The organism is Marinococcus sp. LNHM3E3-2.2, from assembly GCF_056034385.1.
Genome location: NZ_JBQLIC010000005.1, coordinates 115,344 through 230,686 on the forward strand (window position 1 = coordinate 115,344; position 115,343 = coordinate 230,686).

108 protein-coding genes and 2 riboswitches (1 of these 110 only partly in view) are annotated in these 115,343 nt (G+C 48.0%); of the genes, 28 read left to right on the top strand and 80 right to left on the bottom strand.

Features of this window, described 5'->3' with window-relative positions:
* Window positions 1–216: 216 nt before the first annotated feature.
* The 4 genes from ACTRXF_RS08890 to ACTRXF_RS08905 all read right to left on the bottom strand — a co-directional run bounded on the left by ACTRXF_RS08890 (window position 217) and on the right by ACTRXF_RS08905 (window position 3,190).
* Entirely contained in the window at window positions 217–1,038 is an 822-nt protein-coding gene (locus ACTRXF_RS08890) for an MIP/aquaporin family protein (protein ID WP_474263719.1), read from the bottom strand.
* Between the two features lie 292 nt (window positions 1,039–1,330).
* Window positions 1,331–2,041: a TraR/DksA C4-type zinc finger protein gene (locus ACTRXF_RS08895; protein ID WP_474278737.1), complete on the bottom strand. Its 711-nt coding sequence runs from the start codon at window positions 2,039–2,041 to the stop codon at window positions 1,331–1,333.
* Between the two features lie 158 nt (window positions 2,042–2,199).
* Complete coding sequence (locus tag ACTRXF_RS08900) at window positions 2,200–2,745, bottom strand: GNAT family N-acetyltransferase (RefSeq protein WP_474278739.1); 546 nt, start codon at window positions 2,743–2,745, stop codon at window positions 2,200–2,202.
* A 13-nt stretch (window positions 2,746–2,758) separates the two neighbouring features.
* Window positions 2,759–3,190: a VOC family protein gene (locus ACTRXF_RS08905; RefSeq protein ID WP_474278741.1), complete on the bottom strand. Its 432-nt coding sequence runs from the start codon at window positions 3,188–3,190 to the stop codon at window positions 2,759–2,761.
* A 194-nt stretch (window positions 3,191–3,384) separates the two neighbouring features.
* On the opposite strand from ACTRXF_RS08905, the gene ACTRXF_RS08910 reads away from it, so the two are divergent.
* Complete coding sequence (locus tag ACTRXF_RS08910) at window positions 3,385–4,170, top strand: SDR family oxidoreductase (RefSeq protein WP_474278743.1); 786 nt, start codon at window positions 3,385–3,387, stop codon at window positions 4,168–4,170.
* Between the two features lie 24 nt (window positions 4,171–4,194).
* On the opposite strand, the gene ACTRXF_RS08915 is transcribed toward ACTRXF_RS08910, so the two are convergent.
* The 3 genes from ACTRXF_RS08915 to ACTRXF_RS08925 form a co-directional block, all read right to left on the bottom strand.
* The gene (locus ACTRXF_RS08915; protein ID WP_474278745.1) at window positions 4,195–5,247 is read right to left on the bottom strand and encodes a C45 family autoproteolytic acyltransferase/hydolase; all 1,053 of its coding nucleotides are present in this window, start codon (window positions 5,245–5,247) and stop codon (window positions 4,195–4,197) included.
* Window positions 5,248–5,335: 88 nt separating this feature from the next.
* Complete coding sequence (locus ACTRXF_RS08920; RefSeq protein WP_474263739.1) at window positions 5,336–5,887, bottom strand: GNAT family N-acetyltransferase; 552 nt, start codon at window positions 5,885–5,887, stop codon at window positions 5,336–5,338.
* 13 nt (window positions 5,888–5,900) lie between these two features.
* Window positions 5,901–6,059, bottom strand: coding sequence for a hypothetical protein (locus ACTRXF_RS08925; RefSeq protein WP_474263741.1), 159 nt, complete (start codon window positions 6,057–6,059; stop codon window positions 5,901–5,903).
* A gap of 77 nt (window positions 6,060–6,136) precedes the next feature.
* Between ACTRXF_RS08925 and ACTRXF_RS08930 the strand changes: the two genes are divergently transcribed.
* Window positions 6,137–6,940 carry an alpha/beta hydrolase family protein gene (locus ACTRXF_RS08930; RefSeq protein WP_474278747.1) on the top strand — a complete coding sequence of 268 codons (804 nt, stop codon included), beginning with the start codon at window positions 6,137–6,139 and terminating at the stop codon, window positions 6,938–6,940.
* A 40-nt stretch (window positions 6,941–6,980) separates the two neighbouring features.
* On the opposite strand, the gene ACTRXF_RS08935 is transcribed toward ACTRXF_RS08930, so the two are convergent.
* The 7 genes from ACTRXF_RS08935 to ACTRXF_RS08965 all read right to left on the bottom strand — a co-directional run bounded on the left by ACTRXF_RS08935 (window position 6,981) and on the right by ACTRXF_RS08965 (window position 15,464).
* A complete protein-coding gene (locus tag ACTRXF_RS08935; protein ID WP_474278749.1) occupies window positions 6,981–7,406 on the bottom strand; it encodes an SRPBCC family protein in 426 nt (141 codons plus the stop codon).
* A gap of 52 nt (window positions 7,407–7,458) precedes the next feature.
* Window positions 7,459–8,313 carry an STAS domain-containing protein gene (locus tag ACTRXF_RS08940; protein WP_474278751.1) on the bottom strand — a complete coding sequence of 285 codons (855 nt, stop codon included), beginning with the start codon at window positions 8,311–8,313 and terminating at the stop codon, window positions 7,459–7,461.
* 178 nt (window positions 8,314–8,491) lie between these two features.
* Entirely contained in the window at window positions 8,492–10,291 is a 1,800-nt protein-coding gene (locus tag ACTRXF_RS08945) for an IucA/IucC family protein (protein WP_474278753.1), read from the bottom strand.
* 39 nt (window positions 10,292–10,330) lie between these two features.
* Complete coding sequence (locus ACTRXF_RS08950) at window positions 10,331–11,641, bottom strand: lysine N(6)-hydroxylase/L-ornithine N(5)-oxygenase family protein (RefSeq protein ID WP_474278755.1); 1,311 nt, start codon at window positions 11,639–11,641, stop codon at window positions 10,331–10,333.
* Window positions 11,634–12,221: a GNAT family N-acetyltransferase gene (locus ACTRXF_RS08955; protein WP_474278757.1), complete on the bottom strand. Its 588-nt coding sequence runs from the start codon at window positions 12,219–12,221 to the stop codon at window positions 11,634–11,636. The genes ACTRXF_RS08950 and ACTRXF_RS08955 overlap by 8 nt, the downstream gene beginning before the upstream one ends.
* Window positions 12,202–13,926, bottom strand: a complete 1,725-nt coding sequence (locus ACTRXF_RS08960; protein WP_474278903.1) for an IucA/IucC family protein — start codon at window positions 13,924–13,926, stop codon at window positions 12,202–12,204. Before ACTRXF_RS08960 ends, ACTRXF_RS08955 begins: the two co-directional genes overlap by 20 nt.
* Before the next feature lie 29 nt (window positions 13,927–13,955).
* Window positions 13,956–15,464, bottom strand: coding sequence for a pyridoxal phosphate-dependent decarboxylase family protein (locus ACTRXF_RS08965; RefSeq protein WP_474278759.1), 1,509 nt, complete (start codon window positions 15,462–15,464; stop codon window positions 13,956–13,958).
* Window positions 15,465–15,781: 317 nt separating this feature from the next.
* Here ACTRXF_RS08965 and ACTRXF_RS08970 point away from each other — a divergent pair, with 317 nt between their 5' ends.
* Together ACTRXF_RS08970 and ACTRXF_RS08975 are read left to right on the top strand one after the other, a co-directional pair.
* The gene (locus ACTRXF_RS08970) at window positions 15,782–16,594 is read left to right on the top strand and encodes a PRC-barrel domain-containing protein (RefSeq protein ID WP_474262438.1); all 813 of its coding nucleotides are present in this window, start codon (window positions 15,782–15,784) and stop codon (window positions 16,592–16,594) included.
* A 122-nt stretch (window positions 16,595–16,716) separates the two neighbouring features.
* Window positions 16,717–17,892 carry a DUF4317 domain-containing protein gene (locus ACTRXF_RS08975; RefSeq protein WP_474262439.1) on the top strand — a complete coding sequence of 392 codons (1,176 nt, stop codon included), beginning with the start codon at window positions 16,717–16,719 and terminating at the stop codon, window positions 17,890–17,892.
* 81 nt (window positions 17,893–17,973) lie between these two features.
* Here the strand turns inward: ACTRXF_RS08975 and rlmD are convergent, their stop codons facing one another.
* The gene (rlmD, locus tag ACTRXF_RS08980) at window positions 17,974–19,362 is read right to left on the bottom strand and encodes a 23S rRNA (uracil(1939)-C(5))-methyltransferase RlmD (protein ID WP_474278761.1); all 1,389 of its coding nucleotides are present in this window, start codon (window positions 19,360–19,362) and stop codon (window positions 17,974–17,976) included.
* A 129-nt stretch (window positions 19,363–19,491) separates the two neighbouring features.
* Here rlmD and ACTRXF_RS08985 point away from each other — a divergent pair, with 129 nt between their 5' ends.
* Window positions 19,492–19,989, top strand: coding sequence for an N-acetyltransferase family protein (locus ACTRXF_RS08985; RefSeq protein WP_474278763.1), 498 nt, complete (start codon window positions 19,492–19,494; stop codon window positions 19,987–19,989).
* 15 nt (window positions 19,990–20,004) lie between these two features.
* Window positions 20,005–20,730, top strand: a complete 726-nt coding sequence (locus ACTRXF_RS08990) for a potassium channel family protein (RefSeq protein WP_474278765.1) — start codon at window positions 20,005–20,007, stop codon at window positions 20,728–20,730.
* Here ACTRXF_RS08990 and ACTRXF_RS08995 read toward each other — a convergent pair.
* Entirely contained in the window at window positions 20,718–21,242 is a 525-nt protein-coding gene (locus ACTRXF_RS08995; protein WP_474262443.1) for an N-acetyltransferase family protein, read from the bottom strand. The two genes, ACTRXF_RS08990 and ACTRXF_RS08995, sit on opposite strands and share 13 nt — an antisense overlap.
* Window positions 21,243–21,414: 172 nt before the next feature.
* Between ACTRXF_RS08995 and ACTRXF_RS09000 the strand changes: the two genes are divergently transcribed.
* The 4 genes from ACTRXF_RS09000 to ACTRXF_RS09015 all read left to right on the top strand — a co-directional run bounded on the left by ACTRXF_RS09000 (window position 21,415) and on the right by ACTRXF_RS09015 (window position 25,171).
* A complete protein-coding gene (locus ACTRXF_RS09000) occupies window positions 21,415–22,395 on the top strand; it encodes an aldo/keto reductase family protein (protein ID WP_474278767.1) in 981 nt (326 codons plus the stop codon).
* A gap of 132 nt (window positions 22,396–22,527) precedes the next feature.
* Entirely contained in the window at window positions 22,528–24,051 is a 1,524-nt protein-coding gene (gene exaC, locus ACTRXF_RS09005; RefSeq protein ID WP_474262445.1) for an acetaldehyde dehydrogenase ExaC, read from the top strand.
* Between the two features lie 32 nt (window positions 24,052–24,083).
* Entirely contained in the window at window positions 24,084–24,455 is a 372-nt protein-coding gene (locus tag ACTRXF_RS09010; RefSeq protein WP_474278769.1) for a DUF779 domain-containing protein, read from the top strand.
* Window positions 24,456–24,598: 143 nt separating this feature from the next.
* Window positions 24,599–25,171: a GNAT family N-acetyltransferase gene (locus ACTRXF_RS09015; protein WP_474262447.1), complete on the top strand. Its 573-nt coding sequence runs from the start codon at window positions 24,599–24,601 to the stop codon at window positions 25,169–25,171.
* A 28-nt stretch (window positions 25,172–25,199) separates the two neighbouring features.
* On the opposite strand, the gene ACTRXF_RS09020 is transcribed toward ACTRXF_RS09015, so the two are convergent.
* Together ACTRXF_RS09020 and ACTRXF_RS09025 are read right to left on the bottom strand one after the other, a co-directional pair.
* Window positions 25,200–26,087, bottom strand: coding sequence for a diacylglycerol kinase (locus tag ACTRXF_RS09020; RefSeq protein WP_474262448.1), 888 nt, complete (start codon window positions 26,085–26,087; stop codon window positions 25,200–25,202).
* 116 nt (window positions 26,088–26,203) lie between these two features.
* Complete coding sequence (locus ACTRXF_RS09025; protein ID WP_474278771.1) at window positions 26,204–27,139, bottom strand: helix-turn-helix domain-containing protein; 936 nt, start codon at window positions 27,137–27,139, stop codon at window positions 26,204–26,206.
* Window positions 27,140–27,580: 441 nt separating this feature from the next.
* Between ACTRXF_RS09025 and ACTRXF_RS09030 the strand changes: the two genes are divergently transcribed.
* Window positions 27,581–27,892: a hypothetical protein gene (locus tag ACTRXF_RS09030; protein ID WP_474278773.1), complete on the top strand. Its 312-nt coding sequence runs from the start codon at window positions 27,581–27,583 to the stop codon at window positions 27,890–27,892.
* Between the two features lie 73 nt (window positions 27,893–27,965).
* Window positions 27,966–28,553, top strand: a complete 588-nt coding sequence (locus tag ACTRXF_RS09035) for a GNAT family N-acetyltransferase (protein WP_474262451.1) — start codon at window positions 27,966–27,968, stop codon at window positions 28,551–28,553.
* An 18-nt stretch (window positions 28,554–28,571) separates the two neighbouring features.
* Here the strand turns inward: ACTRXF_RS09035 and gatB are convergent, their stop codons facing one another.
* The 27 genes from gatB to ACTRXF_RS09170 form a co-directional block, all read right to left on the bottom strand.
* Entirely contained in the window at window positions 28,572–30,008 is a 1,437-nt protein-coding gene (gene gatB / locus ACTRXF_RS09040) for an Asp-tRNA(Asn)/Glu-tRNA(Gln) amidotransferase subunit GatB (RefSeq protein WP_474278775.1), read from the bottom strand.
* 16 nt (window positions 30,009–30,024) lie between these two features.
* On the bottom strand, window positions 30,025–31,482 hold the full coding sequence (gene gatA, locus ACTRXF_RS09045) for an Asp-tRNA(Asn)/Glu-tRNA(Gln) amidotransferase subunit GatA (protein ID WP_474278777.1): 1,458 nt from the start codon (window positions 31,480–31,482) through the stop codon (window positions 30,025–30,027).
* 17 nt (window positions 31,483–31,499) lie between these two features.
* Window positions 31,500–31,790 carry an Asp-tRNA(Asn)/Glu-tRNA(Gln) amidotransferase subunit GatC gene (gene gatC, locus ACTRXF_RS09050; protein ID WP_091615876.1) on the bottom strand — a complete coding sequence of 97 codons (291 nt, stop codon included), beginning with the start codon at window positions 31,788–31,790 and terminating at the stop codon, window positions 31,500–31,502.
* 110 nt (window positions 31,791–31,900) lie between these two features.
* Window positions 31,901–33,103: a CamS family sex pheromone protein gene (locus tag ACTRXF_RS09055; protein WP_474278779.1), complete on the bottom strand. Its 1,203-nt coding sequence runs from the start codon at window positions 33,101–33,103 to the stop codon at window positions 31,901–31,903.
* Window positions 33,104–33,241: 138 nt separating this feature from the next.
* Window positions 33,242–35,245, bottom strand: a complete 2,004-nt coding sequence (ligA, locus tag ACTRXF_RS09060; protein ID WP_474278781.1) for an NAD-dependent DNA ligase LigA — start codon at window positions 35,243–35,245, stop codon at window positions 33,242–33,244.
* Window positions 35,246–35,259: 14 nt separating this feature from the next.
* The gene (gene pcrA / locus ACTRXF_RS09065) at window positions 35,260–37,482 is read right to left on the bottom strand and encodes a DNA helicase PcrA (protein WP_474278783.1); all 2,223 of its coding nucleotides are present in this window, start codon (window positions 37,480–37,482) and stop codon (window positions 35,260–35,262) included.
* A 73-nt stretch (window positions 37,483–37,555) separates the two neighbouring features.
* A complete protein-coding gene (gene pcrB / locus ACTRXF_RS09070; protein WP_474278785.1) occupies window positions 37,556–38,242 on the bottom strand; it encodes a heptaprenylglyceryl phosphate synthase in 687 nt (228 codons plus the stop codon).
* Window positions 38,243–38,468: 226 nt separating this feature from the next.
* A complete protein-coding gene (locus ACTRXF_RS09075; RefSeq protein WP_022793704.1) occupies window positions 38,469–38,783 on the bottom strand; it encodes a YerC/YecD family TrpR-related protein in 315 nt (104 codons plus the stop codon).
* Window positions 38,784–38,898: 115 nt separating this feature from the next.
* On the bottom strand, window positions 38,899–40,641 hold the full coding sequence (locus tag ACTRXF_RS09080; RefSeq protein WP_474278787.1) for an adenine deaminase C-terminal domain-containing protein: 1,743 nt from the start codon (window positions 40,639–40,641) through the stop codon (window positions 38,899–38,901).
* Window positions 40,642–41,010: 369 nt separating this feature from the next.
* Window positions 41,011–42,258: a phosphoribosylamine--glycine ligase gene (gene purD / locus ACTRXF_RS09085; RefSeq protein WP_474278789.1), complete on the bottom strand. Its 1,248-nt coding sequence runs from the start codon at window positions 42,256–42,258 to the stop codon at window positions 41,011–41,013.
* Between the two features lie 92 nt (window positions 42,259–42,350).
* On the bottom strand, window positions 42,351–43,883 hold the full coding sequence (gene purH / locus ACTRXF_RS09090) for a bifunctional phosphoribosylaminoimidazolecarboxamide formyltransferase/IMP cyclohydrolase (protein WP_474278791.1): 1,533 nt from the start codon (window positions 43,881–43,883) through the stop codon (window positions 42,351–42,353).
* Entirely contained in the window at window positions 43,880–44,491 is a 612-nt protein-coding gene (gene purN, locus ACTRXF_RS09095; protein WP_474278905.1) for a phosphoribosylglycinamide formyltransferase, read from the bottom strand. Before purN ends, purH begins: the two co-directional genes overlap by 4 nt.
* The gene (gene purM / locus ACTRXF_RS09100) at window positions 44,488–45,525 is read right to left on the bottom strand and encodes a phosphoribosylformylglycinamidine cyclo-ligase (RefSeq protein WP_474278793.1); all 1,038 of its coding nucleotides are present in this window, start codon (window positions 45,523–45,525) and stop codon (window positions 44,488–44,490) included. The genes purN and purM overlap by 4 nt, the downstream gene beginning before the upstream one ends.
* Window positions 45,526–45,542: 17 nt before the next feature.
* The gene (purF, locus tag ACTRXF_RS09105; protein WP_474278795.1) at window positions 45,543–46,964 is read right to left on the bottom strand and encodes an amidophosphoribosyltransferase; all 1,422 of its coding nucleotides are present in this window, start codon (window positions 46,962–46,964) and stop codon (window positions 45,543–45,545) included.
* Window positions 46,940–49,168 carry a phosphoribosylformylglycinamidine synthase subunit PurL gene (purL, locus tag ACTRXF_RS09110; protein WP_474278797.1) on the bottom strand — a complete coding sequence of 743 codons (2,229 nt, stop codon included), beginning with the start codon at window positions 49,166–49,168 and terminating at the stop codon, window positions 46,940–46,942. The genes purF and purL overlap by 25 nt, the downstream gene beginning before the upstream one ends.
* Window positions 49,152–49,835, bottom strand: a complete 684-nt coding sequence (gene purQ / locus ACTRXF_RS09115) for a phosphoribosylformylglycinamidine synthase subunit PurQ (RefSeq protein ID WP_322526092.1) — start codon at window positions 49,833–49,835, stop codon at window positions 49,152–49,154. Before purQ ends, purL begins: the two co-directional genes overlap by 17 nt.
* Entirely contained in the window at window positions 49,835–50,083 is a 249-nt protein-coding gene (gene purS / locus ACTRXF_RS09120; protein WP_474262465.1) for a phosphoribosylformylglycinamidine synthase subunit PurS, read from the bottom strand. The genes purQ and purS overlap by 1 nt, the downstream gene beginning before the upstream one ends.
* Complete coding sequence (gene purC, locus ACTRXF_RS09125) at window positions 50,076–50,795, bottom strand: phosphoribosylaminoimidazolesuccinocarboxamide synthase (RefSeq protein ID WP_474278799.1); 720 nt, start codon at window positions 50,793–50,795, stop codon at window positions 50,076–50,078. Before purC ends, purS begins: the two co-directional genes overlap by 8 nt.
* A 29-nt stretch (window positions 50,796–50,824) precedes the next feature.
* A complete protein-coding gene (gene purB, locus ACTRXF_RS09130) occupies window positions 50,825–52,120 on the bottom strand; it encodes an adenylosuccinate lyase (protein WP_474278801.1) in 1,296 nt (431 codons plus the stop codon).
* 31 nt (window positions 52,121–52,151) lie between these two features.
* Window positions 52,152–53,291, bottom strand: coding sequence for a 5-(carboxyamino)imidazole ribonucleotide synthase (gene purK, locus ACTRXF_RS09135; protein ID WP_474278802.1), 1,140 nt, complete (start codon window positions 53,289–53,291; stop codon window positions 52,152–52,154).
* Entirely contained in the window at window positions 53,279–53,773 is a 495-nt protein-coding gene (gene purE, locus ACTRXF_RS09140; protein ID WP_474278804.1) for a 5-(carboxyamino)imidazole ribonucleotide mutase, read from the bottom strand. The genes purK and purE overlap by 13 nt, the downstream gene beginning before the upstream one ends.
* A 176-nt stretch (window positions 53,774–53,949) precedes the next feature.
* Window positions 53,950–54,051, bottom strand: a riboswitch (purine riboswitch).
* 91 nt (window positions 54,052–54,142) lie between these two features.
* Complete coding sequence (locus tag ACTRXF_RS09145; protein WP_474278806.1) at window positions 54,143–54,343, bottom strand: NETI motif-containing protein; 201 nt, start codon at window positions 54,341–54,343, stop codon at window positions 54,143–54,145.
* A 106-nt stretch (window positions 54,344–54,449) separates the two neighbouring features.
* The gene (locus tag ACTRXF_RS09150) at window positions 54,450–55,757 is read right to left on the bottom strand and encodes an allantoate amidohydrolase (protein ID WP_474278808.1); all 1,308 of its coding nucleotides are present in this window, start codon (window positions 55,755–55,757) and stop codon (window positions 54,450–54,452) included.
* Between the two features lie 49 nt (window positions 55,758–55,806).
* The gene (locus ACTRXF_RS09155; protein WP_474278810.1) at window positions 55,807–58,623 is read right to left on the bottom strand and encodes an ATP-binding protein; all 2,817 of its coding nucleotides are present in this window, start codon (window positions 58,621–58,623) and stop codon (window positions 55,807–55,809) included.
* Window positions 58,616–58,984: a response regulator gene (locus ACTRXF_RS09160; protein WP_474262473.1), complete on the bottom strand. Its 369-nt coding sequence runs from the start codon at window positions 58,982–58,984 to the stop codon at window positions 58,616–58,618. Before ACTRXF_RS09160 ends, ACTRXF_RS09155 begins: the two co-directional genes overlap by 8 nt.
* A gap of 18 nt (window positions 58,985–59,002) precedes the next feature.
* Window positions 59,003–60,592, bottom strand: a complete 1,590-nt coding sequence (locus tag ACTRXF_RS09165; protein ID WP_474278812.1) for a diguanylate cyclase — start codon at window positions 60,590–60,592, stop codon at window positions 59,003–59,005.
* A 209-nt stretch (window positions 60,593–60,801) separates the two neighbouring features.
* Window positions 60,802–61,689, bottom strand: a complete 888-nt coding sequence (locus ACTRXF_RS09170; RefSeq protein WP_322526102.1) for a nuclease-related domain-containing protein — start codon at window positions 61,687–61,689, stop codon at window positions 60,802–60,804.
* A gap of 162 nt (window positions 61,690–61,851) precedes the next feature.
* On the opposite strand from ACTRXF_RS09170, the gene ACTRXF_RS09175 reads away from it, so the two are divergent.
* The gene (locus tag ACTRXF_RS09175; RefSeq protein ID WP_474278814.1) at window positions 61,852–62,448 is read left to right on the top strand and encodes a DNA-3-methyladenine glycosylase; all 597 of its coding nucleotides are present in this window, start codon (window positions 61,852–61,854) and stop codon (window positions 62,446–62,448) included.
* Window positions 62,449–62,454: 6 nt separating this feature from the next.
* On the opposite strand, the gene ACTRXF_RS09180 is transcribed toward ACTRXF_RS09175, so the two are convergent.
* The 7 genes from ACTRXF_RS09180 to ACTRXF_RS09210 all read right to left on the bottom strand — a co-directional run bounded on the left by ACTRXF_RS09180 (window position 62,455) and on the right by ACTRXF_RS09210 (window position 71,693).
* Window positions 62,455–63,450 carry an acrylyl-CoA reductase family protein gene (locus ACTRXF_RS09180; protein WP_474278815.1) on the bottom strand — a complete coding sequence of 332 codons (996 nt, stop codon included), beginning with the start codon at window positions 63,448–63,450 and terminating at the stop codon, window positions 62,455–62,457.
* A 107-nt stretch (window positions 63,451–63,557) separates the two neighbouring features.
* Entirely contained in the window at window positions 63,558–64,871 is a 1,314-nt protein-coding gene (locus ACTRXF_RS09185) for an NCS2 family permease (RefSeq protein ID WP_474262477.1), read from the bottom strand.
* A gap of 88 nt (window positions 64,872–64,959) precedes the next feature.
* On the bottom strand, window positions 64,960–66,504 hold the full coding sequence (gene guaA / locus ACTRXF_RS09190) for a glutamine-hydrolyzing GMP synthase (RefSeq protein WP_474262478.1): 1,545 nt from the start codon (window positions 66,502–66,504) through the stop codon (window positions 64,960–64,962).
* 208 nt (window positions 66,505–66,712) lie between these two features.
* A riboswitch (purine riboswitch) is annotated at window positions 66,713–66,813 on the bottom strand.
* A 31-nt stretch (window positions 66,814–66,844) separates the two neighbouring features.
* Window positions 66,845–68,998, bottom strand: coding sequence for a transglutaminase TgpA family protein (locus ACTRXF_RS09195; RefSeq protein ID WP_474278817.1), 2,154 nt, complete (start codon window positions 68,996–68,998; stop codon window positions 66,845–66,847).
* 15 nt (window positions 68,999–69,013) lie between these two features.
* On the bottom strand, window positions 69,014–70,198 hold the full coding sequence (locus ACTRXF_RS09200; protein ID WP_474278819.1) for a DUF58 domain-containing protein: 1,185 nt from the start codon (window positions 70,196–70,198) through the stop codon (window positions 69,014–69,016).
* Window positions 70,195–71,154 (bottom strand): AAA family ATPase, encoded by a 960-nt coding sequence (locus tag ACTRXF_RS09205; protein ID WP_474262584.1) that lies wholly within the window; start codon window positions 71,152–71,154, stop codon window positions 70,195–70,197. Before ACTRXF_RS09205 ends, ACTRXF_RS09200 begins: the two co-directional genes overlap by 4 nt.
* An 89-nt stretch (window positions 71,155–71,243) precedes the next feature.
* Window positions 71,244–71,693 carry an Lrp/AsnC family transcriptional regulator gene (locus tag ACTRXF_RS09210; RefSeq protein WP_474278821.1) on the bottom strand — a complete coding sequence of 150 codons (450 nt, stop codon included), beginning with the start codon at window positions 71,691–71,693 and terminating at the stop codon, window positions 71,244–71,246.
* A 153-nt stretch (window positions 71,694–71,846) separates the two neighbouring features.
* Here ACTRXF_RS09210 and ACTRXF_RS09215 point away from each other — a divergent pair, with 153 nt between their 5' ends.
* Complete coding sequence (locus ACTRXF_RS09215) at window positions 71,847–72,482, top strand: YitT family protein (protein WP_474278823.1); 636 nt, start codon at window positions 71,847–71,849, stop codon at window positions 72,480–72,482.
* Window positions 72,483–72,516: 34 nt separating this feature from the next.
* Here ACTRXF_RS09215 and ACTRXF_RS09220 read toward each other — a convergent pair whose 3' ends face one another.
* Complete coding sequence (locus ACTRXF_RS09220; protein WP_474278825.1) at window positions 72,517–73,089, bottom strand: Fic/DOC family protein; 573 nt, start codon at window positions 73,087–73,089, stop codon at window positions 72,517–72,519.
* 1 nt (window position 73,090) lies between these two features.
* Window positions 73,091–73,297 carry a hypothetical protein gene (locus ACTRXF_RS09225; RefSeq protein ID WP_474278827.1) on the bottom strand — a complete coding sequence of 69 codons (207 nt, stop codon included), beginning with the start codon at window positions 73,295–73,297 and terminating at the stop codon, window positions 73,091–73,093.
* A gap of 243 nt (window positions 73,298–73,540) precedes the next feature.
* Here ACTRXF_RS09225 and ACTRXF_RS09230 point away from each other — a divergent pair, with 243 nt between their 5' ends.
* Window positions 73,541–74,449 carry a VOC family protein gene (locus ACTRXF_RS09230; RefSeq protein WP_474278829.1) on the top strand — a complete coding sequence of 303 codons (909 nt, stop codon included), beginning with the start codon at window positions 73,541–73,543 and terminating at the stop codon, window positions 74,447–74,449.
* 56 nt (window positions 74,450–74,505) lie between these two features.
* Here ACTRXF_RS09230 and ACTRXF_RS09235 read toward each other — a convergent pair whose 3' ends face one another.
* From ACTRXF_RS09235 to ACTRXF_RS09255, 5 genes are all read right to left on the bottom strand, one after another.
* A complete protein-coding gene (locus ACTRXF_RS09235) occupies window positions 74,506–76,026 on the bottom strand; it encodes a glycoside hydrolase family 32 protein (protein WP_474278831.1) in 1,521 nt (506 codons plus the stop codon).
* The gene (locus ACTRXF_RS09240; RefSeq protein ID WP_474278833.1) at window positions 76,023–77,702 is read right to left on the bottom strand and encodes a glycoside hydrolase family 13 protein; all 1,680 of its coding nucleotides are present in this window, start codon (window positions 77,700–77,702) and stop codon (window positions 76,023–76,025) included. The genes ACTRXF_RS09235 and ACTRXF_RS09240 overlap by 4 nt, the downstream gene beginning before the upstream one ends.
* Window positions 77,703–77,748: 46 nt before the next feature.
* Window positions 77,749–78,570 carry a carbohydrate ABC transporter permease gene (locus ACTRXF_RS09245; RefSeq protein WP_474262586.1) on the bottom strand — a complete coding sequence of 274 codons (822 nt, stop codon included), beginning with the start codon at window positions 78,568–78,570 and terminating at the stop codon, window positions 77,749–77,751.
* Window positions 78,571–78,575: 5 nt separating this feature from the next.
* Window positions 78,576–79,436 carry a carbohydrate ABC transporter permease gene (locus ACTRXF_RS09250; RefSeq protein WP_474262488.1) on the bottom strand — a complete coding sequence of 287 codons (861 nt, stop codon included), beginning with the start codon at window positions 79,434–79,436 and terminating at the stop codon, window positions 78,576–78,578.
* A 71-nt stretch (window positions 79,437–79,507) separates the two neighbouring features.
* Window positions 79,508–80,782 (bottom strand): ABC transporter substrate-binding protein, encoded by a 1,275-nt coding sequence (locus ACTRXF_RS09255; RefSeq protein ID WP_474262489.1) that lies wholly within the window; start codon window positions 80,780–80,782, stop codon window positions 79,508–79,510.
* 267 nt (window positions 80,783–81,049) lie between these two features.
* Here ACTRXF_RS09255 and ACTRXF_RS09260 point away from each other — a divergent pair, with 267 nt between their 5' ends.
* The 4 genes from ACTRXF_RS09260 (at window position 81,050) to ACTRXF_RS09275 (ending at window position 85,120) form a co-directional block, all read left to right on the top strand.
* On the top strand, window positions 81,050–82,042 hold the full coding sequence (locus ACTRXF_RS09260; protein WP_474262490.1) for a LacI family DNA-binding transcriptional regulator: 993 nt from the start codon (window positions 81,050–81,052) through the stop codon (window positions 82,040–82,042).
* A 163-nt stretch (window positions 82,043–82,205) separates the two neighbouring features.
* Window positions 82,206–83,246, top strand: a complete 1,041-nt coding sequence (locus ACTRXF_RS09265) for a FecCD family ABC transporter permease (protein WP_474262491.1) — start codon at window positions 82,206–82,208, stop codon at window positions 83,244–83,246.
* Entirely contained in the window at window positions 83,247–84,281 is a 1,035-nt protein-coding gene (locus tag ACTRXF_RS09270; protein WP_474262492.1) for a FecCD family ABC transporter permease, read from the top strand. It abuts the gene before it with no gap.
* Window positions 84,282–84,310: 29 nt separating this feature from the next.
* A complete protein-coding gene (locus ACTRXF_RS09275) occupies window positions 84,311–85,120 on the top strand; it encodes an ABC transporter ATP-binding protein (protein WP_474278835.1) in 810 nt (269 codons plus the stop codon).
* Window positions 85,121–85,157: 37 nt separating this feature from the next.
* Here ACTRXF_RS09275 and ACTRXF_RS09280 read toward each other — a convergent pair whose 3' ends face one another.
* The 4 genes from ACTRXF_RS09280 to ACTRXF_RS09295 all read right to left on the bottom strand — a co-directional run bounded on the left by ACTRXF_RS09280 (window position 85,158) and on the right by ACTRXF_RS09295 (window position 87,396).
* Complete coding sequence (locus ACTRXF_RS09280; protein WP_474262494.1) at window positions 85,158–85,631, bottom strand: GNAT family N-acetyltransferase; 474 nt, start codon at window positions 85,629–85,631, stop codon at window positions 85,158–85,160.
* Window positions 85,628–86,476, bottom strand: a complete 849-nt coding sequence (locus tag ACTRXF_RS09285; protein WP_474278837.1) for a phosphotransferase family protein — start codon at window positions 86,474–86,476, stop codon at window positions 85,628–85,630. Before ACTRXF_RS09285 ends, ACTRXF_RS09280 begins: the two co-directional genes overlap by 4 nt.
* Window positions 86,477–86,600: 124 nt before the next feature.
* Entirely contained in the window at window positions 86,601–86,909 is a 309-nt protein-coding gene (locus ACTRXF_RS09290; protein WP_322526122.1) for a hypothetical protein, read from the bottom strand.
* Window positions 86,910–87,084: 175 nt separating this feature from the next.
* Window positions 87,085–87,396 carry a hypothetical protein gene (locus ACTRXF_RS09295; RefSeq protein ID WP_462865071.1) on the bottom strand — a complete coding sequence of 104 codons (312 nt, stop codon included), beginning with the start codon at window positions 87,394–87,396 and terminating at the stop codon, window positions 87,085–87,087.
* A gap of 217 nt (window positions 87,397–87,613) precedes the next feature.
* Here ACTRXF_RS09295 and ACTRXF_RS09300 point away from each other — a divergent pair, with 217 nt between their 5' ends.
* Together ACTRXF_RS09300 and ACTRXF_RS09305 are read left to right on the top strand one after the other, a co-directional pair.
* On the top strand, window positions 87,614–88,615 hold the full coding sequence (locus tag ACTRXF_RS09300; RefSeq protein ID WP_474278839.1) for an acyltransferase family protein: 1,002 nt from the start codon (window positions 87,614–87,616) through the stop codon (window positions 88,613–88,615).
* Between the two features lie 103 nt (window positions 88,616–88,718).
* On the top strand, window positions 88,719–89,705 hold the full coding sequence (locus ACTRXF_RS09305) for an alpha/beta hydrolase fold domain-containing protein (RefSeq protein WP_474278841.1): 987 nt from the start codon (window positions 88,719–88,721) through the stop codon (window positions 89,703–89,705).
* A 72-nt stretch (window positions 89,706–89,777) separates the two neighbouring features.
* Here ACTRXF_RS09305 and ACTRXF_RS09310 read toward each other — a convergent pair whose 3' ends face one another.
* The 11 genes from ACTRXF_RS09310 to ACTRXF_RS09360 form a co-directional block, all read right to left on the bottom strand.
* Window positions 89,778–90,479: an SDR family NAD(P)-dependent oxidoreductase gene (locus ACTRXF_RS09310; RefSeq protein WP_474278843.1), complete on the bottom strand. Its 702-nt coding sequence runs from the start codon at window positions 90,477–90,479 to the stop codon at window positions 89,778–89,780.
* A gap of 124 nt (window positions 90,480–90,603) precedes the next feature.
* Window positions 90,604–90,903, bottom strand: a complete 300-nt coding sequence (locus tag ACTRXF_RS09315) for a hypothetical protein (RefSeq protein WP_474278845.1) — start codon at window positions 90,901–90,903, stop codon at window positions 90,604–90,606.
* A gap of 248 nt (window positions 90,904–91,151) precedes the next feature.
* Window positions 91,152–92,138 carry a ring-cleaving dioxygenase gene (locus ACTRXF_RS09320; RefSeq protein WP_474262503.1) on the bottom strand — a complete coding sequence of 329 codons (987 nt, stop codon included), beginning with the start codon at window positions 92,136–92,138 and terminating at the stop codon, window positions 91,152–91,154.
* Window positions 92,139–92,209: 71 nt separating this feature from the next.
* A complete protein-coding gene (gene wrbA, locus ACTRXF_RS09325) occupies window positions 92,210–92,827 on the bottom strand; it encodes an NAD(P)H:quinone oxidoreductase (RefSeq protein WP_298788485.1) in 618 nt (205 codons plus the stop codon).
* A gap of 132 nt (window positions 92,828–92,959) precedes the next feature.
* Complete coding sequence (locus ACTRXF_RS09330; RefSeq protein ID WP_474262505.1) at window positions 92,960–93,568, bottom strand: alpha/beta hydrolase; 609 nt, start codon at window positions 93,566–93,568, stop codon at window positions 92,960–92,962.
* Window positions 93,569–93,580: 12 nt separating this feature from the next.
* Entirely contained in the window at window positions 93,581–94,504 is a 924-nt protein-coding gene (locus ACTRXF_RS09335) for a ring-cleaving dioxygenase (RefSeq protein ID WP_474278847.1), read from the bottom strand.
* Between the two features lie 68 nt (window positions 94,505–94,572).
* Window positions 94,573–95,025, bottom strand: coding sequence for a MarR family winged helix-turn-helix transcriptional regulator (locus ACTRXF_RS09340; protein ID WP_474278849.1), 453 nt, complete (start codon window positions 95,023–95,025; stop codon window positions 94,573–94,575).
* 192 nt (window positions 95,026–95,217) lie between these two features.
* A complete protein-coding gene (locus ACTRXF_RS09345) occupies window positions 95,218–95,469 on the bottom strand; it encodes a hypothetical protein (RefSeq protein WP_462865091.1) in 252 nt (83 codons plus the stop codon).
* Window positions 95,470–95,536: 67 nt separating this feature from the next.
* Entirely contained in the window at window positions 95,537–96,742 is a 1,206-nt protein-coding gene (locus ACTRXF_RS09350) for a LysM peptidoglycan-binding domain-containing protein (RefSeq protein WP_474278851.1), read from the bottom strand.
* A gap of 229 nt (window positions 96,743–96,971) precedes the next feature.
* Window positions 96,972–97,985, bottom strand: coding sequence for a UDP-glucose 4-epimerase GalE (gene galE / locus ACTRXF_RS09355; protein WP_474278853.1), 1,014 nt, complete (start codon window positions 97,983–97,985; stop codon window positions 96,972–96,974).
* A gap of 109 nt (window positions 97,986–98,094) precedes the next feature.
* The gene (locus ACTRXF_RS09360; protein WP_474278855.1) at window positions 98,095–98,781 is read right to left on the bottom strand and encodes a glycoside hydrolase family 191 protein; all 687 of its coding nucleotides are present in this window, start codon (window positions 98,779–98,781) and stop codon (window positions 98,095–98,097) included.
* A 382-nt stretch (window positions 98,782–99,163) separates the two neighbouring features.
* Between ACTRXF_RS09360 and ACTRXF_RS09365 the strand changes: the two genes are divergently transcribed.
* From ACTRXF_RS09365 to pelG, 5 genes are read left to right on the top strand one after another with little or no spacing between them, the layout of a single operon-like run.
* Entirely contained in the window at window positions 99,164–100,399 is a 1,236-nt protein-coding gene (locus tag ACTRXF_RS09365; protein ID WP_474278857.1) for a hypothetical protein, read from the top strand.
* Window positions 100,389–101,324: a tetratricopeptide repeat protein gene (locus tag ACTRXF_RS09370; RefSeq protein ID WP_474262519.1), complete on the top strand. Its 936-nt coding sequence runs from the start codon at window positions 100,389–100,391 to the stop codon at window positions 101,322–101,324. Before ACTRXF_RS09365 ends, ACTRXF_RS09370 begins: the two co-directional genes overlap by 11 nt.
* On the top strand, window positions 101,321–103,159 hold the full coding sequence (locus tag ACTRXF_RS09375; protein ID WP_474278859.1) for a DUF2194 domain-containing protein: 1,839 nt from the start codon (window positions 101,321–101,323) through the stop codon (window positions 103,157–103,159). Before ACTRXF_RS09370 ends, ACTRXF_RS09375 begins: the two co-directional genes overlap by 4 nt.
* A complete protein-coding gene (gene pelF, locus ACTRXF_RS09380; RefSeq protein ID WP_474278861.1) occupies window positions 103,156–104,577 on the top strand; it encodes a GT4 family glycosyltransferase PelF in 1,422 nt (473 codons plus the stop codon). Before ACTRXF_RS09375 ends, pelF begins: the two co-directional genes overlap by 4 nt.
* Window positions 104,558–106,030 (top strand): exopolysaccharide Pel transporter PelG, encoded by a 1,473-nt coding sequence (pelG, locus tag ACTRXF_RS09385; protein ID WP_474278863.1) that lies wholly within the window; start codon window positions 104,558–104,560, stop codon window positions 106,028–106,030. The genes pelF and pelG overlap by 20 nt, the downstream gene beginning before the upstream one ends.
* A 47-nt stretch (window positions 106,031–106,077) precedes the next feature.
* On the opposite strand, the gene ACTRXF_RS09390 is transcribed toward pelG, so the two are convergent.
* From ACTRXF_RS09390 to ACTRXF_RS09405, 4 genes are all read right to left on the bottom strand, one after another.
* A complete protein-coding gene (locus tag ACTRXF_RS09390) occupies window positions 106,078–107,493 on the bottom strand; it encodes a right-handed parallel beta-helix repeat-containing protein (protein WP_474278865.1) in 1,416 nt (471 codons plus the stop codon).
* 209 nt (window positions 107,494–107,702) lie between these two features.
* Window positions 107,703–108,185, bottom strand: a complete 483-nt coding sequence (locus ACTRXF_RS09395) for a DUF4188 domain-containing protein (RefSeq protein ID WP_474278867.1) — start codon at window positions 108,183–108,185, stop codon at window positions 107,703–107,705.
* Window positions 108,186–108,321: 136 nt separating this feature from the next.
* Window positions 108,322–109,368, bottom strand: a complete 1,047-nt coding sequence (locus ACTRXF_RS09400; RefSeq protein ID WP_474278869.1) for a GGDEF domain-containing protein — start codon at window positions 109,366–109,368, stop codon at window positions 108,322–108,324.
* 222 nt (window positions 109,369–109,590) lie between these two features.
* The gene (locus ACTRXF_RS09405) at window positions 109,591–110,670 is read right to left on the bottom strand and encodes a citrate synthase (RefSeq protein ID WP_474278871.1); all 1,080 of its coding nucleotides are present in this window, start codon (window positions 110,668–110,670) and stop codon (window positions 109,591–109,593) included.
* Window positions 110,671–110,784: 114 nt separating this feature from the next.
* On the opposite strand from ACTRXF_RS09405, the gene ACTRXF_RS09410 reads away from it, so the two are divergent.
* A complete protein-coding gene (locus ACTRXF_RS09410) occupies window positions 110,785–111,648 on the top strand; it encodes a LysR family transcriptional regulator (protein ID WP_474278873.1) in 864 nt (287 codons plus the stop codon).
* A 42-nt stretch (window positions 111,649–111,690) separates the two neighbouring features.
* Here the strand turns inward: ACTRXF_RS09410 and ACTRXF_RS09415 are convergent, their stop codons facing one another.
* Window positions 111,691–113,019, bottom strand: coding sequence for a DUF2252 domain-containing protein (locus tag ACTRXF_RS09415; RefSeq protein WP_474278875.1), 1,329 nt, complete (start codon window positions 113,017–113,019; stop codon window positions 111,691–111,693).
* Window positions 113,020–113,169: 150 nt separating this feature from the next.
* Here ACTRXF_RS09415 and ACTRXF_RS09420 point away from each other — a divergent pair, with 150 nt between their 5' ends.
* Window positions 113,170–114,273 carry an AbrB family transcriptional regulator gene (locus ACTRXF_RS09420; RefSeq protein WP_474278877.1) on the top strand — a complete coding sequence of 368 codons (1,104 nt, stop codon included), beginning with the start codon at window positions 113,170–113,172 and terminating at the stop codon, window positions 114,271–114,273.
* A gap of 46 nt (window positions 114,274–114,319) precedes the next feature.
* Here the strand turns inward: ACTRXF_RS09420 and ACTRXF_RS09425 are convergent, their stop codons facing one another.
* On the bottom strand, window positions 114,320–115,343 hold the 3' portion of the coding sequence (locus ACTRXF_RS09425) for a DNA/RNA helicase domain-containing protein (protein ID WP_474278879.1). 923 nt of this gene lie beyond the right edge of the window; only the last 1,024 of its 1,947 coding nucleotides appear in the window; its start codon lies off the right edge, out of view — the gene reads right to left on this strand; it ends in the stop codon at window positions 114,320–114,322.

Below are 115,343 nucleotides of genomic sequence, written 5' to 3' on the forward strand. Positions count from 1 at the left end.
AGCGTTATATTTATTTTTTAGTAAGAAAATATGTATATTTTAATTCTTCGTGATATTAGTCGACGGAACAATGGCCAGGTTACGTATAAGCAGCTACATATTTTTACAAATTTTTACTTATCGTTATGATATTCGTATTTGCAGCTGCTCTTTTTACTATACAAATAATAAAAAAAACTGCAATACCCCAAAGTCGGGGACTGCAGTTTTCATTTATCAGTTTTTAACATCGGGATTGCTGACTTCTGTATCACGTTTATTCATTACGTAAAGAACGCCCAAGACGATGAGGACCACAACACTGAATAACGCAAGCACACCGTAGCCTTCCCCTAAAAATCCGGCCCTGTATACAAGAGAGCCAAAAACGCCGCCGAGCGCCGGTGCCGCTACCGGGATCCAGGCATACGGCCAGTTCGAATCCCTTTTACCTGCAATAGGCAGCAGGGCGTGGGCAATACGCGGTCCCAGGTCCCTGGCCGGGTTGATGGCGTAGCCTGTGGTACCGCCGAGCGACAGCCCGATCGCCCCAACAAGAAAACCGACAATAAGCGGGTTCAAACCTTCCGTGAACTCATTTGCGCCTATACTGTTTAATACGAGTAAAAATACAGCGGTCGCGATAAACTCACTCAAAAAGTTCGCAAACCGGTTCGGAATCGCCGGATCAGTTGAAAACGCCGCCAGCTTTACATCAGCATTCTCCGTTTCCTTCCAGTGCCCAAGAAAGTGCCAGTATACAACAGCTCCGCCGAGCCCTGCTCCTATAATTTGAGAAACAATATAGCCTGGCACCTGCGCCCATTCGAACGCCCCAATAGAAGCGAAGCCGAGAGTAACGGCTGGGTTTAAATGCGCACCGGAAAACTGCCCGACGGCGTAGACCCCCATCGCCACGGCAAACGCCCACCCGAGCGCTATAACAATCCATCCTCCTCCCTCTGCTTTCGATTTGTTTAAGTTGACGTTTGCGACCACACCGCCGCCAAAAATAATAAGTATCATCGTGCCAATGATTTCCGCTAAATATATCGACATTTTTCCAGCTCCCTTGTAAGCGTTTGTAATTGCAGACATAAGTATCGACAGCCGTTTCGTTTCCTTAAAACGACTAAAAAACCGCACACTCCGCTCCCTCTTGAGCATTTAGTGTGCGGCTTTCATTCGACTCAGCCCGATATATTAACTTGGAAAAACTGTAGCATGAAAAGAAAACGCTGTCAATTTGATTTGGAATACAGAGTTTCATTTAGCCTCTTTTTACTGGCTGGTTTCTTCCATAAACAAAGCGGCCAACCGAGCAATTAACGGTCAGCCGAATACGCCTTATTTATTTTTTATCCTTCGAATTATTTTTTCCGCCATTTGCCTGTTCGGCAGAATTTCTGCTTCCCTGCCATTGTTCCTTCTGATCGGCTGTATTTCCGGTATCTTCACCTTCCATATCAGCGACGGAGGCGTCTTCTACTTTTTCCACCCGTCCTTCCTCTTCTTCCTCTTCTTCCTGATCACTTGTGTAGCCGGTCATTTCCGGATCATCGGATGGCGTCTGGGAAGTACTGTGTTCACTTACCGCTTCCCACGTATCCTCTTTATCAAAAGCGACATTTTCTTCCGTTTTTTCCTGCTCCGGTCCGGGGTTAACCACGTCTTCTTCCACGGGATGGTCCTGGGAAGGCTTATCGCTACCCGCATGTTCTACACAGCGCGTCGTTTCCGGCACAATTTCAAGGCGTTCATATGGAATTTCTCTGCCGCAGACTTCGCACTTACCGTAATTTCCGTTTTCCATTGCCTCAAGGGCATGATCGATGTTTTCAAGCTGTTCCCGGGCCTGATTATTTAATGCTGCGTCTTTTTCCATTTCATGCAGCTCCGTACCCTGGTCGCCCGGGTGATTGCTGTATTCGGAAAGTTCACCGATGGTTTCTGTATTGTTATTAGCATTTCCTGTTTCTTCTGCTTCAATTTTTTCTTTATTTTCTTCTTTCATTTCCAAAAGCTGATTTTTTAATGTTTTTTCCTGTTCTGCCGTAATCATTTGTATCCCTCCAGTTTTGTCTACTACCTCTTTACCCATTTATCCTCTATATTGAAAATGCTTTTTTTCAAAAACGTTCATAATAAAATAAACCGTGATTGCTTAGCTTCTTTTCCCACGGTTCACTGATATATAAACACGGGTCCCCAGAAAATATGTCAGCTGCTCCCATCTTCTGTTTTGACCATTCCGTAGAGTGCCTGATTGACATAACCACCGGCAAGGCGCTCTGACTCCTTTAATGTCCCTTCCAGTTGAAATCCCAGCTTCTCCGGCACCGCCCTGCTTTTTATATTTCCTTCAGCGCAGCGGATTTCCACCCGGTGCAAATCCATTTCGTCGAAGGCATAGTTCGTAAAAGCTTCTACTGCCTGAGTCATGATGCCTTTTCCTTCGTATTCCTTCCCAAGCCAGTACCCGAGGCTCGTTTTTTTATTTCCCCAGTCCACTTCGTGGTAGTTAATAACGCCGGCAAGGCTCCCCTCAACCCTTATACCTGCGCGAAAACCGCCTCCGGCTGCCGCCTGCTGGAGCATCCTGTCAATGTTTTCAGCAGTATCCTGAACCGATTCGACATTGTCCACCCAGTTCATCCATTCTTTTAAGTGTTCACGATTTTTATCAATGAGGGCAAACAGTTCCCCTGCGTGCTCTTTTTGAAGCAGCAACAGCTCCAGGCGCTCGTTAATTTTATACGCAAACATAGAATGTCTCCTTTTATTTCATTATCAGCATGTCCTGCTCGTCGAATTCCCAAAATTCTGCGTATGCCGCTTCCCAGAGGTGACCATCCGGATCTTTAAAATACCCGCTGTAGCCTCCCCAAAAAACCCATTCCGGTGCTTTTACGATCCTGCCCCCGGCACCGGCTGCCTGTTTCATGACGCTATCCACTTCTTCGGCAGACTTCGCATTGTACGCAAGTGTGATCCCCGAAAAACCCTGGGCCGCTCCCTCCATTTCTTCTCCGGTTTCTTTTGCCAGTTCCTTTAATGAATACAGAGCGAGTTTAGTGCCTTTGTTATTAAAAAATACAATACCCGGGCCGTCTTCAGTCGAAGCAGCCTCAAAACCGAGTCCCTCCCGGTAAAATTTCCTGGAAACAGCAATGTCCCTGACACCAAGTGTAATAAGGTTAATTCTATTCATAGCTTCGTCCTCCCTTATTGAGGTTCCACATTCAAAACTTCTTTAATTGTTATTTCGCCGGGGCTCCTCATTTTCCTTTTTCATTTCCCTCGAACCGCTGGGCAGGTCATTCCGGCGATGCGGCGCGTTTCGCCCTTCATTCAAAGGGGAACGGTCCATTACAACCAGACCTACTATAAGGAGGAAGAAAAATTATGAGTAAGACAATATTTATTACCGGTGCTGGCACCGGCCTTGGAAAAGGAACAGCTATTGGACTGGCGAAAAAAGGTCACCGCGTGATTGCTGCAGTTGAGATAATGGCGCAGATTACAAGTCTCCGGGAGGAAGCAGAAGCGGCGGGTGCGGATCTCGAAGTGATTAAGCTCGACATTACCAATAAGCGGGACCAGCAGCTGATTGCGGACTATGACTATGATATTTTCGTCGCAAATGCAGCCATCGGTGAAGGCGGCCCAATAGCTGAAATACCGGTCGACCGCGTTCGCGAAATTTATGAAACCAACGTGTTCAGCACGCTTGAGAATGCTCAGATTGCTGCTAAAAAATTCGTAGAAAAAGGCCGGGGCAAAATAATCTTTCTCAGTTCTATCGTCGGTGTGGTGGCTATGCCTTATTTGGCCCCGTACGGTTCCACTAAACACGCTATCGAGTCTATTGCAAAGTCTATGAAGGCAGAGCTTGAAGAGTTCAATGTCCAGGTTGCAACCATTAACCCCGGCCCGTACGAAACTGGCTTTAATGACCGGATGTTTGAAGAAAAGTGGAAATGGTATGATCCGGAAAAAAACTTCACACCGGAAAAATCAATCAGCAGCATGGAGCAGATGCTCGACAGCCAGTTTGATCCTGACGATATGATTAACAAAATGGTAGAAGTCATCGAAGCAGACCATCACGCCTTCCGTACGGCTCATCCGCAGGATACGGAGGATCAGATGAAGCAGGAGGAAAAGCAGAACTGGGATGCCCGTATATAAAAAATAAACCGGCCGCGTGCCGGTTTATTTTACGTTCTGATCCATATGAAGAAATTTCATATCGGTGTCTATCTGCCCATACAAATACTGTTCGGAAAGGTCTTCCCCTTTCAGCCAGCAGGAGAAGTCAATTTCGTAGGGATCGCGGCTGCCTCCAAGCGCGAACCACGCTTTTTGCTCCTGCAGGAGGTAGCCGGCGGTATGAATCGTACCGGCCCAGCTGTGATAATTATCCGAAAACACTCCGCCGCTGGTATTATTTAACAGCCGGTACGCCTCTTCTGCTGAAGGGCGTACCTGTTTTTTCTTTTCCATAACCTCCTGACGGGCTTTCGAATCCACTAAATAATGCCGGTTTTCTTCCGGCATTTTTTCAAAGTGATTCGTACACGTTTGATCCTCCCTGGCGATAACTCCGCGCGGTGACGCTTCCACTACTTTGGAAACACCTTTCGTGTCCTGAATCACGTAGCTGAACGAGTGGCGGTGCGGAATTTCTTTCAGCATATCGACCGCCTCCTCTACCGATGCACACACCTCCAGGATTAAGCGGCCAATCATGGAGCAGATAAATCCGTCTCCCGGCTTTTTCCGGTGCATAAAATTATAGCCCATCGCAAGCTGTTTTTCGTTCATGCCGTCCATCCGGCCGGTCACCCGCTGCGAGGGGCCAATCATCGCATAGCCCTGATCCGCCGGCTGAAACAATGTGTACCTGCCCTCGTAGGTTTTTGGGTGATAGTCGTAATTGCGCACCAGGTAATCGTCTCCGGTCATAATAGAGCAGCCCGATTTAGGTATCTCAAGACGATAGCCGGAAAAATGCATAATGATTTTTTCCATGCTCCATTTCAAACCGTCCTGCAGCCCTTCAAGCTCCTCCCAGATACCCGGGGCCACTTTCATAAGAGCCTCTTTCGTTTCCGCTATATCCACCTGAAACCGCGGCTTTCGTATTTTCCATTGCTTATCCCGGTTTTCAACGGATAATGACCCGGCAAGAAGTTTTCCCTGGTATTTGCCAAATTCGTAATGAGTGCCGCGAAACTGCACCACGCTGCTGTATATCTCTTTCACATTGTCACCTTCAATGAATGGTTATTTTTCCCCGGCACTGCATGAAAATCAGTTCCGTAAAATGAAAAACCGCCTGGCTACAGGCGGTTTAGCGATGCTTTTCCCGGTATTCCTGTTCGAGTATGCTCATCATTACAGCATGATAATACTGGTGGTCGTAGTAACGACACTCGCGCTTCATTCCTTCGTGCACGAATCCAAGCTTTTCATATACGTGAATCGCCCGGGTGTTAAACGAAAAAACTTCCAGTTCAATCCTGTGGAAATTCAGTTTCCCGAACCCGTATTCAAGCATCAGTTTTGTTGCTTCAGTGCCGAAGCGCTGCCCGATATAGTCGTCAAATATAATCATTTGAAACCTCGCCTGCCGGCTCGCCGGTGTGTCGATATCAATAAACGAAGTATCCCCGATTAATTGATCATTTCCCTGCATGAAAATGCCGAGCCGGACGTCTGCATGGGCATCGGTACCTTCGATATAGCGCTCCACATCCTCCAGCGTGTAAATATGGCTGGCGCCGGTAAACTGGCGGGCAATGTGATTATTATTAAACGCTTCGTACAACGCCGGTATTTCTTCCTTCGTGTAAGGACGCAGGTACAGCTGCTCTCCTTCAATTGCTTTAACTAATGGCTGCATATCTATCCCCCATTTATTCTCTATTATCCTGGTATACGATCATCGCGCTGAAATAAAAGAAGTTCATTGCAAACTGAATATCTGTTACTTCGATGTCTGCATCGTCCAGAAAGGCATTCACTTTCTTGTCGAGTCCTTTATCGCTTATGGCGTAAAACGTTTTTATCCTCACGTCTCTCCTCCTCAGCATTTCCTATTATCTATTGTACCAAAAGCAGGTATGATAAAAGGAGAACAGGAGGGAAATATATGGAACGAATTTATTACGGTGAGCACTCTGAACAGTTCGGAGAACTTCGCCTGCCTGAAGGAGAAGGTCCTTTTCCTTTAGCAATAGTTATTCACGGAGGATTTTGGCGAACACCTTTTGGTCTCGATATTATTCAGGATGTGGCTGAGGATTTGACCCGGGAAGGCATTGCCACATGGAACATTGAATACCGGCGCGTTGGTCACGCGGGCGGTGGTTGGCCCGGAACGTTCAATGACGTCGGCAGGGCCGCTGATTACGTGCGTGAGCTCGCAGCCACCCGCCCCATTGACGTTCGACGAGTGTTTACCATTGGACATTCCGCAGGGGGACAGCTCGCCTTATGGCTCGCTGCCAGGCCATCCCTGCCCGCTACCAGCGAATTGTCCCACTTCGCTGACCCGCTATCCATATATGGAGCGGTAAGTCTCGCCGGGGTGCTTGATTTACATCTAATGCACGAGATACATGACTACCGCAACAAAATCACAAACGCCCAGGAACCATCGGACCCTGTCGCCGATCTGCTTGGCGGCTCCCCGGACGAATTTCCTGAACGCTATACTGAAACCTCGCCGTTTGACCTGATCCCTATCGATGTCCCACAGATACTCGTGCACGGAGCGCTCGACGTGAACGTGCCGGTAGGCATCAGCGCGCAGTACCATCAGGCGGCCAAAATCGGCTACCGGTCCATACGGTATCTCGAACTTCCGGACGCAGAGCATTTTATGCTTACCGATATTCAGACCGATGCCTGGAGCCTGATTAAAGAAGAAATCCATGAAATGCTTTCTCTATAAAAAAACCGCGAAAATAATTTACTAATATTTTCGCGGTTTTTTATGATGCTTCACTGTACCTTTTCAGCCCTTTCAGTATATCCTTAGCAAGCTTATTCGTCAGCGGACGTACGAGCGCCCCAAGCACCCGGCCAAAACGGTGGTTTTGACGGGATTCGTACGTCTGGACGACTTCGGTCCATGCCGATCGCTCTTTTAATTCATAGGTAATGACAATATGCATTTGCTGGAGAGTCAATTCATAGCTGAATAACTCCGGCTCCTTCACACTTAGATTTCTCCCTTCAGATACGTAGACGGAGCGCCCAGCTTTCTGGGTCTGAGTGAATAACGCATCTTCCTTTTCAGGTGAATGCTCATATGTAATGTCGATAATTTCCGGACTCCACTCTGCCCGCTTCTCTGGATCCGTTAAACAATCATATACTGTCTTCCTGGATGCTTTTATCATGATTTCATGCTTCATCTTATCCCTCCCTGTGCTTTGGCTACTAAAAAAACCGGCAGAAGGGCCGGTTTTATTGAGACTGCAGATGAAAACCAATATGTTCAAGCGCAGATTCCAGATTTCTTGAGATGTGGATATTCATTTTTAAAATTTCATTGTTGCTTAATTCATGCTGGGCGATCGCCGGAGATATTCCGGTCAGTAAAATGTTAACTCCCATTAGCTTCAGGGCATGAATGACATTAATAAACACGTGCGGAAACTCACCATCCACGATCACAAGCCCTGACAAATCAATCACAAGGTGCTCAATTTTTTGGTCTGCCGCGTACTCCAGAACGGTACTGGTAATAATTTCAGCCCGTTTTTCATCAATAATTCCCTGAACCGGAAGAATCGAAATACCTTTTCTGACTGGAATAATCGGCACGTTTAAAAATCCAAGATTGTACTGGGTGTGGTCAAGCTCGATAATATGTGCAAGCACCTCTCCCATGGCTTTTAAGTAGTCTACATCCTCCTGGCTGAATATTTTTTCCTCGGGATCCATAACACACAGCGTGCCGAATACATTGCCGTTCAGATCGGTCAGCGTGACACCGAGGAATCCTTTCATCTGCAGCTGGGAGGTTACCTCCAATTCTTTTGTCATCACATCTTTTGTCAGGTCTTCTGTACAGAGTGCGTCTTCCTCGTTCATAATAATTTTCCTGCAGTACGTATCACTGTATTCTACCGAATAGCCTTCGGGAATAATTTCTTCTTTTTTATTAAACGTGCTGATGACAGTCATTTCATTGTTGCCGCGCTTTGTAATATACGCTGTATTCACATCAAGCTGGTCGGCTATTAAATCAAACATTTTCTGCGAAACAGATTTGAGTGACGGGAATTCAGTCGAATCCAGACTATATTCTTTTTGCAATTTATGTTCCTCCACATTTAGATTGATTGAGGGGATGATTTGTACATTAGAATTATTATAATACGTTTCCCCTTTCTAAACAATACATGTGTCTTTAGTACGATATATTTATGTACTAATTATGTAATTCATCACAAAGATAAATTATCAAACAAAAAAGCCAGGGAAGATCCCTGACTTATTCGTTATGCGCACGAACCATATAGAGGGCGTTGCCCACATACCCATGCTCTGAAGCGTGCGGGCGGTCATCACCGTCACCGTAGCCGTAATCAAGCATCCGGTTCCGATTCAGGCACAGCTTCACCATGGTCGGCTGAAAAAGATTAAAAAGCTCAAAGCGTCCATTCAGCTCCGGAAAGCATTTTTCGTACGCTTCCATTGTTTCCACAGCCAGTTTCCAGAATATACTTTCTGTAAGTAAGTTCTTCCGGTCGAGCAGATCCGCCAGATAGCGGAAGTGGCAGATGAACAACCCGGTGAAAATGAACTGCACTAGTCCTTCCGGCGGCTCGCACCGAAGAACCTGCTTTAACTCCTCTGGAAGCTCCTCGAGCTCCGGCAGCTGCTGATCGCTCACATTCACATCATCCACAAAGTCTTTCATGATCAGCCGCTGCGGGGCATAGTTCTTTAATACAACAATTGTATTCTGCCCGTGAGGAGAAAAAACGGTGCCGTATTTATACATGTAGTGCAGCAGCGGAGGGAGCAGGGAATCAAACAGCTGCTTTATCCACGCTTTCGTACTTAACCCTGAACGTTCCACATACTCCTGAACCAACAGCTTTCCATTCGCATCTTCGTGCAAAAGAGCCGCCAGCGTTACTGGCTTTTCTTCATCCTCCACTGCCGTATAAATACTTTCTCTCCAGACAGCACCCAGCATCTCTGTATACTGGTACGGCACTCCCTGCAGATGATGAAACCCGGGATGCGGCACATCGATTGTTTCTGTTTCCCCGAGCAGCCCCACCTCACACGTATCCCGCAGAAAAGGGTCTTCGTCCTTGATGGCTTGAATCCATTTGGTCACCTCTGGTGCCACTTTTGTCCGCTCGCTTGGCAGCCCCCGGTAAACGAGTGTATTTAAAATACTTAGCGGAAGCTTCACATGTTTTTTTGTTTTATGCTCTGTGTTGACGAACGTACGAATCGATTGCTGCGGAAGGTACGCATCTTTTGAATACGCCAGAGGAATAATCCACCCTCTGGCAATATACTCAGCGTAGAGCGTTACGATGTAATTGTCCCACTGCCAGTCATGCACCGGCATGTAATAATAGTCATCCGGTTCTTCCCCGGCACGGCTTATTAGACTGCTAAAATAATTGCGCTCGGTTTCATCCAGCTCCTGCTCTATTAACTGGCGGTAACCATCAGAATGCAGGGTCTGAAACGAAGCAGCTTCCCTGTGGACCGCTATCCAGAATAAATGGACTTTCTGCTTATGTTCAGGGGCATAAGAAAGATAATCCTGAAAGCTGAAGCCAATTCGGCCTTTATTATATGTGATCCACGGATGGCCGTTCATTTCTCCTTCGAGCAGCAGATAATCCATGTCTGCAAGCTCGGCAGCCGTCGTCCTTTTGTCCAGCAAATAGCAGTCTGCTGTCAGGGTATGATAATATTCTTTCAGCAAATGCCCCGCTGTTTCACTCGAAATTGGAGCTGTTTGCTGTAGTTCAAGCAGAAAAGCGTCCGCCCGGACCGGCGCTTCTGATTTCCCTTCTTTTTTCACTATGCTTTCCGGATACACGTGGACACTGTCAAAAAACCGCTTGCGCGCCGAAAATGCATAAACTGCCTGAGCTGTTTTCACTTGAAGCTTCTGCAGCTCTCCCTCTTCGGTAACCTCTGCGTCGATAATACCCTCGTACAGGAATTCCTGAAGCATTTTAGCCGTTAACCGCCGGTTCGCCTCCTCCCAGTGCAGCTGTTGGACAGATTCCGCGGACTCCGCCGTATATGAATTCATCTGCTTCCTTCCTTTCTTTTAATATTATGGCGCTCAGCTTCATACGATAGCCCCGGCCGTTTTTCTCTTAAACTGCTGAAAGACATTTTCAGACCGGACGGGGTAAACTTCCCGGTTTGCGATTTGATTAATAATAACCGCGTTCCGGTGCGCTCCAAGCCCGAGGTCCGGCGCTCCAACACCATGCGTGTGCATCTCGCCGTTTTGAATAAAAACATAGCGGTTCTGCTCAGCCTGCACTGCACGGTACTTTTCATCAATTTGCATCCGCCCGTATGCATCACGCTGCAGATAAGCTTCGATTCCTCTTAGAAATGGCTGAGGGGATGGCTGGTAGCCTGTCGCAGCGATCAGTGCTTCTGTTTCTTCTGTATACTCTGTGCCGTAGTTAATCTCCTTCAAAAACAGTTTTATATCGCCAGCCGGCGTACTACCCATACTCGTAAGTTCCGTATTTGCCTGAAGAACTATATCCTGGCTTTCCCCTCCAATTGTCTGCTCATACAGCTCGTCATATACGGCCGCAATCGTATCAGCGCTGATCCCTTTATACAGCAGATCCTGCTTCTCGAGCAGCTGCTCCTTTGTGTCAGGGTCAAGGTGGTAAAAATAACCAGTATAATCCGGCGAAAAATGTTCAAGTCCGAGCTTGGAATATTCCATCGGGAAAAACCCCGATGACCTCGTATACCAGCGGAGGCTGTATCCATATTCCGGCCGTTTCTTTAACAGATCGAGAAAAACTTCAGCGGCGCTCTGACCAGAGCCTGCCACTGTGATACTCTGCTTTTGGAGCAGTTCCTTCCGGCGGTAACGGTAGTCTGCAGAGTGGCAAACATCTCTTCCGTTTTCCATCCATGAGGGAAGCGCCGGCTTCGTACCGGTACCCATTACCACATGCCGGGAATGGAAGCACCTACTTTTCCCTGTGCCAGTATTTTCTGTTTCTACTTTATACAGCCCGTTCTCCTTCAAAAATTCTACCTCGACAACCCGCTGCCCAAACCGGCAGGAGGAAAGCTTTTCAGCTGCCCACCGGCAGTAGTCATTGTATTCGCGGCGCGGAATATGAAATTTCTCATAGAAATAAAAATGATATAATCTTTCCTTTTCCTGCAAGTAATTTAAAAAGGAATAAGGACTCTTTGGATCAGCCAGCGTGACCAAATCCGCAAGAAATGGAACCTGAAGGCTGGTGCCTTCGAGCAGCATACCGCCGTGCCATTCAAATCTATCGTTTTCATCCAAAAATAGACCCTTCACTTCCGGTACATTTTCCACAAGTGCCGCCATCCCCAGGTTAAACGGTCCAATTCCTACCCCTAATACATCGTATATTTCCTCAGCCATCGCGGTCTCCTCCTTCATATGTCCCACGGGTGCAGACCATTAAAAGTCCACGTTTGTCAGGCAGATCCACCGGCTTTACAGGCTCAAATCCCGCTTTTTTAAACACATGAATCATTTTGCCGTTGGTAATATCAGGCTCAGCGATCACCCGATTTGTTCCAGGATGGTCAAACTGCCTCGAAAGCATAGCTTCTAAAAGCGGCAAGGCAAGTCCCCTGCCTGTTTCTTCAGGTGGCCCAATTAAAAGGTGAACGCCCTGATCCTCCGGCTCCGCCTCGTAATAGGAACCAATTATGTCGTCTGCTGCCCAATACACCTCCCAGTAGCTGATCGGGCGGCCATCAAGCTCCCCGACATATAGCGATTGATGATTATCCGCCAGTGCCTTTCGAAGATGCGCTTGATAGCTGCTTTTACTTATATTCAGCTGCCAGAATGGTACGACATGCGCCTCGTGCATCCACCCGTGCAGAAGATCCAGATCAGATTGTTCATCCACCTCACGAAACTGAAGACGTTCATCCAGTTCTTCTCCCGGATCCCGGCTAAAAATATGGTAATTAGATTGCCTCGTTTTCATGCTGCATGCACTCCTTTGCAGTCAGTGGATTTGAAATATGAATATAGACAGACTGTTCGGCAAGGGACCCCACCAATTCGTCCATGTCGAAAAAGCGGGTCAGCAGATTGCCCTTGGACGGGATGCTTTTGTATTCAAGAAGACTTTGGGTCAGGCGGGAACGGCCGAATGCTTTTTCCGCATCTTCAAGCTCCTCTCGGAGTATTTGCAGCAGTTCCGCTTCTTCAATCAGGCCTGAAGCTCCGAAGCCGTTAATCAGCCCAAACAAATGGTTGATGAAGAAGTAATAGCGGAAGCGTTCATCTGCAATATCATCTGCGCATACAGTGTCGCTTGAAGCATTCAGCTCCGGCACATACTTTTTCAAGTGCGCTTCCTTTGAGTGGGCAAAATAGTAGCCCTGATTGTCCCGGTAATAAAACACTTTCGGATAGCCGCCGGTAAAACGAACGACAGAATTCTGCTGGTGGGCTTCAAGCGCAATGCCGTGAGTCATATACAGCCAGAGCATAGGATGCAGGGATATTGATAAGTACCGCCGGAACCAGTCCCTGCTTACTTCGGCAGTGCTCCGGTTTTCCGCCCGGGCAAGACCTCGAATCATGTTGCTGAGCATACTGCCTTCCCCGTATGCATCGTGGACAAGCCCTGCGGCCAGTGACACCTGGTCATCCATATTTTCCTGAAACGGATTGCGCCGGATAATCGTTTCCAGGCCTGTTTCTTCTTCACCTTTAAGTGTGATATATGCTGGATCACGTATAATTTCAAACTCCGGGAAAAACTGTGCTGCATCTTTTCCAATCCGGCTCTGCATCAGCTTTTCCACTTCTATGCCGCGAGCCAGTTCTTTTTTTTGATTGGCACGCAGTGAATTAGTAACCTTCACTGGAATTGAAACTTTAAACATATACGGTGACTGCTCGTGATAAAGGGTCCGGATCGAGGAAGTCGCTGTGAAGCTTCGGCCTGCCGGGCCAAGATAATCTAATTCTCCGTGTTCCATTTTCCGTTGAATCGACTCCTCGCAGAGCATAGCTTCTGCCTGAAGCGGATGTACCGGCAGCAGGGCATATCCATCATCCAGACGGCAGTAGTGTTTTTTAAATAATTCCTCTGTCTCCGGGGCATTTTGAAGATCTTTTTTTACGATATTTGCCGCTTTTTCTTCTTCCATCGAGGCTTCCTCTACCTGGGCTGACGGAGCCCGGAAAAAATGCAGCTGAAAACGTCCTTTTGTTTCCGGGGAATACAGTTCAGCTTCCTCCTTACGTTCCATACCCTGCCGGCTTTTAGGGGTCGGGTGCAGCAGGTGCCCGAGCAAAAGGCTCTGCTCTGAATCAATATAGCGGGAGATAACTTCTCCTTTATCCTCCCTGCGTGCTTCTAAAAACAGCTCTATGAGTTCAAAGCTTTGCAGTACACGCTGCATCATTTCTTCCTGCCCTCCCTTATTAGCGTACGCAAGCGAAAGTTCCTTCAAAAGCAAAGCCCCGGTGGTCAGCACATCCAATTCAACTAGAGAACTGCTTTCGCTGGTTCTATAATAAAGTGGAAAACGGAAAAGATGACGATGTGTCAGGGACCGGTATTTAACCGGGAGTATCAGCTCTATCTCCTGATGAGAAAGCTCCACACGGCATTCCTTCTCTCCCCAGGCACCGCTTCCGGTCTCGCGCAAGTAACAATTGAGAAGGCTCTGCATCGAAGCCTCTGCTGCTGTTTGTTTAGTATTCACTTCTTCTGCCCCTTTCGTATGGTTTCAATTTCCCGGCCCATTTCAATCACGGCCTGAATCACGTGATCAATATCCTCTTCTTCCGTTAAAGGATTGATCAGCGTGCACTTTAAAAACTGCCTGCCGTCTACTTTCGTTTTGGCAATGACTGCTTCACCTGAAGCATACAACCGCTGCTGAATTTCTTTATTGACCTCGTCTTCTTCCCTTTCTTCAAAGGAGCTTTCTGTGCAGTATTTAAACACTACTGCATTCATTTCTGGTTTCATTACTAGATACAGGTTCGGCTCATCGTTAATTTTTTCCGCGAGACGCCCCGCCTGTCTTAAGCCCTTCCCGATCATTTCCGCCCATTTTTCCGTACCCAGAGTCCGGAGCGTCATCAATATTTTAAGTGCATCAAAGCGCCGGGTCGTCTGCATCGAATAGTCCACGAGGTTAGTAAAGCCCTCCTCGCTGTCGTCTTCTGGGTTCAAATAATCCGCCCTGTGTCTGATAAAACGAAAAGTATCCTGGCTCCTAACCAAAAAAGCCCCGCAGCTGACTGGCTGATAGAATAATTTGTGAAAATCCACCGCCAGCGAATCTGCTTTATGCACCCCGTCGAGCTTTACAGCCTGATTGCTGCTGAGCGCCAAAGCTCCGCCGAAGGCGGCGTCCACATGCATCCATAGATTTTCTTTGTCTGCTGTACGTCGAATCTCCTGGAGCGGGTCAATGCTTCCAAAATCAGTAGTGCCGGCCGTAGCCACTACGGCAATGGGATGGTCACCGGACTCCCTTGCCTCCTGAATGAAGGCTTCAAGCTTACCGGCGTTCATTTTTTTGTGCTCATCTGTCGGCACCCTTACTACTGACCGTTCTCCGAGGCCAAGCTGAACAGCCGATTTTTTGATGGTAAAGTGCGCCTCCTCTGAACAAAAAATCTTGAATCTGGATGCTTCCGGAGGAAGGCCATCGGCTTTCACATCATGTGACAACTCCCGGACGCAGTATTGGTCTCTTGCAAGCAGCAGCCCCATAAAATTCGACTGAGTCCCTCCAGTCGTAAATGTTCCCGCAGCGGTTTGAGGCAGCTGATACAATTCACACAGCCAGTTCACCACCTCTGTCTCTACTGTTGTCGCTGCTGGGCTTTGATCCCAGGAATCCATCGATTGATTTAGAGCGCTCACGATCAAATCTGCACACACCCCGGATAAAAGCGGCGGGCAGTGCAGATGTGCCATCGCATGAGGATGGCTGATGTTTAAGGAGCGTTTCATAATATGCTCCATTACTTCGTCAAGCACATTATCAAAAGTATGTTCATGCTCTATGCCGTGAAAGAATTGTTTTACCTGCAGTTCTTCTTCTGCGGCCACAGGGCTTTCATTTTCATTAAAAAAATCCGCTATATAGGCAGAAGTCTGGGTTAACATTTCGAGCGTTCTTTGCTTATCACCGATGTTTGTTAGAAATTCATTATCAAATGCGGTGTGCGACCCTTCCTTTACAACCGGCATATCGTCTCCTCCATGATCTGTTATTTATAGATAATGAAAATCATTATCAATTAATCTGAAAAAATAAAAGCTCTGTTTCAAGCTGTTAATTACAATGTACACACTAATTGAAAATGATTATCAAAGTCAACAACTGCTGTGGAATTGATACAAAGGTTGGTATCGGCCAGTTGAACGGTTTAGGTCTATTACCCTTTCTCCCGTCCAAATTGTGACTTAATATTCACCTGCTTTTAAGAGCTAACGTCGTTAGTTTAAAAACACCCCTATGAGGTAATAAGCCGTATATCAACAACTATCCTCAGGAGGTGCAGCAATTGCTCGTACGCACAAAAGATTTTCAGGCATTTTGGATCTCAGCCACCGATGAAGAAGCAATCGGCTCCATTTCCGACGTCTATTTCGATTCCAGAGGCGAATGGAAGGTACGGTTTCTCGTCGCTGATACCCGCACGTGGTTTGTGGGAGGAAAGGTTCTGCTCAGCCCCCAGCTGATCAGCCGTCTCGACCTTGCCGGCCAGGCCATTCAGATGAATGCCTCGAAAGACCAGATTAAAGACAGTCCGAAGCCGGATGAACACGAACCTATTTCCCGTTCCTACGAAGCTTCTGTTTTAAATTATTACAACTTAGAGCCTTACTGGATTCCAACAGCCGGAAGTACCGGAACCGGGCCGGTTATGCCTGTAGGTGGCCCGTTCGCCCCTAACGATGATGACGATAATAACGCACGTCCCGCCCATGACACTGCCGTTACCGGTGCGGAAGAAAACGAAATGGAAGCTGCCCGGAACAAAGAAGACTACTACCTGCAGAGTACGAAGGATCTTCGCGGTTATGATGTCGATGCAGGCGGTGAAAGTATCGGCACGATCTCTGACGTGGTTTTTGACACAAACGACTGGAGCGTTCAGTTCATCGAGGTTGATACTGCCGGTGCACTGTCAAGTGACCACTCTCTCGTTCCAGTGGAATGGTTTAATCAGTTCAGTGCCATGGACGAAAGTGCCACCACCAGTGTGAGCCGCGAAGCGGTGGAAAATTCACCTGATTACGAAGCATCCATGACATTAACCGATGATTACGGTGAAGAAATCCGCCGTCACTTCGGCAGCCCCTCGAATAGATAAATGAAAGTTGTCCGCTGTTTAAAAGCAGCGGGCTTTTTTATATCTGCCGAATCCGGAACCGCTGTAATATGTTAAAATAAATAAGCTAATAATCCTTCAAACAGCTCAGGAGTGGACTACCTATGGATAAAAAAGATATTGCCGACCTTCGAAGGCAGTTAAAAACAGACAATGATCTGCTCACGATCTCCGACATCTTTAACGTTTACATAATGAAAGAAACGACCGATATTTATCACTATCAGAGTCAGCCGTTCGAAATGCTCGACAGCGACCAGCAGGAGCTGTTTATGGCCAATTTTAAAAAAGTTCTCACCGGGCAGCTGGATGAAAAATTATTCGAGCTGAAATTTCAGCAGGACGTTGAAGATTCCAGCCAGTTCATTCTCCACAAAGGTCTTTTAAGCCGTAATGTTGAAGACTGGAAGGAACAGATGCTTCGCATGACCGAAAAAATGATTGAAGACCACCCGTATGAAAAAGACACCGTAATCACCTTTATCCGTGCCGATTATTTAAAACCGGCAAAACAGCGGAATGAGGAAGCAGAAACGAGCGACCGCGATGCAGTATATTCCAATTCCTTTATTCTCTGCAGCATCAATAAGACAGAAGAGCCGAAAAAAGAAATGCAGTTTGATTACATTGAGAAGGAATTCAAATACAAGGTCGAGGCCGATCCGGTCATTGATCTTAAACATCCGTTGGCCGGCTTTTTGTTTCCCGCGATGACGGAAGGGGCCGCTGACGTCAATCATGTGCTCTATGCAGCTTCAAAGCCCAACGAACCCGACTACCGGTTTATCGAAGATGTGCTGAACGGAGAAGAGATCGTCACCGCCAAAGAAAACAAAACAGTATTTGAGGATATAGTAAGAGACGTGGTCGGTGATCAGATGAACCCCACCACACTTGCGAACGTCTACGGCGAAATTCACCGGGTCGTCGAAGAAAATGAAGAGGATACCCCGCCGACGCTCGACTATAAAGACGTGGAACGGGTGCTTCAGCAGAGCGGCGAGCAAGTGGAGACCGACAAAGTAAAAACAGCGTTTCAGCGGGTGACCGATAACGAAACCTATGAGCTGAAAGCAAGCAGCATCGTGCCGAAATACAATTCCAAATCCATTAAAATCAACACGAAAATCGCCAACATTGCGATCAGCCCGCAGGATCTTGAATACGTAAGACAGGTCAACTATCAGGGAAAACGCTGTATTATGATTGAGATTGAAGAGGACGCAGAGATCGAAGGCTTTAAAATGCTGCCGGAGGCTTTTGGCGAAGATACTCAGTAATAACACAAGGAAGGCCCCGGGCGGGACCTTCCTTGTTTTTTAATATACAGCTGGGCCGGCGGCGTTTTTGCATACTCCCTCTTACTTTCGCACTAATTTTGTGGCCACTTCCACATGCGTTGTCTGCGGGAACATGTCCACCGGCTGGGCTTCTACGACCTCGTATCCGCCCTCCACGAGGTGCTTTAAATCGCGGGCGAGTGTCGCCGGGTTACAGGAAACATATACGATACGTTCGGGAGCAACCTCAAGCATCGTATCAAGTAACTGTTCGTCGCAGCCCTTCCGCGGCGGATCCACAACAACAACGTCCGGTCGCAGCCCGTTTGCTTTTACCCACCACGGCATCACTTCCTCTGCTTTTCCTGTCGCAAAGGTTACGTTATCAAAATGATTCAGCTGGGCGTTTCGCTTAGCGTCACTCACGGCCTGAGGAACTACCTCCACGCCGTACACTTCACGCGCTTTTTCTGCGAGAAACAGCGAGATGGTTCCGATGCCGCAGTAGGCATCAATAACCGTTTCATGACCGCGCAGGTCCGCGTACTCCAGTGCTTTGTCATACAGCGTTTTTGTCTGGACCGGGTTTACCTGGTAAAAGGAGCGCGCGGAAATCGCAAATTTCACATCGCCAATGTGGTCGTAAATATAGTCTTCGCCCCACAGCGTTTTTGTCCGGTCGCCAAAAATGACGTTCGTTCGTTTCGTATTCACGTTTTGAACGATGCTTGCGGTATCCTTTACTTCATCACGCACAGCTTCGATAAAAGCCTGCTCCTCCGGTATTTTTTTACCGTTTGTAATGAGGACAATCATCAGCTGGCTGGTGGTAGGTGCATAACGCGTCACGACGTGGCGGAGAAAGCCTCGTCCGCTTTCTTCATCATAGGCGCTCATGCCAAATCGGTCGGCAATGTCTTTTACCTGCTGAACGGCAGCGTCGTTTTCCTTCTGCTGAATGATACACTCATCCATATCAATAATGTTATGTGTCCGTTTTTGGTAAAAGCCCGCTTTTAACCGGCCATCCTCTTTTACACCAAGCGGCACCTGGGCCTTGTTGCGGTAGCGCCACGGATCCTCCATCCCGATCGTATCGTGGACCACTGTTTCGTCGAGGCCGCCAATCCGTTCAAACGCATCCTTCACCTGCTTATGCTTATAGCGGAGCTGGGCATCGTAGTTCATATGCTGCAGCTGGCAGCCTCCGCATTTCACATAAATCGGGCACGGCGCTTCCGTTCGTTCGCTGCTTTCTTCAAGAACAGTAATAAGCTTGCCAAAGCCGTAGCCTTTTTTTGTTTTAATAACCTTCGCCTGCACACGCTCGCCGGGCAGAGCGTACGGAATAAACAGTGCATATCCGTCAATTCTTCCGACCCCGTGCCCTTCATGGGTTAAATCTTCAATTGTCGTTTCTATTAATTCATTTTTTTCTACCGGGGCTTCCGGCTTATTTTGCTTACTCATTATTTCGTTCCTTCCGTTCATTCTAGTCTGTCAGCAAAATTGTAACACAGGAGTGGTTTGGCGTCCGTCTGTTCGCACGCTATAATATAGGAATACTATAAGCAAATGAAAAAGAACGGAGAGATACATATGGATATCCGTCTGATTGAACCATCGGATGCGAACGTTCACCTGGCGTTCAGTCAGCAGCTCGATAATGAAACATCTTATATGCTGATGGAACCAGGAGAGCGAAAGCCAACAGCCGAGCAGCATCAGCATATGGTGAACGAGTTTATTATGAAGGATCATCTTGTGCTTTTTATTGTGGAAGATGCGGGTGTGGTGGTTGGCCACGCGATGGGCGTCGGCGGCAGCACCATCCGCAACTGCCTGACCGCCTCTGTCGTTATAGGGATCCTGCCCGCCTATCACCGCCTGGGTCTTGGAAGACGGCTCCTTGAGCATATCGAAGCATGGGCTGGAAAGCGCGGGCTTCACCGCCTGGAGCTGACCGTAATAGAAGAAAATGCCGGGGCGCGTGTACTCTATGAACGCTTCGGCTTTCAGATTGAAGGCGTTAAACAGGAGTCGCTTTTCGCCCACGGGACATACGTCAATGAAATTATGATGGCTAAGCTGCTGTAGAAAGGAGCACCAACCTTGCGCATTTCATTTGAAGCAATTTATGAGCTGATTCTTGCCGCTCTCTTAATATTTTCCTTAACGGTAGATCTGCCGCCTGACCAATCCAGGGCGCTTGATATATTTATTTATATTTTATTTGTAATTGATTTCAGCGTCCGCTTTTTTGCGAGCGACAACAAGTGGCAGTACATTAAAAGCAATCCGCTCGAGCTGATCGCCATTTTGCCGCTAGGGGAAATCTTCCGGGCTGCCCGTCTCATCCGTCTGTTGAAAATTCTGCGTCTGATCGTGCTGTTCAGCCGCCGGCATTCCCTGCTTGATGTCTTTTTCTCTAAATATCAGGTGGACCGGGCAGTGATCATTGTCGGCGTGCTGCTGTTTGCGGCCAGTCTCTCAATGCGCTGGATTGAACCTGACTTTCATACATACGAAGAAGCGCTCTGGTGGGCCGTTGTAACAACGACTACGGTCGGGTACGGTGATTTTTATCCGGTAACGACCGCTGGACGTATTATTGCAAGCATCCTGATGATCGTCGGCATCGGACTGATCGGCATTGTTACCGGTACTGTAGCTGCCTTTTTCTCTCATGATAACCGCACGCTTCCGCCGGAAGCCCGGCACGTGCAGGAAACGCTGAACCGCTATCCGGAGCTTACAGCAAAAGAGATGGATGATATGATCGCTTCGCTTGAAAAGTGGAAGGAACGCTACAAAAAAGAGGAAGATCAATCATCGTAATTGTCTTCCTCTTCCACGCCCACCACCTGGCTGCGGCGTTCAAGCAGCACCACGTCGCGCCAGCGTCCCTGCATTTTGCCGATACGCTCCCGTACACCTACCTCTCGGAAGCCTTTACGCCGGTGAATACGCAGGCTATAGTCATTTTCCGGAAAAATGCCGGCCTGCAGCATCCAGTAGCCTTCCGCTTCCGCTTTTTCAATTAATGCTTCCAGAAGCGTTCCACCCACACCGCGGCCGCGTTCATCCTGGTGAATATAGACACTCGTTTCGCCTACGCCTTCATATACTTCCCGGCCGGAAACCGGGGCAAGCGCTGCCCAGCCGATTACTTTTTCAGTTGTAGTGTCGATAGCAACGAGACGGCAGGCCAGATCGTGCGTCGCTGACCAAAGCTCCCATGACGGCGCCTCCGTTTCAAATGTCGCATGCTCACTCATAATTCCCATTTCGTATATGTCCCGGACTTCAGGCCAATGCTCCTTTTGCATTCTCGCTATGTAATAGTCCACGTGCATCTACCCCTTATCCTGCTTTTTTTCCTAGAATAACATACCTGTTTTTCTTTTGTTTATTTCAGCATCCGCCTGCAAATTGTTTACAATTTAATGAACAAAGGAATACCTTTCACGTAACCTGTCTCTCTGCCGCAGGGAATTATACTTATGAAAAGGACGTGTTCGCATGAAGTACCGTCGATTAGGGAACTCCGGCGTAAAAGTAAGTGAAATAGGCCTTGGCAGCTGGCTTACCTACGGCTCCTCCGTGGAGGACCAGACTGCTGGTAACATTATTCACCATGCGTATGAAAATGGCATTAATTTCTTTGACACGGCGAACGTCTACAATAAAGGAGAAGCGGAAAAGGTCGTAGGCAAAGCTTTAAGCTCCTACAACCGGGACAGCTACGTGCTGGCTTCGAAGGTGTATTTTCCAATGGGAGACGGTCCGAACGACCGCGGACTCTCCCGCAAGCACATCATGGAGCAGTGCGATGCCAGCCTGCAGCGGCTCGGTACGGATTACATGGATCTGTATCAATGCCACCGCTATGATCCCGATACTCCGCTGGAGGAAACGCTGATGGCGCTTGATGACCTTGTGCGCCAGGGCAAAATTTTGTACTACGGCTTCAGCGAATGGTCCGGTGCCCAGATCAGCGATGCGGCACATATTGCTGATAAACGAAATCTTCACCGGCCGGTATCGAACCAGCCCATCTACAATATGCTCGTGCGCTACATTGAAAAAGAGGTCCTTCCAATCAGCGAACGTGAAGGGCTCGGACAGGTCGTCTTTTCCCCGCTTGCCCAGGGCATTTTAACCGGCAAATACCGTCCGGGCGAGCAGCCTCCTTCCGACAGCCGTGCTGCCAATTCAGATATTAATTTCGCTATGGAACGCTTTATGGATGACCGGATTCTCGAAAATGTCGTAAAACTGGAGAATTTAGCCCGTAACGAGCTCGGCGTTAAGCTTTCCCAGCTCGCCCTCGCCTGGATTCTCCGAAAGCCGGGCGTAAGCTCTACCATTGTTGGAGCGAGCCGTCCCGAACAGCTCGAAGAAAATTTAAAAGCTGCAGAGCTTGAACTTCCGGACAATCTGCTCGATGAAATCGACAGCACCCTTCAGGAAATCGAAGATGTGACCTCCAGGCTTCATTAAACACTATCCCGCCGCAGCCGGCGGGATTATTTTTATATTCAGAACTTCTATATTTTCATTATTTTTAAATGGTGCTATAATGAACTTGTGTAAGCGTTTCCAATTTTTCTCTAAAACGAAGGAGGATTTTGCATGAGATACGATGCACCAAACACCCCCGAAAGCCTCGTACATTTTAAAAACAAATACGATAACTTTATTGGAGGCGAATACAGAGCGCCGGCCCAGGGCGAATATTTTGATAACGTCAGTCCGGTTACCGGTACCGTTTTCTGTCAGATTGCCCGTTCAACGAAAGAGGACGTTGATGCGGCAGTGGCAGCAGCCAATAAAGCAAAGGAAGCGTGGGGCAAAACGTCCACGACCGAACGCTCCAATATTTTAAATAAAATGGCGAACCGGATGGAAGAAAACCTTGAAATGCTGGCCGTTGCCGAAACATGGGAAAACGGCAAAGCTGTCAGGGAAACACTGAATGCTGATATCCCTCTTGCCATCGATCATCTTCGCTACTTCGCAGGCGTTATTCGTGCCCAGGAAGGAACAATCGGCCAGATCGACGATGACACTGTAGCATATCATTTCCATGAGCCGCTCGGCGTTGTCGGCCAGATTATTCCGTGGAATTTCCCGATTCTTATGGGGATCTGGAAGATCGCTCCTGCACTTGCTGCCGGCAACTGCATCGTTCTCAAACCGGCTGAACAAACACCAGCGTCGATTTACAAGGTGCTTGAGCTCGTTGAAGACCTTCTGCCGCCAGGCGTTCTGAACGTAGTGAGCGGCTTTGGGGTTGAAGCCGGCAAACCGCTTGCCCAGCACGAAGGCATTGATAAAGTGGCATTCACCGGGGAAACGACGACCGGACGACTGATTATGCAGTACGCTTCGGAAAATATAATTCCGGTAACGCTCGAGCTTGGCGGCAAATCACCGAATATTTTCTTTGAAGACGTAATGGCCGAGGACGATTCTTATCTCGACAAAGCAATCGAAGGCTTCGTCATGTTCGCCTTGAACCAGGGGGAAGTGTGCACGTGTCCATCCCGTGCTCTCATTCAGGAATCCATTTACGATAAATTTATTGAACGGGCTATTGAACGCGTTAAAGCCATCAACGTCGGTCATCCGCTCGACACCGACACGATGATGGGCGCCCAGGCTTCCAAGGAACAGCTCGATAAAATCCTTTCCTACCTGGATATTGGGAAACAGGAGGGTGCAGAGGTTCTGGTCGGCGGTGAAGCAGCCCAGGTCGACGATGAAGACCGTTCACAGGGATATTATGTGCAGCCGACCGTATTTAAAGGCCATAACAAAATGCGCGTGTTCCAGGAAGAAATCTTCGGACCTGTGCTGAGTGTGACTACCTTTAAAACGAAGGAAGAAGCGATGGAAATCGCCAACGATACGCTGTACGGACTTGGCGCCGGCGTCTGGTCGCGTGATATGAACACCGCATACCGGTTCGGACGCGCGATCCAGGCTGGCCGTGTATGGACGAACTGCTTCCATGACTATCCGGCGCATGCTGCGTTCGGCGGCTATAAAAAATCAGGTATTGGCCGGGAGAACCACAAAATGATGCTCGACCATTACCAGCAGACGAAAAACCTTCTGGTCAGCTACAGCGAACAGCCGAAAGGATTCTTTTAAGCGGCCGGAAGCATTAAAAAGGAGGATGTCTCATGGCAGTAGAGCGTGTAACCGCTACTGACGCTGCCCTTGAACTAATCAACAGATTGACAAAACGGCACGGTCCGTTAATGTTTCACCAGTCCGGCGGCTGCTGCGACGGAAGCGCCCCGATGTGCTACCCGGAAGGTGACTTTAAAACGGGCAACAGTGATATGTATATGGGAGATATCGGCGGGGCACCGTTTTATATGTCGAAGGATCAATTTGAATACTGGAAGCACACACAGCTGATTATTGATGTTGTCGACGGCCGGGGTGGGATGTTTTCTCTAGAAGGACCGGAGGGTAAACGGTTTTTAACCCGCTCCCGGGTATTTTCCGAAGAAGAACGCACAGAGCTCGAACACAATTCTACTGTTTAAACATTCAGGCATTCTGCATTTGCGCAGAATGCCTGTTTTCTGTCCGGTGTGCCTATTGTCATTTTAGGTATTTCTTATTATTCTATAATTAACAAAGAAATAAGCACCGTTTGAGGGCGCGCTACAGTAAAGGATGAAGGCCTATGCATCATTCATCAACATCACCGTTCAGACCCTTCCCCACCCTGGAAACGTCAAGGCTCCGACTACGGGCCTTGCGTTATTCAGATCTTGAAGACATTTACGAATACGCCTCCAATCCGCTGGTCTCCCGCAACGTTTTGTGGGACACCCACAGAAGCCGCGGGGAAACAAAAGATTTTCTGGATATCACGATGAATTCCTATAAATACGGCGACCGGGCGCCATTTGGCATCGAACGAAAGGACTCCGGCAAAGTAATCGGCACCATCGATTTTGTGCATTGGGACCGGGGCCATGCCGCCGGGGAAATTGGCTACACGCTCGCCCCGGATCATTGGAATCAGGGGTTCGGATCGGAAGCGGCACGGGAAATTATCCGCTTCGGCTTTGAAGATATGGGCCTGCATCGAATTGAAGCCCGGTGTTTCACCGAAAATACAGCCTCTGCCAAGGTGATGGAAAAGGTTGGCATGGTGCATGAAGGCACACTGCGCCGCTCACTATTGATTCAGGGGGTACGGCGGGACGTGATGATTTACGCTATTTTAAAAACAGAATGGAAAAGCTATTAAAAAAACAGCCGGCAATGCGGCTGTTTTTTTATGGGCAGAACAGTTCGATATGCTGGTACAAATTTTCAAACGTCGCCGGCAGATGGCCGCCGTATTCCCCGTCAAGATTAAGCTGCATGTCTTCTTTTGCCTCAATACGAAGCTGTTTTGCTTTAAAATATTTAATTTTGGGATTTTCCAGATGCCTCCCGCGCAGAGCCTGGCGCAGCAGCTGGCTGAATTCAAACATCGTCATTTTCTGTACGATAAGCACATCAAAATAACCGTCGTTGTATTCTGCCTGTGGTAGAAGTTTTTCAAAACCACCGACGGAGTTAGTGTTGGATACGAGAAACATTGTAATTTCTTCCTCGAGAAGCTTTCCATCGTATTCAACAGTCGTCATCTGCGGGTGCAGAGACCAGAATTTCTCAAATCCTTTAATGAAATAGGCGGCCTGCCCCAGCGCCGTTTTCAGCCCCTTCGGAGTGTCATAGGTGAGCTCCGTCAGCTTTCCCCCCGCAGCAATATTAATAAAGTACGAGCCGTTCGCCTTTCCTATATCAATGCCCTGGGTGCGCCCGCGCGCAAATACGTCGCAGACCTCTTTGATTTCTTTTCCCTGCAGTCCAAGGGCCCGGGCAAAATCATTCGTCGTTCCGGCCGGAATAAGTCCTACTTTGGGGCGCCATTCCTGTTCAGCGATTCCATTAATGACCTCAAAAATCGTTCCGTCCCCGCCTGCGGCAATTACGGCTTCGAACCCATCCTGTGAAGCGCGCCGTGCCTCATCCCGGGCGTCACCCTCTCCCCGGGTCATAAAGGCTGATGTTTCGTAACCTGCCTGCTCCATCCGGTCTAATATATAAGGCACCTGCCGCTCCATCTGCTCTCTTCCAGACGTTGGATTGTAGATTACTCTCGCTCGTTTTCGCATATTATAACCCCTATTACATCGAAGATTTCAATTCATTTGGCTAATATATAAAAGAACTATCTTTGTCCGTCATTGTTACATGCATTACTAATTAATTGTATACTATTGTTAATTCATTAAACAGTAGCGGCTGTGGGGTCGATATTTTTTGGCTTAAACTTGGAATATTGCGCAAAGGTAGCCCTTTGAAATCGCAGGTAATTTTCTTCTATAAAATCATAAAACATCTTTTGCCCTTTATCTTTCAAGATAAACATAGCTTTTTCCATAGACCGTAAAGCGTTCGCATATTCGCCCATATAAAATAAAGCTACACCCTTTTGGTAATAAAGTTCACCTAACAGATACACTGATTCTATGTCGTATATATACTTTACCCCTTCATTTGCGACCTTCAGGCTTTTTTCAAACTGCATGGCTTTGGAGTATACAATGCACAAATTCATATAAATTTTTGTTTTGGAAGTATCCCATTGCGCTACGGGAAGTTTTGTATAAAGAGCAAGAGCCTCATTAAAATAATAAATGGCGTTTTTATACTCGTTCATATCCATATATACTGTACCAATATTTATATATATACCTATATCTTCTTCTGTGATGCTTAAAGAACCTGTATCCACATCCAGGGCTAACTGTAATAATTCCAGAGATTCTTCTTTTTCAAGTGTTAATTTAGAGTGACAGGCAGCTCTTTTCCATAACAAAAACTTAAGATGGACAGGCTTTCGAAATAGTGGATTTTTTAATTCCTGTCTAATGATTTTCATTGCTTCTTCTAATTCATATATACGTACCAGTTTATCAATTTTATCCTTAGTTTCCTGTATATAGTTAAATCGGGGAGCTTCGTGATCTTCAAAAAAATAGCTGATCTTCACTCCTAATTTTATTGCCATTTGATGGAGGATATCTGCGGTCGGCTGCATTTCCCCCCGCTCAATTTTGGAAACAGCTCTTTGAGAACAAATATTTTCAGCCAGTTCTCTTTGACTTACTTCGTAGTACTGTCTCAAATCTTTTAATTTTTTCCCAACATTTGAATCTTCCATACAACCACCTTTTAAGAACTATAGTTCTAATCACTTTAGATTTTACCACAATTCTAGAGCTTTTCCCTAATTATTGGGCAATGAATGCATTAGAAGCCCAAAGATATTTATATTCGTATATGTCATAATGCATATAGAAAATAATTACAGAGTTTCTTGTAGGAGGGTTGTTTTCAGTGAAAGCTAATTTAATTAAATTGACTGTAGCTATAGGGTTAGTAACAACGGCTGGTGCTGCTGGCGATTTCCAGTTACTAGTTAACTTGCCGGGAATAATGTAATTATTTTTAAATAATTGTAAACCGTCACCCTCGACACACGTTTCACACCATTAACCAAGCTTACCCCTGTTATATTTTTTGTATCCCTTGCAGTTTAGCTGGCAGGGGATTCTTTTTTTTACTTATTAACTGACCATTTATCGGCATTGGAGGAGCAGCCATGCATCCGGATCAACATATTGCTTACTTTGTAGATCAATTTTTGTACCAGCTGGATCATGCAGATGATCCAGCCGAGCTCTGCCAGCTCCGCGATCAGGTGTTTGAACAAGTCGCCCTTATTGGTGCCCGTCTCCCTTATATTGAAATGATGGGTACACTCTGGCACAAACACCCTGCCATCCTTAAGGAAGCACTAGAGGAAGAGCCTGTTTGTTATGGTCTTTTAATTGATACGTTTCAGCACGTTTCTCCGAATCAGTTTGTGTACATGCGCTGGCGGCTGCACGAATGGGCCAGGCTTTCTGCGTGAACAGAAAATGGGTTATATTCGGCAAAATATCGGGAAAATACTCTCCACCTATAGTTTACGGAGGGGATAAAAAATGGCTGAGTTTACCGTGGATTCCCAAATATACCTTCGTCCGTTTAAAGATAAGGACGCTGCCGATTATCTGCAGCTGGTGGATGATAATCGTTCATACCTGCGTCATTGGCTGCCCTGGGTGGATAAAACACGCGAGCTGCGCGATGTACTCCGTTTTTTTGAACACCGGGCTAAACTTGCCCGCCGCGGCACCTCCTACACGTTTGGTATCTGGTACGAAGGCAGGCTCGCCGGGGCGATCAGCTTCAACCACGTGTACCGGCTCACCCGGCGCACTGTCATTGGCTACTGGCTCGCCGCCCCCTTTCAGGGAAGAGGCATTATGACCCGGGCGGTACAGACATTGACTGATTATGCCTTTCGGGATATTCATCTCCGGCGTGTGGATATTTGTGTCGCTCCAAATAACCGTCCCAGTCGTTCAATTCCGGAGCGGCTCGGCTTTGAAAAATATAAATATGTGCGCAATGCCGAATGGCTGTACGACCATTATGTCGATCACGTTGTCTATACGATGCGTTCGCGCTTCTGGCTTCCAGCTATTCTCGGGCCCGGAATGGAGCATACAAAAACCCCGCAGGTTTAAATCTGCGGGGTTTTCTGTTTAGCGCTGTTCCATGCCTTCAAGAATTAAAGAGTTTACCATCTGCGGATTGGCTTTCCCTTTCGTTTCCTTCATCACCTGGCCGACTAAGAAGCCGAGCGCTTTGTCTTTTCCATTTTTGTAGTCTTCAATCGACTGCGGATTGTTATCCAATATGCCGTCAACTACCTGCTTCAGCTCTCCTTCATCAGAGATCTGCATAAGCCCTTTATCTTTTACGATCTGTTCCGGATCGCCGCCCTGCTCCATTACATCTGCAAAAACCTGCTTGGCAATTTTGCTTGAAATGGTGCCTTTTTCAATGAGTTCAATCAGCTTGGCAAGCGACTTCGGCGTGAGAGCCGTCTCGTCGATATCCATATCGTTGTTGTTTAAATAGCCGCTTATCTCGCCCATCAGCCAGTTGGCTGTAAGCTTGCTGTCCGCTCCGGCATCAACAGTTTCCTGGAAAAAGTCTGCGATGGCCTTGGACTGCACCAATACTGATGCATCGTATTCGGAAAGACCGAAGTCCTCGATATAACGCTTCTTCCGTGCGTCCGGAAGTTCAGGAATTGATGACATGATTCGTGATTTCCAGTCTTCGTCGATATAGTACGTGACCAGATCCGGTTCCGGGAAGTAACGGTAATCATCCGAGCCTTCTTTGATACGCATCAGAATTGTTTCTTTTTTCGCGTCATCCCACCGGCGCGTTTCCTGCAGTACTTCCCCGCCAGAAAGCAGTTCTTTTTCCTGACGTTCTTCTTCAAATGCCAGTCCTTTTTGCACATTCGTAAATGAGTTCAGGTTCTTCAGCTCAGTTTTCGTGCCAAATTCCTCCTGGCCTGCCGGACGGATGGAAATGTTCGCATCACAACGGAGCGATCCTTCTTCCATTTTGCAGTCGGAAACGTCGGTATACTGCAGAATCGCTTTTAATTTTTCCAAATAAGCGTAGCCTTCCTCCGGCGTCGTAATATCCGGCTCTGACACAATTTCAATCAGAGGTGTGCCAACACGGTTAAAGTCAACCAGAGAGTGGCCGCCGTCTTCGTCGTGCGTGAGTTTTCCGGCATCTTCTTCCATGTGAATACGGGTAATACCGATACGCTTCGGTCCGTTTTCTTCTGTTTCAATGTCAATCCACCCGTTTTCTCCGATTGGCTGGTCAAACTGGGAAATTTGATAAGCTTTCGGATTGTCGGGATAAAAGTAGTTTTTACGGTCGAATTTCGTTTCTGCGGCGATATCGCAGTTTAATGCAAGCGCTGCTTTCATGGCATAGTTGACCGCCTGCTCATTCAAAACCGGCAGCACTCCTGGATGGCCCAGGCAGACCGGGCACGTATGCGTATTCGGAGGAGCACCAAATTCGGTTGAGCAGTTGCAGAAAATCTTTGTATTTGTTTTTAACTCTGCATGGACTTCGAGTCCAATGATTGTTTCAAAGTTCATGGTCCTGGTTCCTCCCCTATAATTCCGGTCTGGCTTTATGGTGTTCAGTTGCCTGTTCAAAGGCGTGGGCAACTGTATAGATCGTTTCTTCAGCAAACGGCTTGGCTATAATCTGCAGGCCAACCGGCATATTGTCCGAGAAGCCGCACGGCACAGAAATCGCCGGAATACCAGCCAGGTTTACAGGAATGGTTAGAATGTCGTTGGCGTACATCGTGAGCGGATCATCAAGCTGCTCCCCGAGTTTAAACGCAGTTGTCGGCGCTGTCGGCCCGACAATAACATCATAGTCGGCAAACACTTTTTCAAAGTCCCGTCGGATGAGTGTACGTACCTGCTGGGCCTTCTTGTAGTACGCATCATAATAACCGGCGCTCAAAGCAAAGGTTCCAAGCATAATCCGGCGCTTCACTTCTTCGCCGAAGCCTTTGCTGCGGGTTTCTTTGTACATTTCCACCAGGTCCTTCGCGTTTTCATCGCGAACGCCGTAGCGGACACCGTCAAAGCGGGCCAGGTTGGCTGAAGCCTCTGAAGAAGCAATTAAATAGTACGCAGCGACTGCGTATTTTGAATGCGGAAGGGAGACTTCCTCCCATACTGCTCCCTGTTCTTCGAGGACTTTCAAAGCTTCAAGCACACGCTCTTTAACGCCTTCATCCACGCCTTCCCCGATGTATTCGGACGGCACGCCAATTTTCAGGCCTTTAACGTTCCTGCCTAGTGCTTCCAGATAATTTGGTACCTGCACATCTGCGGAGGTCGAATCGTTTTCCGAATGACCGGCAATCTGCTGCAGTACGTAAGCATTATCTTCAACCGAACGGGTGAGCGGGCCGATCTGATCCAGGGAAGAAGCAAAAGCAACAAGACCGTAACGAGATACGCGTCCGTAGGTAGGCTTCAAGCCGACAACTCCGCAATAGGAAGCGGGCTGGCGGATGGATCCTCCTGTATCAGAGCCTAACGAAAACAGCACTTCGCCGGCTGCCACAGAGGCTGCTGAGCCGCCGCTCGAACCGCCCGGAACGTAATCGGTGTTCCACGGGTTTCTCGTTTCCTGCACGCCGGAGTTTTCCGTCGAGGACCCCATGGCGAATTCGTCCATGTTCAGTTTCCCGACGGTGACCGTTTCTGCTTCTCCGAGTTTATCCATCACGGTCGCATTATGAACCGGATCAAAGTTTGCAAGCAGCTGACTTGCGCAGGTGGTCCGAAGGTCCTCGGTGATAATATTGTCTTTAATACCTGCCGGCATGCCAAACAAAAACGGCACCTCGCCACCGTTTTGAATAAGCTTGTCGAGCTTTTCAGCCTGCTCGAGTGCCCGTTCTTCATTTAACGTTAAAAACGCTTTTACGTCTGTATCTACTTCACGGATACGGGCAAATGAAGCTTCCACCAGTTCGGTGACAGCTACTTCCTGGTTTTTTATCTTCGTATGTAACGACGCTACACTTTCTTCCAAAATGGACATACGTTATCTCCCTTCTTTTACTCCAGCACGGATGGTACTTTCACCTGGCCGTCTTTTTGGTCCGGCGCATTTTTTAATGCTTCCTCCCGGTCAAGCGATGGTTGAATGGTATCTTCACGCAGTACGTTGTGAATATCCAATACGTGGGATGTCGGCTCCACGTCAGTCGTATCGAGTTCATCAAGCTGTTCAGCAAATCCAATGATCGCATCAAGCTCTTCGGTCAGTTTTTCCAAATCCTCATCAGAAACGGAAAGTCGTGCGAGATGGGCCACGTGCTCCACATCTTCTTTTGAAATATGAGCCATCAGTTTTTCCTCCTTTGAATGCTTCTATCGTTCTTCTGTTGGGACAATACTCTGATCATATCAAAGAAAAAGGAAAGCGGGCAACTGTGCCCACTTCCCGCGCTCACAAATTACTCATTGTATACGTGAACGTACATATCTTCTCCCGGTTCATTCGTAATTAACGCTTCCTGACCGGAGGAGGAATTAATATTCACTTCCACTTCAAGACCGTTTGGAAAAATGTCTTCTGTCTTATCCGCCACGTGCTGGGTGAAGGCAATAATTTCTGTTTTACTGTAAAATTGAATTGGAATATCAATCGTCAGGCTGTCGAGTTCACCATTAACGTAATGACCTTCTCCAACTACACCGACTGTATTGTCAAAAAAGCTGTTCACTTCATTACTAAACTCATCGAACATTTCGGAATCAGAACGGTTATTTTCTTCTGCTTCCGAAGACGGGAACAAATAGTTTGATTCATTTAATTCATTCCAGTTTCCGGGATCCTGTCCCGGATCAGCCATACCGGTTGCAATAAACGTTCCCGGCACGCTCGAGTCTCTCGGTGCCTCCTGGAAGACGGTAAACATGATCGGCACTTCTTCAATCTGGTCTGCATTATCGCGTTCGTCGTTTCGCAGGCGCTGGGTAATTTCCTCTGCAATACGCTGCGCGTCCTCAAGAGCGTTTTCTTCACTGATGGACTCTTCAAGCCACGGGCCGTATGTACCGTCTTCATATTCCTCGCGGAAGTAATATGTTTCATTCATCGACAGCCCAATGACAATACCGCCAAGTTCAAGGCCGTCGCTTCCCTCTTCCATGTAGTTATGTTCAAGCAGGTTGGACATTGTTCTCGGTTCACCGCGTTCGCGTTCCTCAAACTCGTCTCCTTCACTCCCGGCAAGCGGCGGATTCAGCCCTCTCGGTCTCGTCGTTGGTTCCCCGTCGCCTTCTTCGCCTTCCCGCAGCAGCCAGTTATTTAACTCACTGCGTTCAATGACCTGGCCTTCCCGGAAATAGTAGTTATCCTGACTGAACTCTTCCGAAGCAAGCTCCTGCATGCCTATTTCCATCCGCTCCAGATCAAAGCGGTTATAAACAATGGAATTACTGAGCCCCCGGGATTCACCTGTGACGTATTGGCCATCGTCAGTGAGCACCGCCCGGTAGTACTCATCCAGACTTGGAATGCCGGCGCTAAGCGACAGCTCTTCCTCTGATTCCGGCTGAGAGTTCTCTGATTCTGATTCACCCCCGCCAAACAACCCGCATCCTGATAATGCAAACACGGAAGCAGCTATAACAAGGCCGGCTCTTTTCCGCATAATATCATTTCCTCCATTCCCGGCGTTTCCTTCCAGATATTTTTCCTCTTTTGTGCGTCCAGAGGCTTATATTTTTTTCTTTCCCATCTCTATCTTAGAAGGTATGCCCGAGTGAAACAAGCTACTTTTATCTTCTTTTTATTCACTTGTCTGCTCAATTAACTGCTGTTCGTCCCAGACGGTCACGTCCAGTTCTCTCGCTTTTTCCAATTTAGAGCCGGCTTCTTCTCCTGCGACCACGATATCCGTATTGCTGCTGACGCTGCCGGTAACCTTTCCACCCAGTGCCTCAATACGTTCCTTGGCGTCCTTGCGGGTTAATTCCTGCAGCCTGCCGGTAAGAACGACCGTTTTACCGCTGAACACAGTATCTGTTGCCTGTTCAGATTTCCGCGGGCCTTTATATTCCATATTCAACCCGAGCCGGCGCAGCTCGCCGAGCAATACCGAAACGTTTTCCTGTTCAAAATAACTGACAATGGAATCTGCTACCTTCTCACCAATATCATAAATGGCAAGAAGCTGGTCTTTATCTGCCTGTTCAAGCGCCTCCATCGTACCGAATTCTTCCGCCAGCGTCCGGGCTGCTTTGGAGCCGACAAACCGGATGCCGAGGCCGAACAGTAAGCGTTCCAGTGAATTTTCCTTGGACGCTTCAATCGCTCTCAAAAGATTATCAACGGATTTTTCTCCCATGCGTTCAAGCTCAAGCAGTTCATTCCGGTCGAGCTTATAAATGTCTTCAATCCCAGAGACTAATTGATGCGAAAACAGCTGCTGAATCACCTTTTCTCCGAGGCCATCGATATTCATCGCCCCCCGGGAGACAAAATGAATCAACGCTTCCTGCAGCTGTGCCGGGCAGTTTGGATTCATGCAGCGAAGAGCCACTTCCTCTTCGAGACGTACAAGCTCTGTCCCGCAGGAGGGGCATTCTGTGGGCATTTCAAATTCCCTTTCATTTCCTTCGCGGAGCTCGGTTAGCACCCGCACGACCTCCGGAATAATATCTCCGGCTTTTTTAACGACAATCTGGTCTCCGAGTTTGATTCCCTTTTCCCGTATCAGATCTTCATTATGAAGCGAAGCCCGCTGCACTGTCGTTCCTGCCACCTGAACCGGCGTCAGCTTCGCCGTTGGGGTCACTACGCCGGTACGTCCAACGCTTAAAATAATATCCTCGAGCGTCGTCACCTTTTCTTCTGCCGGAAATTTATAGGCCGTCGCCCAGCGTGGACTTTTTGCTGTAAAGCCCAGGTCCTCCCGTTGGCCTAGATCGTCCACCTTGATAACGATGCCATCGATTTCATAGGAGAGCCCGTTGCGGTTTTCCGTCCAGTAGTCTACAAATTCCAGTACTTCTTCAATGGTTCGGCATTTTTTCGTTTCCGGGTTCACTTTGAACCCGAGCTGATCCATAAAATAAAGCGATTCGGCGTGCGTATTCACATCCAGCTCATCATCGTTGCCGGCACCATACAGAAAAATATCCAGGTTTCGCTTGGCCGCAATTTTCGGGTCAAGCTGCCTGAGGGAACCCGCAGCTGCGTTGCGCGGGTTGGCAAACGGCTCTTCTCCATTCTTTTCCTTGTCTTCATTCAGACTGAGAAACGAGCGCTCCGGCATAAACACTTCTCCGCGCACTTCAATATCCACTGCTTCTTCAAGACGCAGAGGGATCGCCCGGACCGTTTTCAGGTTATGGGTAATATCCTCTCCGGTTGTGCCGTCGCCCCGGGTCGCCCCGAGCACAAAGCGTCCATCCTCATAGGAAAGCGATACGGCCAGGCCGTCTATTTTCAGCTCGCACACGTATTCCACATTGTCACCGGTCACCTGGCGCACCCGCCTGTCAAAGTCACGCACATCCTGTTCGTTGAAGGCATTTCCGAGGCTCAGCATCGGAATCCGGTGCTGCACCTTGCGAAAGCCTTCCAGGGGCGCTCCTCCAACCCGGACCGTCGGAGAATCGGGAGCCTGCAGATCCGGAAAATCATTTTCAAGCTGGATCAGCTCCTGCAGCCGTTCATCGTATTCAGCATCCGGCACGATTGGATTATCTTTGACATAGTAATAATAGCCGTATTTATCCAACAGCTCACGGAGTTGTTCTACACGTTCTTCTGCTTGCTTTCTCTCCATCGGCTTCGTCCTTTCTACGCTTTTTCAATTGGGGCAAACGTGGCCATCAGCCGCTTGACACCTTCGCTCGGAAAAGCAATATCGAGTTCCATGTCGTTGCCTTCACCTCGTACGCTGACAACGGTGCCGGTTCCCCATTTTTTGTGCTTAGCCTTGTCGCCAATATTCCAGGAAAGGTCACTGCCGCCGCTTGGCGTCGGTGCTTTGCTTTCCCGGGGTGCAGCCGTCGCGGCCTGGCGCTTCCGTTCAAACGGGGAAGCCGTTTTCCCGCCGGCGGAATTCTGCTGCTTTTCTTCACGCCCGGAAATCAGCTCCTGTGGGAGCTCCTGAATGAACCGCGACATTGGGTTTGCCTGCGTTCGTCCGTACTGCATCCGCATGGAAGCGTGGGTCAGGTGAAGCTCCTGCTCGGCCCGGGTCATTCCAACGTAGGCGAGCCTGCGCTCCTCTTCCATCTCTTCGGGCTCAAACAGTGAGCGATTGTGCGGGAAGATTCCTTCTTCCATCCCAATAAGAAATACGGTCGGGAATTCCAGTCCCTTGGCGGAGTGCAGGGTCATCATAGCTACCTTGTCCCGCACGTCGGTGTCATCATTTTCATTTAGGTCAGCCACAAGTGCCAGATCCGTTAAAAAGGAAATTAACGATTTGTCCTCGCTCCGTTTTTCAAATTCCTGGGCGACTGTCATAAATTCTTCGAGGTTCTCGAGGCGGCTCTGCGACTCCAGCGAGCGTTCATTTTTCAATGCTTCCCGGTAGCCGGTTTTCTCCAGCAGTTCTTCGACCAGTTCGGTGACCGAAAGGTAGTCCTGCATCTGCATCCAATGCTTCATCTGCTCGGCAAAGGACTGCAGCTTTTTAACCGGCCCGGCGCCAAGACCAATCTGATCGGCCTCCTGCAACGCATGGATGAGGGAAATATCCTGACTCGCAGCATACTTTGTCACCTTTTCCATCGTGGAAGCTCCGATGCCTCTTTTAGGCACATTTACAATCCGCCCGAGGCTGATGTCGTCATCCGGATTTGCCACCGTCCGCAGATAGCCGAGCAGGTCTTTAATTTCTTTTCGGTCATAGAACTTGGTGCCGCCAATCATGTTGTACTCCACGCCTGATTTTACAAACATTTCCTCAATCACACGGGACTGCGCGTTTGTCCGGTATAAAACGGCAATATCACCGTGGCGTATATCCTTCTTTCTCGTAATTTCTTTGATTTTATCCACTACGTAATACGCTTCGTCGCGTTCGTTGGAGGCCTGAAAATAGTAGATATTTTCCCCGTCCGGATTCGACGTCCAAAGCGTTTTTTCTTTACGCCCGGCATTGTTTTTAATCACTTCATTTGCCGCGCGCAGAATCGTTTTCGTCGACCGGTAGTTCTGTTCGAGGAAAATCGTAACTGCTTCCGAATAGTCCCGCTCAAAGGAAAGGATATTTTGTATATCCGCCCCGCGCCATTTGTAGATGGACTGGTCTGAATCCCCTACAACGCAGAGGTTGTGACGCTTTGCTGCGAGCATATTCACGAGCATGTACTGCGCCCGGTTGGTATCCTGGTATTCGTCCACATGAATGTACTGGAATTTCCGCTGATAAAACTGCAGCACCTCCGGCACGTCTTCAAACAGCTGGATCGTTTTCATGATCAGATCGTCAAAGTCAAGGGCGTGGTTGTTCCGGAGCCGCCGCTGGTACTCTTTATACACATCCGCTGCAATTTCTTCGAACGGCCCTTCTGCTCTTTCTGCAAACTGCTTCGGTGTTTCAAGCACATTTTTATTGGACGAAATCATGCCAAGGATCGCCCGTGGTTCAAATTTTTTCGAGTCGATATTCTGATCCTTTAAGATTTGCTTGATAACAGACAGTTGGTCGCTTGAATCCAGTATCGAAAAGTTCCGGTTATAGCCGATCCGGTCGATATCCCGGCGGAGAATGCGGACGCACATCGAGTGAAAGGTTGACATCCAAATATCCTCGGCCACCGGTCCGACGAGTTTGCCGACACGCTCCTTCATTTCTTTGGCAGCTTTATTTGTAAAAGTAATCGCAAGAATTGCATAGGGCGGGATCATTTTTTCTCTAATTAAGTAAGCAATCCGGTGGGTCAACACCCGGGTTTTTCCGCTTCCTGCCCCGGCCATAACCAGAAGCGGACCTTCTGTGTGCTGCACCGCTTGTTTCTGCGGCTCGTTCATTCCGGATAACATGCGCTCAATGATTTGTCGCTGCATGATGCCACCACCTTTCATAAGTATTAAGGAACATACGTTCCTGTTTTAGTATACCGAATATTTTTGATTCACGCTACGGCCTGACCGCTTTGACGGTCTGCACTGCTCTCTTTACATCCTCATACACAATATCTCCGACTACGATGGTATCTGCGTAAGCGGCCATTTCCGCTGCCTGCTCTTTTGAACGGATACCGCCGCCGTAAAAGAGCCTTGCTTCGTGTAACGCTTCCCGTGCTTTCTGAACCATTCGCACGTCGCCATATGTGCCGCTGTATTCTATATAAAAAATCGGAAGATGAAACAGCCGGTCAGCCATCGCGGCATATGCTTCAATATCTTCGTCCGTCTGTTCCGCCCTGGCCTCTGTTAATACTGCTGCCTTGGCATCCGGATTTAAAATACAGTATCCTTCCGCTAGTACTTCCTCCTGCTCGAGCGCGGGGCCCATTTCCTTCAGTGCCTGCTGATGCAGCCCAGTAATCCAGCGGGCATCTCCTGCATTTAACACAGTCGGCACGAGGTAGCAGTCAAAGCCGGGGGTCACCGCTTCTATATTTGAGATTTCAAGCGCACAGGCAACTGGAAACCGACGCACCCGGGCCAGAAGATTCAATGTATTATCAAGGGTAACCCCGTCGCTTCCTCCCACAATGACCGCGTCTGTTCCCGACTCACATATTTGTTCTAAATTCTCGTCGCTGATCGCTTTCGCCGGATCCAGCTTAAAGACATGTTTCCATTCTGAATATGATAGCATCCTGACGTACTCCCTTTATACAAATAGATAAGCCCAGACAGGCTCCGATTTGAAGCTGCTAAGATCTGAAACGGCCAAACCTTCCGGGCCTTTCCGCTTTTCGTTCCTCAGTCTTTCATTATACCAAATCCACCGCAGTTCCTAAATAAACTTATACCGTTTCCCCCGCAAAAAAACTCCCATCCGGCAGTCCGGCGGGAGTTTTATACGCGTCTGTCTGTACGCTCTATTGTGAGTCCTGTTCCTGTTTTTCATCATGCACACGGTCGAGAGTCATTTGATAACTGTCGTTTCCATAATTCAGGCACCGTTTCACCCTTGATATGGTTGCGGTGCTTGCACCGGTTTCCAGTTCAATTTTGTGATACGTATACCCGTGCTGAAGCATTCTTGCTACTTCAAGCCGCTGGGCAAGTGATTGAATTTCATTAATCGTGCATAGATCGTCAAAAAATTCATAGCACTCATCGATATTTTTTAACGAAAGGATCGCCTGAAAGAGCTGATCGAGCTCTTTCCCCCTTAATTTGTCAATCTGCAACACACTACACTCCTTTTTGGCTACGTGACAGACGAAGGTATTTATTCATAAAGCGACGCGCAAAACAGTTTCATCCAGGCTGAAACTAGCTGATATCAGTACCTACTTTTACAGTTTAACGCATAATGGCAGGAAAGAGTACCATTTTTTTATGAACGTCATATATACCTTTTTGCGTAACCCTGATATACGGGAGATGAGTCGCTGCAAAAAATAAGAGAGAATAAACCGGATCCTCATGCGGATAGCCCCGGGTTTTCAGCGCGGCTACCATTTTTTCATGCTCAACAATAACCTCTTCCATCGGCTTCGAGGACATCAGGCCGAAAATATCCAGGGAAATATGCTCCACCACTTCCCCGTCCTCGACGAGAAAAATCCCGCCTTTATTTTTGATGAGTTCTTCGGCTGCTTTTTGCATATCTTCCTTATGCTTGCCGATCATAATAATATCACCATTGTTATTAAAGGAGGACGCGAATCCGTCCACCTTGGTTGCAAACCCTTTTAAGATCGTATTAACGCGCCATTTTCCGTACCGGTCAACGACCATGAAAAAGGACTCGTCGTGGGTTTTCCACAGCTCATCATTGTTTGCTTCAATACCGATATGGTAAGGCTTTAAAATAACGGAATTCATCAGCTCGATTCCCATCGGCATCGAAAAGTGAAAGTCGCTGTCCTTTAATTCCCACTCAATTTCAAGCGGGGTCACCCCGTACTTTTCCCATTCGAAGGGCTTTTTCGGATACAGGTTCGTTTCATTCCTGTATACCCACTGGCCTTTAGCAAGCACGGCTTCAGGCTTAGGCTCGCGTTTATCCGATAAAATATTCAGATGGGCAAGCCGCCCCGGGGCAATCATGCCGATCAAATTATCGAGACCCAGGTGAACCGCCGCATTATACGAGCCCATTTCATACGCATCGATTTCGGGCACGCCCTTGTCCAGGCAGATTTGAATGGTCCGGTCAATAACACCTTCTTTATAAAAGGCCGGGGTGGACCCGTCAGTATTCAGCGTAAAACGGCGAAAGTCCGTGATTCCGGCCTCAAGCAGCCCTTCGATCATGTCCGGAAGGTCCGGCCGGATCGAAGAGTAGCGCAGCGATGTGACGAGACCTGCATCCAGCCGGCGAAGCGCTTCCTCTGCTGTCATCGCTTCATGCTCGCCATCCACGCCGAGCAGTGCCATCTGCGTAATCGTCGATACCGAGGAGCCCGGAAGGTGTCCTTCAATCGGCTTATTCAGTTCCTTCGTGTATTGCATCCAGTGCAGGATCGTATCGTTGCCGGTCATCACTTTAGGCCACGAGGTCAGCTCTCCCCCCTGGACGACGAGCGGATGCTCCAGCCAGTCCTTCATGTTCGACGGCGAAAACCACCGGTCTTCTTCCTCCAGCTCTGTCTGGGAATCGTACCGGGCCCACCAGAACATGGACGTAGGAAGCTCCCCAAGATCTTCAATGGCAGAAAGCGCCTGGTATTTCTCCATATTTAAAAACAAAAACAAATTATCGTTCACAAGTGTAGTCGTTCCACGCACGGACGCATACTCCGCCAATGTCTGCGGGCTGTACAGCTGGAACGGGTGGGCATGTGGTTCAATATAACCCGGCACCACCCATTTTTCGCTGCAGTCGACGATTTCCGATCCGTCTGTTTTCTCCGGCCATTCAGGCCCGGCGTACATAATACGGTCGTCATATATCCATATGTGGCCGCGGCTCCAGCTTTTGCGGGCACTATTTAAGTATGTTGCATCTTTTAAAATAATAGAGGGAGCTGTTTCGCCCCTCATCACGGAAAGATGGTCTCTCAATGTTGATTTGCTCCAATGATACAGCTTATTTGCCATCCAAACATCTCTCCTCCTGCACACAGTTCGTTGCTCGATTTCATTTTCCCTATCATATCACAAATGTAAACGCTTTTTTATATTTTCAGGTGACAATTTTGAAACGTTTTCCTTTTTTACAACTGTTTTCATGATTTCACAAAAATAGTGAAACAGTTTCAGTTAATTGTCAGAATTCACTTAAAATATTAGGAAATTTTATTAAAAAACCGATAAAACTGTACTAATATTTTTATCCTGCTCATTGTAACAGAATCCTTTGCCCGGGAGAAAGAAAATGACAGGAAATATAACATAAATTTCATATTCGCTTTGCAAAGCTCATAAAAAAACTGTTTCTGCTGACGGCAGAAACAGTTTTGCTTTTCATTATTGCAGAGCCCGGAAACCAATATCGGTGCGGTAAAATAAATTACCCGTATCGAGTTCCTTCATTTTTTCATATACCTGTGCCTTCGCTTCCCCGAGGGTCGCAGCTTTCTCTGAAAGCAGCAGCACCCGGCCGCCGCTGTTTACATATACGCCGTTCTTTTTTTCCACTCCAGCGAAAAAAAGAAGAGGGCTTTCCGGCACATGATGGATGGGACAGTTCTTTTCATAGGTGCCCGGATAGCCTTTAGAAGCAGCCACTACTCCGAGTACCGCTTCTTCCGACCAGACTGGCTCCGGCCTGCCTCCGTCGAGGAGGGTTACCAAAAGTTCTGCCAGATCCGATTCGAGTCGCGGAAGCACGACCTGCGCCTCCGGGTCACCAAACCTCGCATTAAACTCAATCACTTTCGGTCCTGCAGACGTCATCATTAATCCGGCATATAGGACACCGGTGAACGGCGCGCCTTCCTCCATCAGGCCGGAGGCTGCCGGCTGGAGTACTTTTTCCACCGCTTCATCGATGTCTTTTTGAGTAAATTGAGGAACGGGACTGTAAGCACCCATTCCTCCGGTATTGGGCCCTTCGTCGTTATCATATGCACGTTTATGGTCCTGCGCAGCTACCATTGGCACGACCGTTTCACCGTGTACAAAAGCCATTAAAGACAGTTCTTCGCCCTCTAAAAATTCTTCAATGACTACTTCGGCTCCCGCTTCGCCGAACTTGTGGTCTTTCAGTACTTCTTCGAGCGCCTGCAGCGCTTCGGCTTCGGTCATCGCCACGGTGACCCCTTTCCCGGCAGCCAGACCGTCTGCTTTAATAACAATCGGCGCTCCCTGGCGGCGTACATAAGCCTCTGCTTCTTCATATTTTGAAAATGAAGCATAGGCGCCGGTCGGAATATGATAGCGTTCCATGACTTCTTTCGCGTAGGATTTACTTCCTTCAATCATAGCTGCTTTCTCACCCGGACCAAACACACGCAGCCCTTCCTGCTCAAAACGGTCGGCAAGCCCGGCCAAAAGCGGGGCTTCCGGCCCGATCACAGTCAGCTCCACCTTCTTTTCCTTTGCGAAGGCAACCAGGCTTTCCTGATCACTTTCCGCTATGTTCACGCATTCCGCATAATTCTCCATACCGTCATTACCCGGCGCTGCATACACGCGGGTCACACTCGCACTTTTTGCAAAGGCATAAGCGAGGGCATGCTCCCGGCCGCCTGCTCCTACTACTAAGACATTCATCGCCATCCTCCTGTTCGAAAACCGTTATATTCACGCTTCACTGGTTTCAAATAAAAGCCCGGGAAGCCATTTCCCGGACCTTTCTGCCGATTTTAATGCTTAAAATGGCGCATACCGGTAAACACCATAGTGATTCCCAACTCGTTGGCCCGGTCGATGGACTCCTGGTCCCGGATCGAGCCGCCCGGCTGAATGATCGCTGAAATCCCCGCTTCCCCGGCTGTTTCCACCGTATCCTGCATCGGGAAAAAGGCGTCGGAGCCAAGTGCGCTGTGCACCGCTTCTTCCCCAGCCTGGTCAATGGCAATCCCCGCCGAGCCGACCCGGTTCATCTGACCGGCCCCAATGCCTATCGTCTGGACATTTTTCGTCAATACGATCGCGTTGGATTTAACATGCTTTACTACCTTCCAGGCGAGCTTCAGGTCTTCCCATTCGGCCTCTGTCGGTTCCCGCTCCGTTACCACCCGCACGTCTGCGTCCAGAAATCCACCGGTATCCTCATCCTGCACAAGCAGACCGCCGTGAATGGATGTCAGCTGCGAACGCGGCTCTGCAAATCCCTCGAGCGTTACCGTCAGCAGACGGATATTTTTCTTCTGCGTCAGCAGATCAAGAGCTTCCTGGGAAAAACTCGGGGCGATGACAATTTCAAGGAATATTTCCTTGAGCTTCTCTGCGATGGCCTCAGTCACTTCACCGTTAAACGCAACAATGCCGCCGAATATCGAGACTGGATCTGCGGCATACGTTTTGTCGTAAGCTTCTTCGAGTGTTTCCCCAATCGCGACCCCACACGGATTCATATGCTTCACGGCTAACGAAGCCGGGTGCGTAAACTCACGGATCATGCTGAGCGCTGCTTCAGCATCATTAATATTGTTGTAGGAGAGCTCTTTGCCGTGCAGCTGGAAAGCATTTGCAATCGAGCTGAGCGGCCCGATCGGCTCCCGGTAAAAGGCTGCCTCCTGGTGAGGATTTTCGCCGTAGCGCAGATCCTGCTTTTTCTCATACGTCACGGTATACATTTCGGGATGCTTTTCTCCGGCTTCCCGGGTTAAATAATCCGCAATTAACGCGTCATAGGAGGCAGTGTGCCGGAAAACCTTGGCCGCAAGTTTTTTGTTCGTCTCAGCTGACACCGCTCCGCTGTCGTTTAATTCTGTAAGCACGAGCTCATAATCGTCCGGATCCACGACGACCGTAACGTCTTCGAAGTTTTTCGCCGCGGCCCTGAGCATCGTCGGGCCGCCGATGTCGATGTTTTCAATGGCGTCCTCAAACGACTTGTCCGGGTTTTCGATCGTTTTTTTGAACGGGTACAGATTTACTACCACAAGGTCAATCGGTTCGATGCTGTGCTCCTTCAGCTGGGCTGTATGAGCATCATCGCTGCGGCGGGCAAGCAGTCCGCTATGTATGTTCGGATGCAGCGTCTTCACCCGGCCGTCAAGTATTTCCGGAAAGCCGGTAACGTCTGAAATACCCGTGATCTGCACACCACTTTCCTCAAGTACGCGGCTCGTTCCTCCTGTGGAGATAATTTCAATTCCCTGCTTTTCAAGGCTTTTGGCCAGGGGAACAATGCCCTCTTTATCTGACACACTAATTAATGCTCGTTTCATGAATGGTTGGCTCCCTCCGTGTTGGTTTGCACTGTTTTAAGGGGACGGGCAATCCACTGCTGGACAATTTCCGGATAGAGCCGGTGTTCGACAGCCTGGATACCGGCTGTGAGTGTCCCCAGCGAATCCGTCTCTTTTACATGCAGCGGCTCCTGCGCAATGATGCTTCCAGTATCCATGCCTTCATCGACATAATGAACCGTGACCCCGGTCACTTTTACTCCGGCATCCCACGCCTGCCTGATGGCATCTTTTCCAGGAAAAGCCGGAAGCAGTGACGGATGAACATTAATCATACGCCCGCCGTATTCCGTAAGCAGCGTATCGCCGATTAACCGCATGTAGCCTGCAAGCACGATCCGCTCCGCCCCTTTAGCATATAATTCCTTTACGATTTCAGTTTCAAACGCCGCCTTGTTTTCGTATTCCTTCGGCGAAAAAGCGAACACCGGAATGTCTTCTTCTTCGGCAAAGGCAACGACCGGGGCTTGAGGCTTGTCACAGACAATCAGCACAAATTCCGCTTCGAGCCTCTGCTCCCGGGCTGCACGAACCAATGAACGGGCATTTGAGCCGGTGCCAGAGGCAAATAAAGCGAGCTTCATCAGCACGTCGCCCCCTTCACCTGCACACCGCCGCCATCAGTCACTTCCCCGATGGCCCACGCCTCTTCCCCGGCCTGCTTCAGCGCCTCGAGCATGCTTTCTTTTTCCGCAGCTGGTACAACCGTCATTAAACCGATGCCCATATTAAAGGTGCCAAACATATCCTCCGGAGACAAATGACCCTCGTTTTGAATGAAGGGAAAAATCTCCGGCTGTCGCCAGCTGTTAACGTCAAACATCGCGCCGCAGCCGTCTGAAAGCATTCTCGGAACATTTTCAAAAAAACCGCCGCCGGTAATATGAGCCATACCTCTGGCTGTTCCTGCCTGCTTAATTACCTTCGCAGCATTCACGTAAATCTTCGTTGGCTCGAGAAGCTCTTCTCCGAGCGGACGCTGAAACGGCGGTACCGTGTCGTTCATCGTAAACAATCCCTCTTCAAACAAAACCTTTCGCACAAGGGAAAATCCGTTACTGTGCACGCCTGAGGAAGCCACCCCGATAATTGCGTCTCCGGGTTCCGCTTTTGATTCAGCCAGAATATCCGCTTTCTCCGCCGCACCTACGGCAAACCCGGCCAGATCATATTCTTCTTCGCTGTACATTCCCGGCATCTCGGCGGTTTCTCCGCCGATAATGGCACAGCCTGCCTGCGCACAGCCATCTGCTACACCTTTCACGATCTGCTCAATTTTTTCCGGGTCTGCTTTTCCCAGTGCCAGATAGTCCAGGAAATAGAGGGGATCGGCCCCCTGGACGGCGATATCATTTACACACATCGCCACTACATCCTGGCCGATCGTGTCGTGCTTATCCATTTGAAAAGCAAGCATTAATTTCGTACCGACACCGTCTGTGCCCGATATGAGCACGGGCTCTTTGTAAGGAAGTCCGGAAATATCAAACATACCGCCAAAACCACCGAGAGCCCCCATCACTTCCGGGCGGCCAGTACGGGCAATGTGTTTTTTCATCCGCTCTACCGCCTGGTATCCTGCTTCAACGTCTACACCGGCCCGCTTGTAAGCTTCAGACATCCGTAGGCCCTCCTTTGTTAACCATTCATAATTTTATCGTGCGGGTGGAGCGTATCGTCATAAATTTCTGTAGGGTATTTGCCGGTAAAGCAAGCGAGACACTGACCGCAGTTCGGCTCGCTCTTGTCCCGGCCGATGCCGTTCTGCAGGCCTTCAATGCTGATAAATGAGAGGGAATCCGCCTCCATCAGATCGCGCATTTCATCGACGGTGTAATTCGAAGCAATCAATTCCGCTTTCGTTGACGTATCTATTCCGTAAAAGCATGGGTGCGTAATCGGAGGTGACGTAATGCGTACGTGCACTTCGGTGGCTCCCGCATCTTTCAGCATGCGGACGATCCGTTTGCTTGTCGTTCCGCGGACAATTGAATCATCCACCATGACAACCCTTTTGCCTTCCACGACCCCGCGGACGGCCGAAAGCTTCATTTTCACACCCTGCTCCCGCAGCGCCTGCGAAGGCTGGATGAACGTCCGGCCGACATACCGGTTTTTAATCAGCCCAAGTTCATATGGCGTGCCGGTAGCTTCGGCATATCCGATAGCGGCGGAAATCGAAGAGTCCGGCACTCCGGTCACTACGTCCGCTTCCACCGGTGCTTCTTTAGCCATTTCTTTACCAAGATTTTTTCTGGCCGTATGCACATTAATATTGTCCACATTGGAATCCGGACGGGCAAAATAGACATATTCCAGGCTGCAGATCGCCCGGGACGTAGAGGCTGAAAACAGCTCTGACCGCATGCCCGAGTCGTCAATGCTGACAATTTCTCCCGGCTGCATGTCCCGGACGTACTCAGCACCGATCACGTCAAACGCACACGTTTCCGAAGCGACCACGTACGTGTCTCCAATTTTCCCAATTGTAAGCGGACGGAGGCCGTTCGGATCCATGGCGCAAAGCAGCTTGTCCTCGGTCATCACCGCAAAAGCATATGCTCCTTCAATATAGGAGAGGGCATCCTTCAGCTGATCCTCAAAGCGGGTTTCATCGCTCCTCTTGATCAAATGGGCAAGCACCTCGGTGTCTGAGGTGGATTGAAAAATGCTTCCTTTTCTCTCGAGTTCCTCTTTCACGTGGTTGGCATTCACAAGGTTTCCGTTATGCGCAATCGCAAGTCCCGTCGTCTGTGACTGAAAAAGCAGCGGCTGGCAGTTCACAAGACCGCCTCCGCCTGCCGTAGCGTAGCGTACGTGTCCGACAGCTGAGCTTCCCTGCAGCTGTTCAAGGTCTCCTTCTTTAAAGGCTTCCGTAATAAGACCGAGTCCTTTGTGGCTCGACAGTTTATCGCCGTCGCTGACGACGATGCCTGCCCCCTCCTGGCCGCGGTGCTGCAGACTATGCAGCCCGTAATAGGTCAGCTGTGCCGCCTCCTCGTGATTCCAGACAGCAAACACACCACATTCTTCGTTTAAGCCTTTGATTTCACCAAGCATGGAATAGCTCCTTTCCAGGCGTTCTCCAACTCCTTGGCAGAAGCTTGAAGAATCGTCTCTCCCGATTCTTTGAGTAAGTGTAATGTCGCTTCTTCTGTCACTCTGCCGGCGTATCTTGCGTCTGGCACTGTCTGTTCAAAGGCTTTCCGGTTTTCCGGTGTTACCGAAATCACATAGCGTGACTGCGTTTCAGCAAACAATTCATTGACAACATCCCCGGCAATTACTGCTTCCGCTCCGAGTCCTGTGCCAAATGTGCTTTCCGCAAGGGCAACGCCGAGACCGCCTTCGGATACGTCATGCGCCGACTGAACCAGTCCTTCCTGAATAGCCTTTAACACGTCGCGCTGTCGCCTGTCTTCGGTGTCAAGATCAAGCTCCGGAGCCCGGCCATCAATAGACCCGGTCTGCATTTCCTGAATCTCGCTGCCGCCAAAGTCTTCCCCTGCTTCCCCGATAATATATACAGCATCTCCCGGTTGCTTAAACTCCTGGGTTGTAATATGGGCAAGCTCTTTAATCAGCCCTACCATGCCAACGACCGGCGTCGGATAGATCGCGCCGTTCTGCGTTTCGTTGTAGAGGGATACATTGCCACCGATAACCGGTGTTTCAAGGGTTTTGCACGCTTCAGTCATTCCATCAATCGACTTCTCAAACTGCCAGTAGATTTCCGGTTTTTCCGGATTGCCGTAGTTCAGGCAGTCAGTTAGACCGAGCGGAAGCCCGCCTGAGCAGATGATGTTGCGGGATGCTTCTGCAATAACGATTTTCCCGCCCTGCTCCGGATCAAGTCCGAGGTAGCGTGCATTGCAGTCAGTCGTCATCGCAAGCGCTTTGTCTTTACCACGCACGCGGAGTACCGCTGCGTCAGATCCCGGCAATACGGCTGTGTTGGTGCGGACCATGTAATCATACTGGTCGTAAACCCATTCCTTGCTGGCGACCGTCGGCTGCTTTAACAGGTCCGTGAGCGTTTCCTTCGCATCATTAACGTCCGGTCTCCACGCTTCCTGCTGCTGGCGTTTGCGGAATGCTTCGGGTTCCCGCGACTCAGGATAATACACCGGCGCGTCTTCAGCCAGCGCATCCACGGGTACGTCCGCCACCTTCTCCCCGCCGTGCCAGAGCACAAGGCGCTGATCATCAATCACACTTCCGATTTCCGCTGAATGAAGCCCCCAGTGGCTGCAGATATCATGAATTTCTTTCTCTTCTCCCTGCTTGACGACCAGAAGCATCCGCTCCTGGGATTCGGAGAGCATCATTTCATATGGGCTCATGTCGAGCTCCCGCTGCGGTACCGTATCAAGGTTCATTTCGATCCCTGACCCCGCCTTGCTGGCCATTTCTGCTGAAGAAGAAGTCAGCCCTGCCGCTCCCATGTCCTGAATCCCGACAAGCGATTCACACTTCACGAGTTCGAGGCATGCCTCAAGCAGCAGCTTTTCCATAAATGGATCACCGACCTGCACGGAAGGACGCTTGCTTTCCGATTCGTCGCTGATTTCTTCCGAAGCAAAAGTAGCTCCGTGGATACCGTCTTTCCCGGTGCTTGCACCGACATAAATAACTGTATTTCCGGCGCCGCTTGCAATACCTTTCTGAATATCCTTATGGTCAATGAGCCCGACGCACATTGCGTTGACGAGCGGGTTGCCCTCATAGCTCGGGTCAAACTGCACTTCGCCTCCGACTGTCGGCACGCCGATGCAGTTCCCGTATCCGGCAATCCCGGCGACAACCTCTTCAAATAAATATTTTACCCGCGGCTTGACGAGTTCTCCAAAACGAAGCGAATTCATAATGGCGACCGGGCGCGCCCCCATTGAAAATACGTCCCGGAGAATACCGCCTACTCCGGTGGCTGCACCCTGGTAAGGCTCAATCGCTGACGGATGGTTGTGGCTTTCCATTTTAAACACAACCGCCTGCTCGTCGCCGATGTCGATGATGCCGGCACCTTCCCCGGGCCCCTGCAGCACGCGCTCTCCCTCTGTCGGAAATTTTTTCAGCTGGGCTTTGGAATGCTTATAGCTGCAGTGCTCCGACCACATGACTGAAAACAGGCCAATTTCTGTATAGTTTGGCAGGCGCCCGAGAATTTTTTTAATCATTTCGAATTCTTCGTCTTTAACGCCCATTTCCTGATAGATTTTTTCCTGTTCAATCTGCTCTGCGGAAGGCTCAAGTAGTAAGGACATGGGATTTCCTCCATTGCTTCAATATTGACTGAAAGATTTTCAATCCGTCGTCACTGCCGAGAATCTGATCGGTTGCTCGTTCCGGGTGCGGCATCATGCCCATCACGTTGCCCTGTTTGTTTACAATGCCGGCAATTGCCTCTTTGGAACCGTTAAAATTATCTTCATAGGTGAATACAATCTGGTTGTTAGCCTGCAGATCCTTTAGGGTCTCGTCGTCGCAATAGTAGTTTCCTTCACCGTGAGCGACCGGGATCGTAATTCGCTCGTCCCTCGCGTATTCGGAGGTAAAGCCGGTTTCATGATTCGCCACCGCTAGGCGGGCCGGGCGGCAGATAAACTTCAGCGACCGGTTCCTCTGCATAGCTCCCGGAAGCAGTCCTGCTTCAAGCAGCACTTGAAATCCGTTGCATACGCCGAGAACCGGCTTGCCTTTTTCCGCCTGCTCCACGACGCTCGCCATAACCGGAGCAAAACGGGCTATAGCCCCGGAACGAAGGTAGTCTCCGTAGGAAAATCCACCAGGCAGAAGAATACCGTCATAATCCGCGACGCTTTCTTCGGTGTACCAGACTTTATCCACCGGCTCCCCGAGACCTTCCTGGATTGCATAATACATATCGTCATCACAGTTGGACCCTGGAAACACGATCACTGCGAATCTCATCAGGACACGCCCTTTCCGATCGTATACGTGTAATCTTCAATCACCGGATTGGACAGGAGCTTTTCACACATTTCTTCGATCCGGGCTTCAAGGTTGCTTCCTTCCTCTACTTCGAGCTCAATATACTTGCCGGTCTGAACAGATGCCACTTCATGGTACCCCATTGTCTGCAGGGCATTTTCAATCGTACTTCCCTGCGGGTCAAGTACTCCCTCTTTTAATGTCACATACACTTGAACGTTAACCATGTGCAGCTCCTCCTAATCGCTGTAATATTTCGGTATAGCCTTCCTGAAGAGAACCAATCCCGTAACGGAACAAATCTTTATCAAACTTCTGGCGGGTTTCTTTATCCCACAGCCGGCACGTATCCGGAGAGATTTCGTCGGACAAAAGCAGCTTTCCGTCCTCTGTCATGCCAAACTCAATTTTAAAATCAACAAGCAGCAGGCCGTGGTCGGAGAAATGCTTCCAGAGCGTTTTATTCACATGTTCGGCCATCTGCTTCATGTCCTTAACCTGCGACGGAGAAGCGGCCTGCAGCAGCCGGATATGATCATCGTTAATCAACGGGTCCCCAAGCTCGTCATCCTTGTAGTAGAATTCCACTACCGGCTGGTCGGTTTCAGTACCTTCTCCGATACCAGTGCGGCGGTGGAGACTGCCGGCGACAATATTACGTACTACAACCTCAAGAGGGATAATCGTCGTCTTCCTGACCGCCTGTTCGGTTTCAGAGAGCCGGTCCACGAAGTGGTTATTTATGCCTTCTTCATGAAGCTTTTGAAACAGCAGGGAAGAAATTTCATTATTCAGCTTGCCCTTCCCAACCAGCACTTCTTTTTTCTCCCCGTTAAACGCGGTGGCATCGTCTTTGTATTCTACCCAGAGCGTATTTTCCACGTCTGTTTCATACAGTTTTTTGGCTTTTCCTTCATACAATAGAGCGCGTTTTTCCATCGCAGGCTCCTCCTTTGGACTATCCCTTATTATTCGATGCCGGCACGGGCGAAGATCGTATCGACTTCCTTCATGTGATGACGGTGGTCAAAGCAGTCCTCGATTTCTTCACTGCTTAAAACATTCGTGATGGCGGGTTCATTTTCTACAAGCTCCCGGAATGGGATGCCTTTTTCCCAGGCCTCCATCGCTTTTGGCTGAACCGTGTCATACGCTTCCTCGCGCACCATGCCTTTGTTGATCAGTGTAAGCAGCACGCGCTGCGAGAAGACAAGGCCGAGCGTTTTATCCATGTTTGCTTTCATATTGTCTTCAAATACTGTCAGGTTTTTCACGATATTGCCGAAGCGGTTCAGCATATAATTAAGCGCCGTGGTTGCGTCCGGAATAATAATTCGTTCGGCCGAGGAATGGGAAATATCTCGTTCATGCCAGAGCGGCACATTCTCATAAGCGGTCAGCATATGGCCGCGGATGACCCTGGCCAGGCCGGTCATGTTTTCCGAACCGATCGGATTGCGTTTATGCGGCATCGCTGATGAACCCTTCTGTCCTTTGGCGAAGAACTCTTCTACTTCCCGGGTTTCACTTTTTTGCAGGCTGCGGATTTCGACAGCCATTTTTTCAATCGAGGTGGCAATTAAAGCGAGAGTGCTCATGTAATCTGCGTGACGGTCCCGCTGCAGCGTCTGCGTCGATACCGGCGCTGCCTGCAGGCCGAGCTTTCGGCAGACTGACTCTTCAATAGCCGGCGGGATGTTGGCAAACGTTCCAACCGCTCCCGAAAGCTTCCCAACGCGGATGCCTTCGGCCGCTGCGTCAAAACGTTCGAGATTGCGCTTCATTTCCTGGTACCAGAGCGCAAGCTTGATGCCGAAGGTAGTGGGTTCTGCGTGCACACCGTGGGTGCGTCCCATCATAATCGTATGCTTATGCTCTTTTGCTTTGTTTTTTAAAATTTCGAGAAACCGCTCCAAATCTGAGCGCAAAATATCGTTGGCCTGCTTAATCAGGTAGGAAAGAGCGGTGTCCACAACGTCGGTGGAGGTCAGGCCGTAATGAACCCATTTGCGCTCATCGCCGAGCGTCTCCGACACCGCCCGGGTGAATGCCACAACGTCATGACGTGTTTCCTCTTCAATTTCCTGGATCCGTTCGATGTTAAAGGAAGCATTGTCTCTTATTTTTTTCACGTCTTCCTTTGGAATGTCCCCAAGCTCCGACCAGGCTTCGCAGGCGCAGATTTCGACCTCAAGCCAGGCGTTAAAGCGGTTCTCTTCGGTCCAGATGGCACCCATTTCCGGGCGTGTGTAACGATCGATCATAATCAGGTTCCTCCACTCTTCTCTTTAATAATTAACTCTCTATGTACTGCTTCCAAACGTCCGTGGACCTATCAAGCGCATCCTGTAGATCCTCGCGGAGCACCGTCCAGTGCCCCATTTTCCGGCCGGGCTTGGCTTCATCCTTGCCGTACAGATGCACATGGTCCTTGCTCCACTCTTCCATATGCGCAGTTACCGCTTCAACGTGTTCACCGAGAATGTTGGTCATAACCACCGGCTGCTTCAGTCCAGCGGGTCCAAGTGGAAGACCGCAGACAGCGCGGATATGCTGTTCAAACTGGGAGGTTTCACATGCCTCAATCGTATAGTGACCGGAGTTGTGCGGCCTCGGCGCCACTTCGTTTACATACACTGTTTCATCATCTGTAACAAACATTTCCACTGCCAGGGTGCCGACAAGATCCATATGTTCGGCAAGCCGGTGGGCAATACGGATAGCTTCTTCATTCACAAAACGCGATATTCTTGCCGGTACAATGGTCTGGTGCAGAACATTATTAACATGGATATTTTCTCCGACCGGAAACACGCTGGTCTCCCCGTGCACGCTCCGGGTGACAATGCAGGAAATTTCTTTTTGGAACGGAATCCACGCTTCAAGTACGAGCTCTTTGCCTTCGCTTCCCCCAAGGGCTTCAAACGCTGCTTCTGCATCTTCTGCTGCTTTTAACACTACCTGTCCCTTGCCGTCGTAACCGCCGCGGCATGTTTTCAGCACGCTCGGCACACCAATCTCTTTTACCGCTGCCGATAGCTCTTCGCGGGAGGTCACCTGATGGTACGGAGCTACTTTAATATTCGCTGCTTCAATGGTCTGTTTTTCACGAAGGCGGTGCTGCGCCGTATGAAGCAGCTGGCTGCCCTGCGGAAGATAAAGAGTATTTTCCAGATGCCTGGCTGTCTCTGCGTCAATATTTTCAAATTCATAGGTTAATACATCACACGCTTCTGCCATTTTGTCCGCCCCGGCACGGTCGTCATAAGATGCTTCAATTTCAACATCTGCCACCTGTCCAGCGGGCGAGTCTGTTTTTGGTTCAAGAACGGCCACACGGTAGCCCATTGGCTTGGCCGCAAACGCCATCATCCGTCCGAGCTGTCCTCCTCCAAGTATTCCGATTGTCTGTCCGGGTTTCATTACTTTCCCCATAATTCATCTCCTGACTGCATGACCTGCTCACGCATTTGCTCTCTACGCTGCTGCAGCTTATCTGCCAGCTTTTCATCAAAGGCTGAAATCATCTGAGCGGCCAAAAGTCCGGCATTTGTCGCTCCAGACGTTCCGATGGCCACAGTTGCTACCGGCACACCGCCGGGCATCTGAGCGATGGATAAAAGCGAATCCCATCCACTTAAAGCCTTGGACTGAACCGGGACCCCGATGACCGGCAGCGTCGTTTTCGCCGCTATCATACCCGGGAGATGAGCCGCTCCCCCGGCACCGGCAATAATCACTTTTATTCCTCGTTCTCTTGCCTCTGCCGCGTACTCAAACATATAATCCGGCGTCCGGTGGGCGGATACGATGTTCTTTTCAAACGGTACTCCGAGCTCATCGAGCACTTCGCATGCCTTCAGCATTGTGTCCCAGTCGGACGTACTGCCCATTACTACTCCTACCTGCGGTTCCACTTGCGCCACCCCTTTGCTTTTTCCTCACGTGCTTTTTGACATAAAGAAGCCCCGGTGCCAGATCCATCCCTAAAAAAGGATAGTCTTCCGCACTCCGGGGAAGGTCTCGTGAACGTATATGCTCTACTATAGAAGAAAAATTCAAGCCGAAGCTTCCACTATTTCAGATAAAGGCTTCGTTTGATCATTCTCCTCATAGTCCAGCAATTTACGGTTGCCGGGTAGAGACGCTCGAGCCTTATTCCCGAAAGTATATGAGGATTGTCATCGTTCTGCTTTTCTTGCTTACGTTTTACAGCTTAACAATTTGTTATATTATCTGTCAATCAAAATTCGAACGATTAGAATAAACTCGGATTAAACGTTCGTTTATTTCATTTTTGCTTCAAAACTGATTTCCTGCCTCACCGGCACATACTGTGTTTCTCCGTTAATGGTCTGCTCTTCAAATACAGGCTTTTCCATTCTGCGCACCGGCATAAAACCTTCTGCAGCAATCCGGGAGAGACACTCTTCCACTGTTTCTTCTTCCTGTACGTAAAACGTCTGTTTATTTTTCTTTTTAGCCATTCGTGTCGCTGCTCCTTATTTCTTTACTTCTATGCTTCCAGTATAACAGGTTCTTTCTAAAAAAAACGAACGAAGCAGAATTTCATTTCCCGCTTCATTCGGCTATTTATCGTCCGTTTTCTGTGCCTATCGTTCGTATGGTCTCTTTTAGGACTGCAACACCATTTACACAGTCTTTTAATTCAGTAAACTCTTCTGGTGTGTGGCTTTTGCCTTCAAAGCTCGGCACAAACAGCAGGCCAAATGGCACGTAGGCTCCAAACATCATAGCGTCATGGCTAGCACCCGATACGAGGGATTCTGTAGCTAAGCCGATGCTCCGGGAGGCCTCCTCAATTGAACGCCGGATCCATTCCGGGACCGGCACCGGTTTTACTCTGAAGGCCACTTCATGAGAAACAGTAAGCCCGCGGCGACCGGCTATTTTTTCTGCTTCGCTTCGCGCCAGGCTGATCATTTGATCCCGGACTTCTTCGTCGAGGTCCCGGATATCTGCTGTCAGCCGGGCCTCTCCGGCAATTACGTTTGAACCGTTCGGCTCAAGCGAAAGCCTCCCTACGGTAGCTACTGCGGTGTCACTGTGCATAGCCGGGAGCTGTTCCAGATACAGAATAAATTCTGCTGTTGCTGCAGCTGCGTCTTTCCTGATGTTCATCGGAGTGTTACCGGCGTGATCCGTTTCTCCCCAAAAATGAACGTCAAGCCAGGAAGGGCCGGCGATTCCTTCTACCACCCCGATACCCGCCTCCTGCTGTTCGAGCTGTTTTCCCTGCTCCACATGCAGCTCTAAATATGCCCGCAGCCGTTCACGCGGATAAATATTTTTCTCGGGCTTGTTCGGCGAATAATCCATCAGCTTCATCGCCTCCGCCGCCGTCACTCCCTCATCATCACGCATTTGAAAAAAATCATCTTTTGAGATATCGCCAACGGCCGCCCGGCTTCCGAGCATCCCGCTCCCAAAACGTGCCCCTTCCTCATCGACGAAAACAGCAATTTCTATTGAACAGTCCAATTCGGCTCCTTCGGCCTTCAATGCTTCTACGGCCATCAGGCTCGATACACAGCCGAGAGCCCCGTCAAAAGCACCGCCGTTTTTTACAGTGTCGAGATGAGATCCGGTAAGGATAATTGGGGCCCCGGCCCGACCTGACTCCCACAGCCCGTAAATGTTTCCTACACCGTCCTCCCGTACACTCAGGCCCGCTTCCTCCATCCAGGAACGAAAAAGATTTTTTGCCTGCTGCTCCTCTTCTGTATAGACATAACGTGTAATGCCGCCCTCTTCCGTGCGGCCCACAGCTGCCAGTTCCTCCAGGCGGCTGGCCAAAATCTCGGGGTCAATCGACGGAAAACCCCTGCTTTCCTCAATGGTCTGGAGGAGGCGCTCCCTGCTGAATCCCTTGTTACCCAAAGCATCATCACTCCTTCTCTTCTTTCAGACTAACACACCGGCACAGACGTTACACTTCATTAAAGGAAGGAACATACACTTCCCCCTGACTATCTGCCTGCTCAATGATACGGCGCACCTGTTGGGATAAGCTGTTTGGAGGATACGGCTTAGTCAGGTAATGCCGGACGTCCATACGGGCCATTCGCTCCTTATCCTCGTGCAAAGCCGAGGAAATAATAATTGGCACGTCTTCGGTATGACGGAAGGATTTCAGCTGTTCAATAAAATCCCATCCATCCATTTCTTCTCCAAGCATCAGATCCACCACAAAAACCTCCGGCCGCAGTCCCCGTTTTAATGCATTAAGCGCTTTGTAAGGATTGAAGTAGTGCACTACTTCGTATTTGGCGTGGCGAAGTTCTTCTGAGAGAAGCATTCCCAGGCTCCGGTCGTCCTCGAGTATAAGCACCGAGTGAAGATCACTTTCTTCCGGCAGTTCTTCAATATCGAAATCGACTCCTGAGATTGGGAAAAATAAGCAGAAGCTGCTGCCTTCCCCTTCTATCGAATCAACCTCTATTCTGCCTTTATGGTCTTCAACAATTTGCTTCGTTACGGCAAGCCCGAGACCGGTGCCGCGGATTTTCCTCCGCTCTTCATCATTAATACGGTGAAACTTTCCGAAAAGACGGGGAAGCTCTTTTTCCGGAATCCCAAGACCTTCGTCTGTTATTTTTACTCTCACCATATCCTGCTCATTGGCAAGCTCAATTTTTACCTCGCCGCCGTCTGGGGAGAATTTTACTGCATTGCCAATAATATTGGTGACGCCCTGCACGATTTTACTTTTATCTGCATAGATTCGTCCATACTGAAGCCGGTCCTTTACAACAAACGTGTGGTCCGGCTGGTTCGGTTCAAAGGTATCCACGACCTCAAGCATTAGGCTGCTGATATCAACTTCTTCCATGCCGTATTCCTGACGGCCGGACTCCATCCGCTGCAGATCGAGAAAATCATTAATTAACGAAGTTAGCCTTTCCCCTTCCCTGTGAATGGTTTCTATATATTTTTTTTGACGGGCCGGCTTTAAATCTTTGACGAGAAGAAGCTCCGCAAAGCCTAAAATACTCGACAGCGGCGTCCTGAGTTCATGACTTACAGTGCTGACAAGATCTGATTTCATCTGATCAAGCTCAAATTCCTTAGTCCGGTTGCGGTGAACAAAGATAGTTCCCTTTTCTTCGGATTCCATCTGCACATTTCGTCCATATAGCTCGTAAACGTTCACGCCGCTCTCTGACGTAATTTTATATTCGATACTGTAGTCTGGAGAGTCTACGCCACCGATAAAAGCTTTAAAATAGTTTTCCACTTTTCCCCGGCAGTCTTCATCAATTTGCTTGATCCACCCTGACGTCCATTCCGAAAACGGGAGGGTTTGTTTCTCATTTTGAACCCCCGTATTAATCATACTCCATGTCCAATGATTCGCATGCTCAAGCTCTCCATTTTCGTTGATATACTGGATCCCTTCATCAACACTGTCGATAATACGCTGATACAAAAATCGCTCCTCCTCCGTTTCCTCAAACAGAAGAATACGACTGAAGGAAATGGAAGCCTGACGGAGAATGCCGCGCATCGTCTCGCGCTCCTGCACCGAAAAGCTTTGTCCGGTCCTGGTGAATACCGCTGCGCCAATCATTTCTTTTTTACTGCTGAACACCGGCAGATACATTTCGTACACTGCCGTCTCTACGCCGCTCAATCCTTCTTCCCCGGCTCTGGTTTTCCGTTCGGTGACATGAACCTTTTTCGTGTCTGCGATTAAAGCAAGCGGGCTCCCTTCAGAATGATCTTCGAAATGCTGTTTTTCTTCTTCACTTACCCCGTACCAGGCAGCCTGCCAGGAAGGCTCCATCGCTGCCACCATTCCCTTTTCGAAATGAAACAGGTCGTACATTTTGGCAAGCAGCTGTTCCATTAATGCCTGCTTTCCCATCGAGCCGCTGAACGTTTCATTTAACTCGTTTAATGTCCGCAGGTATTCCTGCTGCTCCTGCAGCTCATTCTGCTGGGTAACAAGCTCTTCGTTCCGGTCCATAATCGCGTTTTGATTCTGCTGAATACTTGCTGCCATGACATTAAAGGAGCGGCTCAGCTCTCCTATTTCATCGCTGCGGTGGCTGTCTGAAACCAATATTTCTTCGCCGCCTCCCACCCTTGCCGCAGCGTCCTTCATTTCGACCAGAGGACCGGTGATTTTCCGCAGAAGCAGCCAAACAACAGCGCCGAGCGCTATCAGTATCGCAATCAGATACAGTAGATAGGCAAAATGCGAATTCTCGTTTACCTCGAAGTACTGCTCATTCACACTCATCCTCTCTGCCTCTGCCTGATCGTGTCCACTCGATAAGCTGTTGACGAGAGCCCCGACTTGGGAACTGACCTGCGCGCGGTTTTCAATAGTCGTACGCCCGGATTCTACCGCCTCAGTCAGCTGTGGAAGCCATTCGTTTTCATAGTCATCGAGAAACTGTTCCGTCTGAGCGACCAAATCAGTTTCTGCTTTGTTCAGGCTCCTGTATTCCTCGAGCTGCGTTCTCGCGGCGCTTAAGTTTCTTTCTATATCCTCCCGTTCACTTTCATCCCCAAAAGCGAGGTAGCCGCGACCGGCAATAATAATCTGCTGGGTATAAAACTCCAGATCCGCCAACACATTCTGCGTATCCCGCCACTGCCTGGACTCGTTCTCAAGCTCCTGCTGATTGGAACTCATGTAGGCATGCTGCCAGATACCCCCGGCGGCAGCAAGCGTTAGTACTAATAGAAAAATAATACTAAACCTACGGTGGAGACGTTTCTTTATGTAGTTAAGCATCTAATAAATCCTCCACAATTGTGATAAGCAGAGCCGGGCTGAACGGCTTGGATACAAACTCCATCACGCCTGCTTTTCTCGCTTCTTCTTCGTCTTTGTCCTGAGACTTTGCAGTAATCATTAATGTTTTCATGTTTTCAAGCCTGCCGTCTTTCCGGAGCATAGAAACAACTTCCACTCCGTTATACTCAGGCATCATGTTATCGATAATTAAAAGGTCATAGGAAGCAGTACTTGCTTTTTCATAGGCTTCCTTTCCATCCTTTGCTTCGTCAATTGTGTATTCTTCTTCGTCCTCCAACGTATCCACCACAAGCATTCGAAGTACTTCCGCATCATCAGCTACCAGTATTTTGTACATTTCTTTCCGCCTTTCTGTTTACAGCACCCGCTGAATTAATCGCTTCGCACGTGCGACCAGCTCTTCCTTTCGAAAAGGCTTCATCAAATAATCGTCCGCTCCAAGCTCAAGCGCATGAACAATATCCCCCTCGTTCCGGTTGCCTGTGAGCATTAATACGATCATGTTGCTCGAGGGATACTTTCCCCGAAGTTTTTCAAGCACTTCAAACCCGTCCATGCCGGGCATAGTAACGTCCAGCACGACAAAGTACCGCTGGCCGCGTTCATAGTTTTCTTTTTCAAAAAATGATTCTCCAGAAGGGAAATACTTTGTCCTTATCCGGTACCTCGCTATGTTTAACTGATGAAACTGGTCAGCGACAAAGGAAGCCATCGCTTCATCATCGTCAATAATAAATACATTTATGTAAGGAAGATCGATAGTTGTTTCACCAGAATAGGAAACCACGGCGTTCCGGCCCGAATCCTTTGCTTCAAACATGGCTGCATCTGCTTCATTGATCAGCTCCTGCAGAGAAGCGTGATTAGTAGTGGCGGTAGACGTTCCCGCCGTAAACCCGAGCCGGTACGGCAGGCGTCGCTCTGAGACGAAGTCGGCAAAGGACTGCTGCAGGCGCTTCATGATTTTTTCTGTTTCCTCCGAAAATGTCTGCTGGAAAATGAACAAAAATTCGTCCCCGCCCAGGCGGATCAAGTGATCGCTCGGACGTTTCCGGGAGAGCATATGGCTGACAAACCATTTGAGCACCTGATCCCCTTCATCGTGTCCGTAGCTGTCATTAATCTGCTTGAAGTGATCAATATCCGTCAGTGCTACAGAAAAAGGCTTACCGCTCCGTTTAAACTCTGCCCACAGTCGCCCTTCCTCCATTTCGAGCATTTTACGGTTATAGGCTCCCGTCAACTCGTCCACCGTCAGCGCTTCTTTCATCGGAGCCTGCCACTCCAGGTGGCGGTGAATGACCTGCACCATTTCAACCGTGGAATATGGCGGTTTGATCACAAAGGAAGCCCCGTCTTCATAAAGTTTATCTGCTCTTTCTCTATCTATTCCGCCGCTGCAGAATACCACGACAGGCAGCAGAGCATCTCTCGCTGCATCTTTGATACGTTCAATAATCGTTTTCTCTCCCCGTACGGCCAAATCTTCCGAGAGAAGAACTATTTCCGGATGGAATTCCTCTATTTTTTCCATAAGCTTTCTTCGATCAGAAGCAAGCAGCACGTGATGGCCAAGCATCTCAAGCTGCTCCTTCACTTCATACAAAACGTAAAGCTCTGTATGCCCGAGAAGCACAAAAGAAGATTCTTCTTCGGAATTGTCATAGGAAATGGAAAGTTTCTCTGGCTCGCCTTCCTCCCCAAGCACGTTCATGATTTTTTCGGCATACATCTTCCGGGCTTCTGCGGGAGCCTCTGTATCGAGCGCCCGCATCGCTTCCTCCGCCAATTCAGCTGCCCGTCCCAGTCCGATGGTGGCTCCGGTGCCTTTGATCGTGTGAAGCCATCTGTACATTTCGTCAAAATCTTTGTACCGCTTATGTTCTAAGTATTCATACTGCTTTTTAATATTTGCAATAAAGGTTTTCTGATACTGTTTTACCATAATAATATCCCTTCTAACCGTTATTATCTATTTTCCATTATATACTATTTTACCGTGTCAAAAGTAGCTTAATATAAGAAAAAATGCCATATTTTTAAAAAGTAGAAAATATTTCATCTTTCTATACAGACGCGGAAAAGATACGCATATGCAAATCAACATAAAAAACCGCCCCGGCAATTGCCGGGGCGGCTTCTGTATAAAAGCATCTATGAAACGTAATTTGTCGTAATGATGGAGCGTTCCATTTGATACAGCTGCTCCTGGGAGTACAGGGGCGCATTTTGGGAAAACTGCTCATGAAAGAACGCACGCAGTGCTGCTTCTGTCGTAAAACGATGCGTATAGGCATCCACCGACACGTCCTGGACAAACCGGTCATCCTGCGTGTTCGAATGGCCAAAGAAAATAATTGGCGTCACTTCGCCCGGATTGTGCTTTTCCCTGCGCAGAAAATCTTCTGTAATCGAAGCCGTCGCTTTGGCATGTTCAATCGGACTGTCGTGTACTTCAAATGTTCCTGACCGAATATGCCCCCGGCTTGTGTTTTGAAAAACCATTGTCGTTTCCACGTCTTCTTCAAGATCCGGGTACAGCGTATCAAGCACAAAATCAAGTGTCCCGGCATTGTGTTTACTGACGCCGTGAATAATATGGCCTTTCCATTTCTGTGTTTCAAGCACATACAGTCCGCGGCTCGTCAAAACGACGTGGTCCACCTGGCGGGTCGAAAGCTCCGTCCGGTCATCGAGCGGAACGTACACGTGTCCGGAAATTAACATTTCATCCACAGCAATCTGATTTGCTTCGACAAGATCATTTTTAATGCTTCGAAGCAGTTCATGTGTTTTCATTTCTTCCGGTTCCCGTGAGATTTTCTCCAGATGATAAATGTAATCCGTCAGCTTCCCTTTTTCTTCCTCATATTTGCCGCGTATCGCCTGGATATCCTCGCGGTACTGCGAGCTCTTTCCCTCAATTTCCTCTTCCATTTTTCTATCGTACTGCCGGACTTTTTTCAAATACTGATCCCGCTGAATTAAAATAACTGCTCCAATGATGATTAAAGCTATAATAACCGTGACTGCTATACCCATATAAGCACCTCTTCCATCTCCTGCCTTAATATTTTTACTATGACCCGGAATTTGGTACACTAAAAAACGCTTCTCATTCGCTATGTAAAACTATATACATTATATTTCTATCATAATCAATATATTCCTTTTCGTATACACCTAAAGAAAGGATTCTTCCCTATGACACTTTATTCTGTTGTTCCAAAGGATTTTTACGAAAAACCGACACTCGAACTCTCCCGGGCCCTGATCGGCTGTGTACTTGTGCATGAAACGCCGGAAGGTCCTGCAGCCGGCAGAATTGTTGAAACGGAAGCCTATATCGGCCCGGTGGACCGGGCTGCCCACAGCTACAATTACCGCAGAACAAAGCGGACGGATGTAATGTTTTTTCCCCCGGGTTACGTATATATGTACACAATGCATACCCATGCGCTTCTAAATATCGTCAGCGGGGTGGAGGAATCTCCGGAGGCTGTCCTCATCCGTGCTGTCGAGCCAGTAGCGGGCCTTGAGCTTATTCAAAAACGCCGGCACCGTGTCCGCGGCATTCAGCAGACAAACGGCCCCGGCAAGTTAACAAAAGCTCTTGGCATTGATATGAGCTATTACGGCCATGAACTTGACCATCCGCCGCTGTATCTGTCACCAAAAGACTATGAACCTGTAGTTGAAAACGGCCCGCGCGTCGGTATTTCCGGAAGCGGCAAAGCGCGCCATTACCCATGGCGCTTCTTTGAAACCGGAAATCCTTACGTATCCAAATGGAGGGCCTGAGTTTTGTTATTTCAAAGCGACGATCCGACGGCCCTGGATCCGGCTTTCCAAAATAGCGTCAAGATTCTCCGCCAAATCATCCAGGGTGGTCTCGCTTGCAATCGTATCAAGCAGTGATTGTACTTTCAGGTCGCTTGCGAGACGGTTCCATACATACTGTCTTTTTTCTGCCGGGCAGTACACCGAATCAATCCCGGCCAGATTCACACCACGTAAAATAAAAGGATGTACTGTCGTAGGCACGTCCGTCCCTCCGGTAAGTCCGCTGACTGCTGCAGTGCCGTGATACTTCATCGTACTCAGCAGGTAGGCGAGCGTCTCTCCCCCAACTGGGTCGACGGCCCCGGCCCACATCGCTTTGCCGAGCGGCTTGCGCTTGTCCGGATTTACATCTTCGCGGGAGAGAATACGTCCTGCCCCAATATTCCGAAGATAATCATGGGCTTCGGCGTTCCCGGTAACAGCTGCCACATCATATCCGAGGGAGTGAAGCATCGCTACAGCCATGCTTCCAACGCCGCCAGTAGCACCGGTTACAACAATCTCGCCCTGATCCGGTCTGACTCCTTCCTCTTCCAGGCGCACGACCGATAATCCTGCTGTAAACCCGGCAGTTCCAAAAATCATGGCTTCTCTCGGAGTCATCCCCTCCGGAAGTTTTACCACCCAGTCAGCAGGCACTCTTGCTTTTTCTGCGTAACCGCCGTGATGGGCAACCCCCAGTTCATATCCTGTAACGAGCACCTCGTCGCCCTCCTGATACCTCGAGTCACTGGACGAAGCGACAATGCCGGCGAGATCGATGCCCGGAATCAGTGGATAGCCCTGTGCAATCTGGCTTTTAGGTACTGCTGCCAGGCCGTCTTTATAGTTGATGCTTGAATAGTGTACATCAATGGTGACGTCGCCTTCAGGCAGATCCTTTTCCTCCAGTGTACGTACTTCTTTTGTAACTTCTCCCTGATCGTTTTTATCCACGACCAGCGCCTTAAATGTGCTCATACTTTCCACCTCCATAAAATGATCTTCTGCCCTATTCCCATAAAAGTTTTATTTTATGCGGGCTAAACAAAAAGCACGCGCCTCCTTTTGGAAGCACGTGCTGCTTGCTACGGTGTTAAAAACAGGAAAAAGATGATAAATACAAAAAACAGAGCGTACATAATCGGATTCAGCTGTTTCCCTCTTCCCGTCAGCACCATCGTGATCGGATAGAAGATAAAGCCCATGGCAATACCGGTCGCGATACTGTAGGTGAGCGGCATCGAGACGACGGTTAAAAAGGCAGGCACGGCAATTTCGAGACGCTGCCACTCAATTAAGCGAAGCGACGATACCATCAGCGCCCCTACAATAATAAGAGCGGGAGCCGTTACAGCACTTGTTACCACGCCGAGAAGCGGCGAGAAAAACAAAGCGGCAAGAAACAGCAGTGCCGTAATAATCGAAGCAAATCCGGTGCGCCCTCCGACAGCTACGCCCGCTGAGGACTCAATATATGCTGTTGTTGTAGACGTTCCAAGAATCGAGCCGATCACGGTAGCAGATGAATCCGCCACCAGGGCTCGCCCGGCACGCGGCAGTTTGTTATCTTTTACGAAGCCGGCCTGGTTGGCTACTGCAAACAAAGTTCCAGCAGTATCAAAAAAGTCGACAAACAAAAATGTAAGAACAACTACGATAAACCCAATAATGAAGCTTGAATCCCACGAAAAGTCTGTAAGAGAGGTGAAAGCAGCCCCGAATGTCGGTGCGATGCTGGGCACCCCGGAGACAATCTGACCCGGAGGCTGAATCTGACCCACCAAAATACCAGCCAGAGCTGTAATCACCATCCCGTAAAAAATACCTCCACGGATACCAAGGGTCATCAGTATGACGGTAACAACCAGTCCGAAAGCCGCAAGAGCAGCCGGTCCGGAAGTAAGTGTGCCAAGCGTGACAAGAGTAGACTCATCAGCCACCACAATCTGCGCTCCCTGCAGACCGACAAAAGCAATAAACAGCCCAATACCAGCAGAAACCGCATATTTCAGTTCCTCCGGAATTGCGTTAATAATTTTTTCTCTAATGCCAAATGTCGTTAAACCAATAAAGATCATTCCGGAGCAGAATACCCCAAATAAAGCAAGCTCCCAGGGGATCCCCATTGTCAGCACAACGGAATATGTAAAAAAGGCATTGAGCCCCATCCCCGGTGCCAGAGCAATCGGATACCTGGCAAGCAGCCCCATGATCAGTGTCCCGATGGCTGCTGCCAGGGCTGTCGCTACAAACACGGCGGCCTCATTCATTCCGGCTTCGGCTAAAATACTGGGGTTGACGAATAAAATATACGCCATCGCAAGGAAAGTCGTTAAACCGGCTAACGATTCTTTCTTGTAGTTCGTCTCATTCTTTGTAAATTCAAAAAAACGATCCATCCTCTTATCTCTTCCTCTCTTTGCTCTCCCCAGGCAAAAATCTCTCTGCTTCTATTATATACTTACTAAATGCTTACCGCACAAGCCCCTACTCCCATTCAATGGTCGAAGGCGGCTTAGACGTAATATCGTACACGACACGGTTGACGTGCTGCACCTCATTGACAATTCTGGTGGAAATTTTTTCAAGAACGTCATATGGAATACGGGCCCAGTCCGAAGTCATACCATCAATTGAAGTGACCGCGCGGATTCCGACAGTGTAATCATATGTCCGGCTGTCTCCCATTACGCCAACGCTCCGCATATCCGGAAGCGCCGTAAAATACTGCCAGATTTCCCGGTCGAGACCGGCATTCTTGATTTCCTCCCGTAAAATATAATCCGATTCCCGGACAATTTCGAGCTTCTGCTCCGTAATTTCCCCGAGTACGCGAATGCCAAGTCCCGGTCCAGGGAATGGCTGGCGCCACACGATTTCATCCGGCACTCCGAGCTCCGTTCCGAGCTTGCGGACTTCGTCTTTAAACAGCGTATTCAGAGGCTCGATCAGATCGAATTTCATATCTTCCGGCAGTCCGCCGACATTATGGTGTGACTTAATCGTCTGAGCTGTGTCCGTACCACTTTCAATGACGTCAGTATAAAGCGTGCCCTGGACAAGAAAATCCACGTTTTCAAGCTTTCCTGCCTCTTCTTCAAACACGTAGATAAATTCATTTCCGATAATCTTCCGTTTTTGCTCCGGATCGCTCACTCCTTCGAGCTGATCGAGAAAACGTTTGGCCGCGTCTATTTTCACGATATTCATTTGGAATCCGCGTCCGAGAGACTCCATGACGCCTGTCGCTTCCTCTTTACGCAGCAGGCCGTGATCAATAAACATGCATGTAAGCTGATCTCCGATCGCTTTGTGTACAAGCGCCGCAGCTACCGAGCTGTCCACACCGCCGCTCAACGCACACAGCACATTACGGCTGCCTACCTGTTCCCGGATAATTTCCACCTGCTCATCGATAAAGTTAGCCATCGTCCATTCATTCGAGCATCCGCAGACCCGGTAGGCAAAGTTTTTCAGGATATCATCGCCAAACTGGGTGTGGCGTACTTCAGGATGGAACTGAACGCCGTACATTTTCTTCTCCGGAGCACTCATGGAAGCTACCGGGCATGACGGACTGGTCGCGTCGACCGTAAAACCTTCTGGTGGCTCAACAATTAAGTCGCCGTGACTCATCCACACGCTCTGGGTTTTGGGCAGTCCTTCAAATAATACTGGATTCGCCTGCACATGAATATCCGCCTTGCCGTATTCCCGATGCTGGGCTTTTTCCACTTTTCCGCCGTAATGCAGCGTCATCAGCTGCATCCCATAGCAGATACCCAGTATAGGAATGTCAAGGTCAAAAATAGCGGGATCACAGGTGAGCGCGCCTTCAACATACGCGCTGTTCGGGCCGCCGGAAAAGATAATTCCCGCTGGATTTAATTCTTTAATTTTTTCTGCACTGATTGTGTTCGGATGAAGTTCACTAAAAACACCGAGATCTCTGATTCTGCGTGTAATCAATTGATTATACTGGCCGCCAAAGTCCAGAACAATAATCGTTTCACTGATATTTCCTACGCTCATCGCTTCTACCCCTAACTGTTTTCAAATATGTACGTGCAAGGTTCACTTTAAAGGAATGCCTGCTTCCGGGCAACTATCTGTTTTCGATTGCCGGGCGTACGTCAAACACTTTAATGAAAGTCTTTTTTTTACAGACTAAAAAAGCTGCTTTCGCATTATACGAAAGCAGCTTTTTAACTGGGGACAAACGGCGGCGCTTCGGCCGCTTTCTGTCCTTCACTGCCCTCGTAGTCCAGCCATTTTCCGGCGGCCGGGTAGAGACATTTGGGCCTGATCCCAAACTATACGAGGTATTCACCTGTAAACATGAAATAAATTTTAACAGCCCGTCATGAGCCGGTCAAGAACGGATTTTCTTTACCAGTCGTTTCCATGCAGCAACTGTTTCCGGTTCGGCTCCGTCTCCGGTTTTACGCCCGTAATACAGACGTTCGTATTTTTCAGTCAGTGGTTCCATATCACCGCTGCCATAAATGTCATTCACCCGCCCGGAAAATTCCCGCAGTGTTTCCCCATTGGTTCGTTTCACGCGCGCTGTCCGCAGCAGCCTTATCAGTGCCTGATAGGCACTTTGAAACTCTGCATCGGAGTGCATATGCCGGTATTTGAAAAGAAGATAGCTGGCCAACAGCTTCCTCCGGAAAAGCCAGCCGGCTCCAAGGAGGAGGACAACCGCTGCAAAAAAGGGCCACAGCGGAAGTCTCCAGTCAATGCCGGCGCCCCCGGATGTATCCTCCTGCTCTTCTTCGTTCTCTTCTTCTGATTCAGGAGTTGTTTCCTCTTCTTCGGGTGCTTCTGCTTCTTCCTCCGTCGGCTCATCTTCAATTTCAGGTGCTTCTTCCGAGGCTTCATTGTTTTCATACGTGTAATTAAACTCTGAAGAAAAACCTTTCGTCGGTTCAAACGGGACCCATCCGACCTCCGGAAAATACACTTCCACCCAGGAATGCGCATTTTCATTGGTGACCTCCACCTGGTTTTCATTTCCCGGAGCCTGGTCACCTTCCGTGAACCCTTTTACCCAGCGTGTCGGTATATCCAGCGTCCGGAGCAGCACCGCCATCGAAGTCGAGTAATTGTCGCAGTACCCGGTCCGTGATTCAAACAAAAACTGGCTGACATAATCCCCGCCTTCCGAGGGAGCCGGGATGTTTGTCGTTTGATAGGAAAAATCCGGACCGCGCAAATACCTTTCCACCGCTCTTGCCTTTGCATAACGGTTATCATCTTCCTCGGTAAGGTCTTCGGCGAGCTCCTGAATTTCTCCCGGGAGATCGTCCGGAAGCTGTGTGAAGTATTCTGTTACTTCATCCGGGTCTTCTGAGTCATCAGTAACAGCACTCATCTGCTCTACGGGGAAATCCGCCGTTTCATACGCCACCGTATAATTCGTTAACGACGCCGGCTCCCCGCCAGTCTCAAATTCCGCCTGGGTTGTCCAGGTATCTACCGATGCTTCTATGTCTTCTTCAATAGAAAGAAACGAACCCGGATAAAAGGCAAAATCAAATTCCTGGGTTTCTGCCATTTCAACGTTTACTTCCTGTTCTTCCGTCTCGATACTCTCATTGTATAAGCCGGCCTCAGAAGACGTCTCATCAGGGGCATCTACTTCCCACCCAAGACCGGTGTAAACATTTTTAGCTTCGCCCCGCCAGTAGCCGTTAATATCACCGGAGGCAGTAAACACCGGCATATCACTCATTTGAAATCCGCCGCCCAGGCGTTGATCGGTATCGTCATAGCCAATCTTCTGTACGCCCTGGCTGCTTCCGGTGCTGCTTTCTCCCCACGTTAAAAACGGAACGGGGTCAGGCCACCGTGGTTCACTTTTGGGAGCAAGCACGCCAACGCCCCCGGCGATAATCAAAAAGACAGCCATAATCAGCATCCACCGGCTAAAGACCTTTCTCTGTGCCTGCCTGTCTTCCGCGCGTGATACGATACGATCCCACTGAAGCAGTCCTAAAAGCAAAAATCCTATAACAAACGTACGGATTACCGCAAACATTCCATCGTATTCGAAAAAAGTATCCATCACGCCAATATAAATTATTGTAAACGTCAGAAAAAATAAAATCCGGCGGGATTGAACTACCCAGAAATAAATCAAATAGCTCATAATAGCGAGCAGAAGCATAAACAACACACTGCGGAACATATCAGTTAATGCGTACCACTGGCCGCTGATAATATAACCAATATTTGTCTGTACTTCTGCAGCCAGGGAAACCAGCCAGCCCGGCTGCAGCAGCGACTCCTCGTAAAAAACAGTGTTTATGCCTGTCAGTATGACCAAAAGTACGATGCCAATAATCGTCCACCAGGGTGGACGCAGATAAATGACAACAAAAAAGGCGGCAGAAACAACCATAAATACAGTAACTGAACCTGTCCCGGTAGCTTCCGGCAGAGGCAGCAGCCATTCTGCCAGCAGGAAATAACCAAGAATATAAACAATCAACTTTTTCCAGGTATGCTCCGGTTTAACCAAATAATTATGCCTCCTCTATAACAATTCAAAACCATCCTCGCCCGGCTGAATATAGTAGATATGAATATTGGTATGCCGCAGTGCTTCCACACCTTCGCGGCGCGAGACTCCGCTTTCATCAGAAAGCAGCGCTACAATGATGGAACGCTTCTGGCCGGCCCACTGTTTTAATTCTTTAATTCTAATTTCAGAAAGTACCGGGGTAACATAAATTAATGCTTCAAGCCCCGGGGCCTGGCGTAAAAACGGTGAGGTCCCTGCTTCTGTATTCAATTCTACATACGCCAGACTCTGATAAATACGCTGAAAATGCTCTTTCGAGGTTCCTGGTTGCTGCAGGACCTGTTCGGAAGCCGTCACCCCGCAGCCAATCGGCATTTTCATCTGATAGGCATACTCCGTCAAAGAAGCAGCAAATTCCACCGCGGTTTCAAATAATTCAGACGTTATATCAACGGCGTTTTCAAGCAGCAGAAAATAACCCTCTCCTTTTTCGGATTCAAATTCTTTCGTGACAAGCTTTCCGGCCCGGGCCGTTACCTTCCAGTCAATGTTTGCCATCCGGTCCCCGGGAGTGTAATCGCGAACTCCTGCTACATTCACAGATTCGCTTTGCAGCCGCTGCGACAGCGATACTGCTTCCGAGGAGTTATCTGCCGCTGTATTCCAGTTCGCTAATTTTCTCATTCTTGGAAGCACCACTAACGTGGAAGAAACTGGAATATCATAATCCTTCTCCACAAAGCCAAACAGATCACCGGAGCGAACTCGGAGATAGTCGATGGTGTGCTTTCCCCTCCGTCTGCCCCTAATACTGTAAGAATAGGAGGCCTCTCTTTGAAAAAAAGGGAACACCAGGGTTTCAGCAGACGTTTCCCAGTCCCTGATTCCGTACGGCTGGTGATCCCGGATTTTTACATATATCAGTGGAAAAGGAATTCTTTTTTTCAGCGTAACCTCGACTTCTGCAGAGCCGTTGAATGAAAGCATCTCAGCTGTCAGCCTACGCTCTGCCTTTAAAGAACGAAGTGGATAAATTAACAATAATAATTGCATTACCGCAAGAGTTGTCACACTGTAAAATAAAAACCAGCTTACAAAGCCTCCCTGAAACATAGCGTAAATAAATAATACAGCTAATGCAGCCACAACAGCTGCCAGCTGCATTACTTTTCTTCCGATTTTTAAAAACCGAGTCATGGGCGTACCGCCGAATCACTGTCTGATGCCGGCACACGCACACTCGATAAAATGTCCCGCACTACAGTTTCCCCGTCTTTATCCGCCATCTGCTGGTCTGTCTGCAGAATAAGACGGTGACCCATAACAAATGGCGCAAGATACTTCACGTCATCCGGAGTCACATAGTCTCTTCCTCTCACAAAAGCATATGCCTGTGACACCTTCATCAGCGCAATTGACCCTCTTGGACTGACGCCAAGATAAATATCGCGGTGGTTTCTGCTTTCCCGCACGATGGAAACAATATACTGTTTCACTGACTGGTCTACATGCACGTTTTTCACGAGTTCCTGAGCCTTTAAAACGTCTTCAAGACTCATTACAGAGGAAAGCTCATCAATCGGATGGGTGAATTCCACGCGCTCGAGCACTTCTATCTCCTGCTCTTCTGTCGGATAGCCGAGCCGGAGCTTAAACAGGAAACGATCGAGCTGGGCTTCCGGCAGAGGATACGTCCCCCCGTACTCTACCGGATTCTGTGTGGCCATTACAAAAAATAAACGTTCGAGGCTTCTCGTTTCGCCGTCCACTGTTACGCTTTTTTCCTCCAGCGCTTCGAGAAGGGCTGACTGCGTTTTCGGGGAAGTACGGTTAATCTCGTCTGCGAGCAGAACGTTTCCCATTAATGGACCGGGACGGAATTCAAACTCCATCGTCCGCTGGTTATATATAGACACACCTGTAACATCTGATGGGAGGAGGTCCGGGGTGAATTGTATCCGTTTAAAACTCGCGCCAATGGATTTGGCAATTGCCCGCACCATCATCGTCTTTCCCACGCCGGGCACATCTTCAAGCAGGATATGCCCACGGGCCAGGAGCGCTGTCAGGCTTAATTCAATTTCAGCTTTTTTTCCGACCACGACCTGCTGCACGTTTTCGATGACACGCTGCAACGCTTCACGTTCGTTCACCAATATCTTTCTCCCCCTACTTTATATGCTCTCGCTCTCTAAATCATATTAATCTTATCACAATTACCCACCCCTAGAAAGAAAACCGACTATCCCTGCTCCCGGTTTTCGGGCAGTATTTTTCTCCGCTCCACCGGCGATTTCAACACAATTGACGTATTAATATTTCCGTAGGAGATCAGGGTATCAACAAGCTCTCTCAGGCTGTCCATTCCTTCTACCGCTGCTTTAATAAAATAGCTTACTTCCCCAGTCACCCGGTGGCATTCCAGTACCCGTGTATCCTCTGCAATCATTTTTTCAAAACGGGGGATCGTATCCTTCAGTTCGCTCACCTGGATCATCAGAAGCGTATCCCGGCCCACAGCTTCCGGGGAAACCACTGCACTGAAGTGATCAATAATTCCTCTCTCCTGCAGCCTTGTCATTCGTTCAGAAACGCTTGGACGGCTTAAGTTTAATTTCTTGGATAAATCACTTACTGATATTCTTCCGTCCTCCTGAAGCATCTCGAGCATTTCAACATCAATATGATCCATTCAAACGCACTTCACCTTTCTTTTTGAATGTAAATTATATGATATGTATTCATTTTTAATATTTTTAAGCTTATTATCCTTCATATAATTATTCAACCTTGGAATCTTTTTCCTTATACTAGAAGTATCCTATTGTTGAAGGGGAGACGACCGTTGATAAACATAACCAACATACTACAAGTCCTGGCCGGATGTTTGTTAGCTGCCTTCGGCATTACTCTGCTCCAGCACGCTGATTTAGTCACCGGAGGCACGGCAGGCCTGGCGCTCGGCTTGACTTACATCCTGCCGCTGTCTTTTTCAGCTGTATTTTTTATCATTAACCTGCCATTTTATGTGTTTTCTGTTGTGCATATGGGATGGAAATTCACGCTGAATACAATCGCCGCAGTGTCTCTGCTTTCCGCGCTGACAAGCCTGAGTTACTTTCTTCCTGCTTTCAGCATCCATCCGGCTGCTGGAGCCATTTTCGGCGGTGTCAGCATAGGCGCGGGCATATCGATACTATTTATGAACAACACCTCGCTCGGCGGCGCTAACATTCTCGCATTATTTCTTCAGCGCCGGCTCCAGTGGAATCCCGGCAAAGTCAATTTATCCTTTGATGTACTCGCTGTAGCCGTTGGGCTTGCTTCTGTCGGTTTAATCGCAGGCGCTTATTCCACACTATCCATTATTGTTACTGCTTTTGTGCTCAGCATAGCTAAAGGAAAGATCGCCGCTTCAAGGCCCGTTCCTAAAGCGAAGCCCCGTTCCTCACGCCAGGGTGCACTGATCGAAAAACAATAAATCAAAAGCAGCTTCCCCGTGGGAGGCTGCTTTTTCAGCTTTCAGTCAGGCCCTCCGCCAGTGCTGCAGCTGCTTTCTTTTCATCATCAGCCACAGAAGCTTCAAACAGCTTTTCCTGCTGAAGCGGCGTGTACTTCATGTCAAAGCCATGGTGCCAGGCAATTTGGCGAACGAACTCCCGCTGTGTTCTGCCATTTCCTTCACGGAATGGATGAATGTGATTAAGGTCATTATAAACTGGGGCAAAGGCTTCGGCGAAAGCTTCTCTGTCTCTGTACGTCAGTTTATTTTTTTCCTGGACGGAGTCTCTTAGATGACGCAGACCTCTGTCGATAAATGCTGCAGGCAGAAAGGATGTTCTTCCTTTAGCAAGATCCACCGTCCGAAATTCTCCAGCCCAGGCGTATACATCAGAAAACAGCCGCCGGTGAATACGCCGTATATGCTCTTCGTCAAAGGAGCCAAGCACCTTTTTTGCCGTCATCATCTGCTGCAGACGGTACGTTGTAATAATCTGCTCGATTTTCTCTGCCTTGGCTGCTTCCCGAAAATTCATTTTGTTTATAAGCACTCCGCTGTCTCCATACGTGTAATAGGATTCGCTCATATTATAAACGCCCTTCCGCTACAGAAGCTGTCACTTCTTTAATCGTCATTTGCCCGTCGCGAAGCTTCCGCACGGCTTCGATATCTTTTTCTGAAAAAACAAAACCTTCTACTTCTGCAGAAACAATCGCGTTCTTAAGCTCCTGTTCTTCGGGCGTATCCGGGAAATCGTATTTGTCCACTGCGGAAAAGCCGTGTTTTTCATGCATTGTTTGCCCTCCCCTGCCTGTAATGAAACTATTTTGCTTTCTTCTCGTTTCCTCCCGCTCTCTCCTGCCAAGGGTGAAAGAAAATCCTTTTTTTGAGCGGTTTTTCAGGTGCGGCCTTCGTTAGTATCGTTTGGGATACTATACCACTTTAAAGTGGGTACTTCCATGCCTGAGCCTTTTCCTAGTATGATGAACTCTACATACACCTGCATACTATAATAAAAATTAGAGGAGTGTTTACGCATGACTAATGTGATTGATCCCGCTGTTTCTGTCGGGCCTGTGCAGCTCCGCGTGCAGGATATCGGACGGGCCGCTGCTTATTACGAAAACGTGATCGGCCTCCGGATACTCAGACGCTCATCTTCTGCCGCAGTTCTCGGCGTGCCGTCAGACGAACTCCCTCTCGTCATGCTTCGGGAAGTGGAGGGTTCGATCACTCCCCCGCGCACATATGCCGGGCTGTACCACTTTGCTGTTCTTCTTCCGGACCGTGCGTCTCTGGGAGCTTTCATCCGTCATCTGCACAGCACTGGTGAGCGGTTCGGAGCCTCTGATCACAGTGTCAGCGAAGCTCTCTATCTGACTGATCCGGACGGAAACGGTATCGAGGTTTACCGTGACCGCCCCCGAACAGAATGGCTATATGACAGCAACGGATTTGTGCACATGACCGTGGAGCCCCTTCATGAACAACAGCTGCTTCAGGCGGGAAAAAATACGCAGTGGCACGGTATTCCTGCCGGAACTGTGATGGGACATGTTCATCTTCACGTGCACGACATGGAGGAGGCTTATCATTTTTATGTAGAAGTGCTTGGACTTGTACTGACCGCCGACCCGCAGAAATTCCCTGCTTTTTTTATTGCTGCCGGCGGCTATCATCACCATATCGGGCTTAATCCATGGGCAGGAGCACAGGCTCCTAAAGCATCTATACGAAATACCGGCATCGATATGTACACACTTGTGCTTCCCTCTGACCGGGCTCTGAATTCTGTTGCCGACAGGCTGGAGGCCGCCGGTTATCCTTTTCACCGCGAAAAACATGCTTTTTACGTTACCGATCCTTCGGGCATTGTCGTATGCCTTACCGTAAATTCCCCGAATACCGCCCTGTCTTCTGCTAAGATAGTCCAGCTGACTGAATAACCTTTCGCAGTGCGCACGATAAAAAGCAGCCGCATCTAAAAATACGGCTGCTTTTATTATTCATTTTTTGATAACAGCTGCATATCAAATGCTGCGGCCGATATACTTTTTGAAAGCTCCCATTTCCGTATTTCAACCAGCTCTACTGTCCTGTCACTGAAAAAGCGGATGCCGGTAGAAGCTTCTGCCGGGTAAACGCGGGCACTCATCACCTTTTCCCCGTCCTGCATAAATACTTCTACCGTGGAGTGATCGATAAAAATATGCAGATACAAGAGGCCTTTTTCCAGAGCAACGTCTGTCGTTCTTGTTCCTCCGGGTCCCCTGCCGGACTTTTCACGATCAAGCGTTATTTTTTGCTCGTGTGTATTATATACAAGCTTCGTTTTTTCCCCTGTACCTTCATTTGCGAGAATGTCCAAACCACATTCTTCTGCCTTTAGCGGATCTATAACAACCTGAAGCTCCAGACAGTTTCCTTCGACACCTTCCATCTGTCCTTCATCTTCAATGATGACGCCGCGGTGTTTCACTTCTTCTCCGCGCAGGTCTGCCAATTCCGGCAGAGGCCGGCTTTTCCATAGGCCCGCTTCACAGGACAAAACGCGCGGCAGGCTCATCGCACCAGCCCACAATTCTTCTTTTTCCGGCATATCACTTTCCCACATCGCAAACCATCCGATAACGATTCTGCGCCCAAAGCGGTCCAGCGTTGTCTGCGGGGCGTAAAAATCAAAACCATGATCGAGCGGGTGGAACACGTCAAAATCAAACGTTCCCTCCTCGAGGTTCAGGTCACCTACGGCAAACACCGCCTGGTGCAGATTATGATACCTTTCCCCTTCCGGGAGCACGCCCTGCGGGGACATCACAAGCACGTCAAAGCCGTCAAGCCGGAAAAGATCCGGACATTCCCACATATATCCCATATTTCCCCGGCCTGCTGCCAGTATGTTCACGAATTCCCAATCCAGAAGGTCTTCTGACCGGTAAAGAAGCACCTGGCCGACGTTATCTTCTGTCCGGGAGCCAAGCACTGCATAATAATAATCATTTTCTCTCCACACTTTTGGATCCCGGAAATGATTCGGATGTACTCCTCCTGCAGGGGCTTCTGATATAACAGGATTTAGAACGTGCTTTTCAAACCGGAGACCATCTGAACTTGTGGCTAGACACTGAACCTGCTTTAAGTCTTCATCCGGGTCCGGGCCCGTCCACACATTACCTGTATACATTAAGACTAACTGTCCGGCCGCCTCCAAGGCACTTCCCGAAAAGCAGCCATCCATATCATATGGTTCGCTTGGCGCCAGCGCGGGCGGAAGATGCTCCCAATGGACAAGGTCCGGGCTTTTAACATGGCCCCAGTGCATGTTATCCCATTCCGGTGAGTACGGGTGATACTGATAAAACAAATGATATTCACCCTTAAACATACTGAAGCCGTTAGGATCGTTCATCCAAGATACAGGCGCCGTAATATGAAAGGCGGGACGCCAGTACTTCTTTTTGTTTTTCTTTTGTATGGATGCAATGCCTTTCACTGCTTCGTTTATTTGCTGCTGATGATTCATGTACCGGCACCCCCTAAAGCGTAAACGACAGCTTCAAACGGCCGCAGGGTGATTTCCTTTATCCCCTCTGCCCGGGTATCTCCGTAATTATTTAATATCAGGTCCGGAGCCTGGACTGCAAATTCCCCGGGGAGCTCACAGCTTGTTTTAGTATCGTAAAGATTCACCATAATAAGCATTCTGGTACCCTCAAGAATTCTTATATACGCCATAACCTGCGGGTGGTCCGGAAGCGCAAGGTCAAATGAGCCGTATACAAGCGTTTTCCATTTCTGACGCAGCCGTATTAATGTTTGATAGTAAGTAAATACAGACGGGGATCTCTTTTTTTCCTGTTCGACGTTAATCGTAGAATAATTCGGATTAACCTTCAGCCAGGGCGTGCCTGTCGTAAAGCCGGCGGACGGAATGCTGTCCCACTGCATCGGGGTGCGGGAGTTGTCACGGCCGGTCTTCCAGATCATTTTCATAATATTTTCGTGCGGCGTTCCTGCCTGACGTTCCTTATGGTAAAGGTTCCGAATGGCAATATCATTATAATCTTCAATGGATGGGAATTCGACGTTGGTCATACCGATCTCCTGCCCCTGATAAATAAACGGGGTTCCCTGCATGAAAAAGTACATCGTTGCAAGCCCCGTGGCCGTTTCATACCAATAGTTATCTGCGTCCCCCCATGTAGATACTGAACGCGGCAGGTCATGATTCTCTAAAAACAAAGCGTTCCAGCCGATACCGTCCAACCCCTTCTGCCACTTAGCAAAAATTTCTTTCAACGCAAAAATGTCCGGCCGGCTGTCGCCTCCTTTTCCCCATAAATCAACGTGGTCAAATTGAAAGATCATATTAAATTTGCCGTTTGTCTCCCCAACCCATGCGTCCGCTTCTTCAATTGTTACTCCGTTGGCTTCTCCGACAGTCATAATATCGTAATGGTCGAACGTTTCTTTCTTCAGTTCCTCAAGGTATGCCTGAATGCCTGGCTGGTTTAAATGACCGTCGAATGAAGGCGGATAGTCTTCATTATTCGGATTTGGTACGTCCGGCAGGCCGGGTTTCTTTTTAATATGGGAAATAGCATCTATGCGAAATCCATCAATTCCTTTATCGAGCCACCAGTTGACCATATCGTACAGATCACGGCGGACATCCGGGTTTTCCCAGTTCAGGTCCGGCTGCTTACGGGAGAAGATGTGCAGAAAATACTCTTTGGTACCCTCGTCCCATTCCCAGGCCGACCCTTCAAAAATGGACCCCCAATTATTTGGCTCCGCGCCATTTTCCGGCTGCCGCCAGATGTAGTAGTTCCGGTATTCACTCTCTTTGGAAGAACGAGACTCCACAAACCATGGATGCTCATCGGACGTATGGTTAATGACCAGATCCATGATCAGGCGCATTCCCCGCTGATGCACTTCCCCGAGCAGCCTGTCAAAATCCTCAATCGTCCCAAACTCCGGCATAATCGCCTGATAATCACTAATGTCGTATCCATTGTCGTCATTAGGCGAGGCATATACCGGACATACCCATATCACCCCGATACCAAGTTCCTGCAGATAGTCGAGCTTCGAAATAATTCCAGCGATATCGCCAATCCCGTCCCCGTCTGCATCCATAAAGCTTCTCGGGTAAATTTGGTAGACGACCGTTTCCTTCCACCATGTCTGCTCCATTGTTCATACGCCCCTCTGTAAATAAAAATGGTAGTATTGCGGCTTTTTATTTCACCGCGCCTTCCGAAACTCCTTCGATAATTTGTTTTTGAGCTATAAAGTAGAAAATAATAACTGGAACCACTGCAAGCACAAGACCGGCGAGTGCCAAATGCCACTGAGTCGTATACTGGCCGAAGAAATAGAACATTTTCAGCGGAATTGTTGCATTGTCCTGGCCGAGCACCAGTGACGGCAGCAAATAATCGTTCCAGATCCAGATAACATTTAAAATGGCAACAGTTACTGTGATCGGTTTTAACAGCGGAAAGATAACAAACCAAAACATTTGAAAACGATTGGCTCCGTCAATAATTGCTGCTTCATCCATCGATTTTGGAATGCTTTTGAGCGCCCCGTGGTATAAAAATATAGCCAGACTCGAACCAAAACCAAGATACATAAAAATCAGGCCGGCTCCGTTCAGCAGGTTCACCTGACCGAAGATCGATGTAAGAGGAATCATTACGGACTGAAACGGAATAAGCATAGCGGCCACGAATACAAACAGCAGCGTCGTGCTGAGCCTGCTCGGATTCCGGGCGAGCGCATAGGCTGCCATCGAGGAAAATATAACAATCACGGCGATGCTCACACCGGTAATCATAACAGAATTAAATAAGGATTTTAGAAACTCGAGCTCCTGAAAGGCCGTAATGAAATTCTGCCATACAAAGGTGCCAGGCAGAGCCATAACGCTTTCAAAAATTCCGTCCGGTGTTTTAAAAGCGTTGGTAAGCATCAGATAAAAAGGAATTAACCATAGCACTCCAAGGACTATTCCCACAATTTCAAGCGGCACCAGTCTGCGTTTTTCGGCTTTGGTCATACTCATTACATTTCAACCTCCCGGCGTTTGTTGTAGTAAACCTGGGCGAGTGCAATCGCCGTTACGATAATAAAGAAAATCACAGCTTTACCCTGGGCATAAGCCATATCGTTTTCGACGAATGCCGTCCTCACGATGTCCATGGCAAGCATCTGGGTTGAGTCGAACGGGCCGCCATTTGTCAGTGACAGATTCTGGTCATAAAGCTTAAAACCAGTCGAAAGCGTTAAAAACATGCTGACCGTAAAGGCTGGGGCGAGCAGCGGAAACAATATACTTTTGAAGCGTTCAAAAGCCCCTGCCCCGTCGATTTTTGAAGCTTCAATCAAATCACCGGGAATGCTCTGCAGATAAGCAATATAGATAACCATGATATATCCGGACATCTGCCAGGCGGTAAGAATCACAAGCCCCCAGAATCCGGTGGCGGTCGTAGAAAGCCACCCCTGCATCGCTTCAATATTTAAAGCCGTTCCTATTTCACTGAACACGTTAACGAAAATGAACTGCCAGATGAAGCCAAGAATCAAGCCGCCAATCAGATTCGGCATAAAGAAAACAGTCCTAAGCAGATTGCTGCTTTTTAAGCTTCTGGTCACGAGCAAAGCAAGACCGAGACCAAAAATATTCAGCAATATGACTGTCGCGACGGCAAATAAAAGTGTGAACCAAAAGGCGTTGCGGAACTCACCGTCCTGAAAAAGGCTGATGTAGTTTTCCAGTCCGACGAAGCTGCTGATGGACACCCCATTCCAATTGGTAAACGACAAACCGAATCCGTATAAAAACGGGAGAACAACCACTGCTCCGAGGGCAATGAGTACTGGGGCCAAAAATAACCAATATGCTAAACTCCGATCATTCATCGTACTCCTCCTGACATTGCTCATAATGTATCTTTTATATATTCTTTATGAAATTACCGGTTTTTACCGCTCTATTCTGTCGAACGTTCTTCTTTCCATTCTTCCTTCGAAGCTTCTATCGCTTCGTCCCACGTATAATCACCGCTTAAGTAGCGCTGCATTTGAGAGCCGAGGAAACCATCCCATGCATTTGGATAGCTCAGTTTAATCCAGTTCAGTGTTTCATCGTTCTGAATGCTTTCGTTTACTTGCTGGGATAAGGGATCGGAAATTTGCGATGTATCGTAATCTTCATAGGCCGGTACAAAGTTAAAGTCATTTAAGACAGCATCTTTGCCGGTTTCAGAATTGTTCATCCAGTCCAGAAACGCCTCTGCTTCCTGGATGCTTTGATCATCGTTATCCTTGTTTACTGCCCAATAGTTCGGGACGCCGACCGGTATTTCTCCTTCATGCCCTTCCACCGGAATCGGCATCATGCCTATATCTTCGTTCGCAAACTCTTCATCTGCCTGAGCAAGCGACGGATACACCCAGTTCCCCTGCTGGATGATCGCGGTATCACCCTGGGCAAAATATTCCTCCACCTGCTGGGCATAGGTCATGCTGAGAACCGGAGTAATCGAATATTCCGCCTGTAAATCAAACATCCGCTGATACTCATCTTCGCGTTCGAAATCTACTGTTTCTGCCTCATATGCTTCTGTACCGCTTTCATTAAATTCAGGCGACAGATAAGCGTTGCCAAGATCGCCGCCAATGACCCAGGATTCTTTTCCTGGAAAAGCGAATACTCCGTCAATACCAAGCTCTTCTTTTTGGCTGTCCATTGTCTGTACCGCTGCTTCTAAATCTTCATATGTCTGAATGTCATCAGCATTAACTCCGGCCTCTTCAAAAATACGTTTATTATAAATCAGTCCATAGCCTTCGTAGTTGAACGGCAGTCCGTACACTTCGTTTCCTTCACTTACCTGCTCCAGAGTGCCATCAAGAGCTGTTTCAGCTGACTCGGTGTCCGATAAATCCTTCACATACTGATCAAACTGCTGCAGTTCCCTGGGACCAGCTACGCTAAATACATCCGGTGCATCTCCCGAAGAAAAACGAGATTTCAGCGTGCCCAGATAGTCTGATCCTCCGCCTACGCTTGTAATTTGAATATTCACATCCGGATTTTCTTCTTCGTATTCCCTGGCCAGTTCTTCAAAGGCATCGTTAATTTCTACTTTTCCCGTCATGATTTCTACTTCTGTACGGTCATCATCTGCTCCAAACGATTCAAACGAGCAGCCGCTAAGTCCTAAAGCTGAAAAAGCGATTAAACAGAGGGCAGGTTTTTTCACGGTGCACACTCCCTTAGGCGTTCATTTTTTGTAAGTGCTTTCAAGTTGCATTATACGTATTTAAAATTATATGTCAAACGTTTTCATAAAAATAAGTCATATTATTCTCCTTCACTGTTTTTATTTTCATTAAAGCCTTTACAAATAAGCATTTTTAATAGATTATTTAATTATAAATTATAAGTTAACGTTTTCATAAAAGATGCCCTTGTGAAATAAGTTATAATAGAATTAGAAGAATGTTTGTTTGAGGGAGAGAAGGTGCCTATGTCCAGCATCAAAGATGTCGCAAAATTATCCGGGGTTTCCGTGACCACTGTTTCAAGAGTTATGAACAACCGCGGCTATATTGGAAAAGAAACAAGAAACCGGGTGGAAAAAGCTATGAAGGATCTTGATTACCAGCCGAACCAGATCGCCCGGTCGCTGCAGCGCAGCCGTTCGGGGTTAATCGGCGTAATTGTGCCGGACCTGGCACATCCATTCTTTTCTGAACTGATTAATGAAATTGAAGCTTACGCAATTGGCCGGCATTACAAAATCATCGTCTGTAATTCTCTGCACGATGCCGAAAAGGAAGCCAATTATATAAATATGCTCCGCCAGAACCGGGCGGACGGTATTATTGTATGCAGTCATACATTGTCTACCGAAAAATATGAACATGAAGAAATGCCGGTTATCTCCTTTGACCGCGTGATTTCCCCTTCTATTCCCTATGTCGCCAGTGATAACTATCAAGGCGGAGAGATTGCCACCAGACACCTCATTGAGAGCGGGTGCAAAAAAATCCTTCATATTTCGGGACCGCTCGAATACGACCTGCTTGCCAACCGGCGCAAGGACGCCTTTGAATTAACAGCTATGAAAGCAGGCGTCGCTTATAGGAGTATCGAAGGTGCCTATATTGAAGCGACCTTTGAAGATAATTATAAATTTATTGAAGAACAGATCAGTACTGTTCTTAAAAATTATGACGGCATCTTCTGCAGTAACGATCTGCTCGCTTACGCGTTATATGTTTATGCCTCAAGACATCATATCCATGTACCTGATGAACTGAAAATTATCGGCTATGACAATCACAGCTTCACCCGTATGCTGCAGACACCCAGGCTGACTACCATTCAGCAGCCACTCGATAAATTGGGAGAATCGCTTGCGTTTTCCTTAATCAATAATATTGAACGGCAGGATGACCGAAAGCATAATCAAAACATCGTCCTCGACGTTCAGTTGATTAAAGGTGACACTACCTGAAAAATAATAAAACAACTTCCCTCTTGGAAAAGGCGGAAGTTGTTTTATTTGCTCTGCTTGTATAGGAAAACATGGACAGAAAGAAATTCAGCTGATATGATAAATATTGATTGATAATGATTATCACTACTGAATGACTTTTTAATGTTGAAAGAGGATAAAAATGCGTCAACAAACGGAACCCTCCACCTATAAAGACGATATTACTTCACGTCCTGTAACAGCTGTACTAATGTTTATTGCCGGCCTTCCTATACTTGGATTTATTTTTTTGCTTTCGATTTCTGTCGGCGCTGCAGACGTGGAAATTGGTACTGTTTGGAACGCATTGTTTCACTATGACGCTTCCCTGAATGATCACGTCGTGATCCGTGAGCTTCGTCTTCCAAGGGCTATCGCAGATATTATTGTCGGCGCCTGCTTCGCCGTAGCCGGAGCCATTATGCAGGGAATGACAAGAAATCCACTGGCCGAATCCGGGATTCTCGGCATCAACGCAGGTTCAATTTTTATGGTGGCAGTCTGTTTTGCATTTCTGCCGGGCCTTTCTTATAACCTGCTGATCGTTTTTTCTTTTTTAGGCGCGGCGATCAGCATGGGACTGATTTTTGGCATTGCTTCGCTTTCACGCATCGGCCTGACGCCTCTTCGTATGGTACTTGCCGGGGCGGCGATTAACGCCCTGTTCACTGCGTTAAGTGAAGGCATTGCCATTCACTTTGATCTCAGCCAGGATATTGCTTTCTGGTATGCCGGCGGACTGTCCGGCGTCCGGTGGGAACAGCTGCTGCCAGCCCTCCCGTGGATGGGGGGAGCGCTTGTATTTGCAGTCGCCCTATCGAGGTCTGTCACTATTTTAAGCCTTGGGGATGATATCGCTTCGGGTCTTGGGCAGCGTGTCGGCCTGATCAAATTACTCTGCACACTTGCCGTTTTGTTTCTCGCCGGCATTGCCGTGTCTATTGCGGGTCCTATTGGATTTGTCGGCCTCGTTATTCCTCACGTTGTCCGGTTTTTCGTAGGAGTCGACTACCGGGCTATCATTCCGTGCTCAATCGTCGTGGGCGGGATTTTTATGTCGCTCGCCGATATCGGTGCCCGGATTATTAATCCGCCGTACGAAACCCCTCTCGGCTCTTTATTCGCGCTTATCGGTGTGCCGTTCTTTTTATACATTGCGCGCCGCGAGAGGAGGGAGCTCTAAATGCATTCTATATTTTCCGGCGAATGGGAACGAAAGCGCCGCCGACGGCGCATTTTCGTATTCAGCTTCCTCGCCATTCTAATATTTATCGTACTGCTGTTCAGCATGAATTCCGGTGTTACCCCGCTGGGACCGTTTGAAGTGTTAAAGACGCTCTTCGGGTTTGGCGACAGCAACCAGAACCTCGTCCTATTTCAGTTCCGTCTTCCCCGGATCGTTATCGCGCTTCTTGTCGGAGCGGCTCTTGCCGTTTCAGGATGCGTACTGCAGGGAATCTCCCGTAACAGTCTGGCCGATCCGGGTATTCTCGGTATTACTACTGGAGCCGGTTTGTTTGTAGTTTTATATATTTCGTTTTTCAGCTCGATTGACGCCGCTTCTCCGTATCTACTTCCGGTATTCGCGCTTTTTGGCGGCCTGCTGGCTGCGGCATTAATTTATATTCTTGCCTACGACCGGCAGCTCGGCCTCGTACCGATGAGAATGATACTGACTGGCATCGCAGTAGCTGCCGGGCTGAATGCACTGATGACCGTTCTCATGCTGCGTTTGCAGCCGGAGCAGTTTGACTTTGTCGCTATATGGCTGGCTGGAAGAATTTACGGGTCCACCTGGCCTTATGTATATTCGTTTCTTCCCTGGTTTATTATTTTATCGATTTTCATTTACTACCGGTGGCGCGCGCTCGATACTCTCACATTCGGCGAACAGATGGCAAAAGGGCTCGGCCTCCGGGTGGAAAAAGAGCGTCTTTTACTTACCTTCGCGTCAGTGGCGCTTGCGGCATCGGCTGTTTCTGTCAGCGGCGGCATTGGCTTTGTCGGACTGATTGCTCCTCATATAGCACGGAGGCTGATCGGCCCCAATCATGCGCTGGCTCTCCCTGCCTCGGCGCTTCTCGGAGGTCTTCTGCTTTTGTTTGCGGACACACTCGGCCGCACTATCATTCAACCTTCGGAAATTCATGCAGGGATTGTCGTTGCCGTTATTGGCGCTCCTTATTTCCTATACCTGCTTGCCAGAAGCAATGTCTAACTTTATCACCCTGAAAGGATGTTTATTTGATGATCGAAACAGATCAACTCCATATTGGTTATGATCAGCAGACAATCGTAAACGATTTAAATATTGAGATTCCTTCTGGTAAAATTACTGCGCTCGTCGGCGCAAATGGTTCCGGAAAGTCTACCATTCTAAAGGCCCTGTCCAGGCTGATGAAGCCCTCGAAGGGTGTCGTTTACTTAAACGGCAGCTCCATTCACAGCCAAAAAACAAAAGAACTCGCCAAACAGATGGCCATTCTTCCCCAAAACCCTGAAGCGCCGCAGGGCTTAACGGTTACGGAGCTTGTAACATACGGGCGGGCCCCCCATCAGCGCGGTTTTGGTTCCTTAAAAGCCCATGATAAAGAAATGATCGGCTGGGCAATTGAAATCACCGGCATGCGCGAATTTGCCAACCGCCCAATTGATCATTTATCCGGCGGGCAGCGCCAGCGGGCATGGATTGCCATGGCTCTGGCACAGGAAACCGACACCCTGTTCCTGGATGAGCCTACCACCTTTCTTGATATGGCCCATCAGATGGAAGTGCTGAACATTCTTGAAAAACTAAATGTTCAGGAGCACCGGACAATCGTAATGGTCGTGCATGATTTGAATCATGCCAGCCGCTACGCTCACCATATTGTTGCCATCAAACACGGTAATGTTGTAAAGACCGGCACTCCTCACGAGGTGATGGAAGCAGGAATTATCGAAAAAGTGTTTGGCATTAAAAGCGATATTATTAAAGATCCCCGTTCCGGAATGCCACTCTGTCTTCCTTATAATTTATGCGAGGAACAGGCAGCCTCCCCAATATTTGGATCCTAAAAAGAGAGCCGTGCATTATTATGCCGGCTCTCTTTTGCTATAACCATTTCCTCAAATGCCACTCATCCCGGATAGTTATTCCGTTCACACCGACAAGCGGGATGGAGGGCTTATCCTCCCGGGCTCTCCTCGCAGCATCAACATGTACACTCGCCAGCTGAAACCCCCGGCGCCGGTAAAAACGAAGCGCGTATTCATTCTCATTTGTAATGACGACTCGCAGGTCTTTCACTCCCGCTTTTTTTAAATACTCTTCTGTATACATTAGCAGACGGCTCGCATGTCCCTGTTTCTCAATTATACTGTCCAGAGACACAATTAAACCGATGCTGCCTTCGTATGTATAAGTAATCGCTGCGGCAAGAACACCCTCCTCCTGGACACAGAATCCTTCAAGCTCCGGCAGTACATACGTTTGATTATTAACATGCATTTCATTTGTTTCCCAGCAGGTGGCAAAAAAATCCTTTTTCTTCTGCCAGTCAATTTCTTTCATTGGTTGAATGTTCACAGCGTTTCCCCCTTTTCCCAATTGCTGGTCAATGTCCATTCCAGTCGTTTGATCCATCGGCGCTGAATAGCTTCCGGAGAACGTTTTACCCGGCCAAGCGCCCGGTAAATCACAGCAAGACTATAGGCTTTAATGTTTTCATCTGTAATCTTCATTGTACGAATATTTACGTACGTTTCTAAAAATGCACGACGGAGTTCTCTGTACCTTTCAGGGGCGTGGAATGCTGCGTTCCATAATGCCCAGCTGATGTCTATCATCGGATCGTTCCATCCGGCCCACTCCCAATCGATCAGGACTGCTCTATGGTTTTCGTTCAGAATCATATTGTGCGGCCCCGCATCTCCGTGAACAAACGTAATTTCCCCAGGTGTCCGTGCCTCCCAGGCTTCTACAGCCTGCTGATGCATGCCCCGTGGAGGCAGCGTATCTATACCCAGCTGCAAAGGCTCCGCATTCCGGTCATACTCCCGAACCTTCCCGGAACGGCTGTGTACCTCAGAAGCAAGCACGGCAGCAAGCTTTTTATAGGCTTCAAGCCAGAGGGAAGAGTGAGGCGGCAGTTTAGAGATATTTTCTCCGCGGTGATAGCTTTGCATAAATGAAAAATAGCCCTCTGAATCCAGACAGCCCGCTGGAGCCGGGAGAAAGGATCCGCCCTGCAGCTGTTCGAGCACTTCATACTCCCTGCGCAGATAACTGCCGCGTCCTTTCTCAATTTTCAATACACGCTGTCCCGACGTCTGGGTAACCAAAAAGGTGTGGTGGCTGAACCCTCCCGTCAAACGTTCGCTCGCGAACGGGCCAATGATTTTTTCCCATTCCTTTTTTATATCTATCAGCATGTGTCATCTTCCATTCTGTCATTCTCTGTGTTTTGCTTTTTTCTTTCCCTTTCAGGCCCTTCCAGAACCATTTTTTACCCAAGGAGCAAAAAAAGACCCGGGACATTTCCCGGGCACCGGCTGTTTAACTTCCTACAAGCTTTAATGCTTCTTCGCCCTTAATACTGACGCTTACCTTCCCGTCGCTTTTTAATACCCTGGTAATGTTCGCTTTGCCAATCCGTGCACTGTTTCGTTCTGTATAAAAAATCATGCTGCGTACATCACAGTTCTCATACATTTCTTCAAACAGCTCGATATGATGAGGGTTTTCAAGCTCTACATACCACACTTCTGCCGGCTCGTAATCATATACAGTTAAAAGTCCTTTATCGAACGTCAATGGTGTTTGTGCGTGTTCAAACTTCAATCTCGTTAAGCGATACTCCTTCATCGGTAACGCCCCCCTTAATGAGTTCCAAAGACTTCTACTCCGGGTCTGTGTTTTATTGTTTTCCCTATTTTCACACATTTTAAAAGTGATTTAAAGCGCTTACATGCTTTTCTATCTTTCAACTGTGTGCAGGGCAGCCGGTATAAGCGCTCATTCAGTCCCACAGGTATTTTTATTACTGTTTACTTCCCAGGAGCCTCAGTTCTCCACTTCCTTTAAAGCTCACACTCACTCCCGAGCTGCTTTCTGTTACTCTGGTGACTTTAGCGAAGCCGATTCTTGCGCTGTGGCCATCAGTGAAAAAAACCACTTCCTCTTCTGTATCTTTTTTCTTCCATTCATGTAATAATTCCAACTCTGAAGGCTGTTCAATCTCGGCATACCATATACTGGCTTCATCGTCATAAATAGTCAGCGATCCCCGTGAAATATTGATCGTTTTCGCTGAATGTTCGAGCTTTATTTTTGTGAGACGGAATTCCTGCATGAGGTTAGACCCCTTTCTGCGGTTATTTGCGGTATTGCTTCAGTTCGTCGTATACAATGGCAGTATACAGGGTATGTGACATAGTATATTGCTTTTTGAAAACAGTTCATTTTACTTTTTTACATACATTTGCGATAGTTATCGCTTTTCCTCCGTGATATGCTGTATCTTTCAGCATTTCTGACACTAAAATTAACAGTTGACGCAGGTGATAATGATGAATCAGCACTTTGAATGGGTGAATATTGCCAAAGGTCTCGGCATAATTCTCGTTGTCCTCGGGCACGCTCCTATTGATGATATTCTACGCCAGTATATTTTCGCCTTTCATATGCCTTTGTTCTTTCTTTTATCCGGGGTTACATTTAAAGGCAGTTATACTGATCTTCGGCCGGTCGATTTCGCCAGGAAAAAAGGCCGTTCACTGCTTATACCTTATTTTACCTTTTCCATCATTACATATACATTCTGGTTTTTTCTCGAGCGTCCTCTTCTGGGTAAAGATGACGTTGACGCTATTATTCCCGCTCTTGGTATCTTTTACTCTGCCGGAGACAACTACCTGCTCACCTACAATCCGGCTATATGGTTTTTGACCTGCCTGTTTGTCGTCGAGGTTGGCTTTTACCTGCTGCTCAAATATGTGCCGTGGAACATTGTCCGCGTTATCAGCATTGTTGCTGTCGCTGCGGCAGGATATTTTTCCACACGCTGGTTTGACTCCATGCTCCCCTGGAGCATTCAAGTAGCTACTGTTGCTGTATTGTTTTTCGGACTCGGTTATTTATTAAAGGCCCACACAAAAATATTCGAACACTCCTTCGGCTGGGTGGCGGCGGCCGTAACACTGAGTTTGATTTATCCGCTCATTCAATTTACGAACCGGATCGACATGCGCTCCGGGGAATACGAGTCTATTCCTATATTCATTTCCACTTCTCTGCTCGGCATTGCGGGTATTTTATTTTTAAGCTTTCGTCTGGCAGGAAAAAGCCGCATCCTCAGTTATTTGGGACAGAACTCACTGATCATTTTCGCTTTACATTTTATGATTTTCGCCATCATTCGTATCACGCTTCAATACGGCTTCGGTATTGAAGGCAATCCTATGCCTATTACTTCTTTATGGGGAATTATGTTTACTGTAGTTACGCTTATCATCAGTGTGCCATTCGTATATTTAATTAAAAACAAAGCGCCATTTCTTATCGGCAAATAACACCCCGGCCTCCTTCTGGACCGAAAACTGTAAACAATCAAATACCTGTGTTAAGATAATACGTATTGGCTCTCACGAAGCAACTTTTAAGGAAGGTCGGTGCATGAAAAGACAAACACCAAAGAGAAAATTACAATACTGGATTTTAAGCCTTTTGGGTCTTTTCGCTGCAGGATTTTCTGCGTTTATCCTCTACACAAGCTGGCACGAGGACCGCTCGGTAATGTCCGTAGTGACAAACCTTGCTGACGGCTCAACCGGCAAAGACGGGCCTTATCCGGACAGGCCGGAGTACCAGCTTCCCGAAGAAACTGAGGCCCGTTACGATTACGAAAAAATGACATTAAACGGCATGGACAACTATGTACTCGATAACGAACAGCCCGCAGAAAAGAAAATCATTTATCTGCACGGGGGCGGCTATGTCAGTCAGCCGAACCCCCGTCATTTTCAGTGGCTTGCAGGAGTGCAGGATCAGACTGACAGTACGGTAATGCTCCCTGTTTACCCGAAAGCCCCGCAGCATCAATATGAAGAGACCTTCGAAAAGCTGGTGCCTCTCTATACGCAGACACTTGAAAACACAGAAGCTGAAAATATTATCATTATGGGGGACTCCGCCGGCGGGGGACTGGCTCTTGCACTTGCCCAGGAGCTAAACCGCCAGGGCATCGAACAGCCGGGAGATATTATCATGCTTTCTCCGTGGCTTGACGTCAGCATGACAAATCCCGGCATCCAGGATTTAACTTCGGTAGATCCTTTTCTTGATCTGGAATGGCTGCTGAACGCCGGAGCTTCCTATGCCGGAGACGCCGATTTGAGAAATCCGATGGTAAGTCCGATTTATGGAGATATGACCGGACTTGGAGATATGACTTTAATTGTTGGCACTCATGAATTGTTTCTTGCGGATGCCCGGAAGTTTTCTGAGATTACCGACGAGAAAAACATTCCCATCAACTACTATGAGTATCCGGAAATGCCTCATGTGTTTCAGCTCCAGGACACCGATGAAGGCCGCCGGGCCACACAGCAGATAGTTAACATCATTAACGACGATGCAGAGGATACCTCCACCACAAATTAAGGTGGAGGTATTTTTGTGGTTAATGATAGAATTTTTTCAATAAAAAAACGCACTCCGGGAGGTGCGCCTGCTTTAAAAATCCAGTTCGTCCTTATCACGGAAAAACTTTCCGTTTGGTCCATCTTCGTCAAGCTGGGCAAGCCACAAAATACCTTCCATTGCTTCAGCCGGCTTCCGCTTAGCTTTTTCTCCGCCCAAATCAGTCTGTACCCATCCCGGGCTGACCGAATTCACTTTTACATCTTTTTTCCGTACCGCTCCGGCGAACAGCCGTGTCAGAGCATTTAATCCATATTTAGAGGATTTATACGCGCCACCCATCGGGGCATCCATAGTGCCGGAAACTCCGATTTCAGCAGCTATATTTACGATACGTCCATAGCCTGCTTCGAGCATGGAGGGCATAAAGCTCCTCATCGTAAAAAACGGTCCGAAATAATTTGTTAATTGAATGTCTTCGAACGTTTCTGGTTCAATATCAACGATAGACTGCTTTTGATCCGGAAAAATTCCGGCGTTATTTACAAGCACATCGAGTTTTCCGTCTTCGTCCAGAATGTGTTTTTTCACCGCCTCCACCATATCAGGGAGACCGACATCGAGTGCAATAAACTGCACGTCGAGGTCTTCGTCCTGTAATGCTTTTGCTGCTTCCCTGCCCGCATTTCCGTCTCTTGCTCCAAGCCATACTTTGAAGCCGCTTTGAGCTAACTGCCGGCAGGCTTCCAGTCCAATACCGCGATTCCCGCCAGTCACCAGGGCGTTCTTTTTCATTATATACTCCTCCTCCCAGTCTACATGCTCCCCTATACCCGAAGGAAGAGCAGCCTAGTCCGGGAAGCAGGGTAATAAAATAGATATATTCCATGTACGTTAAATCTGAAAACAGCAAGCTGTTTTACATACTTCCCAGGCCATGGGCCGCCCAGGCGAAAAAGCTATTTAAAACAGCAAGCATCAGCAGCACCCCTGAAAATCTCTGGTTATTTCTCCACTCCCATGCAGCGCCAATAAAACCTACGCCGGCGGAAACCACCCAGACAGAAATGAATATTTTTTCCACTGCAGCCTGAGGCAGTATAGTATAAAAACCTGTAAGAAACAGCGTCCACTGCGTAGCAAGTATACCTAACGCTGCAATGCTGAACTTTTTTATTTTCCCACTTTTTTGAACTGCCGGGTATGAACTGCCGCACATGACATTTCCTCCTAATTAAATCAGCTAGCAGAATTTTAGCTTCTAATCACTATGCAGGTAACGGTATAGATCGGCATCGATTTCTTCCTTTAATTGAAGCTTCAGCCGCACAACTGGAATTGATTTTCCGTTTTTATCCTGCATGGAGATGCGTTCTGACTTCTTTTTACCAGCTTACTATACTTTCCATTTTTCAGGCAAAGATGATTCATAAAAAAACCTCCAGCCCGGAGGCCGAAGGCGTTGACTTAGTCATTGTATTCTTTTTCAAATGTTTTCGTGCTTCTTACTGTATCAATCGGCCGCACAGACGCCTCGATCTGTTCGCGCTGCGGCTCGAGCATCGGCGGCAGGGCGAGATTTTCTCCGAGGGTCTCATATGGTTCATCTCCCATGAATCCCGGTCCATCCGTCGCAAATTCAAATAAAATCTGTGGTGCCACCTGAGAGTAAAGTGATTCAAAATAATGCCGGTTCACGTACCCAGATGTACGGAAGCGGAAATCCGCCATTCGCTGGATCCAGGCGTCGAGTTCCTCGCGATCCTTCACCCGGAATGCCGAGTGATGCACAGTGCCGTAGCCCTGACGTGCCGGCGGAAGAACCGCATTGTATTCGACGATCACCTGGGCGCCGTTTCCTCCTTCTCCGACCTCAAATAAACGAAATGAGCCGTCATGTCCGATTTCTTTAAACATGAGCACTCGCTCCATCATTTCTTTAAAATAGTCAATGTTATCGATACGGACATAAATGGGCCCAAGCCCCGTAATCGCGTACTCATCTGGGATAGGACCGCTTTTCCACGGCTTTCCTGCCGGCACTCCTTCATTATTTTCATCAGAAACAAGTTCATACTGCTGTTCATCAAAATCAACGAATGGGAGACGTTTTTTGCCAAAGCGCTCGTAAATACCCTGGTGCTTAACATCTTTTCGGTCAAATCGTTTTTCCCAATATGCCAGAGCCTCATCACTTGGCACCCGGAACGATGTTCGCGCGATCTCGTTTGTGCCATGTGTGCCTTTAGGGATACCTGGAAAATCAAAAAAAGTCATATCTGTGCCGGCATTTCCTTCATCATCAGCAAAAAACAAATGATACGTCTGAATATCGTCCTGATTGACGGTTTTTTTGATAAGCCTCATGCCTAATACGTACGTAAAGAACTCATAATTTTTTTCTGCACTGCTCGTAATAGCTGTTACGTGGTGCAGTCCTCTGATTCCTTCCACCCTGCGTTCCTCCTTTGTTCCTAATGCTTTATTAAATTCCATATAAAAGGGGCGCGTGCGCCCCTTTTTGACTACTGCTGCTCCATACCTTTTTTCACCCATGAAGCTACTGTCACTGTACGCTTCGCCTGATGCTTGACGGCTTCTTCAATGTCTTCCTGCATGTTGCCCTCCTGGTCGACCGTTACACTCGTTCCATAAGGGTTGCCGCCGGAAGCGAACGTGACTGGATCTGTGTAGCCCGGAGAAGCGATAATGGCTCCCCAGTGCATCATCGTCGTATATAGGTTTTTCACTGTGGCTTCCTGTCCGCCATGTGGGTTCTGGGCGGAGGACATGCCACTTACAACTTTATTGACCAACTGACCATTCATCCACAGGCCGCCGGTAGTATCAATAAACTGCTTCATCTGCGCCGGCAGGTTGCCAAAACGCGTCGGCATACTGAAAATAAAGGCATCTGCCCATTCCAGATCAGCAAGTGTGGCCTCAGGAATGTGGGAGGTATCTTCGAGATGCTGCTTCCACGCCGGGTTTGCATGTACCGCTTCGTCAGGAGCAAGCTCCGGAACACGGACGAGCTTCGCTTCCGCCCCGGCTGCCTCTGCGCCTTCCACGGCCCATTGTCCCATTGTATAGTTTGTGCCTGTTGCGCTGTAATAAATGACTGCTACTTTTACGTTTTCCATTGCTTCATCGCTCCTTGTATTTTGTTTCAAAAAATCAAATAGTCCCACTTTCGTGCACCACCATTTCTTTTATTCCTGCATGCTTTCTGGTATAAGGATGCGTGCTCCATTCACACACGAGAGTCAATTAAGTTAAAGTACCGAGCGTTTATACCAGGCAGCCGCCTGCTCCACTTCTTCTCTTGTCAGCTGATGGCCGCCGGCCTCCCAATGCAGGGTGACTTCAGCACCAGCTGCTTCAAGCATTTTCGCCAGTTCCTCTGTTTCTTCCGGGCGGCAGATCGGGTCATTTTTTCCCGCTCCTATAAACACAGGCAGGCCTGTTAAATCCGGAAGCTGTATGCCTCGGCGGGGCACCATCGGATGAAAAAGAGCCGCCCCTTTTACCGGCTCTTCGTAATGAAAGAGCAGGTTCGCAGCAATGTTGGCGCCATTGGAATACCCAACAGCCACCACGTTCTTCCGGTCAAAGGAATGCTCTGCAGAAGCGGTATCTATAAATCCATAAAGCTCCTCCGTCTGTTTCATTAAATCTTCTTCATCAAACACGCCTTCGGCCAATCGTTTAAAGAATCTTGGCATGCCATTTTCCGTAATATTTCCGCGCACCCCAAGCACCGAAGCGGAATCATCTATCATTCCCGCCACCGGTAATAGATCGTTTTCTGTTCCCCCTGTCCCGTGAAGAAGCATGAATGTTGGTTTGCTCTGGTCAGTTCCCTGCTGAAAAATGTGTTTCACTATAATCCTCCTTTATTCTGATGCATGCACCGGTTCCAGTGACGCTTCAATCTGCTCCCGCCTTGGCTCCAGCCAGACCGGCAGCTTCAATTCCTGTCCCAGCTGTTCGAACGGCTCGTCCCGGGTAAACCCCGGGGGATCGGTCGCAATCTCAAACAACAGACCACCATGCTCCCGGAAATAGATGGCTTTGAAATAATCACGGTCCTTCACTTCCGTAGTTGCGTAGCCACGGGCCGTCATATGCTGCTGCCATTCGAGCTGGTCCGCGTCGTCCTGAGCCCGGAAAGCTATATGGTGCACAGTACCTGTCCCGAGTTCTCCCCTCGGAACGGGTGCTGTACTGATCTCAATGGTATTCCCGAAAGGAGCTTCGGTCTGGAAACGGAGATACGTCCCCTCCTGTCCCACATACTTCATTCCCATCACCTGCCCGAGAAGATCAGCTGTGTGGTGAGGTGCCCCGGAATTCAGTACCGCCCCGGCAAATCCCTGTATAGCGTAACCATCAGGCACCCTGGAAGAACTGTTCCCCGCCGGCGGACGTTCCGTCAGCTCTAGATGAAGGCCGTGTGGGTCCTGAAAGCGAAGGTACGTCTCGTTATATCTTCCGAATTGTTCGACTTTCACCCCGAGAGCGGTGAGGCGTTCTTTCCAGAAGGTAATACTCCCGGAAGGGACAGCAAACACTGTGGTATCCACCTGGCCGCTGCCAGTCCGGCCTCTACGTTTCTGATTCCAGGGGAAAAACGTCATAATGGTGCCCGGCGAACCTTCACTGTCACCAAAATACAGATGATACGTGCCGGGATCATCAAAATTCACGGTTTTCTTAACAAGCCTTAAACCAAGAACTTCTGAATAAAAGGCGATATTTTCTTTTGGACTTTCTACGATAGCCGTAATGTGATGAATACCAGCAGTTTTTTTCTTCATATTCATCCTCTCTTCACTATTATTTCGAAACCATATATCTTTAATTCAAGATATTAACGTAAAAAAAATTATTTTTCGAGAGAGAGACCTAATTTTTTCAGCATAGCTATAAATGTTTCTTTTTCCTGGTCATCAAGTACACTGAACATCTCCTGAATAGCTGCCTGGTGACGAGGGAAGATCTCATCCATCAAGACAGAGCCTTCTTCTGTAATACGTACATTAATAATTCTCCGGTCTTCCGGACACCGGGTCCGAAAAAGATATTCTTTCTTTTCGAGTTTATCAATAACGTAGGTCATGCTTCCACTCGACAGCAGAATTTTTTCTCCGATGCGCTGAATGGCCTGTTCTCCTTTGTGATACAAAAGCTCAAGCACAGCAAATTCGGTAGGATTCAAACCATGTGCACGTATATCCTCCCTTATTTTTTCTTCTACTGCATGATTGGCTCTTGATAACACGACTAATGATTTTAAAGCGAGGTCCTGCCCGCTCTTAGGATTGCTCATGCTCATCATATCCTCAATTCAATTATCTTTAATTAAAGATAATATTACGCTTTGTTTTTTTATGTGTCAAGAAGGAAACGAGTATTTTAAGAAAAAGCTCGTTTGTTTAAGGAGCAGCATGGCTTTGCTGATTAAAAAACGCCCTTAGTTGTAATCATTTTTCCTTTTAAATAAATAAAACCGGCTGATTTTTCAGCCGGTTTATTCGTTTTCTCCTTTTTCAAGCGTACCATCTAAATTAAAAACAACTCCACGCTGCTCTATCGTTGTTTGTCCCATTTCAAATAGTACTGTTCCAGCCTGCGGTGTAAGCCGGTCCTTCGTTTCGTAATTCACGTGTACAGCCCGTTCGTTATTTTTTTCCACGAAATTGATCGTGTACTGAATGTTATGACCGTCGCTGCTTTTCGTAGTGTGTGTGCCTTTTTCTGGCTTGAACGTAATTTCGGTCATTAGAAAACCTCCCTTTTCTTACGGTCTGCTTCTCTTTACCCGTACAGGGCTTACGTTCAACCTTTTATTACGAAGCGATTTTTAATTTCTGACCGATACTGATTACTCCAGTATTGGAGATGTTATTGTCCGCAGCGATTTTTTGGACAGTAGTATTGTATCTTCCTGCGATGCTGTACAACGTATCACCTGACTTTACGGTGTACGTAGTAGATGAGGCTGGCGGAGAGGTTGTGCCTTTACCCGGGATTTTCAACACCTGGCCGACCCGGATAACGTTCGAGCTCGTCGGAATGCCGTTCGCTTTTTTCAGCTCCGTCACGCTCACATCGTTGCGGTTCGCGATACTGTACAGCGTGTCCCCGGATTTCACGGTATACGAGCCGGATTCAGCAGGAGGTGGAGTAGTAGTCCCTTTGCCCGGGATTTTCAACACCTGGCCAACCCGGATAACGTTCGAGCTCGTCGGAATGCCGTTCGCTTTTTTCAGCTCTGTCACGCTCACATCGTTGCGGTTCGCGATGCTGTATAGCGTATCTCCCGATTTCACAGTATAAGAAGCTCCCCCGGTCGATGGCGAACCCTGGATTTGCAGAAGCTCAGAGACCGTTACAAATTTGTATCCTTGCGCTTTCAGCTTGGTAATCATTTCCGGCAGTGCAGCTGGCGTGCCAGGCGCTCCTGCCCCGGTATGCATTAATACAATAGAACCCGGTTCAATATTATTGACTACTTTATTCAGCACCTGCGTTTTTGAAAGTCCTCTCCAGTCAATGGTATCGATATTCCAGTGCAGAGTATGCGTATAGCCTGCATCTCCCACTGTTTTAAGCACGGTGGAGTTGGTGGCGCCAAACGGAGCCCGGAAGATTGGCTTGGTTGATTTGCCGGTAGTGCTTTTTACAAGGGCTTCAGTATCTGCTAGCTCCTTTTTCATTTTCGTTGTGGAAATGGTAGTGAAATCAGGATGGGAATATGAATGATTACCGAGCTGGTGCCCAGCAGCTGCGATATTTCGAATAGACTGCGGGTGATCTTTCGTACCAGTACCAGTTAAGAAAAACGTGGCTTTTACATTGTGAGTCGACAGCGTCTGAAGAATTCTGGAAATATTCGTGCCATCCGCACCATCATCAAAAGTCAGCGCCACCACCTTGCTTGAAGTATTTCCTTTCACTACATACTTTGAGCTCGCAGCGTCCGCCTGAACCGGGAACGAGAAACAGGTAACAAGCAAAAATACCAGAATGACAGCGGCTTTAAACCACTTCATAACCATCCTGCTCACCCCATTTATTTAGTTATGCCGGTCGCCCGGCATATGTATGAGTGAACATCCATTCATTATTTCCTTTATTATACTGCAAATCCAGCAATAAGTACCGTGCTTAAAGAACTATATTTTATACATATAAAGTACATTTTTTTAGAAATTTCTCTTAAATTTAGAAATATAAGCAAAAAAAGCCTGGAATGCCAGGCTTTTTTTAAGTCATTACTATTTACACAGACGGATAACCCTCTGGATTATTTTTAATCCAGCGCCAGGAATCCTCACACATATCCTCGACTCCTTTTTGAGCGGTCCATCCCAGTTCATTACGGGCCTTGGCCGGGTCGGCATAGCAGACAGCAATATCACCCGGACGCCGGTCCCGTATTTCATATGGTACGTTCTTGCCGGATGCTTTTTCGAAGGCCTCCACCAATTCCAGTACACTGTAACCCTGGCCGGTGCCAAGATTAAACTCTCCAATACCCGGCCCTTCCATCGATTTATGCAGGGCGCTTAAATGACCCTTCGCAAGGTCTACAACGTGAATGTAGTCCCGCACTCCGGTACCGTCTTTTGTTGGATAATCATCGCCGAACACATTCAGCTGCGGGAGCTTTCCTACTGCCACCTGCGTTATATACGGCATCAGGTTGTTTGGTATACCGCTTGGAGATTCTCCGATGCGTCCACTTGGATGTGCGCCGATAGGATTAAAATACCGTAGGATGGAAATACTCCATTCGTGATCGGACACGTAAAGATCCCGGAGAATATCTTCAATCATCAGTTTTGAATTGCCATAGGGATTCGTCGCCTGCAGCTCAAAGTCTTCCGTAATTGGATTTGTTTTCGGTGTGCCATACACGGTAGCCGAAGACGAAAAAATCATCTTTTTCACATCATATTTTTTCATTGTCTCTAAAAGGATAATACTACCCGTAATATTGTTATGATAGTATTTGAGCGGAACCTCCACAGACTCTCCGACTGCCTTCAGCCCTGCCAGGTGAATGACTGCTTCAATATTAAATTTTTCAAATATGCTCTCCATTCCTTTGCGGTCCAGCAGATCCACATCGAAATATTCAAGAGTTTTTCCTGTGATTTCCTCCACCCGTTCCAGCGAAACGGAGCGGCTGTTGGAAAAATTATCAATAACTACTACTTCGTGACCTTCCTCTAATAGTTCTACACAAATATGGCTTCCTATATATCCCGCACCACCGGTTACCAGAATCATCGCTGATCTCCCCCAAAATTTGGTTATTTATTATTTTCAAACTACATCATTTTCTTGTTAATAACAATACTATTATCTGTAAAACTCTTTACTGCTTTGATTTTCTGCTCTATTCCCAGACATTATATCCACGCGGGGAATGAAAATGGCAGAACCCTTTAGATTCTGCGTACTGCCGGCTTTCTTCCTCTTCACGCCCCGACACCGTCAGCACTTGAATTTTGTGTTTTTTCCGCAGCTTTTTTAATTTGGCAATTTTCTGCTGCGCCCATTCATCCCCTACAATTGCTGAATACTCAAACCCTTCCCACATGACGGCGTTTACAAACGGATACGTGACAGAACTGAGCGTATCAAATCCCCAGTTTTGAATGAGGGCGAGGTGCGGATGCTTATCTTTAATGCTTTGCATAAACACAGCCATCGCGGCACGCTGCGTACGCAGTATTTCAGATTCGTTTTCATGCTCGTCATCGATATTTCCCACCGTGTCTAAAAATACACCGTCACACCCTTTGGCGTGAACCTGCTTTGTGACTTCATTCAAAAGGACTTGCCGGTAATGCTCTTCGTCCATATTCATAAGGTAGGAATCCCACTGTTTATAATATACGCGGCTTCCGTGGCGGTGAAAAAAATCTTTTTCCTCCATCTGTGTATACAAAGCCTCATTCCATCGATCCGCTTCCATTGCATTAATATAACCGTAAACTTTCGTTCCCGCCTTTTGAATGGCTTTTATCTGCTGTCTGGAATAATAAACCGGTTCAATGATTACCACATCATAATTTTTCATTTCCCTGATTATATTTTTGTTTGGGGAATCGTAAAAAATTTTGTAATTTTGCATTTTCGCCAGCGGGAAAGTACCGCTAGAAGCGGGTTTTATTTTCGTTAGAAAAGACTCATAAAAAAATAGAGAAAAATTTGTAACAAAAATCATTTTTTGTGAGATAATACCCATAATGCTCCTCCTTATAGATAATAATCAAGCTTTGAAGCACAGAATTAGGACCGGTCCTTTTTAAGTGCAGGGATTTATGAACCATGTCATTGAACCCTTATCATCACAGTTTCAATTCTTTTATAAGTACAAAGTTTCATTAATCTTACTCTGATGGTGCGGCAATGGCAATATGGTACATAAATCTAATATAACTTTTTGAAGAGGTGATGGGATGATTTACACGCAGAAAAATGTGTGGAGAAAAGTTGTGGAGCTGCTCGTTGTCGTTCTTGTACTGGGGATCATCGACCAGGTATTCCAGCTGGGAATGCTTGATTGGACACTTAACCCATTTTTGTTTGTTATTTTGTTTTTCTCTCTACGGTACGGCATTAATATTGCCATCCTGAGTTTTTTCACTATTCTTGTGTATCACGTTATTGCCACATTTACAGCAGGAGATGATCTGTTCCTTCTGTTTTATGATACCGGGGACTACCTTTATTTATTGTTTTCCCTGCTTCTCGCTGTTATATGCGGCCTCTACAGCTCGTCCTACCGGGAGCGCTATGAAAGTCTTACGTACACCCAGGATGAATTGAGGGATGATAATAAAGAACTGACCAAAACCATTAAAGAACTCGAGGATTCCCAACGTGTTATGCAGGAAAAAGTACTGGACTCCGAGCATACTCTTGCTCAGATTTACCAGGTCGGCATTAAGCTCGACCAGCCTACGCCGGAGCTTGTGCGAAATGAAGCGATCGCGATTATCGCAGATTTATTTAAAGCTAATGATATTGCGATTTATCATGTAGATTCGTCGAAAAGATCCCTTCGGCTGAGAGTGCGTCAGGGAAGCTCCCAGACACTGCCGCAAACTGTATTTTTAAGCGAAGAATCATCCTTTTACCAACGCTTGTTTACGGAAAAGGCAATCACGCTGCGAAACGTCAAAGACGAAAAAAATGCCCCGGTAATTGCAGGGCCTATCGTTTATAACGAAGAAATCCAGGAAGTACTGATTATCGACCAGCTCGATTTCTCCCGTCTTACTACTCATGAAATCCAAATCATGTCCTTTGTGCTTGACTGGATTTCCAACCGTATTGAAAAAGCACGTGAATGGCAGGCCAAGGATGAAGAGAAACAAATGCTTCCCGGAACAAAAGTCTACTATAAAGATGCCTTTGATGCTCATGTGGCCCAGCAGGAGGTGCGCCAGGAAGAGTACGGCGTTCCTTACAGCACAGTAGCCATTCAGTTTGACCGCTTCGAGAGAATGTCTGTTGCTGAAGCTGAAGTTATTTTGCGGACCTACCTGCGTGAAATAGATATTATCGGCTTTGATGCCAGACAGAGTATTCTCTACTTCCTCCTGCCCGGCACCGATGCTGAAAACGCTCAAGTGGTTGAAAAACGAATCAAAAAAGCCTTAAAAGAAAAAGGAGGCACTCATGCTGGGTAACCTTATACAGCCAACGATACTCGTGATTCTTTTTTACATCGTTCACGCCTGTATTTTATTTGCTGCGGCGAAGGCCGCGAAAAAAAGACTCCAGCCGGATCAGTACGGAGCCGTTATCTGGATTGTGCTGATCAGCTGCTTTCTTCCTTTGCTCGGGGAGGCTTTCGGTCTTCTTGCCTGGTGGGCTTCGAGGAGGGTGGATTCAAACAAAATTGTCTCTGATTACACAGAATACGTGAAGTTTCAGCCGATTAACCTGGAGCATCTTCGCTATGAAGCCAAAGACAATAAAAACCTCACTCCCTTGATGGAAGCATTTACAAACGATAACCAGCCGGACCGCAAAAGCTTAATGCTGAAGCTGATTAACTCCAACATCTCGGATAAAGGAAAGTATTTGAATCTCGGACTCAACAACGATGATTCAGAGACCGTTCATTATGCTGCGACGACAATGAATCTGCTTGTCGACCGCTATGAAAAAAGTCTTGATACAGCAAAAACGAAGCATGAACACCTTCACAGCGAAGAGACTCTCAGCAGATTGATGGGAGTATACCGGGGCTACCTCGACAGCCGCCTGCTTGACGATCATTCGCAGGAGCACCTCCGCTATGTGTATCTTCAGTTTTTAGAACAGGCGGCCAAAGACTTTCCGGATCAGATGGAGGTTTTCAACCAGCTTGGGGACATCTATCTGCAGCAAGGTTCTCCAACACAGGCCGTCAATACGTACATGTATATGCTTCAGGCTTTCCCACATGAAGCCGATGGTTATTTAAACTTAATCGAATACTACTATAATCAAAAAGACTGGGCCGGGATAGAGCAAGTTCTCTCTCAAATGAATGAACATGTAGCTGCAGAAAAAATACCGGAAAACCGCCAGTATATTGTCCGGCAGATGGGAGGGGTCGTTTCATGAAAAAACAGATGATGAAGTCAACGATCGGGCTCTTCGTCGTTATTTTAAGTATTCTTCTTATTCTCCAGTTTATCCGGCTCGAGCGTTTTCAGCTGTGGCTCCCCCATCAGGCCTCAAACACAGCGGAAGAAACAGAAACGATGGATTCCGGCAACGCGGAAACGGCAGGTGAAGAAATGAATGTCTACATTCACAAAAACGACAGTGACCTTTCTGAAAATACGTTAAATAACTTTGAGCATGCCCTCGATTATGCTAAAGTGCCGCATACCGAAATTTCCCGGGACGAAATTGCAGATCTCGAGCCTTCTCCTTACAATGTGCTTGTTCTCGCCGGCGAGCATGCTGAAGAATGGCCATTTGAAGAAATAGAATCCTTCGTCGAAGAGGGCGGCCGTCTCTACATTGGCGCTCGTTTTATTGACACAAGATATAACGAAATGCTCGGCATTGACGACGTGAATGATTTTAGCAACCGGCAGGGCCTTACCTTTGAGCAGGAGCTTTTTCCGGGCTATACCGATCTTGGTTCTGATTCTACCCTGTTTTCCCACAGCATCGCCAACATAACACTGCGTGAAGGAGCGGAGCCTTATTTATCCACCGAAGGCGACCCACTGATGTGGACAAATGAATACGGGGACGGAAAAACGCTTTTCTGGAACACAACTTCCATGGAAATAAAAAACTCACGGGGTATGATGCTGCAGTCACTATCTATTCTGCCTCCTGCTTTTGCAAGCAGTCAGGCTGACATTAAAATGGCCCATATTGACGACTTCCCTGCTCCCGCTCCGACAGAGGAGAACGAACAAATTGCCAGTCAGTACAATATGTCTGTGGAGGACTTTTACGCCGATGTCTGGTGGGAGGATATGAAGCAAATTGGCATGGACCACGACCTTACGTACACCGGGTTAATAATTGGCACATATCAAGATACGATGGATGCCACGGCCGAAGAGCTTATTGAAAATGACCGCTTTCCATTGCTTTTCTTTGGTAGAAATGTTTACCGCCACGACGGAGAAATCGGCCTTCACGGTTACAATCACCAGCCACTCGTAACCGAAGACGAACCGATGGATCCCGAGCTTTTATACCGACCTTGGGAAAGCCAGGAGAAAATGGAGGAGTCACTGACACGGGTAGAGGAAGTCTTTCAGCATTACTATCCTGAAGAGGAATTTAAAACGTACGTGCCTCCTTCCAACGTACTGAACAGAACCGGAATTGAAGCGATTCATAACGCTCTTCCAAGTATTAACACAATTGCTTCTCTCTATACCGGCGAAGGCGAAGGAAGCTTCATTCAGGAGTTTGAAGAAGATGAAGAATATCCGTCGATTTACCATTTCCCGCGTATCTCCAGCGGGTATTGGGAAAGTTCCGAATCTCAATTCATTCAGGCAGATGCAATTGCAAACTTCGGTGTCTTCTCCCACTTTATTCACCCGGATGACGTGCTTGACCCGGACCGGGCTTACGGGGAAGGCTGGGAGGATATGAAAGCTCAGTTTGAAGACATGGCAGTTTTTGTCGAAGACACTTATCCACAACTCGACAGCATGACCCAGGCACAGGCAACCGAACGAATGAAAAGCTATCAGGCTTCAAGCGTTGACGTTATGTATCAGGAGGACCGGATTATGATTCAGGGGGAAAGTCTTCTTGAACCTTCCACCATGATGCTTCGTGTTGAAAAGGGCACCTCCATTGAAACAGGAAGCTTTGACTTCGGCTCCATTGAAGCCTACGGTGATTCCGGCACTTTGTACCGGCTCACCCTCGAAGAGCCGCAGGCTGAAATTCCATTAAAGGATGATGCGTCATGAAAATAGGTATGGTTGTAGAAGGAAGCTATCCGTACGTCAGCGGCGGGGTGGCCAGCTGGGTCCAGATGCTCGTAAAGCAGATGCCCGAGCATGAATTCATCATCATCGCTATCACTCCGGAGCCGATCTCCCCGGAAGATTACCGTTACGAGCTGCCGGGCAACATTTCGCAGGTCCTGAATCTTCCGCTTAATATGCAGCAGCCGAGACGGCAGCGGAATTTCCATTTGACGCCGGAGGATGAAGAAGCCATTACCGAATGGATGATGTTTGAGTCAGTCCGTTCAGACGCTCTTCTTGCTCTCGGACAAAAGCTCGGGGGCACAGAAAATTTTTTCTCAAGCAGCCTGTTCTGGGAAATAGTGCAGCAGAGCTACGATAAAGAAAAGCAGTCCGGTTCGTTTATCGATTATTTCTGGATGTGGCGCGGCATGTTTGCGCCCGTGATCGAACTGCTTCAATTTTCGTTTCCCGAGCTTGATATTGTGCATTCAGCCTCGACAGGCTATGCCGGTATGGTAGCTGCAGCTATTAAAAAACAGCAGGAAATTCCCTATCTTCTGACCGAGCATGGCATTTATTCCCGGGAGCGTGAGGAAGAAATTCTTCAGGCTGACTGGATACCGGATTACTACAAACAGCGCTGGATCACGTTTTTCCACCATCTTTCCCGTCAGGCATACAAAGAGGCGGATGATGTAATCACCTTGTTTGCCCGCAACGGCGAATTGCAACAGGATATTGGGGCTGATCCGGCTAAGATTGAAATCATTCCGAACGGCATTGACTACGCTCGCTTATCGCTTGTAGAAAAAGATAAGCATCATCGATCCTATGTTCATATCGGCGCTATTGTGCGTGTTGTCCCTATTAAAGACATTAAGACGATGATTCATGCCGGTAACATTTTAAAAAGCCGGTCTGTCCCATTTAAACTCACTATTATGGGGCCTCTGGATGAAGATCTCGAGTATGCCGGTGAGTGCCGGCGGCTCGTCGACCAGCTTGGGCTCCAGGACCATGTCTTTCTAGTCGGAAAAGTAAACATTACCGATTACCTGCCAACGTTTGATGTATGTCTGCTGACAAGTATTTCTGAAGGACAGCCACTGGCCGTTCTTGAAGGGATGGCTGCAGGCCTCCCTTTTATCGCTACAAATGTAGGCTCCTGCTCCGAGCTGATTCACGGCCGGGAAGGCGATCCATATGGGCCGGCCGGCTTTGTTGTGCCTCCGGTGAACCCGGAGCAGGTCGCCCAGCGCTGTGAATGGATTTATCAGCATCCGGAAGAGGCCGAAAAGTTCGGCCGCAACGGGCAGAGCCGGGTCGAAGCGTATTACCAGATTCATCAGTTTATTCAGGAGTACACAGAACGTTATCATCAAAGGGGGCTCGAATATGGCCGGCATAGGGTTTAAACTCCAGCAGTTGTTTCAGGAAGATTACTTTTCCTCCAGAATGAAAGCCTATGCTTTTGCCGGCCTCGTAACCGCCGGGCCATGGATTGTAGTTATCGCCACGATTGCGATGATCCAATGGTTTTCCATGGTTTTTCTGCCTGTAACGCTGCAGGAACGGGAGCTTTTCAACTTATCGATTTCCTATTCGTTTATATTTTCTCAGGTGCTGTTTGGTATCCAGCAGCTGGTAGTTACGCGATATGTCGCGGATTTATTTTATGAGAAAAAGACAAATAAAGTCTTTCCAACCTTTCTCGGAATGACAAAAGTAACTCTGCTTCTCGCGGTTACTGCCTGGCTCATCTTTATATGGATCAGCTCTCTTCCATTTTTGTATGAGCTTTTGCTCCTCGTATTGTTTGTAACCATTAACTTAATCTGGGTGCTGTTTTTATTCTTAAGTGCCGCAAAGTTTTATCAGGCTGTCGCCTACAGCTTTTTATCCGGGGCAGTGGTTGCGGTGGGCATGGTATTTCTCCTTGGCCGCTCTGCAGAAGCTTTTGCGTTCATTCCACACGCTACAAGCTTTATGCTTGTACTCGGATTTACGAGCGGCATGGTTATCACCTTGTTCGGGCTGCTGTTTTCAATGCTGCTCACGTTTCCTCTTCATACATCTGACAGCCAGTTTCAATACATCAGCTATTTCGACAAATACCCGACCTTGTTCTGGACCGGATTTTTGTACAATGTCGGTATCTGGGTGTGTAACTGGATTATCTGGTTCGGGGAAGGAAGGTCGATTCTTCTCGACTCGTTCGTCTATAACCGGGTGTATGATACCGCGATCTTCTGGTCGTATCTGACTATTATTCCTACCCTGATTATCTTTGTCGTATCGGTGGAGACCCGCTTTTACGAGCGGTATCGTTCATTTTACGGCTATATCAACCAGGGAGGGACGCTTCAGCAGATCAAAACGTCGAAGGAATCTATGCAGTACGTCTTAAAGCAGGAGCTTGAACGGCTCGTTCGCAGCCAGGGCCTGATTTCGATTGTAATCATTTTATCGATTGGCTACGTTACCTCCTTCGTGGCAATTGAGGACGATATCATTTCGATTTTCCGTTTTACGACGGTCGGAGCCTTTTCAAACGCGATGGTTCTTGTGCTGACGCTGATCCTTCTCTATTTTGAAGACCGGCGCGGTGCGATGATTACTTCCATCCTGTTTTTCTCTTTAAATGCGGTACTCACCTTCCTGCTTCTTCCTTTTGGATTTAACGGCTATGGATTAAGCTTTGCTCTTGGATCGAGCGGGGCCCTGCTGTTTGCTCTGCTCCGTCTCACGTACTTTATCGAAAAAGTCGATTATTTTGCTTTTTGCAATCCGAATAATCTTGAACGTCCAAATCCTCCGACCCTATTTACTAAATTGAGTCAGTGGATGAACAAACGCACCATTCTTTAAAAGCATAAAAGAGCCGGACGGATAAACTGCTATCCGTCCGGCCTTTTTTATTCAATGACATCACGTGCGGGGGAATCCTGCGACAATTCAAAGTTGTAATTAGCGGCGTTTTTATACTGCGGATTCACGTAACGGGAATCGTTATTACTGCCAATCAGGGACTGAAATTCATTAAGCGTCGATACCTGCTCGTTTTCCCAAATCCAGATGCCTTCCTTGCCCTTCTCCCGGTGGTACACATTCTGGTCAAATTCGTTATTCGTGTTATCTTCAAAGTAATTAGCCACAAACACCCGGGAGCTTCCTGCTGTTAATATATTGTTTTCAATCCTGTTGTTTTCCGTATCATTCTGCAGCAGCAGTTGTCCTCCGTCCAAATCGTTTGTATCATTACGGTATATAATGTTTTCTGTAATCGTGCTGTCTTTTGTCCCGCCTCTTTTTTCGTCATACCCGCCGATGGAGATACCGGTAAAGTTGTTTTCATAGACGGTGTTCCCGGTAATCCGGATATTGTCCGCCTGTTCTCCGTCCTGCTCCGAGGTTGCTTCAATACCCAGGTCATTCCTGTATACCGTATTGTTCTGAATATCAATGTCGCTGCCGCCGTCTACATAAATGCCTCCTGCGGCATAAACATCCCCCTCGCCATATGCAGGATTGCCATACGAAGAGTTGTCGTAGACGGTGTTGTTTTCCACGATTCCATTCCGTGTGTAATCAAGATCCGGGTCGTCTCCGACCTCCTCGTAGCCGATCATGTCAATTCCAATGTTATCGTTATGGCGTACTGTATTCGAAGCAATCGTAAAATCTTCTACATTTCCATTTAACACAACCGCTTCGCTTGAGCCGAGTATAAGATTTTCCACCGTGTTGTTAATAATTTCGACATTGGTTATCGCTTCCCGGCCGTATACCGCAATACCGTGAGCATTTCCGCTGTCTGCGTTTGTTTCAATCCCGCGAATATGGTTGTTATCGAGTGTAATTCCTTCGGCGCTGTCATGAACGAAAATACCTACTGGGGTTTCGTTGCTAATTTCTGTCGATAAATTCTGGATGGTGAATCCACGAATGGTGATATGATTCTGGTTTTCTATGCGGATCATTGCTGTTATCCCTGCTTCATCTTCCATTTCTTCACCGCTTAAAATTACTTCTTCGTCTTCATATGCCTCAAACGTAACCGGATTCGAGGCGCTGCCGCTTTGTGATACCTCCAGCGGTTCTTCGTACGTGCCCCCTCTGACATATACGATTGTTCCAGGCTCCGCCTGTTCAGAAGCTGCGTTCAACGTCTGCAGCGGTGCCGATCTGCTGCCGTCATTACTGTCGTCCCCGTCCGTCGCTACATAAAGACAGGAGCTCGCGGCTGCCTGGGTGCATTCCGAAAAAATTAATACTCCGGCAGTAATACCCGCTACAATAAGAAGCGTCAGGGCTATCCATAGTTTTTTCATTTAATCTGCTCACTTTTTGTCAAAGTTACCCTGAGTGTTCTGCACAGGGATGGTACTGTTATTTATTATACGTCATAACAAGAGTTTAGTCCTAGTCCCTGCCTGGAATTTTATTTTTTTAATAAATCATTGAAAGGGGGCACTCCCTCAGCGTTAACTCTTTTGAATGCATCTTTTTGTCTTTCTTTCGCTTTTCCTTAATTTTCAGGTTATTTTCCGGCTGTCCGGTTCAATCGTTCTTTAGCTGTACCGGTCACTTTGGTTACTGGCTCAGTGCTAAGAGCTTTGCCGAGCCCAAAGGACGGCATGTTTACATAAATCGTTTCGTATGCCCCTTTTGGCACTATATACGTTTCGTAGTAAATCCCTACTGCGTCATTTCCTTTAGTTCTTTTATTAAACGTCCGCCACGCCTTCAGATGCTTCGGCGCCTTTGCGTATGCCAGCAATTGTTCTTCGGAATTCCAGTACTGGATCATCATCGTTGCTGGCAACTGAATATAGCTTTGTAAGCCCATGCAGCCAAGCTCTTTGTTTATTGATAATTCTTTGATCATTGGGGGCATTGCGAGCAGTACCGGCAGCCATTTATGCACCGCCCGCCATCTGTTGATTCTCATTCCTATTACAAACACAGTCACTTCCTGGTCCCCTGTCGTGGTATACCTTCCGGTCATAATTTTCCTGGCCATACTTTTCTCCCCTTTCGTTGTAGTTCTCCCGAAAATGACAAACTCTGCTTATCTTTTCTTTATCATACCCTCTTTTTTGATGCGGCTTCCCTTTCATAAAAAAAACTCTTCAGCTGTTTTAGCCGAAGAGCTATTATTAGATTTTCACCATTTCATGTATCGTTGTCCGGTTCCGCCCTTTTTGTTTCGCATTATATAACGCACGGTCCGCCTCGTTAATCACCTCTTCAGTATCCCGGCCTCTTTCCCATTTCGCTATCCCGATTGATACCGTTACCGACACCGGTTCTCCGCAGTGGTGCAGGGCTTTTATATTCATCTTTTCTTTTACCGTCTCTGCCAGCTTTTCTGCTTCTTCATCACCTGAAACGTCTGCCGCTGCCAAAAACTCCTCCCCACCCCAGCGGGAGACAAAGCCTGTATTCTTGAGGTTTGCCGTAATAACTTCCGAGACATGTATGATAGCTGCATCTCCTACCGCATGCCCGTATTGGTCATTTATTGATTTAAAATAATCAATGTCGATCATCATGATATAAAAGGAATCGTTCTTTTCCATTTTTCCAGACATCAGTTCATACATCTTCCGCCTCGTAAAAAGCCCTGTGAGTGCATCAGTTGCGGCCATATGTTCAAGCTGCCGGTTCATTTGATGTAGGTTTTGGATCATTTGATCAAAATTATTTCGGAAAATCGAGCCGAGCAGCGCTATAATACAAAGCGCCCCCACCATATTCGCTTCCGGCAAAACGAAAGCCACAATATCATTTTCCACAGGAGGCATGCCTGCAGTAATCCTGTATAATCCCATATATAAGATTATAATAATTACAAAAGCCATAGGCTTTACCCCGCGAATCTGCGGAAAAAAGAACAGAACATATGCAGTAACAATCATGTAATAATGAAAGCCCGTTCCCCAGCCAAGTACCAGCGTAGCCAAAACAGCATGGGCCATGACTTCTGTAAGTACGAGGAAAAAACATGTTACATATTTTCTTTTTTTCATTAAATAATAGGCAATTACATATGCAAGGCAGCTGATTACATTCACAGCAGCCATCGTCTCAAAATGCAGCCACCAAAAGCCTAAGAGCCACACCATATGAATAGTAAAGGCAACGTACACACCGTATTTGATCGTTGTATGATATAACTGCACTTCTTTATTTTGTCCACTCAAGAGCCAGCCCTCCCCTCAGCCACAAACTGCGAACGGTACAATTCCTTTCTTCACAATAAAAAAATATACTTAGTACTTTATTGTAAATTATATAGTTCTTTAGTCTTATAATATCATTATTATTACCCATTGTCTTCTAATTCAAACGTTTCGCATGAAAATTTTTTCATACTCAACTCAACCATATAAAAAACCGCTTTTCAGCGGCTTTTTACCTTTTATTTATTTGCCAACATACACAGACTGAGGCCGGATGATCCGGTTATCTTTTCGCTGCTCTTCAATATGGGCACTCCAGCCGACACTTCGTGAAAGGGCGAACGTTGGAGTGAATAAACTTTTAGGAAGCTTGACGGCTTTTAAAACAGCGGCTGCATAGAATTCTACATTAGTATAAAGCTTTCTTCCCGGCTTGTATTCCTCCAGCAGCTGTACCGCCTTTTGTTCCACATAATACGCAGTATCAAGCCAGTCATTTTCACCTGCAATGTTTTCACATATCTTCTTTAACGCTTCTGCTCTCGGATCTGTTGTTTTATATACCCGATGGCCGAACCCCATCAGCCGCTCCCCGGACTCTATTTTCGCCCGCAGCCACACTTCTGCGTTTTCTTTCTCTCCTATAGCTTCAAGCATATCAATGACCCCTCCCGGTGCTCCTCCGTGAAGCGGGCCTTTCAGGGCGCCAATTGCTCCGGCAGCAGCTGAAAAGAAATCGGACTCTGTAGAAGCAATCACCCGGGAAGTAAAGGTGGAAGCATTCATGCCGTGCTCCATCGTTAAAATTAAATACGCTTCGAGCGCCCGGATCTCTGCTTCTGCTGGCTTTTGCCCGTGGAGCATATATAAATAATTCGCCGTATGGGAAAGGTCGGGGTCCTCCTGCACAATTTCTTTTTGCTGAAGCGAACGATGTCGATAGGCGATAATGACTGGCAGCACAGCAATCAGCCTTTCAGCCTGATCACGCAGTGGTTCTTCCAATGAAGGCTTTTCTGCCAGCGCAGACACTGCAGCCTCGAGAACACTCATCATGTTCAGGTCATGAGGAAATTGCTCAATCATCTTACAAATATGCTCCGGCAGCTTTCGTTTTTTCTTCAGCGAGTCTGTAAATACCTGCAGCTGCTGTTCATCAGGCTTTTCTCCTTCAAGCAGCAAATAAGCGGCTTCTTCAAACGAAGATTCAAGTGCTATGTCTCCCGCGGGGCGACCCCTGTAAATGAGCCTCCCCTTTTCCCCGTCGACCATACTTACAGCAGTTTCGGCAGCAACTACATTTTCCAGTCCTTTTCCTTCCATTATATTTTCCTCCTTTATGATTGTTACATTAAGTCTAGCGCAGGTATATAATAATAAACATTAAATAAATTCTTCATTATTAATAATATTATGTTATTAAAAAAGGAGGCTATCATGAAAATAGAGTGGCTGGAGACGTTCACTACCGCAGCTCTATATGAGAATTTCCGTGAGGCGGCGGAAATTCTTTTTATTACTCAGCCGGCGGTAACTATCCATATCCAAAATCTCGAAAAGCAGCTGGGATTTAAATTATTTGTCTCCAAAGGCCGCCGGGTCACACTGAGTCCGGACGGACGCCGGTTTCTTCCGCATGCCCAGGCTATTCTTAAAAGTTATCATTCCGGACTCGAGGACATGGAGCAGTGGCAGCAGGGTAAGACACGCACACTGACAATCGCCGTTTCCCCGCTCCTTGCGGTATCAATGCTTCCCCGGGTTATACGCAGGTTTATAAAAACCTATCCGCACATTGACGTAGTCATCGACGTTCAGGAATCAGCTCTCATTGAACGCCGTCTCCATGATGGCTCTGCCGACATCGGCCTTTCGCTGCTCCCGGCTTCTGGAGGCGATACGAACCAGAAACGGCTGCATCAGGAACCAGTGCTTTTAATCGCCCCTCATGACGGAGGTGATGCTGAAACAGCTCCGCCCCTCGACAGCACAGACGTCCTGACGAAAAATGTCGTTTTCACCTACAATCACCCCGGTTATTGGGAAATACTGCTTCGAAAGCTGCGGGCCCGCTTCCCCGCTCTGCAGACGATGGAGGTTTCCCAGAGCCACGTAACGAAACGGTTTATCGAAGAAGGTCTTGGCGTGTCTTTTCTCCCTCGTTCTGCAGTAAGAAGGGAACTTGCCGAAGGAAGGGTCCTTCATGTGGACGCCCCGGAATTCGACCTTCCGCAGGCTTCAACCTACCTTTTGTATAAGTACACAAGCGAAGAGGTCCTTCAGTTTCTTGATTATATATAGAAAAAGGTGCCGGCTTCCCGCCAGCACCTACTGCTTCCAGTATTAAAAGCTTTCCTTCAGCCATTCAAGAAAGAGCTCGTAATCCTCCTCTACCCGCTCTTTGTAAAACCTCGACCATGTAACCATTTCCTCAACAAAAATTTCTTCGTTGTCTCCAATGGCTTTTAAAATTTCATCTTCACTGTGATAATCAAGCAGCCCCTGCTGAATATCAATATCTGCCCGGGCATGAACTTTTGCTGATATTTTCCCCATGGTTTTCACCGTACGGTGCATCCGTTTCGGCTTCTCCAAATGCTTGCTTTTTAAATCTTTGTCGTACGGTGACCGTTCCCGTATGTAGTAGTCGCGGTGCTGCAGCGTGAAGTAGCCTAAATAAGGGTCAGCCAGATGGTGCATTGCCCGCTGGGTTTTGATTACCCGTTTACCCTGATGCTTATTTGTGGTCCAAAACGTTTCTTCATACGGAAAAAAGTAAGCTGGAATCGGCGTCCGTGCTTCTTTTGCTTCCAAAATAACATGGTCCTCTCCGCCTTCAATTAAAATGTAAAAACGCTTCAGGCCGGTGGAACCAATGCCGGCTCCGGTCTTTTTCACTATATCCTTGATTTCATAATGCTCTTCGCTCCGGTAGCTTTCCTCTGCCAGACTGCCTAAATATTGATTCCAGATTTTAACTATTTCCTGATACTCTTTGTCAGTTACCGAATCCAGTTTTGACTTTTCTCTCTCAAATACATGGTCGCCGCTGTCATTAATGAAAGTCTGCTTTTCGAGCTCATGGGTGGCTTTTCGGTCCTCAAGCTTTTCGAGCGTCTTTTTTATTGGCTGCTTTGTGTTTTTTGAAGTAAACTGCGTTTTCACAGGATCTTTTTTGCCTTTTTTAAACTTTTTCAGACGTTTATGATAGGCTTCTAAATACGTCCGCACAAAAGCGTCCCGCTCCTCATCATCAAATCCCTGCTGCATCGCAAATAGCCGGATGCTGACCACCATACGGAGTACATCATACAGATAAGAACCAAGATATCCCTCATCAAAATCATCCACATCAAAAACAATTTCTCCGTTTTCATTTTGAAAGCTGCTGAAATTCTCCATATGCATGTCGCCCATAATCCAGGTTGGCTTATCTTCTGGTGTATGATGCCGGAACGGGATATTTACTACATCGTAGTAAAACAAATACGCACTTCCCCGGAAGAAGCTGTAGGGATCCTGCTTCATCTTGACATATTTCGCCTTGCGGCGCGTTTTGTTCAGGTTCATCAGCCGGTCATCGAATTGATCAAGAATGGTTGCCAGCGTCTGCTTACGCAGATATTTTTTTGTCGTGTAAAAATCCAGTTCTTTATTTTGTTCTGACACCATATCTCTCCTTTTTTATGAATTCCATTATTTTCTATCATACCATGTCAAATCGCAGATATCACTTACCCTCTTTTTCCCTTTCCTATCCTCTCTGCTTTTGTGCTACAATCACTTTAATCTACGCTACTAATCAATAAAGAAGGTCTTTGTATGTTTAATGACTTTAAACGTGTGCAGTCGGCGTGGCTGCGCCTTTTTGTTACTGCAGCAGCTGCCTGCGTTGGCGGCTTCTTCTTTTCCATGCTGACTATTCCTGTGCCCTGGCTGCTCGGGCCTATGGCAGTTGTATTACTTCTTTCAAAGCTGCCGCAAATGCAGATGTATTGGCCACAGCCCCTTCGGAATACCGGATTAATCATTGTCGGCTATACGATCGGCCTGGCTTTTACGATGGAGACCTTTTATCAGATCGGCTCCCAGCTGCCGATGATGATCGGACTGACCATGCTGCTTCTTTTGTTTTCCGGATTAATGGCCTTCGGGTTTGCCTCTCTTTCCGGGGTTTCCCTGCCTACGGCATTGACCGGGAGCATTCCGGGAGGTCTTTCCCAGATGGTCACTCTCGCGGAAGAAGAAAAGCAGATTGATATTACGGTCGTAACGTTCATGCAGGTGACCCGGATTATTTTAATAATGTTTTTAGTTCCTGTACTTGCAGTGAGTCCACTATTTACAGATGGAAGCGCGACGTCCCGAGGAAACTCCGTTCAAACAGCGGCCTCCTGGGACAACCTTTTTCCTTCTGCTCTTCTGTTTCTTGGCCTCTGCCTCGCCGCTGCCTGGACCGGCCAGAAGCTACGGCTGCCCACCTCCTCTATGCTCGCTCCTATGCTTGTAATGATCGGTGTTACGCTTATCGGCCTACAGGCGCCGGCTCTCCCGGTTGTCGTAACGAACGGGGCACAGCTGTTGATTGGTACTTACTTCGGTCTGCTGCTCCGGCCCGAACAGCTTCAGCATAAAGCAAGGATAGGAGCCTTGACCATAGCCGGCGGGGTCGTTCTAATCGCCGGGGCGTTCAGTCTCAGTCTGATTTTGGAGCATATGCACCATGTTTCTCCCGCTACTGCCCTATTAAGCCTTGCTCCCGGCGGCATGGACCAGATGGGCATTATCGGCCGGGAAGTGAACGCGGACATTTCAATTGTCATCTGCTATCAGCTGTTTCGCATTCTGTTCATTTTTATAGCCGTACCCCCAATACTTCGGTGGCTATTTAAATGGATTAGAAAGCGCGGGTCATTGAAAGTATAAAAATATTCCCTTGCCTTTTATCAGGGCGAAGGGATATTTTTTAATGTTATTCATAATTTGAATAATTTTCAGCTACCTCCAGGTCCTTTTTGAAAAAGCTGCCCGGCGTGTATTCAAGCTCCGTGAGCGCAAGCCTTTCTTTAAAATACTGCTCGAGCTCTTTATCCGTGCAGTAGATAAAGCATCCTTTCTGCCCTCTCGTCATTAACGTCCGGTAGGTGTTCCGGATGATTTCATCGGCAAGGTTCCCGGCTTTTTCGGGCTCTTCCTTCATCATTTTTTTGATTCCGCGCAGCGACTGATCCGTTTTGGCCCGTTTCGTATAATCGGTCTGTACTTCTCCGTCCCGATACACGAGATCGTCCCCGATAATGACCCCCACATAATCGAATTCGAGTCCCTGACATGTGTGAATGCAGCCCGCTTCTGTAACTGATCCTTCATCAATGGCCCACGTATTGGAGGTATCGAGGTTCCAGCTAATGCCAAAGCCGTGCTCCGGAAGTGTAATGTCGTGCGAGTCCGAAGAAGACCTCTCCTTTTTTGGCCATTCCCAGCAGTAGCCTGCCACGAGCCTCGCCTTGTTGTTTTGTTCATTTAATGCAGCAATCGTTTCGTACAATTCATTCGGATCGCTGAACACCCTGAAATCGTAATCCTTTCCCATGAAATGCTCATTGGCTGTTTCCCGGATGCCGAGCGTATCGTCCACCCAGGCCAGGTAGCCGTCGGAGCCGTTGCAGCGAAACTGGGAGGCAAGCTTCTTCCGATGCAGGACGCCTCCTGCCTGCTCGGTGAATGCTTCGATTTCCTTCGTCGTTCCCGCATCCTTTAAAGTAACCCGCTGGTGTTCATCCATAAAAAATACCGCCAGCTTCGACGTATGAATGATTTCTTTCATCTGATTTTCACCGAGATTTTGAAACAAGCCGGACTTTTCATTTAAGCGGTGGGCTTCGTCTACGACAAGCACGTCCAGTTCATCCTTCGGCCGGTCCACATAGCTGCCTGAGCCCTTGAACAAGTTATCGATATGAGTTTTGCGGTAGTCCTGCTTTAACTTATTGGCA

Excerpts from the sequence above, each read along its gene's own strand:
- ACTRXF_RS08890 (WP_474263719.1), bottom strand. The coding sequence starts at position 1,038 with ATGTCGATATATTTAGCGGAAATCATTGGCACGATGATACTTATTATT.
- ACTRXF_RS08895 (WP_474278737.1), bottom strand. The coding sequence starts at position 2,041 with ATGATTACGGCAGAACAGGAAAAAACATTAAAAAATCAGCTTTTGGAA.
- ACTRXF_RS08900 (WP_474278739.1), bottom strand. The coding sequence starts at position 2,745 with ATGTTTGCGTATAAAATTAACGAGCGCCTGGAGCTGTTGCTGCTTCAA.
- ACTRXF_RS08905 (WP_474278741.1), bottom strand. The coding sequence starts at position 3,190 with ATGAATAGAATTAACCTTATTACACTTGGTGTCAGGGACATTGCTGTT.
- ACTRXF_RS08910 (WP_474278743.1), top strand. The coding sequence starts at position 3,385 with ATGAGTAAGACAATATTTATTACCGGTGCTGGCACCGGCCTTGGAAAA.
- ACTRXF_RS08920 (WP_474263739.1), bottom strand. The coding sequence starts at position 5,887 with ATGCAGCCATTAGTTAAAGCAATTGAAGGAGAGCAGCTGTACCTGCGT.
- ACTRXF_RS08930 (WP_474278747.1), top strand. The coding sequence starts at position 6,137 with ATGGAACGAATTTATTACGGTGAGCACTCTGAACAGTTCGGAGAACTT.
- ACTRXF_RS08935 (WP_474278749.1), bottom strand. The coding sequence starts at position 7,406 with ATGAAGCATGAAATCATGATAAAAGCATCCAGGAAGACAGTATATGAT.
- ACTRXF_RS08945 (WP_474278753.1), bottom strand. The coding sequence starts at position 10,291 with ATGAATTCATATACGGCGGAGTCCGCGGAATCTGTCCAACAGCTGCAC.
- ACTRXF_RS08950 (WP_474278755.1), bottom strand. The coding sequence starts at position 11,641 with ATGGCTGAGGAAATATACGATGTATTAGGGGTAGGAATTGGACCGTTT.
- ACTRXF_RS08955 (WP_474278757.1), bottom strand. The coding sequence starts at position 12,221 with ATGAAAACGAGGCAATCTAATTACCATATTTTTAGCCGGGATCCGGGA.
- ACTRXF_RS08960 (WP_474278903.1), bottom strand. The coding sequence starts at position 13,926 with ATGCAGAGCCTTCTCAATTGTTACTTGCGCGAGACCGGAAGCGGTGCC.
- ACTRXF_RS08965 (WP_474278759.1), bottom strand. The coding sequence starts at position 15,464 with ATGCCGGTTGTAAAGGAAGGGTCGCACACCGCATTTGATAATGAATTT.
- ACTRXF_RS08975 (WP_474262439.1), top strand. The coding sequence starts at position 16,717 with ATGGATAAAAAAGATATTGCCGACCTTCGAAGGCAGTTAAAAACAGAC.
- rlmD (WP_474278761.1), bottom strand. The coding sequence starts at position 19,362 with ATGAGTAAGCAAAATAAGCCGGAAGCCCCGGTAGAAAAAAATGAATTA.
- ACTRXF_RS08985 (WP_474278763.1), top strand. The coding sequence starts at position 19,492 with ATGGATATCCGTCTGATTGAACCATCGGATGCGAACGTTCACCTGGCG.
- ACTRXF_RS09000 (WP_474278767.1), top strand. The coding sequence starts at position 21,415 with ATGAAGTACCGTCGATTAGGGAACTCCGGCGTAAAAGTAAGTGAAATA.
- exaC (WP_474262445.1), top strand. The coding sequence starts at position 22,528 with ATGAGATACGATGCACCAAACACCCCCGAAAGCCTCGTACATTTTAAA.
- ACTRXF_RS09010 (WP_474278769.1), top strand. The coding sequence starts at position 24,084 with ATGGCAGTAGAGCGTGTAACCGCTACTGACGCTGCCCTTGAACTAATC.
- ACTRXF_RS09015 (WP_474262447.1), top strand. The coding sequence starts at position 24,599 with ATGCATCATTCATCAACATCACCGTTCAGACCCTTCCCCACCCTGGAA.
- ACTRXF_RS09020 (WP_474262448.1), bottom strand. The coding sequence starts at position 26,087 with ATGCGAAAACGAGCGAGAGTAATCTACAATCCAACGTCTGGAAGAGAG.
- ACTRXF_RS09025 (WP_474278771.1), bottom strand. The coding sequence starts at position 27,139 with ATGGAAGATTCAAATGTTGGGAAAAAATTAAAAGATTTGAGACAGTAC.
- ACTRXF_RS09030 (WP_474278773.1), top strand. The coding sequence starts at position 27,581 with ATGCATCCGGATCAACATATTGCTTACTTTGTAGATCAATTTTTGTAC.
- ACTRXF_RS09035 (WP_474262451.1), top strand. The coding sequence starts at position 27,966 with ATGGCTGAGTTTACCGTGGATTCCCAAATATACCTTCGTCCGTTTAAA.
- gatB (WP_474278775.1), bottom strand. The coding sequence starts at position 30,008 with ATGAACTTTGAAACAATCATTGGACTCGAAGTCCATGCAGAGTTAAAA.
- gatA (WP_474278777.1), bottom strand. The coding sequence starts at position 31,482 with ATGTCCATTTTGGAAGAAAGTGTAGCGTCGTTACATACGAAGATAAAA.
- gatC (WP_091615876.1), bottom strand. The coding sequence starts at position 31,790 with ATGGCTCATATTTCAAAAGAAGATGTGGAGCACGTGGCCCATCTCGCA.
- ACTRXF_RS09055 (WP_474278779.1), bottom strand. The coding sequence starts at position 33,103 with ATGCGGAAAAGAGCCGGCCTTGTTATAGCTGCTTCCGTGTTTGCATTA.
- ligA (WP_474278781.1), bottom strand. The coding sequence starts at position 35,245 with ATGGAGAGAAAGCAAGCAGAAGAACGTGTAGAACAACTCCGTGAGCTG.
- pcrA (WP_474278783.1), bottom strand. The coding sequence starts at position 37,482 with ATGCAGCGACAAATCATTGAGCGCATGTTATCCGGAATGAACGAGCCG.
- pcrB (WP_474278785.1), bottom strand. The coding sequence starts at position 38,242 with ATGCTATCATATTCAGAATGGAAACATGTCTTTAAGCTGGATCCGGCG.
- ACTRXF_RS09080 (WP_474278787.1), bottom strand. The coding sequence starts at position 40,641 with ATGGCAAATAAGCTGTATCATTGGAGCAAATCAACATTGAGAGACCAT.
- purD (WP_474278789.1), bottom strand. The coding sequence starts at position 42,258 with ATGAATGTCTTAGTAGTAGGAGCAGGCGGCCGGGAGCATGCCCTCGCT.
- purH (WP_474278791.1), bottom strand. The coding sequence starts at position 43,883 with ATGAAACGAGCATTAATTAGTGTGTCAGATAAAGAGGGCATTGTTCCC.
- purM (WP_474278793.1), bottom strand. The coding sequence starts at position 45,525 with ATGTCTGAAGCTTACAAGCGGGCCGGTGTAGACGTTGAAGCAGGATAC.
- purF (WP_474278795.1), bottom strand. The coding sequence starts at position 46,964 with ATGCTTGGTGAAATCAAAGGCTTAAACGAAGAATGTGGTGTGTTTGCT.
- purL (WP_474278797.1), bottom strand. The coding sequence starts at position 49,168 with ATGTCCTTACTACTTGAGCCTTCCGCAGAGCAGATTGAACAGGAAAAA.
- purQ (WP_322526092.1), bottom strand. The coding sequence starts at position 49,835 with ATGAGATTCGCAGTGATCGTGTTTCCAGGGTCCAACTGTGATGACGAT.
- purS (WP_474262465.1), bottom strand. The coding sequence starts at position 50,083 with ATGGTTAACGTTCAAGTGTATGTGACATTAAAAGAGGGAGTACTTGAC.
- purC (WP_474278799.1), bottom strand. The coding sequence starts at position 50,795 with ATGGAAAAACGCGCTCTATTGTATGAAGGAAAAGCCAAAAAACTGTAT.
- purB (WP_474278801.1), bottom strand. The coding sequence starts at position 52,120 with ATGATCGATCGTTACACACGCCCGGAAATGGGTGCCATCTGGACCGAA.
- purK (WP_474278802.1), bottom strand. The coding sequence starts at position 53,291 with ATGGGGAAAGTAATGAAACCCGGACAGACAATCGGAATACTTGGAGGA.
- ACTRXF_RS09145 (WP_474278806.1), bottom strand. The coding sequence starts at position 54,343 with ATGGCTAAAAAGAAAAATAAACAGACGTTTTACGTACAGGAAGAAGAA.
- ACTRXF_RS09155 (WP_474278810.1), bottom strand. The coding sequence starts at position 58,623 with ATGCTTAACTACATAAAGAAACGTCTCCACCGTAGGTTTAGTATTATT.
- ACTRXF_RS09160 (WP_474262473.1), bottom strand. The coding sequence starts at position 58,984 with ATGTACAAAATACTGGTAGCTGATGATGCGGAAGTACTTCGAATGCTT.
- ACTRXF_RS09165 (WP_474278812.1), bottom strand. The coding sequence starts at position 60,592 with ATGGTAAAACAGTATCAGAAAACCTTTATTGCAAATATTAAAAAGCAG.
- ACTRXF_RS09170 (WP_322526102.1), bottom strand. The coding sequence starts at position 61,689 with ATGGGTATAGCAGTCACGGTTATTATAGCTTTAATCATCATTGGAGCA.
- ACTRXF_RS09175 (WP_474278814.1), top strand. The coding sequence starts at position 61,852 with ATGACACTTTATTCTGTTGTTCCAAAGGATTTTTACGAAAAACCGACA.
- ACTRXF_RS09180 (WP_474278815.1), bottom strand. The coding sequence starts at position 63,450 with ATGAGCACATTTAAGGCGCTGGTCGTGGATAAAAACGATCAGGGAGAA.
- ACTRXF_RS09185 (WP_474262477.1), bottom strand. The coding sequence starts at position 64,871 with ATGGATCGTTTTTTTGAATTTACAAAGAATGAGACGAACTACAAGAAA.
- guaA (WP_474262478.1), bottom strand. The coding sequence starts at position 66,504 with ATGAGCGTAGGAAATATCAGTGAAACGATTATTGTTCTGGACTTTGGC.
- ACTRXF_RS09200 (WP_474278819.1), bottom strand. The coding sequence starts at position 70,198 with ATGACTCGGTTTTTAAAAATCGGAAGAAAAGTAATGCAGCTGGCAGCT.
- ACTRXF_RS09210 (WP_474278821.1), bottom strand. The coding sequence starts at position 71,693 with ATGGATCATATTGATGTTGAAATGCTCGAGATGCTTCAGGAGGACGGA.
- ACTRXF_RS09220 (WP_474278825.1), bottom strand. The coding sequence starts at position 73,089 with ATGAGCGAATCCTATTACACGTATGGAGACAGCGGAGTGCTTATAAAC.
- ACTRXF_RS09225 (WP_474278827.1), bottom strand. The coding sequence starts at position 73,297 with ATGCATGAAAAACACGGCTTTTCCGCAGTGGACAAATACGATTTCCCG.
- ACTRXF_RS09230 (WP_474278829.1), top strand. The coding sequence starts at position 73,541 with ATGACTAATGTGATTGATCCCGCTGTTTCTGTCGGGCCTGTGCAGCTC.
- ACTRXF_RS09235 (WP_474278831.1), bottom strand. The coding sequence starts at position 76,026 with ATGAATCATCAGCAGCAAATAAACGAAGCAGTGAAAGGCATTGCATCC.
- ACTRXF_RS09240 (WP_474278833.1), bottom strand. The coding sequence starts at position 77,702 with ATGGAGCAGACATGGTGGAAGGAAACGGTCGTCTACCAAATTTACCCG.
- ACTRXF_RS09245 (WP_474262586.1), bottom strand. The coding sequence starts at position 78,570 with ATGACCAAAGCCGAAAAACGCAGACTGGTGCCGCTTGAAATTGTGGGA.
- ACTRXF_RS09250 (WP_474262488.1), bottom strand. The coding sequence starts at position 79,436 with ATGAATGATCGGAGTTTAGCATATTGGTTATTTTTGGCCCCAGTACTC.
- ACTRXF_RS09260 (WP_474262490.1), top strand. The coding sequence starts at position 81,050 with ATGTCCAGCATCAAAGATGTCGCAAAATTATCCGGGGTTTCCGTGACC.
- ACTRXF_RS09265 (WP_474262491.1), top strand. The coding sequence starts at position 82,206 with ATGCGTCAACAAACGGAACCCTCCACCTATAAAGACGATATTACTTCA.
- ACTRXF_RS09270 (WP_474262492.1), top strand. The coding sequence starts at position 83,247 with ATGCATTCTATATTTTCCGGCGAATGGGAACGAAAGCGCCGCCGACGG.
- ACTRXF_RS09275 (WP_474278835.1), top strand. The coding sequence starts at position 84,311 with ATGATCGAAACAGATCAACTCCATATTGGTTATGATCAGCAGACAATC.
- ACTRXF_RS09285 (WP_474278837.1), bottom strand. The coding sequence starts at position 86,476 with ATGCTGATAGATATAAAAAAGGAATGGGAAAAAATCATTGGCCCGTTC.
- ACTRXF_RS09290 (WP_322526122.1), bottom strand. The coding sequence starts at position 86,909 with ATGAAGGAGTATCGCTTAACGAGATTGAAGTTTGAACACGCACAAACA.
- ACTRXF_RS09295 (WP_462865071.1), bottom strand. The coding sequence starts at position 87,396 with ATGCAGGAATTCCGTCTCACAAAAATAAAGCTCGAACATTCAGCGAAA.
- ACTRXF_RS09300 (WP_474278839.1), top strand. The coding sequence starts at position 87,614 with ATGAATCAGCACTTTGAATGGGTGAATATTGCCAAAGGTCTCGGCATA.
- ACTRXF_RS09305 (WP_474278841.1), top strand. The coding sequence starts at position 88,719 with ATGAAAAGACAAACACCAAAGAGAAAATTACAATACTGGATTTTAAGC.
- ACTRXF_RS09310 (WP_474278843.1), bottom strand. The coding sequence starts at position 90,479 with ATGAAAAAGAACGCCCTGGTGACTGGCGGGAATCGCGGTATTGGACTG.
- ACTRXF_RS09315 (WP_474278845.1), bottom strand. The coding sequence starts at position 90,903 with ATGTGCGGCAGTTCATACCCGGCAGTTCAAAAAAGTGGGAAAATAAAA.
- wrbA (WP_298788485.1), bottom strand. The coding sequence starts at position 92,827 with ATGGAAAACGTAAAAGTAGCAGTCATTTATTACAGCGCAACAGGCACA.
- ACTRXF_RS09335 (WP_474278847.1), bottom strand. The coding sequence starts at position 94,504 with ATGAAGAAAAAAACTGCTGGTATTCATCACATTACGGCTATCGTAGAA.
- ACTRXF_RS09340 (WP_474278849.1), bottom strand. The coding sequence starts at position 95,025 with ATGATGAGCATGAGCAATCCTAAGAGCGGGCAGGACCTCGCTTTAAAA.
- ACTRXF_RS09345 (WP_462865091.1), bottom strand. The coding sequence starts at position 95,469 with ATGACCGAAATTACGTTCAAGCCAGAAAAAGGCACACACACTACGAAA.
- ACTRXF_RS09350 (WP_474278851.1), bottom strand. The coding sequence starts at position 96,742 with ATGAAGTGGTTTAAAGCCGCTGTCATTCTGGTATTTTTGCTTGTTACC.
- galE (WP_474278853.1), bottom strand. The coding sequence starts at position 97,985 with ATGATTCTGGTAACCGGTGGTGCGGGATATATAGGAAGCCATATTTGT.
- ACTRXF_RS09360 (WP_474278855.1), bottom strand. The coding sequence starts at position 98,781 with ATGAAAAATTATGATGTGGTAATCATTGAACCGGTTTATTATTCCAGA.
- ACTRXF_RS09365 (WP_474278857.1), top strand. The coding sequence starts at position 99,164 with ATGATTTACACGCAGAAAAATGTGTGGAGAAAAGTTGTGGAGCTGCTC.
- ACTRXF_RS09370 (WP_474262519.1), top strand. The coding sequence starts at position 100,389 with ATGCTGGGTAACCTTATACAGCCAACGATACTCGTGATTCTTTTTTAC.
- ACTRXF_RS09375 (WP_474278859.1), top strand. The coding sequence starts at position 101,321 with ATGAAAAAACAGATGATGAAGTCAACGATCGGGCTCTTCGTCGTTATT.
- pelF (WP_474278861.1), top strand. The coding sequence starts at position 103,156 with ATGAAAATAGGTATGGTTGTAGAAGGAAGCTATCCGTACGTCAGCGGC.
- pelG (WP_474278863.1), top strand. The coding sequence starts at position 104,558 with ATGGCCGGCATAGGGTTTAAACTCCAGCAGTTGTTTCAGGAAGATTAC.
- ACTRXF_RS09390 (WP_474278865.1), bottom strand. The coding sequence starts at position 107,493 with ATGAAAAAACTATGGATAGCCCTGACGCTTCTTATTGTAGCGGGTATT.
- ACTRXF_RS09395 (WP_474278867.1), bottom strand. The coding sequence starts at position 108,185 with ATGGCCAGGAAAATTATGACCGGAAGGTATACCACGACAGGGGACCAG.
- ACTRXF_RS09405 (WP_474278871.1), bottom strand. The coding sequence starts at position 110,670 with ATGGAAGGAAAAGGACTGGAAAATGTAGTTGCTGCCGAAACTGCTGTA.
- ACTRXF_RS09410 (WP_474278873.1), top strand. The coding sequence starts at position 110,785 with ATGAAAATAGAGTGGCTGGAGACGTTCACTACCGCAGCTCTATATGAG.
- ACTRXF_RS09415 (WP_474278875.1), bottom strand. The coding sequence starts at position 113,019 with ATGGTGTCAGAACAAAATAAAGAACTGGATTTTTACACGACAAAAAAA.
- ACTRXF_RS09420 (WP_474278877.1), top strand. The coding sequence starts at position 113,170 with ATGTTTAATGACTTTAAACGTGTGCAGTCGGCGTGGCTGCGCCTTTTT.